This window comes from Bacillus canaveralius (assembly GCF_002860125.1).
Classification (GTDB): Bacteria; Bacillota; Bacilli; order Bacillales; family Cytobacillaceae; genus Bacillus_BJ; species Bacillus_BJ canaveralius.
In genome coordinates this window covers 1-101181 of the sequence record NZ_PGVA01000005.1, presented here as the reverse complement: position 1 = coordinate 101181, position 101181 = coordinate 1, and the positions used below count along the sequence as shown (strand labels likewise).

Annotated in this window: 84 protein-coding genes, 2 pseudogenes and 2 riboswitches; of the genes and pseudogenes, 62 read left to right on the top strand and 24 right to left on the bottom strand. The window is 41.6% G+C overall.

Annotated elements, in window-relative coordinates; genetic code table 11:
- The first annotated feature begins 398 nt into the window (after window positions 1-398).
- The 5 genes from aceA (at window position 399) to gatB (ending at window position 5847) form a co-directional block, all read left to right on the top strand.
- Window positions 399-1679: an isocitrate lyase gene (gene aceA / locus CU635_RS04085; RefSeq protein ID WP_101575905.1), complete on the top strand. Its 1281-nt coding sequence runs from the start codon at window positions 399-401 to the stop codon at window positions 1677-1679.
- Between the two features lie 208 nt (window positions 1680-1887).
- A complete protein-coding gene (locus tag CU635_RS04080) occupies window positions 1888-2331 on the top strand; it encodes a YueI family protein (protein WP_101575904.1) in 444 nt (147 codons plus the stop codon).
- A gap of 324 nt (window positions 2332-2655) precedes the next feature.
- A complete protein-coding gene (gene gatC, locus CU635_RS04075; protein ID WP_101575903.1) occupies window positions 2656-2946 on the top strand; it encodes an Asp-tRNA(Asn)/Glu-tRNA(Gln) amidotransferase subunit GatC in 291 nt (96 codons plus the stop codon).
- Window positions 2947-2958: 12 nt separating this feature from the next.
- The gene (gatA, locus tag CU635_RS04070; RefSeq protein WP_101575902.1) at window positions 2959-4407 is read left to right on the top strand and encodes an Asp-tRNA(Asn)/Glu-tRNA(Gln) amidotransferase subunit GatA; all 1449 of its coding nucleotides are present in this window, start codon (window positions 2959-2961) and stop codon (window positions 4405-4407) included.
- Window positions 4408-4419: 12 nt separating this feature from the next.
- Window positions 4420-5847 carry an Asp-tRNA(Asn)/Glu-tRNA(Gln) amidotransferase subunit GatB gene (gatB, locus tag CU635_RS04065; protein WP_101575901.1) on the top strand — a complete coding sequence of 476 codons (1428 nt, stop codon included), beginning with the start codon at window positions 4420-4422 and terminating at the stop codon, window positions 5845-5847.
- A gap of 56 nt (window positions 5848-5903) precedes the next feature.
- Here the strand turns inward: gatB and CU635_RS04060 are convergent, their stop codons facing one another.
- The 3 genes from CU635_RS04060 to CU635_RS04050 form a co-directional block, all read right to left on the bottom strand.
- On the bottom strand, window positions 5904-7538 hold the full coding sequence (locus CU635_RS04060; RefSeq protein ID WP_425427501.1) for a methyl-accepting chemotaxis protein: 1635 nt from the start codon (window positions 7536-7538) through the stop codon (window positions 5904-5906).
- A gap of 557 nt (window positions 7539-8095) precedes the next feature.
- Entirely contained in the window at window positions 8096-9574 is a 1479-nt protein-coding gene (putP, locus tag CU635_RS04055; RefSeq protein ID WP_101575899.1) for a sodium/proline symporter PutP, read from the bottom strand.
- A gap of 113 nt (window positions 9575-9687) precedes the next feature.
- The gene (locus CU635_RS04050; RefSeq protein ID WP_101575898.1) at window positions 9688-10704 is read right to left on the bottom strand and encodes a hypothetical protein; all 1017 of its coding nucleotides are present in this window, start codon (window positions 10702-10704) and stop codon (window positions 9688-9690) included.
- A 186-nt stretch (window positions 10705-10890) separates the two neighbouring features.
- Here CU635_RS04050 and CU635_RS04045 point away from each other — a divergent pair, with 186 nt between their 5' ends.
- Window positions 10891-11448, top strand: a complete 558-nt coding sequence (locus CU635_RS04045; protein ID WP_101575897.1) for a thioredoxin family protein — start codon at window positions 10891-10893, stop codon at window positions 11446-11448.
- A gap of 18 nt (window positions 11449-11466) precedes the next feature.
- On the top strand, window positions 11467-12546 hold the full coding sequence (locus CU635_RS04040; RefSeq protein ID WP_101575896.1) for an NAD(P)H-dependent flavin oxidoreductase: 1080 nt from the start codon (window positions 11467-11469) through the stop codon (window positions 12544-12546).
- A 24-nt stretch (window positions 12547-12570) separates the two neighbouring features.
- On the opposite strand, the gene plsY is transcribed toward CU635_RS04040, so the two are convergent.
- Window positions 12571-13191, bottom strand: coding sequence for a glycerol-3-phosphate 1-O-acyltransferase PlsY (gene plsY, locus CU635_RS04035; protein ID WP_101575895.1), 621 nt, complete (start codon window positions 13189-13191; stop codon window positions 12571-12573).
- A gap of 196 nt (window positions 13192-13387) precedes the next feature.
- Between plsY and CU635_RS04030 the strand changes: the two genes are divergently transcribed.
- Window positions 13388-14182 carry a class I SAM-dependent methyltransferase gene (locus CU635_RS04030; RefSeq protein WP_101575894.1) on the top strand — a complete coding sequence of 265 codons (795 nt, stop codon included), beginning with the start codon at window positions 13388-13390 and terminating at the stop codon, window positions 14180-14182.
- A 309-nt stretch (window positions 14183-14491) separates the two neighbouring features.
- Here the strand turns inward: CU635_RS04030 and CU635_RS04025 are convergent.
- Window positions 14492-14595: pseudogene (locus tag CU635_RS04025) on the bottom strand (VOC family protein); the annotation flags it as partial.
- Window positions 14596-14718: 123 nt separating this feature from the next.
- On the opposite strand from CU635_RS04025, the gene CU635_RS04020 reads away from it, so the two are divergent.
- The 8 genes from CU635_RS04020 to CU635_RS03985 all read left to right on the top strand — a co-directional run bounded on the left by CU635_RS04020 (window position 14719) and on the right by CU635_RS03985 (window position 22613).
- Window positions 14719-15900, top strand: a complete 1182-nt coding sequence (locus CU635_RS04020) for an alanyl-tRNA editing protein (protein WP_101575893.1) — start codon at window positions 14719-14721, stop codon at window positions 15898-15900.
- 104 nt (window positions 15901-16004) lie between these two features.
- Window positions 16005-16568, top strand: a complete 564-nt coding sequence (locus CU635_RS04015) for an RNA polymerase sigma factor (protein ID WP_257988079.1) — start codon at window positions 16005-16007, stop codon at window positions 16566-16568.
- Window positions 16565-17038, top strand: a complete 474-nt coding sequence (locus CU635_RS04010) for a hypothetical protein (protein WP_101575891.1) — start codon at window positions 16565-16567, stop codon at window positions 17036-17038. The genes CU635_RS04015 and CU635_RS04010 overlap by 4 nt, the downstream gene beginning before the upstream one ends.
- Window positions 17038-18114: a hypothetical protein gene (locus CU635_RS04005; protein WP_101575890.1), complete on the top strand. Its 1077-nt coding sequence runs from the start codon at window positions 17038-17040 to the stop codon at window positions 18112-18114. The genes CU635_RS04010 and CU635_RS04005 overlap by 1 nt, the downstream gene beginning before the upstream one ends.
- Window positions 18115-18220: 106 nt before the next feature.
- Complete coding sequence (locus CU635_RS04000) at window positions 18221-19162, top strand: hypothetical protein (protein ID WP_101575889.1); 942 nt, start codon at window positions 18221-18223, stop codon at window positions 19160-19162.
- 242 nt (window positions 19163-19404) lie between these two features.
- Window positions 19405-20316, top strand: a complete 912-nt coding sequence (locus CU635_RS03995; protein ID WP_101575888.1) for a diacylglycerol kinase — start codon at window positions 19405-19407, stop codon at window positions 20314-20316.
- A gap of 265 nt (window positions 20317-20581) precedes the next feature.
- On the top strand, window positions 20582-21127 hold the full coding sequence (locus CU635_RS03990; protein WP_101575887.1) for a cysteine hydrolase family protein: 546 nt from the start codon (window positions 20582-20584) through the stop codon (window positions 21125-21127).
- 16 nt (window positions 21128-21143) lie between these two features.
- Window positions 21144-22613 carry a nicotinate phosphoribosyltransferase gene (locus tag CU635_RS03985; RefSeq protein ID WP_101575886.1) on the top strand — a complete coding sequence of 490 codons (1470 nt, stop codon included), beginning with the start codon at window positions 21144-21146 and terminating at the stop codon, window positions 22611-22613.
- Between the two features lie 96 nt (window positions 22614-22709).
- Here CU635_RS03985 and CU635_RS03980 read toward each other — a convergent pair whose 3' ends face one another.
- The gene (locus tag CU635_RS03980; RefSeq protein ID WP_101575885.1) at window positions 22710-22838 is read right to left on the bottom strand and encodes a hypothetical protein; all 129 of its coding nucleotides are present in this window, start codon (window positions 22836-22838) and stop codon (window positions 22710-22712) included.
- A gap of 149 nt (window positions 22839-22987) precedes the next feature.
- A riboswitch (cyclic di-AMP (ydaO/yuaA leader) is annotated at window positions 22988-23131 on the top strand.
- A 153-nt stretch (window positions 23132-23284) separates the two neighbouring features.
- Here CU635_RS03980 and CU635_RS03975 point away from each other — a divergent pair.
- From CU635_RS03975 to CU635_RS03955, 5 genes are all read left to right on the top strand, one after another.
- Entirely contained in the window at window positions 23285-25111 is a 1827-nt protein-coding gene (locus CU635_RS03975; protein ID WP_101575884.1) for an APC family permease, read from the top strand.
- Window positions 25112-25307: 196 nt separating this feature from the next.
- Complete coding sequence (locus tag CU635_RS03970) at window positions 25308-25736, top strand: EamA family transporter (RefSeq protein ID WP_101575883.1); 429 nt, start codon at window positions 25308-25310, stop codon at window positions 25734-25736.
- 93 nt (window positions 25737-25829) lie between these two features.
- Window positions 25830-26252 (top strand): hypothetical protein, encoded by a 423-nt coding sequence (locus tag CU635_RS03965; RefSeq protein ID WP_125928863.1) that lies wholly within the window; start codon window positions 25830-25832, stop codon window positions 26250-26252.
- Between the two features lie 12 nt (window positions 26253-26264).
- Entirely contained in the window at window positions 26265-26924 is a 660-nt protein-coding gene (locus CU635_RS03960) for an MFS transporter (RefSeq protein WP_101575881.1), read from the top strand.
- Window positions 26925-26966: 42 nt separating this feature from the next.
- Window positions 26967-28634 (top strand): M20/M25/M40 family metallo-hydrolase, encoded by a 1668-nt coding sequence (locus tag CU635_RS03955; RefSeq protein ID WP_101575880.1) that lies wholly within the window; start codon window positions 26967-26969, stop codon window positions 28632-28634.
- A gap of 43 nt (window positions 28635-28677) precedes the next feature.
- Here the strand turns inward: CU635_RS03955 and CU635_RS24300 are convergent, their stop codons facing one another.
- The 4 genes from CU635_RS24300 to CU635_RS23210 all read right to left on the bottom strand — a co-directional run bounded on the left by CU635_RS24300 (window position 28678) and on the right by CU635_RS23210 (window position 31014).
- A complete protein-coding gene (locus CU635_RS24300; protein ID WP_376739724.1) occupies window positions 28678-28935 on the bottom strand; it encodes a CPBP family glutamic-type intramembrane protease in 258 nt (85 codons plus the stop codon).
- Between the two features lie 83 nt (window positions 28936-29018).
- Window positions 29019-30239: an Nramp family divalent metal transporter gene (locus CU635_RS03945; RefSeq protein ID WP_101575908.1), complete on the bottom strand. Its 1221-nt coding sequence runs from the start codon at window positions 30237-30239 to the stop codon at window positions 29019-29021.
- A gap of 247 nt (window positions 30240-30486) precedes the next feature.
- Window positions 30487-30642, bottom strand: coding sequence for a hypothetical protein (locus CU635_RS23215; RefSeq protein WP_180955579.1), 156 nt, complete (start codon window positions 30640-30642; stop codon window positions 30487-30489).
- A 198-nt stretch (window positions 30643-30840) separates the two neighbouring features.
- On the bottom strand, window positions 30841-31014 hold the full coding sequence (locus tag CU635_RS23210) for a hypothetical protein (RefSeq protein ID WP_180955578.1): 174 nt from the start codon (window positions 31012-31014) through the stop codon (window positions 30841-30843).
- A 301-nt stretch (window positions 31015-31315) separates the two neighbouring features.
- Between CU635_RS23210 and CU635_RS23205 the strand changes: the two genes are divergently transcribed.
- Window positions 31316-31480: a hypothetical protein gene (locus tag CU635_RS23205; RefSeq protein WP_180955577.1), complete on the top strand. Its 165-nt coding sequence runs from the start codon at window positions 31316-31318 to the stop codon at window positions 31478-31480.
- Window positions 31481-31652: 172 nt separating this feature from the next.
- Here the strand turns inward: CU635_RS23205 and CU635_RS03940 are convergent, their stop codons facing one another.
- A complete protein-coding gene (locus CU635_RS03940; protein WP_245917312.1) occupies window positions 31653-31853 on the bottom strand; it encodes a heavy-metal-associated domain-containing protein in 201 nt (66 codons plus the stop codon).
- A 189-nt stretch (window positions 31854-32042) separates the two neighbouring features.
- Here CU635_RS03940 and CU635_RS23200 point away from each other — a divergent pair, with 189 nt between their 5' ends.
- Complete coding sequence (locus CU635_RS23200) at window positions 32043-32210, top strand: hypothetical protein (protein ID WP_180955576.1); 168 nt, start codon at window positions 32043-32045, stop codon at window positions 32208-32210.
- 556 nt (window positions 32211-32766) lie between these two features.
- Here the strand turns inward: CU635_RS23200 and CU635_RS03935 are convergent.
- A complete protein-coding gene (locus CU635_RS03935) occupies window positions 32767-35277 on the bottom strand; it encodes a PIG-L family deacetylase (protein WP_101575877.1) in 2511 nt (836 codons plus the stop codon).
- A gap of 310 nt (window positions 35278-35587) precedes the next feature.
- On the opposite strand from CU635_RS03935, the gene CU635_RS03930 reads away from it, so the two are divergent.
- The 6 genes from CU635_RS03930 (at window position 35588) to CU635_RS23195 (ending at window position 42594) form a co-directional block, all read left to right on the top strand.
- Window positions 35588-36799: an ROK family transcriptional regulator gene (locus CU635_RS03930; RefSeq protein WP_101575876.1), complete on the top strand. Its 1212-nt coding sequence runs from the start codon at window positions 35588-35590 to the stop codon at window positions 36797-36799.
- A 15-nt stretch (window positions 36800-36814) separates the two neighbouring features.
- Window positions 36815-37915 (top strand): extracellular solute-binding protein, encoded by a 1101-nt coding sequence (locus tag CU635_RS03925; RefSeq protein ID WP_101575875.1) that lies wholly within the window; start codon window positions 36815-36817, stop codon window positions 37913-37915.
- 15 nt (window positions 37916-37930) lie between these two features.
- Window positions 37931-39037, top strand: coding sequence for an ABC transporter ATP-binding protein (locus tag CU635_RS03920; RefSeq protein WP_101575874.1), 1107 nt, complete (start codon window positions 37931-37933; stop codon window positions 39035-39037).
- Window positions 39034-40725, top strand: a complete 1692-nt coding sequence (locus tag CU635_RS03915) for an ABC transporter permease (RefSeq protein WP_101575873.1) — start codon at window positions 39034-39036, stop codon at window positions 40723-40725. The genes CU635_RS03920 and CU635_RS03915 overlap by 4 nt, the downstream gene beginning before the upstream one ends.
- A 16-nt stretch (window positions 40726-40741) precedes the next feature.
- Complete coding sequence (gene argH, locus CU635_RS03910) at window positions 40742-42232, top strand: argininosuccinate lyase (protein WP_101575872.1); 1491 nt, start codon at window positions 40742-40744, stop codon at window positions 42230-42232.
- A gap of 188 nt (window positions 42233-42420) precedes the next feature.
- Window positions 42421-42594, top strand: a complete 174-nt coding sequence (locus CU635_RS23195; RefSeq protein WP_180955575.1) for a hypothetical protein — start codon at window positions 42421-42423, stop codon at window positions 42592-42594.
- A gap of 294 nt (window positions 42595-42888) precedes the next feature.
- Here the strand turns inward: CU635_RS23195 and CU635_RS03905 are convergent, their stop codons facing one another.
- Window positions 42889-43323 (bottom strand): DMT family transporter, encoded by a 435-nt coding sequence (locus CU635_RS03905; RefSeq protein WP_101575871.1) that lies wholly within the window; start codon window positions 43321-43323, stop codon window positions 42889-42891.
- A gap of 347 nt (window positions 43324-43670) precedes the next feature.
- On the opposite strand from CU635_RS03905, the gene CU635_RS03900 reads away from it, so the two are divergent.
- From CU635_RS03900 to CU635_RS03890, 4 genes are all read left to right on the top strand, one after another.
- Window positions 43671-44054 (top strand): hypothetical protein, encoded by a 384-nt coding sequence (locus CU635_RS03900; protein ID WP_101575870.1) that lies wholly within the window; start codon window positions 43671-43673, stop codon window positions 44052-44054.
- A 588-nt stretch (window positions 44055-44642) separates the two neighbouring features.
- Window positions 44643-44789, top strand: coding sequence for a hypothetical protein (locus tag CU635_RS23190; protein ID WP_180955574.1), 147 nt, complete (start codon window positions 44643-44645; stop codon window positions 44787-44789).
- Window positions 44790-44809: 20 nt separating this feature from the next.
- The gene (locus CU635_RS03895; RefSeq protein ID WP_180956580.1) at window positions 44810-45190 is read left to right on the top strand and encodes a type II toxin-antitoxin system death-on-curing family toxin; all 381 of its coding nucleotides are present in this window, start codon (window positions 44810-44812) and stop codon (window positions 45188-45190) included.
- Window positions 45191-45759: 569 nt separating this feature from the next.
- Entirely contained in the window at window positions 45760-46548 is a 789-nt protein-coding gene (locus CU635_RS03890; RefSeq protein ID WP_101575868.1) for a TIGR00266 family protein, read from the top strand.
- Between the two features lie 263 nt (window positions 46549-46811).
- Here the strand turns inward: CU635_RS03890 and CU635_RS23730 are convergent, their stop codons facing one another.
- The 3 genes from CU635_RS23730 to CU635_RS03880 form a co-directional block, all read right to left on the bottom strand.
- The gene (locus tag CU635_RS23730; protein WP_245917309.1) at window positions 46812-47480 is read right to left on the bottom strand and encodes a DEAD/DEAH box helicase; all 669 of its coding nucleotides are present in this window, start codon (window positions 47478-47480) and stop codon (window positions 46812-46814) included.
- A 26-nt stretch (window positions 47481-47506) separates the two neighbouring features.
- Entirely contained in the window at window positions 47507-49141 is a 1635-nt protein-coding gene (locus tag CU635_RS03885) for a TOTE conflict system archaeo-eukaryotic primase domain-containing protein (protein ID WP_245917308.1), read from the bottom strand.
- 262 nt (window positions 49142-49403) lie between these two features.
- Window positions 49404-50642, bottom strand: coding sequence for an ABC transporter substrate-binding protein (locus CU635_RS03880; RefSeq protein ID WP_101575867.1), 1239 nt, complete (start codon window positions 50640-50642; stop codon window positions 49404-49406).
- Between the two features lie 275 nt (window positions 50643-50917).
- Between CU635_RS03880 and CU635_RS03875 the strand changes: the two genes are divergently transcribed.
- From CU635_RS03875 to recQ, 4 genes are all read left to right on the top strand, one after another.
- Window positions 50918-51799, top strand: coding sequence for a carbohydrate ABC transporter permease (locus CU635_RS03875; RefSeq protein ID WP_101575866.1), 882 nt, complete (start codon window positions 50918-50920; stop codon window positions 51797-51799).
- 32 nt (window positions 51800-51831) lie between these two features.
- A complete protein-coding gene (locus tag CU635_RS03870) occupies window positions 51832-52641 on the top strand; it encodes a carbohydrate ABC transporter permease (RefSeq protein WP_101575865.1) in 810 nt (269 codons plus the stop codon).
- 162 nt (window positions 52642-52803) lie between these two features.
- On the top strand, window positions 52804-53643 hold the full coding sequence (speD, locus tag CU635_RS03865) for an adenosylmethionine decarboxylase (protein ID WP_101575864.1): 840 nt from the start codon (window positions 52804-52806) through the stop codon (window positions 53641-53643).
- Window positions 53644-53819: 176 nt separating this feature from the next.
- Window positions 53820-55958 (top strand): DNA helicase RecQ, encoded by a 2139-nt coding sequence (recQ, locus tag CU635_RS03860; protein WP_101575863.1) that lies wholly within the window; start codon window positions 53820-53822, stop codon window positions 55956-55958.
- Window positions 55959-56012: 54 nt separating this feature from the next.
- Here the strand turns inward: recQ and CU635_RS03855 are convergent, their stop codons facing one another.
- Window positions 56013-56411, bottom strand: a complete 399-nt coding sequence (locus tag CU635_RS03855) for a VOC family protein (RefSeq protein ID WP_101575862.1) — start codon at window positions 56409-56411, stop codon at window positions 56013-56015.
- Window positions 56412-56737: 326 nt separating this feature from the next.
- On the opposite strand from CU635_RS03855, the gene rlmD reads away from it, so the two are divergent.
- From rlmD to CU635_RS03790, 12 genes are all read left to right on the top strand, one after another.
- Complete coding sequence (gene rlmD / locus CU635_RS03850) at window positions 56738-58108, top strand: 23S rRNA (uracil(1939)-C(5))-methyltransferase RlmD (RefSeq protein ID WP_101575861.1); 1371 nt, start codon at window positions 56738-56740, stop codon at window positions 58106-58108.
- A 377-nt stretch (window positions 58109-58485) separates the two neighbouring features.
- On the top strand, window positions 58486-59067 hold the full coding sequence (locus CU635_RS03845) for a TetR/AcrR family transcriptional regulator (RefSeq protein WP_219619917.1): 582 nt from the start codon (window positions 58486-58488) through the stop codon (window positions 59065-59067).
- 210 nt (window positions 59068-59277) lie between these two features.
- Complete coding sequence (locus tag CU635_RS03840; protein ID WP_219620144.1) at window positions 59278-60243, top strand: FAD:protein FMN transferase; 966 nt, start codon at window positions 59278-59280, stop codon at window positions 60241-60243.
- A gap of 43 nt (window positions 60244-60286) precedes the next feature.
- Window positions 60287-60679 carry an FMN-binding protein gene (locus tag CU635_RS03835; RefSeq protein WP_245917307.1) on the top strand — a complete coding sequence of 131 codons (393 nt, stop codon included), beginning with the start codon at window positions 60287-60289 and terminating at the stop codon, window positions 60677-60679.
- Window positions 60680-60736: 57 nt separating this feature from the next.
- A complete protein-coding gene (locus CU635_RS03830) occupies window positions 60737-62230 on the top strand; it encodes a carboxylesterase/lipase family protein (RefSeq protein ID WP_101575858.1) in 1494 nt (497 codons plus the stop codon).
- 1510 nt (window positions 62231-63740) lie between these two features.
- Window positions 63741-64388 (top strand): nucleotide exchange factor GrpE, encoded by a 648-nt coding sequence (grpE, locus tag CU635_RS03820; protein ID WP_180955572.1) that lies wholly within the window; start codon window positions 63741-63743, stop codon window positions 64386-64388.
- Window positions 64375-66234: an Hsp70 family protein gene (locus CU635_RS03815; protein ID WP_101575856.1), complete on the top strand. Its 1860-nt coding sequence runs from the start codon at window positions 64375-64377 to the stop codon at window positions 66232-66234. Before grpE ends, CU635_RS03815 begins: the two co-directional genes overlap by 14 nt.
- Before the next feature lie 15 nt (window positions 66235-66249).
- The gene (locus CU635_RS03810; RefSeq protein WP_142382831.1) at window positions 66250-67497 is read left to right on the top strand and encodes a J domain-containing protein; all 1248 of its coding nucleotides are present in this window, start codon (window positions 66250-66252) and stop codon (window positions 67495-67497) included.
- A 96-nt stretch (window positions 67498-67593) separates the two neighbouring features.
- Window positions 67594-70320 (top strand): MBL fold metallo-hydrolase, encoded by a 2727-nt coding sequence (locus CU635_RS03805; RefSeq protein WP_101575854.1) that lies wholly within the window; start codon window positions 67594-67596, stop codon window positions 70318-70320.
- A gap of 18 nt (window positions 70321-70338) precedes the next feature.
- Window positions 70339-70587: a DNA-binding protein gene (locus tag CU635_RS23620; RefSeq protein ID WP_101575853.1), complete on the top strand. Its 249-nt coding sequence runs from the start codon at window positions 70339-70341 to the stop codon at window positions 70585-70587.
- Window positions 70588-71340: 753 nt separating this feature from the next.
- On the top strand, window positions 71341-72810 hold the full coding sequence (locus CU635_RS03795; RefSeq protein WP_101575852.1) for a protein adenylyltransferase SelO: 1470 nt from the start codon (window positions 71341-71343) through the stop codon (window positions 72808-72810).
- Between the two features lie 451 nt (window positions 72811-73261).
- Window positions 73262-74356, top strand: coding sequence for an NAD(P)-dependent alcohol dehydrogenase (locus tag CU635_RS03790; protein WP_101575851.1), 1095 nt, complete (start codon window positions 73262-73264; stop codon window positions 74354-74356).
- 348 nt (window positions 74357-74704) lie between these two features.
- On the opposite strand, the gene CU635_RS03785 is transcribed toward CU635_RS03790, so the two are convergent.
- Window positions 74705-75859 (bottom strand): MGDG synthase family glycosyltransferase, encoded by a 1155-nt coding sequence (locus tag CU635_RS03785; protein ID WP_101575850.1) that lies wholly within the window; start codon window positions 75857-75859, stop codon window positions 74705-74707.
- Between the two features lie 156 nt (window positions 75860-76015).
- Between CU635_RS03785 and CU635_RS03780 the strand changes: the two genes are divergently transcribed.
- Both CU635_RS03780 and CU635_RS03775 read left to right on the top strand, forming a co-directional pair.
- On the top strand, window positions 76016-77434 hold the full coding sequence (locus CU635_RS03780) for an MFS transporter (RefSeq protein WP_180955571.1): 1419 nt from the start codon (window positions 76016-76018) through the stop codon (window positions 77432-77434).
- Window positions 77435-77752: 318 nt separating this feature from the next.
- Window positions 77753-78817: a bifunctional transcriptional activator/DNA repair enzyme AdaA gene (locus tag CU635_RS03775; RefSeq protein WP_101575849.1), complete on the top strand. Its 1065-nt coding sequence runs from the start codon at window positions 77753-77755 to the stop codon at window positions 78815-78817.
- A 121-nt stretch (window positions 78818-78938) separates the two neighbouring features.
- On the opposite strand, the pseudogene CU635_RS03770 reads toward CU635_RS03775, so the two are convergent.
- Window positions 78939-79091: pseudogene (locus CU635_RS03770) on the bottom strand (M24 family metallopeptidase); the annotation flags it as partial.
- Between the two features lie 166 nt (window positions 79092-79257).
- Entirely contained in the window at window positions 79258-80559 is a 1302-nt protein-coding gene (locus tag CU635_RS03765) for an RNA-guided endonuclease InsQ/TnpB family protein (protein ID WP_101575847.1), read from the bottom strand.
- Between the two features lie 583 nt (window positions 80560-81142).
- Window positions 81143-81234, top strand: a riboswitch (cyclic di-GMP riboswitch).
- 131 nt (window positions 81235-81365) lie between these two features.
- Between CU635_RS03765 and CU635_RS03760 the strand changes: the two genes are divergently transcribed.
- From CU635_RS03760 to CU635_RS03725, 8 genes are all read left to right on the top strand, one after another.
- Window positions 81366-83066, top strand: coding sequence for a methyl-accepting chemotaxis protein (locus CU635_RS03760; protein WP_101575846.1), 1701 nt, complete (start codon window positions 81366-81368; stop codon window positions 83064-83066).
- 850 nt (window positions 83067-83916) lie between these two features.
- Window positions 83917-84102, top strand: coding sequence for a KTSC domain-containing protein (locus tag CU635_RS24295; protein ID WP_101575845.1), 186 nt, complete (start codon window positions 83917-83919; stop codon window positions 84100-84102).
- 173 nt (window positions 84103-84275) lie between these two features.
- Entirely contained in the window at window positions 84276-85499 is a 1224-nt protein-coding gene (locus tag CU635_RS03750) for a benzoate/H(+) symporter BenE family transporter (RefSeq protein ID WP_101575844.1), read from the top strand.
- Window positions 85500-85570: 71 nt separating this feature from the next.
- The gene (locus CU635_RS03745) at window positions 85571-86482 is read left to right on the top strand and encodes a Gfo/Idh/MocA family protein (protein WP_180956582.1); all 912 of its coding nucleotides are present in this window, start codon (window positions 85571-85573) and stop codon (window positions 86480-86482) included.
- Window positions 86483-86853: 371 nt separating this feature from the next.
- Window positions 86854-87477 (top strand): TetR/AcrR family transcriptional regulator, encoded by a 624-nt coding sequence (locus CU635_RS03740; RefSeq protein WP_101575842.1) that lies wholly within the window; start codon window positions 86854-86856, stop codon window positions 87475-87477.
- 19 nt (window positions 87478-87496) lie between these two features.
- The gene (locus CU635_RS03735; protein WP_101575841.1) at window positions 87497-88381 is read left to right on the top strand and encodes an ABC transporter ATP-binding protein; all 885 of its coding nucleotides are present in this window, start codon (window positions 87497-87499) and stop codon (window positions 88379-88381) included.
- A gap of 9 nt (window positions 88382-88390) precedes the next feature.
- Window positions 88391-89182, top strand: coding sequence for an ABC transporter permease subunit (locus CU635_RS03730; RefSeq protein WP_308303529.1), 792 nt, complete (start codon window positions 88391-88393; stop codon window positions 89180-89182).
- Window positions 89183-89197: 15 nt separating this feature from the next.
- Window positions 89198-89992 (top strand): ABC transporter permease subunit, encoded by a 795-nt coding sequence (locus tag CU635_RS03725; RefSeq protein ID WP_101575839.1) that lies wholly within the window; start codon window positions 89198-89200, stop codon window positions 89990-89992.
- A 78-nt stretch (window positions 89993-90070) separates the two neighbouring features.
- Here the strand turns inward: CU635_RS03725 and CU635_RS03720 are convergent, their stop codons facing one another.
- The 4 genes from CU635_RS03720 to CU635_RS03705 all read right to left on the bottom strand — a co-directional run bounded on the left by CU635_RS03720 (window position 90071) and on the right by CU635_RS03705 (window position 94496).
- A complete protein-coding gene (locus CU635_RS03720; RefSeq protein ID WP_101575838.1) occupies window positions 90071-91213 on the bottom strand; it encodes a glycosyltransferase family 4 protein in 1143 nt (380 codons plus the stop codon).
- Window positions 91210-91755, bottom strand: a complete 546-nt coding sequence (locus tag CU635_RS03715) for a phosphatase PAP2 family protein (protein WP_373270891.1) — start codon at window positions 91753-91755, stop codon at window positions 91210-91212. The genes CU635_RS03720 and CU635_RS03715 overlap by 4 nt, the downstream gene beginning before the upstream one ends.
- 28 nt (window positions 91756-91783) lie before the next feature.
- Complete coding sequence (locus CU635_RS03710) at window positions 91784-93115, bottom strand: UDP-glucose dehydrogenase family protein (RefSeq protein WP_101575836.1); 1332 nt, start codon at window positions 93113-93115, stop codon at window positions 91784-91786.
- 283 nt (window positions 93116-93398) lie between these two features.
- Window positions 93399-94496 (bottom strand): CdaR family transcriptional regulator, encoded by a 1098-nt coding sequence (locus tag CU635_RS03705; RefSeq protein WP_101575835.1) that lies wholly within the window; start codon window positions 94494-94496, stop codon window positions 93399-93401.
- Between the two features lie 153 nt (window positions 94497-94649).
- Between CU635_RS03705 and CU635_RS03700 the strand changes: the two genes are divergently transcribed.
- From CU635_RS03700 to CU635_RS03690, 3 genes are all read left to right on the top strand, one after another.
- Complete coding sequence (locus CU635_RS03700; protein WP_101575834.1) at window positions 94650-95780, top strand: glycerate kinase; 1131 nt, start codon at window positions 94650-94652, stop codon at window positions 95778-95780.
- 258 nt (window positions 95781-96038) lie between these two features.
- Window positions 96039-98645 (top strand): cation-translocating P-type ATPase, encoded by a 2607-nt coding sequence (locus CU635_RS03695; protein ID WP_101575833.1) that lies wholly within the window; start codon window positions 96039-96041, stop codon window positions 98643-98645.
- A gap of 222 nt (window positions 98646-98867) precedes the next feature.
- A complete protein-coding gene (locus tag CU635_RS03690; protein ID WP_101575832.1) occupies window positions 98868-101105 on the top strand; it encodes a putative bifunctional diguanylate cyclase/phosphodiesterase in 2238 nt (745 codons plus the stop codon).
- The last annotated feature ends 76 nt before the right edge of the window (window positions 101106-101181 follow it).

Here is a 101181-nt window from a genome sequence, read left to right as displayed (position 1 = left end):
TAAGTAAGTACAGTACGAATAACGGGATAGGTTTGTCTAATTATGGATAATCAACACTCATGTATTTTTCTATTAAAAAATAAATCATATTACGCAAACCGGCTTTTTTTCAGTCGGTTTTTTATTTTTGGTTGAATTAAGTTGCAAATCTTGGTTTAGCGTAAAAATATACAGAAGAAATTTGTCGAAATAAAATTCTGAAAAATCACATAAAAACAGTTTGCAATTTCAAAACTCTGTTATATAATACAAACATGATTAAATTTATTGTATTATAACAAAGATAATTGGAGGGTAAGATGGTTCAAAAAGTTCCGCTAAAGGTTGTTGAATTCATAACTTTACAAAGGTTATGTGATTTTATAGTTTAATAGACCATTTTTAGGAGGAAAACAGTTATGACAGATCAAAGAGTGCAAGAGTTGCAGGAAAGCTGGGAACTGGATCCACGCTGGCGGGGGGTTACCCGTCCGTACTCGGCAGAGGATGTGATCAAGCTGCGCGGTTCAATTGATATTGAACATACTTTAGCGCGCCGGGGAGCAGAAAAGCTCTGGAACCTTGTCAAAGAAGAGGATTTTGTGAATGCCCTCGGCGCTTTAACCGGAAATCAGGCAGTCCAGCAAGTAAAAGCCGGACTAAAAGCGATTTATTTAAGCGGCTGGCAAGTGGCTGCCGATGCCAATCTTTCCGGGCATATGTATCCCGATCAAAGCCTGTATCCTGCGAATAGCGTGCCGAGCGTGGTAAAGCGGATTAACCAGGCATTGCAAAGAGCCGACCAAATCTATCATTCTGAAGGTGACAACTCGATTGACTGGTTTGCACCAATTGTTGCGGATGCAGAAGCAGGCTTTGGTGGCCAGTTAAATGTATTCGAATTAATGAAAGGGATGATTGAAGCAGGTGCTGCAGGTGTTCACTTCGAGGACCAGCTGTCTTCCGAAAAGAAATGCGGTCATCTCGGTGGTAAGGTATTATTGCCAACACAAACAGCCGTCCGCAATTTAATTGCGGCTCGCTTAGCAGCGGATGTCATGGGGGTCCCAACGATAGTGGTCGCGCGGACAGATGCGAATGCAGCTGATTTGATTACGAGCGATGTGGATCCATATGATGCACCATTTATTACGGGTGACCGTACTCCGGAAGGATTTTTCAGAGTGAAAGCGGGATTGGAACAGGCAATCGCCCGCGGTCTCGCCTATGCTCCATATGCAGATCTGATCTGGTGCGAAACATCAGAGCCTAATATCGAGGAAGCAAGACAATTTGCCGAAGCGATTCATGCGAAATACCCTGGTAAATTGCTAGCCTATAATTGCTCGCCGTCTTTCAACTGGAAGAAAAAACTTGATGATGAAACGATTGCCCAATTCCAAATCGAGCTTGGAAAAATGGGCTACAAGTTCCAATTTGTCACATTGGCTGGCTTCCATGCCTTAAACCATAGCATGTTTGAGCTATCACGCGGCTATAAAGAGCGCGGAATGGCAGCGTATTCAGAGCTCCAGGAAGCCGAATTTGCAAGTGAAGATCATGGATATACTGCAACAAGACATCAGCGTGAAGTTGGAACGGGTTATTTTGATCAAGTTTCGATGGTCATCACCGGCGGAACGTCGTCGACAACTGCTTTAAAAGGATCGACTGAAGAAGCTCAGTTTACTGTTTCTTAAACCCGTAAACGGTAATCTAATCTGATCACTACCTAATTTCTCCCTATCTATCCCTTCTTGCTTTATAAAGAACGCGGAACTATCTCCGTACTTCTTTATAGGTGAGAAGGGTTTTTTTTACCCGAATAGGGAAATCCTTTTCAGTGAGCACTTTTTTAGACGCAACGGCATAAATAATAGTAGCCTTAAGATATGGGAGGTGACCAGCTTGCCAAAATCGAGTGTGGATGATTATATCCAGCAGGGAATTCATGGCCAGAAGGAAACGAAGCCGGATGAACGGCGAAAGTTTTTGGGAACGCTTCGTGAACGGATCGTAGGAGTGTTAACGAAACAGCAAATTAGGGAAGCGGGAATATACGAAGAAGCCGAAACACTCATGAAACAAAATCCAAATGCCCACCTTTATTTAAATGGAGATATGGATTATGCCGATTTGTCCAAATACATTAAAATTGCAAAAAAGTGCAGGCTTGAATACACGATCGTAACAAATAAAGAGCAGGATACAGAGATCGGTCTTGTTCTCGCCTATAGTTATGCAATTGATAAAGAAGATATCGAGATTAAGCAAAAAGCTAAACCGGAACATACAACAACAAACAAGAAACAAGGAATTTTTTCGTTCTTAAATAAAGTTTTTAAAAAATAAAGCTGAAGCATGAGCCCGGTTTATTTCAACCGGAACATTTTAATCAGGCTGATTCTTCTTCAATCCATCTCCCCCTCATATGAAACTTCCAAAAGCTCTCTTGAAAATTTTTCAGGATTCAGCTGCTCCCTTCACATCTTGTAACCCATCATAAGATACGGCTGGCTTCAATGGATAAATTTGTTTTTTCGCCCAGTGATCTATCAAAATATAAACCGGCTGAGTTTTTCTAGGGAAAACCCGGCCGATTGTTGCTTAATTCAAGCAAATTTTGATATGATCATAATTATTGTGACTGTTCGAACATTATTGGGGGTGACTCGTATGTCAAGGATTTCTAAGGATCAGGTACAGCACGTTGCCAACCTGGCACGACTGGCAATCACGGAAGAAGAAGTTGAAAAATTCACAAAACAGCTGGATGCAATTATTTCCTTTGCTGAGCAACTAAATGAAGTAAATACGGACGGTGTTGAGCCAACGGCCCACGTTTTAAATATGAAGAACGTCTTGAGAGAGGACAAGCCAGAAAAAGGGCTGCCGCGTGAAGATGTTCTGAAAAACGCACCTGATCACGAAAAAGGGCAGTTCAAAGTTCCGTCGATTTTAGAGTAAGGAGGGAGAAACATGAGTTTATTTGACCAGAAGGTTTGTGAGCTTCATGAACAATTAAATAAAAAAGAAATCAGCGTATCTGACCTTGTTGATGAATCCTACAAGCGAATCGCAGCTGTTGAAGATAAGGTTCATGCTTTTTTAACGCTGGATGAAGAGAATGCGCGTGCTGCAGCTAAACGGTTAGATGATCAAGGAGAGTTGAAAGGTCCTTTGTCCGGTATGCCAATTGGGCTTAAGGACAATATTGTCACGAAAGGCTTGCGCACTACGGCCGGTAGCAAAATCCTTGAAAACTTTGACCCTATTTACGATGCAACTGTTACACAAAAACTACAGGATGCCGGAACAATCACGATCGGCAAACTAAATATGGACGAGTTTGCGATGGGTTCATCCAACGAAAATTCAGGTTTTCAAAAAACGGAAAACCCATGGAATCCTGAGACGGTACCAGGTGGTTCTTCCGGCGGCTCTGCTGCTGCGGTTGCGGCGGGACAAGTTCTCTTTTCACTAGGGTCTGATACAGGTGGTTCGATTCGCCAGCCTGCTTCATTCTGCGGCGTTGTAGGTTTAAAGCCAACGTTTGGACGTGTTTCTCGTTTCGGGCTGATCGCATTTGCCTCTTCCCTCGACCAGATTGGGCCAATTACACGTACAGTCGAAGACAATGCATATTTACTTCAGGCGATTTCCGGCCATGATCCGCACGATTCCACGACAGCTAATATTGATGTACCGAATTTTGTTGAAGCCTTAACGGGTGATGTGCGAGGCCTGAAAATTGCAGTGCCGAAAGAATACCTCGGCGAAGGTGTCGGTGAAGAAACACGCCAATCGGTTCTGGAATCTTTAAAAGTGCTAGAGAAGCTTGGTGCTGTCTGGGAAGAAGTTTCCCTTCCACACTCCAAATATGCGCTCGCCACTTATTATTTACTGTCTTCCTCTGAAGCATCAGCTAACCTCGCCCGTTTTGACGGTGTCCGTTACGGTTATCGTACTCCTGATGCCGAAAACTTAATTGATCTCTACAAGAAAACGCGTGCTGAAGGATTTGGTGACGAGGTAAAACGGCGGATTATGCTCGGGACGTTTGCGCTAAGTTCCGGATATTATGATGCTTATTATAAAAAAGCGCAGAAGGTTCGGACGCTGATCAAAAAAGATTTTGATGATGTGTTTGAAAAATATGATGTCATTATTGGTCCGACGACACCGACACCGGCTTTTAAACTTGGCGAGAAGATCGATGATCCACTAACGATGTATGCCAATGATATTTTAACGATTCCGGTTAACCTTGCTGGGGTGCCAGGAATCTCTGTTCCGAATGGTTTTGCAAATGGTCTGCCGCTCGGGCTCCAAATCATCGGCAAGCATTTTGACGAAAGCACGGTCTACCGGATTGCCTATGCGTTCGAACAGGCAACTGAATTTCATAAACAAAAACCGCATTTGTAAGGGGTGAGAAGATTGAACTTTGAAACGGTGATTGGCCTGGAAGTACATGTGGAATTGAAAACTGACTCGAAAATTTTTTCAGCGAGTCCGAATCATTTTGGAGCTGAACCGAATACGAACACAAGCGTAGTCGAGCTGGGGTATCCTGGTGTTCTGCCGGTGTTAAATAAGAAGGCAGTCGATTTTGCGATGAAAGCCGCGATGGCGTTGAACTGTGAAGTTGCTTCGGTTACGAAGTTTGACCGCAAAAACTATTTTTATCCCGATAATCCGAAAGCCTATCAAATTTCACAGTTTGATAAACCGATTGGCGAACACGGCTGGATTGAGATTGAGGTGAACGGGGAAAAGAAAAAAATCGGCATTACCCGACTCCATTTGGAGGAAGACGCCGGGAAATTGACTCACGAACAAGGCTATTCGTTGGTCGATCTCAACCGCCAGGGTACACCATTAATTGAAATCGTTTCTGAGCCTGACATCCGCACTCCGGAAGAAGCGTATGCATACTTGGAGAAGTTAAAGTCGATTATCCAATATACCGGTGTTTCCGATTGCAAAATGGAAGAAGGCTCACTGCGTTGTGACGCGAACATTTCCCTCCGTCCTGTCGGCCAGGAACAATTCGGCACAAAAACAGAGCTGAAAAATTTAAACTCATTCAACTTTGTCCGCAAAGGACTGGAGCATGAGGAAAAGCGCCAGGAAGAAGTGCTTCGTTCCGGTGGCGAGATTCAGCAGGAAACCCGCCGTTATGATGAAGCAACAAATACAACGATACTAATGCGTGTCAAAGAAGGTTCGGATGACTATCGCTATTTCCCTGAACCGGATTTACTTGATGTTTATATCGATGACGAGTGGAAAGCGCGGATTCGCGCTGAAATCCCTGAATTGCCGGACCAGCGCAAAAAGCGCTACATCGAGGAATGGGGATTGCCTGCTTATGATGCTTCTGTCTTAACCGTTACAAAGGAAATGGCTGATTTCTTTGAAGCAACTGTGAATGCCGGTGCAGATGCAAAGCAAGCATCGAACTGGATTATGGGTGATGTCTCAGCCTACTTGAATGCCGAGCAAAAAGAGTTGGCAGAGACAGCACTGGCTCCTGAGGGATTGGCAGGCATGATTAAGCTGATTGAAAATGGGACGATTTCTTCCAAAATAGCCAAGCAAGTATTTAAAGACCTAATTGAAACAGGCGGAAACGCAGAGAATATCGTGAAAGAGAAAGGGCTTGTCCAAATCTCTGATGAAGGGGCACTTCTCAAAATCATTCATGAAGTGCTTGAAGCAAATCCACAGTCGATCGAAGACTACAAAAATGGAAAAGCGAAGGCGATTGGCTTCCTGGTCGGGCAAATTATGAAAGCGACGAAAGGCCAAGCCAACCCGCCGCTCGTCAACAAGCTGTTAGTTGAAGAAATCCAAAAATATTGATCAAGCTATAACAGAAAAACGCTTAGGAATTCTAAGCGTTTTTTTCATCCATTACTTTAGAAAGTATAATTCTTAACAATCGAATTTAGCTCGTCACCTATCGCAGTTAAGCTGTCAGCTGATCTTGACATATTTGAAATAGCTTTGATTTGCTCGTCAACAGATGCGGTAATTTCTTCTGTAGAAGCAGCTGTCTCCTGGGAAATGGCAGATACGTTTTGAATGGATGCTGCAATACCCCCACTTTGAACGGTAATCGTATTAATTTCACTGTTTAACTGTTCAATAGCAGTAATTGTCTGTTGAACGGCTGTTTCGATTTCGGCAAATTCAGATTCTGTATTGGAAACAGCTTCGGTTAACTCAGTCGATAGTTGGATCGTTTCCGCCATTGTTAACACAGTCGCTTCCGTTTCTTGTTCGATTCCTAGAATCATATTATGAATCTGTTTCGCTGCCTGGTTTGACTCCTCAGCAAGCTTCCTTACTTCTTCTGCAACGACCGCGAACCCTTTCCCGTGTTCTCCAGCTCTTGCGGCTTCAATACTTGCGTTTAACGCAAGCAAATTCGTCTGCTTGGAGATGCCTTCAATTGATTGGGTGATTTGCGAAATATCCTGGATTTTATTATAAAGGCTTGTTATACCCATGCTTATCTTATCTGAGGCTTCCATCGACTGCTCGTTTGATTGCTTAAGCGAATTTATGATCAATTTACCATTTTTCGTGGCTTTGTCCGAGTGTAACGTAATTTCCTTTATAGCATGCTGCTGTTCATTCATTTTTTCAATCGATCCTGTTAGACTCTCAATGTTTCGGCTTGTTTCTTCAATGTCACTGGATTGCGATACCGTACCTCTTGAAATCTCTGACATCGCAACACCAATTTGCTCACTGCTTGCGCTTGTCTCTTCAGATACTGCTGAGAGCTCGGTTGCCGCGAATACAAGACTTGAACTGGTTTCTCGTAACTTTTCCATTTGGCTCTTAAGTCCCGCGGACATTTTGTTGAAGGAAATGCCGATCTGCCCGATCTCATCTTCAGATTCAGCCAACTTGGGAATATTCAGTTGCCCATTGGCAATTAGCAGGGAAGCGTCGGAAGCAGCACGTAACAATCGTATTTTTGGTCTGGCCATAAAGTGAAAAACAACAAGGCTTGCCACTGTGATGACGACCGTAATCATCAAGATTAATAATTTTAAATTGTCGATTCCGGCATAAAACTCGTCCGTATATGCGCCGACTCCGATATGCCAATCCCATGGCTCGTAATAAACCAAATAAGCCATTTTTTCACGCTCATTCGTTTCTCCAGGATTTGTCCATCCATATGTATAATAATGATCTTCAAGACTTTCAGCCCGTGCCGCTTTTAAAATATTCCGAATCACATATTCACCCGTGTTGTTCTTTGTATCATATTTATCTTCGCCGATTGGCAGAGAAGGGTGCATTTCAACACGAGCCTTGGAGTTATAGGCAAAAAGATAGCCTTCTTTCTTGTATAAAAATGGTGTCTTTGAAAAATCATACACTTTTTTGCCATCTTTCTCGATTTTAGGCCCATTGAAAATTTCTCTCGCCTTTTCTTTTGCCTGTTTAACTGTTATCTTGCCTGATTCCACATCTTCATTGAGCAATTCCAACGTTGGAATCGCCCCATCCGCCAAATGCTTTAAATCCAGCATGCCACTGTTCATGAGTTCTTTTTTAGCGAAAGTGTAGCTGATAACCCCGATGGAAGTGCTAATGACGATAATAATAATAGAAATTAATAATAATAACTTAACTGAGATTTTTTTAGAGAAATTTAATTTTCGAGTCACAAAAATACCTTCCTTTATCCCATTTATGTTGTAGATTTCTAATATATCTGAAGAAAATTTAATAAGTGACCAACAGGGAATGGGCTACTTTAATTAATTTTTCGTATTTTCATGAAAACGGATACGATATGATTATACCGCTTGGTTCGATATATAGGACTATTGTCACTAAAAGTTCGGTTTTTAATGAATAAATAGTTGTATTAAAAAGTAGTGAATAGAACTAATAAGATAATAGTTATCATTTATTGAAAGAATATTAAGATTTATTCGACAAATTAACTTAATATTTCCCAGGAAAAGAAGCGGGATCCAAAAAAACAAGAAGGCCTTGACCCAATGATTGATATACTTGAAAACTTCACCAACTAGAGTCCAAATAAAAAAGGTTCACCCGTTTAGGATGAACCTCTTCATGTTTATTCACTTTTCAACAGCCTGATACTTTCCTCAAACTCTTTGTTAATTTCTTCATTGTTCTTATAGGTCAGCATGCTGACGACGACAGAAACGATCAGGTTAACAAGAAATCCAGGGACGATTTCATACAGTGTCTCGCCATAACCTGCCAGGGACCAGGCAATAACTGTTGCCGCTCCCGCAATCATTCCAAACAGAGCTCCCCAATTTGTCATCCTTCTCCAAAAGAGGCTTAAAAGGATTACAGGCCCAAAGGATGCTCCGAAACCAGCCCACGCATATGCAACGAGATCTAAAATGGTGTTGTCCTGTTCAAGGGCAAGAAGCGCGGCGACGATGGAGACGATCAGAACTGCCATGCGCCCGAAAAAGACGAGTTCCCTGTCTGTAGCACTTTTCCGTAATAACGCTTTATATATGTCTTCAGTTAAAGCACTTGATGTGACAATTAATTGCGAAGAAACTGTGCTCATAATCGCGGCCAGGACTGCGGCAAGCATAAATCCGGCAACGAGTGGGTGGAACAATATTTGCCCTAGCTGAATAAATACTGCCTCTGGATTTTCGAGTGTATACCCAGCATTTTGATTGAAAAAGGCGATTCCGACCAAAGCTGTAAATGCAGCTCCGAGCAATGAAAAAATCATCCAGTTCATTCCAATCAGGCGGGCACTCTTTGTTTCCTTCACAGATGTAATCGCCATAAAGCGGACAATAATATGGGGCTGGCCGAAGTATCCAAGTCCCCATGCCATTGCAGAGATAATTCCAATAAAAGTTGTACCTGTAAAGAAATTAAGCAATGTCGGATTGATGGTTCGAATCGTCGCAAACGTTTCTGCTGGCCCGCCCGTTTCAAAAAACGCAAAAATCGGAACAAGCAATAAGGCAATCACCATCATTAACCCCTGGATAAAGTCGGTATAGCTGACGGCAAGAAATCCGCCAAACAGCGTGTAGGCAACGGTAACTCCGGCAACAATAACCAAACCTGTATAATAGCTTAAGTCAAATGAGCTTTGAAAGAATACTGCGCCAGAAACGATGCCAGAAGAGACATAGAAAGTAAAAAAGATAAGAATAACGAGTCCTGAGACTATTCTAAGCAGGCGTGTATGATCTTTGAAGCGGTTTTCCAAAAAGCCGGGAATTGTAATTGAGTTGTTGGAAACTTGCGTATAAGTGCGAAGGCGCGGTGCAACAAACAGCCAGTTTGCGTAGGCACCCAGCGTCAAGCCAATGGCAATCCAAACGCTTGCCAATCCATCTAAATAAATGGCACCCGGCAGTCCCATCAGCAGCCATCCGCTCATATCAGCCGCTCCGGCACTCAATGCCGTAACAGCAGGACCAAGTGATCTTCCACCAAGCACGTAATCAGTTAAATTGCTTGTCCTGTGATAAGCATACCCGCCAATAAATAACATGCCGGCCATGTAAATGCTGATAGAAATCAGCTGTAATACATCATCAGACATTCGATGTCCCCCTTTGAATTATTGTATAAATAATTTTTATATACAAAATATTCTACCATTTATTTCTCATTACACGATAGCACTTATTAATATAGTATTTTTTAATCTTATCCTTACTGAAAAGATCTTGCGTGCTCTTCGAAAAGCATCATCATATCTTCATATGTGTATGCATTGAAGAGCATTCCTTTATTATCAAAAATATAATAAAGAGGTTTATCAAAATCTTTATCGACAGCAAACGGTGACTCGGCCAAAACATGAATTTCGCTGATAACAGCCATTTTTTCATGTTCTCGTAATCTTTGCGGAGAGTCATCATTCTCATCCAAAATCATTAAGACAGAAAACTTGCCTTCTTCTTTAGCATACCAATTGGGACTGACAATCTCTATATCAAGGGTTTCGCTTAGCCACGTAATCAAAGCATTCGTATCAGCCGTGTTAAAAATGAGCTTTTCCTGATCGAAAATAAAATATGCCGGCAGACTCGGGGGAGGCGGAAGCTCGGGAAATTGGGAAATAAATTCATCCATATTCATTGCGGTTCCGTTCATTATCGTCTCGCTTGCAAGTTCGAACGGGAGGTTTACCCACATACTTTCTCCCGGAGGTTCTACCTGTAAAATAGACAGTGTCTCTTTCTGATCGGATAAAAACTCTTGATAGGAGACTTTTTTTTCAACTTCCGCATCAATAATGTATGTAGCCTCGCCTTTTGCCCATTCTACCTTGATTGCTTGCGTATATCTATCAGGACGATTCGGGAACGTAAATGTTCCGTTGTTCCACATGTAGCCATCCCAATATATTTCAAGTCCATACGGATCCCACCAGCCATAAGTAATGTTTTCCGGCTGTTCATCATATTTAATCTTTAATTCAGATAAAGGATCAACGAGGACTGGCTTCTTCCCTTGAATAAGATCTCCCGGAGTGATGTCCTTGTTTTTTTCTTTCTGGTTGTTCCATCGATAAGGACCCAGCAGTGGCTTGAGTTCTTTGCCGTTAGCAGTAACAATTGGCAGCGGCGGTTTTTCTTCCTGGTAAAGCTTGTAACGGTCAAAGGCAAACATAATCCCTAAAGCAAGCAAAATGATTCCACCCCGCCATACCCATTTCTTTTTCACTTTTCAACCACCCCTTTGTCGAATATTAAAGTTTAGTCGGTAATTTATGGTTCAATATATGTCATGAACTTTTATACCTAAATTGTACCTTAAAAGCGGGAAATTTGACGGTAAAATTGTCAAATGGATATAGTGGTTATAAGTGATGATTTGAAATATTCTCAACAAAGCAAAGGAGTGAGCAAAATGGCATTAACAGAGTGGTTTGACAAAGGATTAACCTATGAGCAGTACAGGCAGGGTATGGCGGTTAATGGAGAAGGGATGGACTCGATCATGGCCCGCTTTTCTCTTCCGGATCGGGAAAAAGAGAAGCTTACTAATGTAAAAACGGAGAAATTGCGAGCAATTGTCCTCACAGAAGACTGGTGCGGTGATGCGATGCTCAATAATCCAATCCTGGTAAAAATTGCTGAAGACGCCGGCATCGAAGTTCGATTCCTGCTGCGTGACAGCAATCTTAAGCTGATGGATCAGTACTTAACGAACGGCACAGCAAGGTCGATTCCCATCTTTATTTTCATCGATCAAAATGGGGCAGAAAAAGCAGTATGGGGTCCGCGTGCTCCTGAAATTCAAAAAATAGTGGATGAAGAAAGAGCCCAGTTGCCTGACAAGGAAGATCCCGATTTTAAAGAAAAGCAAAAAGGAATGATCGGCAGGTTGACAAAAGCTTATGTTGAAGATCAACAGATTTGGGAAACGGTGGCACGCAGCATTGTCCATACATTGACCGGAGATTAAGTAAAGGAGATGGAGAACATGCCATGGCATCACAATGCTGTGACCGAGTTGTTGGGCATTACCTATCCAATCTTTCAGGCGCCGATGGCTGGCGGAATTACCACAGTTCAACTTGTCAGTGAGACATCCAACCAGGGCGGACTTGGGAATCTTGGTGCCGGCTATTTAACGGCGCTACAGATGCGTGATGATATTGAACAAATAAAACAATCGACAGCAAAGCCATTTGGCGTCAATCTATTCGTGCCGGCTGCTCATCTTGATGTAGACGCGCACCAAGCAGGTGCTATGAAAAAGCTGTTAACCAAATATAAACAGCTTCTTCAAATAGATGGACAGTTTCCTGAATTAACGAAGGATTACCATGGCCTTTTTACCGAGCAAGTAGAAGAAGTGTTGCGCGCAAAGGTTCCGGTTTGCAGCTTTACTTTTGGCATCCCTGATCAAGCCATTTTAAAAGAGTATAAAAAGACTGGCGGCATATTGATTGGAACTGCCACGAATGTGAAAGAAGCAGTTGAGTGGGAAGAGGCTGGAGCAGATCTCATTGTCGCCCAGGGCAGCGAAGCCGGCGGGCATAGAGGAACATTTGATGAGGAAAACAAGGGTATTGTCGGGCTCATCGCTCTTGTTCCGCAGATTGTAGATGCGGTTCAAATTCCCGTGATCGCAGCAGGCGGCATCATGGATGGCCGCGGGATTGCCGCCGCACTGCTTCTCGGAGCAACGGGCGTTCAGCTTGGGACAGCCTTTATCGCGTGCGCAGAAAGTGGTGCCGCTCCGGTTTATAAAGAGGCGGTTTTAGAAGGAAGCGAAGATCAGACTGTCCTGACGAAAACTTTTTCCGGAAGGCTTGCACGAGGACTCAGCAACACTTTTATCGAAGAAATGGAAGCTGCAGGTGAAGGACCGCTGCCGTTTCCTCTTCAGAATGAGCTGACCGGGTTAATCCGCAAGCAGGCGGGTGCCTTAAAGAATAAAGAATACATGTCTCTCTGGGCTGGCCAGGGAGTGAGAATGGCAAAACGGGAAACGGTCGCTTCCTTGCTTGCTAGGCTTATAAAAGAAACGAATGCAGCCATAGAACTGTTTAAATAAGGAAAGGACGCAGCTGTCCTTTCTTTATTGTTTCTTAGCTAATGAGTCGATTCGGTCATTTTTTAAATTTTTATCATTGATTTTTGGTTCTTTTTTATCAATAAAATTGCGAATGTTCGTGCGGTGCAGGAATAAAAGAAATAAACTAAAAAGTGCAAATATAATTGAATGTTCGACATTTCGTTCCATGATTGAATAAATAAACAAGGAAATTCCGACGGACAGGGATCCGAAAAATACATACTTTGTTAAAGCAATCGTCAGAAAAAATGCTATATATGCAGTGAGAAACATCCAGGCATTCGCTACGAGAAGTGCACCTGCCGTGGTTGCAATCGCTTTGCCGCCCCGAAACCCGGCAAAAAGGGGAAAGCAATGGCCGATGACCGCGATAAGGCCCATGTAAAGGGGATCAGCCTCAACTGCAAACAAAGTTGGAAGAAGTGCCGCTGCCGCACCTTTGCCTACATCGATAAGCAAAACAATCACAGCCGCTTTTTTACCAAGCACCCTAAAAGTATTGGTGGCGCCCGGGTTGTTGCTGCCGTAATCACGAATGTCAATTTTAAAAAACCATTTTCCGATGAGCAATGCTGTTGGAATAGAGCCTAATAAATAGGCAATGATGCCGAATAACACAATCATCTGTTTGCCATCCTTTTTGTGTAGTTATATGAACGTTTTTTCTTCACTTATCATATTTCTATAGATGACGATGCCTCCTTCCGTACTCGAAAGAAAATCTAACATACTCCGTTATTGTTTTCATTAGCATTCTACCATATAATGTCTCTATTAACAGCGTTATTCATAATATTTAGAAAAATAAGGTGGTTAAGTGATGGAAAAAGTTAATTTTGGAACAGTAGCAAAAAGCTATGCTCGTTCCCGCAATGATATTCCGAACACCTTTTTTGAGAGCCTGCAGCTGCGCAATGTGAGTTTTGAAGGCAAGAAAGTGGCCGATATCGGCTGTGGCTCGGGAACATTGACGAGAAAATTAATGCTTAGAAAGGCGGATGTTATCGGTATTGACCCGTCAGAGGAGCTGCTTAAAGAGGCAGCTGCCATTAATAAAGACAATTATTTAAATGTATCCTATAAAAAAGGGACGGCAGAAGCAACCGGTTTGGGCGAGGGTGAATACGATATTGTTACTGTGATGCGCGCCTGGCATTGGTTTGATCGGGAGGCTGCTTTAAAAGAGATTAATAGAATTCTTAAAAAAAGAGGGACACTCATTGTTGCTGACTCCGGTTTTACATCCGGCCATCCTGTTGTTGAAAGTACATTTGCGGTGATTAAAAAATATTTGAAAGATGGTTTAAAACCGCCCGGTTCGAAAGGACAATCAAATCAGCGAATAAATGGCTTCCCGGTCGAGTGGTTTGAAGAATGGCGCTTAAATAGCTTTGAACTGAGAGACTTTTATAAATTCGATTATACAGTCACATTTTCAAATGAGCAATGGATCGATAGAGTCGAATCTGTATCATGGCTGGCGGGAATGAACGATTCTGAAAGACAGGCAGCATTATTGGAGCTTTCCGGTACAATTGAAAAACAGTATGGAGAAGAAGCAACCCATGCAATTGGCCACTCCTGTTATATTTGCATATTGAGGAAACAGGGTTAAGGTAATGAAGCTTCAGGATAGGATAATAATTAGAAAAATGCAGATTGAAGATTTTCCTGCTATGGCAAGATGGCTCAGCACACCGGTAGTGCTCGAGTTTTATGGAGGAGTGGAAAATCCGTTTACTCTCGAAATGATTCATGAAAAATATGGGCCGCGCGTCCGCGGCGAGATTCCGGTCGTTCCCCACATCGTTCAGGCTGGAAAAGAACCAATCGGATTTATGCAATGCTATCAAACCACAACTGATGATAAACGGGAATATGGTTACCAGCCGGACGAGAATATAGATTTACTAAAATATTATTTTTATTTCTCCCAAAGTTCAATCCACCTTCCGTCGGGATCAGCAATCCAAATAAAGGTTCCGTATTCGCTGACTTCTGGCTCCTTTAAAGCGGTACACCAATCTTTAAAGATTAAGTCATGATATAAAAAGTTTTTTCGGTTATTCATTGAATTTCAGCTGTAAAACGACCAGAATAATAAATAGATTGATTTCTTGTTTTATTGTGAGCAAAAGGGGCGACCAATCAATGACCACTAAACTTTATTATCAAGATCCATATTTTAGAACCTTTGCAACGAGAGTAACGAAGCAGGCAAACGATGACGCAGGCAATTGGTTTGTTGTCGTTGAAGAAACAGCTTTTTATCCAACAGGCGGGGGCCAGCCGCACGATGTGGGTACCCTTGATGGAGTAACTGTCTTGAATGTCGAAGAGATTGATGGTGAAATCCGCCACTATGTTGATGGGTCTCTGCCTTTGCACGAGGAAATCAAAGGTGTGATTGATTGGCAAAGGCGCTTCGATCATATGCAGCAGCATGCCGGCCAGCATATTTTATCAGCCGCCTTTGAAGAACTGTTTGATTTTGAGACGGTCAGCTTTCATCTTGGCAAGGAATTGTTGACGATTGATCTCAATATTGGAGAACTGACAGAAGAAGCGGCAAACGAAGCAGAAAAGCGTGCCAATCAAATCATTCTCGAAAACCGCCCAATTGAAACGAAGTGGGTGACTGAAGAGGAGCTTTCACAATTTCCGCTTCGAAAGCAGCCGACAGTAACTGAAAATATTCGCCTTGTCATTATTCAAGATTTTGACTATAACGGCTGTGGCGGGACTCATCCAAAAGCAACCGGCGAGGTTACTGCAATTAAGATTTTGGGTTGGGAGCGACAGCGAAAGAGAATCCGCATCCAATTTGTTTGCGGAAATCGAGTTCTAGACCAGCTTCATAAAAAAGAACAGACCATCCGCCAACTCTGCCAGCTGTTAAACGCCCCGGAACAAGAATTGCCTGCGGCTGCCAGACGCCTGCTTGAATCAGGAGCAGAAAAGGACAAGTCCTTGCAGGAAATACGTGAGACGCTGCTCCGGTTTGAAGTGAAGGATCTTCTTGAACAAAGCGAAAAGCTGATTGCAAAAGTTTACCAAAATAGAACCATCCAAGAACTACAAATGCTTGCGCGCTTGCTTACAGCAGAAAAGGATGAACTTACGGTTTTATTGGTAACAGAAAACGATAGCCGGCTTCAGCTCGTTTGTGCAAGGGGCTCGCAGGAGACTGCCAATATGAAGCAGATCATTGCCGATGTGCTGCCAATCATCGCTGGAAAAGGCGGGGGCAATGAAGCGTTGGCTCAGGGTGGCGGCGAAGCGTTGGTATCAGGTCAGGAGCTACTGGACATTTTATTAGACAAAGTAAAATAAGGGGACAGTTCCGCGGTGCGTTAAACTGCTGCGGAACTGTCCCTAAATTTTTTTTATTTTGGCTGTAGGGGTAATCCGCTTTCGTTTCGTCTATTATTGTGTGAATCAGAAAGGGGGGGAGAGAGATTACAGATCAGGTTCTTATTGATAAGGTCAAGGGAGGCAGTGATCATGCATTCCGGCTGATTGTTGAAAAATATCGCAATGATGTGTTCCGGACCGCCTTTGCAGTATTGCGGGACCAGAAGGAAGCTGAAGATGCCGCCCAGGAAGTTTTTTTGAAAATCTACCTGTCTCTCCCCCACTATGAGAATCAGGGCTTTAAAACATGGCTGACGAGAATTGCCGTTAACCATGCCATCGATGTAAAAAGAAAGCAAGTGCGCCGGCGTGAAGATGTAATGGATCTGGTTGATGACTTGAATCCGGGCCACCCTTCCAGTGTAGAGATTGAGGTTATTACAAGGGAGAGACGCGATCTTGTCAGGAAAAGGCTTCACGAACTCCCGGAAAATTATCGGGACGTAATTTATGGCTTTTACATAGAAGAAAAAAGCTATCAAAAAATGGCAGAAGAACAACATGTCCAGGTGAAAACGATTGAAACAAAGTTATACAGAGCACGCCAGTGGATTAAAGCACATTGGAAGGAGGACGATTTTTCATGAACCATTTTTCGATAGAAGACTGGAAAAAATATCTGAAAAACGAAATAAGCGATGATGTCCGCGGGACATATGAAAATCATCTCTACTCCTGCGACCAATGTCTAGATCTATACATGCGCGCTTTATCTGAAGATGAAGCGGCATTACCGGCGATCGAAGCTGAAACGGACTTTACCAATGTCGTGATGAAGTCAATAGCCATCGTCAAACAGGCATCGCAACAGGAAAAACAACCTGTTAAGAGAGAAAAAAGGTATTATCAGACTTCAGCATTCCATTATGTTCTCGCAGCAGCGATGACGTTGTTGTTGATGGCAACGGGTGTATTCCAATCTGTTACGCGCTATACGGATACAGTCCAAAACACTAATTTTCAAGAAAAGCAGCCTTCAATTACGGAGGGAATTATGGATAGAACATTTACTTGGCTAGATTCTTTTGAAATGAAAAACAAGGAGGCGAATAAATAATGAAAAAAAATCCTCTGATTGCGTTTTTGCTGGCATTTTTCCCTGGAGGAGGGCTTTTATATTTAGGTAAAATACTAAGGGGTATTTTTTACACTGTAGCGGTTCTTGGCTTACCGATGTTTGCCTTCGTGATGATGAGTGTCAGCTATAATGAATCATTTATTGTGTTTGCGCTGGCTGGGCTATTGGTTTACATTGTGAATTTTATTGACACAGCGATTACAGCGTCAAAGCTTTATAAACAGCCTGCTCAATTTGAAGAAAATAAAAAGCTCAGTTCTAATGAAGAATCGGAACGCTTTTTTACGATTATCCTATCTTTTGTCCCCGGTGTCGGACATTTTCAACTCGGATTGATGAACCGGGGGCTGACATTGCTGGCAGCTTTTCTCGGGCTCGGAGTGATGGTGCTGTTTGTATCCATCCTTACCGGGCGCAGCGAATTTCTTGTTTTTCTACTAATTGCTCCTGTTATCTGGTTTTATGGTTTTTTTGATGCGATTCAGCAGCTGAATAAAAAACAGCATGGTGAAGAGCTGATTGACAGGACGATTCTTGAAGATTTTGAATTGAGAAGAGAAGAGGGAAAAAAGAGCAAAGCAATTGCGACGTTTCTATCAATTTTTCCAGGGGCCGGCCATCTTTATCTTGGTTACCAGCGCCGGGGCGTCCAATTGATGGCAGCCTTCCTGTTTTCGATGTATATTCTCGATGTTTTAAGGCTGGGGATCTTCCTGTTCCTCATTCCGATTATCTGGTTTTACAGTTTTTTTGACGGTATGCAAAAAGCAACCCGTTACGGGGATGGCCCGATCGAGGATATTCCGATCATTTCTTATTTCATTAACCATCAAAAATGGGTCGGAATCGGCCTCGTTGTGCTTGGCTTATATTACATGACCACGCATATGATACTTCCGGCTCTTTCACCGATGCTTTATGACATGATCGATATTGATTTACAGTATTGGTTTGACCGTTATTTCCAGACAGCCATCGTTTGCATTCTGCTGATTGGCGGGGGAATCAGGCTGCTGCTCGGGAGCAAACCGGCTAAAGAGGAGGTATCGAAATGAGAAAAATCGACAAAGGGAAAGCAGGAAAAATGTTGGCAGGGGTGCTTTTGCTCGGTGGAGGACTCGGGCTGCTGCTGAATGCTAATCGGAGAAAGCAGGTGGAGAAATGAGAACTTGGCGTGTCGGAACTTTTTCTATGGGAGCATCGCTTCTGTTCCTCGGGATTTTTTTGTTAGTCTCGAGAATATTCGGGTATAGCTTAATGAATATCATGATGGCCTGGTGGCCGACCCTGCTCGTTGTCCTCGGCCTTGAAATTCTCTTGTTCTTGATTTTGACCAAGCAGGAAAAGCCTTATTTAAAATACGATTTCTTGAGTATTTTGTTTGTAGGCTTATTGGGAACAGCAGGTATTGGTTTTGCGGTTTTAAGCTCAACCGGATTGATCGAAAAGGTAGAAGAAACCCTCAGTCGCCAAGAAAAAACATTGGATCTTCCCGGCTTTTCGCAAAACGTTGAGGGAGAAATAAGTCGGGTTGTTGTCGAAACCGAAAATTTCCCAATTACGATCGAAGGAACGACGGAAAGAGAAATTTCGATTTTTGGGAAATACCGCGCCCATCTCGGGAAAAATGAAGTGTTGGTTGAGGATGTCGAGGATTACCTATCGGTCCAGAAAAAAGGGGATTCTTTGTATGTGAGTATTAAAGGCCTTCCAAGTGAAACAGGGCCATTCGAACAGTACACATCACTGGACGTAACCTTGCTGGTTCCAAACGACTTAAAGCTGGAGGTTGCCGCTAATGAAAACGAGGTTACGATGAAGCCGCGCACTTTGCAAAACGATTGGAGCATCGATCGTGCGTCTTCGGTAGCCGTTCATTTGCAGGAGAACAGCGACATTAATTTATCTGCTGTAGGAGTCCAGGAGCTCAACAGCACAGGCCATGAGTGGCAGGTTTCCAGTCCCGAGAATCAGGAATCTGCGGGTGACCCAGCTAAGGAATATACAGAACCTAACAAAAACGGTTCTCTTAAAATGGGCGAAGGAACGCATCGCCTCAATATTATGAATACGTACAGTGTTAGTCTGAATAGCTTGCCATAGCTCTTACAGTGTAAGGGCTCTTCTTTTTTGAAAAGCTAAACATATAGAACGATATTCCAGAAACCGGGTCGAAACATTTGGTAAAAAGAGCTCACAAGGGGTAAAATGATCTTTAAGTTACTCCAAAAAATGATTAGCAAATCATTGCTTTCCAGGGTGCAGTTAAGCTATCATGTTAAAAGATGGAAGCGCTATAATTGACTATGTTATGTTTTGATATTCTAAAAGTAGGATGATTCAGTATGAAACGTGCAAGAATTATTTATAATCCAACTTCAGGCCGGGAGTTATTTAAAAAGCATTTAGCCGAAGTGCTGCAGAAGCTGGAAACAGCAGGCTATGAGTCTTCATGCCACGCGACAACTAGTGAGGGAGATGCAACGGCAGCGGCGCGAATAGCGGTCGAGCGCCGGTATGATTTAGTCGTCGCTGCGGGCGGAGATGGAACCATTAATGAAGTCGTCAACGGAATGGCTGAGCAGGAATACCGGCCGAAGCTTGGAATTATCCCGATGGGAACGACGAATGACTTTGCCCGGGCTCTTCATATTCCGCGTGACGTCGAAGCGGCTGCTGATATTATAGTCAAAGGGGATACGATCCCGGTTGATATCGGCAGAATGAATGAAAAATACTTTATTAACATTGCCGGCGGGGGACGCCTGACCGAGTTAACTTATGAAGTCCCGAGCAAATTAAAAACAATGCTCGGCCAGCTTGCCTATTACTTAAAGGGGATGGAAATGCTGCCATCGATTCGTGCTACCGACATCAGTATCGAATACGACGGAAGGCTGTTTGAAGGAGAAGCGATGCTGTTTCTTGTTGGCCTGACAAATTCAGTTGGAGGCTTTGAAAAGCTGGCACCAGATGCTTCGATTAATGACGGACTGTTTACACTCCTGATCTTGAAAAAGACGAACCTGGCCGATTTTATCCGCGTTGCAACACTGGCGATTCGCGGTGAACATGTCAATGATGCCAATGTCATTTATACGAAAGCAAGCCATATTAAAGTTCATTCAGCGGAGAAGCTGCTCCTTAACCTCGACGGAGAGCTGGGCGGAGAAGCGCCGGCCGAGTTTGAAAACCTTTATCGCCATTTTGAAGTGTTTGCGCCGCTTGATCAGATACGCCCAAATGATCGACCATAACAAACTAAAGCAAAAAGATTTTAAAACAAGGCATACGATGACCTTGTTTTTTTGTTTATTCCAATCTCTAAAACCTCATCTCCCTAAAATGCCGGAGAAAGTTGGAATGTTGCCTGTCCCCTTCGTTCAGGAAAATCGGGCAATTTTGAAGGGATAGGCACAGGGATAAGCGAATATATTAGCAGCGGTGCAAAATCGGATTTGAAATTTTATGTTTAGCAATTAAAGAAAATTATAAAACTGATAAAGGGAGAGGTGCGGTTGGATGAAAGCTTTTATCAATATTGATTATACATACGATTTTGTTGCAGAAGATGGAGCACTTACTTGCGGCAAGCCTGGGCAGGAAATTGAAAACAAAATTGTTTCCTTAACAAAAGAGTTCATTGAAAACGGCGATTTGGTCGTGCTTGCGATTGATGTTCATGATCTCGGCGATACATATCACCCGGAAACAAAATTTTATCCCCCCCACAACATTCGAAATACTAAGGGACGAGACTTATACGGGGAACTGGATAATGTGTTCAAAGAACACAAACACAAAGATCATGTGCTTTACTTTGATAAAACGAGATACTCTGCTTTTGCCGGAACGGACCTGGAAATAAAGCTGCGCGAACGCGGCATAACAGAAGTGCACCTTGCCGGGGTGTGTACGGATATTTGTGTGCTGCATACGGCGGTTGATGCTTATAACAAAGGCTTTAACATTACTGTTTATAAAGATGCGGTTGCATCTTTCAATGAAGCCGGGCATGAATGGGCACTGGGCCATTTTGAACATTCGCTTGGCGCAAAGGTGTTATAAAAATGGAGGGAACGGAATGAAACATATATATAACGATGACAGTCTGGCGCTTCATACCGATTTGTACCAAATCAACATGGCGGAAGCGTATTGGCGTGACAAAATGCATAACCGGAAAGCGGTATTTGAGCTGTTTTTTCGTAAGCTGCCATTTGGCAACGGCTATGCTGTTTTTGCCGGGCTCGAGCGAGTTATTCAATATATGCAAAACTTCCGGTTTGCTGAAAGCGATCTTGAATATTTAAAAGAAGAAGCCAAATACGATGATGATTTTCTCGACTATTTGCGAAATTTGCGCTTCACTGGAACGATCCGCTCGATGAAGGAGGGTGAACTGGTTTTCGGCAATGAACCGATTCTCCGGGTAGACGCGCCACTCGCGGAAGCCCAGCTGATTGAAACAGCGCTCCTTAACATTATCAACTATCAAACTTTGATTGCGACAAAAGCTTCACGTGTGAAGCATGTAGTCGGCGATCAAACAGCAATGGAATTTGGCACAAGGCGGGCGCAGGAAATGGACGCGGCAGTCTGGGGAACGAGGGCTGCTTATTTGGCTGGCTTCCAGGCAACAAGCAACGTGCGCGCCGGGAAAATGTTTGGTATCCCGGTCGCAGGGACTCATGCCCACTCGCTCGTCCAGGCATATCGGGACGAATATGAAGCATTCCATACATACGCAAGCGCCCATAAAGACTGTGTATTTTTAGTGGATACATATGATACGCTTCGTTCCGGTGTGCCAAATGCGATTAAAGTAGCAAGGGAGCTTGGTGATAAAATCAATTTTAAGGCGATCCGCCTTGACAGCGGCGACCTTGCTTACCTATCCAAGGAATCGAGGAAAATGCTCGATAAAGCAGGATTTACTGAAACGAAAATTGTCGCTTCAAGCGATCTTGATGAATATACAATTATGCACTTGAAGGCGCAGGGAGCGGAGATTGATAGCTGGGGAATTGGAACGAAGCTGATTACCGCTTATGACCAGGCCGCTTTAGGAGCTGTCTATAAAATTGTCGCGATAGAAGATGAGAACGGGAATATGACCGATTCGATTAAAATTTCCGGCAATCCGGAAAAAGTGACAACTCCCGGCCTGAAAAAAGTCTATCGGATTATTAATAACGATAACAATAAATCAGAAGGCGATTATATCGCGATGGAAGATGAAAATCCTCAAGAAGAAGAGCGGTTGAAAATGTTTCACCCGGTCCATACGTACATCAGCAAGTTTGTCACCAATTTTACAGCAAAAGACCTTCATGAAGACATATATGTAGATGGCCAGCTTGTCTATGAGCTTCCATGCCTGGAAGAATTACGCGAGTACGCAGCCGAAAATCTCTCCCTGCTCTGGGCCGAATACAGAAGAACTTTGAATCCTGAAGAATACCCTGTCGATTTAAGCCAAAAATGCTGGGAAAATAAAATGCGGAACATTGATGAAGTGAGAGAGAAAGTGAACAAGATAACAGAAGAGTAATTTGTGCAACGAAAAAATGAGCCGATCAGGCTCATTTTTTTGATTTACGGTAATCCAGATTCGGGAGCAACATGCAGTTCCTTTTCTTTGAACTGATTATCCACTATCATCATTTCTCGGCAGCTGATTTTGTTCCGTTGTTGGACTCCCATATAGATCATTAATCTCTTTGACTACTTCGTCCAAAAATTCATCAGATAACAAGGGATAGTTTTCTTTATGCATCAAAATACTCCTATCGTATATTGATATAATAAACTATTTTTTGCCTGAAGAATTTATATTATACACAACAACATAATCTTTCTATTCTGGGGTTTAATTTTTTCATTTACTTTTCTGCAACACAGGAGTATCATAATCAGCAGTTTCATATTTCTAAATCGCTGAAACCAGATGGTGCGGGGGAACCGATTTTTTGGGTTGTTTCATAATCCAAGGGGTGAATCCTATAACAGGAAGGGCTACTCAAGGTCCGAATCCGACAGCTAACCTCGTAAGCGTTAATGAGAAGGAAGGTGGAGCTTGTACGACAACAAAACTGATGTCTGCAGGTCTATTATCTTATGGCTTGTGGGCGTTTTTTTATTTTTAGAGTCTAGTTTTGCCTGAGATTTTTTATTGCATAACAGGGAAAAATAAATTATACAACTAGTCGGCGGTGAAAATCAGTGATTTCTTCTATAAAAAGACTTTTAATTGGACGACCGTTAAAATCAACTGAATTAGGGGAACAGAAGCTTAACAAAACTAAAGCGTTGGCGATCCTTTCTTCTGACGCGTTATCATCAGTTGCATACGGTCCGGAGCAAATATTGATTGTTCTCGTTACAGTTGGTGCTGCAGCTTTCTGGTATTCGATTCCTATCGCAGTTGGCGTATTAATTCTGTTAACGGCACTAATTTTGTCATATAGGCAAATTATCTTTGCTTATCCCCACGGCGGGGGCGCATATGTGGTCTCCAAGAAAAATCTAGGTGTAAATCCCGGGTTAATCGCTGGGGGTTCCTTGTTGGTGGACTATATTTTGACTGTAGCGGTAAGCGTTTCTGCGGGGACGGATGCGATAACATCAGCGTTCCCGAGCCTGTATAGCTATAATGTTTCCATAGCCATTGTATTTGTTATATTTATTACAATCTTGAACTTGAGAGGTGTAACGGAATCAGCTTCGGTTTTAGCCTATCCAGTTTATTTATTTGTTCTAGCGTTATTCATATTAATTGGTGTGGGTATATATAAGATTGTAACGGGACAGGTTTCACCCGATTTGCATACACCGATTGGAGCGCCAGTAGCAGGGATCAGTTTATTTATCCTCCTCAGAGCATTTGCGTCAGGTAGTTCTGCTTTAACCGGGGTTGAAGCCATTTCCAATGCAATCCCGAACTTTAAAGATCCAGCCCCTAATAATGCTGCTAAAACATTAATTGCGATGGGTGTCTTACTTGCTTTGTTGTTTTCGGGAATTGTATATCTGGCTTATTATTATGGAGTTGCCCCAAGTGGAGAGGTAACAGTTGTCTCACAGATTGCAGAAGAGACTTTTGGCCGAAATTTCATGTATTTCTTCATTCAAGGAACGACAGCATTGATCTTGATCCTTGCCGCCAATACTGGCTATTCCGCTTTCCCTTTACTGGCAGTGAACCTTGCCAAGGATAAATTTATCCCAAGAATGTTTACAATTAGAGGAGACCGATTAGGCTACTCCAATGGAATTATCATTCTTGGACTTTTGTCCATCGTTTTAATTATTGCCTTTGAGGGACAAACTGAACACCTGATCCCGCTTTATGCCGTTGGTGTGTTTATTCCATTCACGTTGTCCCAGACAGGAATGATGGTGAAGTGGCTTCGTGAAAAGCCTCAAGGCTGGATCGCGAAATTCGTTATTAATTCAACGGGTGCCGTGATCAGCTTTACAGTTACAATCATGTTCTTTTTAACCAAATTTTCACAGGTATGGCCGGTGCTAATCTTCATACCTGTTATCGTGTATGTCTTTCATAGAATCAGAAATCATTATGAAGCAGTGGGAGACCAACTTCGGCTTACGACTTGTGAGCCTTCTGTACCAATTGAAGGGAATGTTATTATTGTTCCTGTCGCAGGGATTACTCATGTGGTGGAGAACTCATTAAACTATGCAAAATCTCTTTCAGCCGACCAAATTATTGCCGTTTACGTTGCTTTTGAAAGGGAAGACGAGAAAAGGTTTGAAGAAAAATGGAAGAAATGGCAACCTGATATTAGGCTGGTAACCCTGCACTCGCATTACAGAAGCATCATTCATCCATTGACGAAATTTGTTGATACTGTTGAACATAAAGCGCGGGAAGCGAATTATCAGGTCACAGTCATCATTCCACAATTCATTCCTAAGAAGGGCTGGCACAATATCCTTCACAACCAATCAAGTTTACTGATTCGCGCCTTCTTGCTGTACCGGAGAAACGTTGTTGTCACGACTGTACCTTATCATTTGAAAAAATAATGCGGATGGTGGCTTTACTTCATGTAGAGCTGCCTTTTATTATGTAACGGAACAGGACAATTTAATAAGAAGAGTTCTTTTATAAAATTTATGACTATTTAATCAGGATGGAACATCTGTAATCACAGTACATAATAAGGAACGAACGATGGAGCATACTTATAAAGATGAGAAAATTTTAAGGGAGGCAGGAATTATGTCGCTTTGGCTTATATATGCGCTTCTTGCAGCGATATCGGCTGCTTTGGTCAGTATATTTGGAAAAATTGGATTGCAAAACATTGACCCGAATACGGCTACCGCAGTAAGAGCGATCATCATGGCCGTGTTTTTGATTGGCGTTGTTGCCTTTGAAGGGAATTTACAGAAGATACCGGAGATCATCAATCAAAAGCGGACATTTATGTTTATCATTCTCAGCGGCATCGCCGGGGCTACATCCTGGTTGTTCTATTTCATGGCGCTCAGGGTCGGAAAGGTGTCCCAGGTGGCGCCCATTGATAAACTGAGTGTCGTTCTCGCCACCGTTTTGGCGATCTTGTTCCTTGGTGAAAAAATAAGTCTGTTAAATGGATTGGGCGTTGCGCTTATTGCGATCGGAGTCGTTTTAACAGCATTGAGTTAATCTGATAAAATGTAGGGATTGTTGGAGCTGTCAATTTGGGCAGCTTTTTACTCATTCAAAATAATTTGAATGATAAACTTAAGTTGAATACAAATGGGGCATGACTATGTGCGCGAACTTGTTAAATCAGGATTATTAGTTTTAACCGATACGAGAGACAATGGCGGGATCCTTGAAAAATATTATTTGCCGGTTGCCAAAGATTTTCGCATTCGTTTGCACGATATTGAGGAAGCGGACGAAGGGGACAATCACAAATTAAATATTGTCAGAAAAACAATCAATGACTTTCGCGACCAATATTTAAGATCACTTGGCAAATTAGCAGATGAGGACGTTGATCAACAGCTCTTTTTTGCCGGGCAGTTAACCTTAAACGATCAAGAAGCTGCAATGCTGAAAAGAGAATTAATGGCAGTCATAAAACCCTGGCAGGAAAAGAAAAATGAAGACACCACGAACGCAAACATCAAAAGATATGGAGCTGTACTTTCTTTATACAAAAAAGAGGACTAGGAGGATCAACGAGTGGGGACAAATGGATTTAGAACATTTTTATTCATTTGGTTAGGACAATTGGTGTCGATCGTTGGATCAGGGTTAACGGCATTTGCACTAGGAGTGTGGGTTCTAGAGGAAACTGGGTCTGTGACGATGTTTTCACTCATTCTTTTGTTTTCCACATTTCCCGCGATTGTTTTTTCACCATTTGCCGGAGTAATCGTCGATCGTTTCGATAGACGGAAGGTGATGATCATTAGCGATTCAATAGCTGGTCTCGGAACTTTATTGATATTTGCGTTATACAGCACAAATTCGCTAGCCATCTGGCATTTATACATCATCCTGTCGATCTCTTCAGTGGCTAGTTCGTTGCAGTTCCCCGCTTATCAAGCGGCCGTCTCGACATTGGTTTCCAAGGCGCACTTAGGGAGAGCAAGTGGAATGGTCCAAATAGCAGAATCGGTCTCACTCGTTATTTCTCCGATTTTGGCGGGCGTTCTTTTTAAATCGTTTAAGAAAATATTTTGCATTTCCATAACGGCTAAAACGACAAAGACGACGATGGATAAGGCTAAAACAGCGTTTGAAAGCCAGCCGTTTTTCCTCCAAAGCAATATTTCCTTAACATTTTCTTCACCTAATCATAACTTGCTTCCATCTATCATTTGTAGTTATGGTAAATGAGGAAGATGTCGGTAACCCAATAAACTAAGGGGATATGAGGTTATGAAACTGCAAAATACAAATCATCGTTATCGGACGGTGGCTGTCATTGTCTATATACTGGTAATTTTTTCACTCATAATGGCAAATATGTGGGCCATACCATCCATTGAAGTTGTGTCAAAAGAGGACACCTCAGGGAAGGTTTCTGCAGAACGAGTGCATGATCATCTAAAGAAGATTGCACAGCAACCGCGACCTGTAGGATCTGCTTACCATGATCAGTCAAAAGAATACATCGCCGATACCATTAGGGACATGAACATCCCAGTCGTTATTGAGCAATCCACGGTCATGCATGACAAGAAGAAACTGCCGATTCAGAACATTGTTGCCACGATGGAAGGTACACAACCGGGCAAACAGGTGATGGTAATGGCGCATTATGATTCTGTGCCTGAGGGACCGGGGGCGAATGACGACGGAGTGAATGTGGCCGTGATGTTGGAAGCGATGCGAGTATTGAAAAAAGAGGAGCCGATGAGAAATACGATGGTGTTCCTGTTCACGGACGGGGAGGAATTGGGGCTTTACGGCGCAAAGGAGTACCTAAAGAAGCATTCCTCCGAACACATCGGTTTTGTCATAAATCTGGAAGCCCGCGGTTACAAAGGGCCCGTCATCCTCTTCCAGACAAGCGGACCGAACGGCAGCGCCATTCAACTATTTAACGAGTATGTGAACAATCCGTACGCTTTTTCTTTTATGGAAGATATATACCGCCATTTGCCTAACGATACCGATTTTACTCCTTTTAAGGAAGAAGACATATCCGGGTTGAATTTCGCATATGCGGAAGGGGCCCATGTTTACCATACCAAGGAAGATGATTTGAAGCATGTCTATCTGCCAACGGTTCAGCACAGCGGACAATATGTGTTATCTATGACGAAGGCACTCAGTTCTATGGATTTGTCTACTTTGGGGAACAAAGAGAATCAAGTGTTCTTTAACGTATTTGGTGACCATCTTGTAGTTTTTCCCGTATCTTGGAACGTCTTTCTCGCAGCAATCGCTTTACTTCTCAGTGCTACGACTATTTTGTATGGTTGGAGAAAAGGAGATATCGTTCTTCAGAGGAGCAGCCGATGGGTGATTTTTGCTGTAGCCATAGCTATTCTGTTGTACTTATATGGAAGCTTATTTTCCATCGCTTACTCCATCTATGAATTAAATGGCTTTTCTTCCATGCTTCTAATTGCATTGACTGCAATTTCCATTCTTGGCCTCCTGTTCTATTGGATTCTGCGAAAGCTGAAGGTCGTCTCTCGATTGAAGAAACTTGTCCAGGGGCTGCCGGTCATAGATATTGTTGTTGGGACCATGCTGATCATGGCCGCACTGACCGTCTGGACCAAGTTCAGTATGCCGGGAAGTCATTATTTATTTGCAATTCCGTTGATGGTCAGTTCGTTTAGCTTGTTGGGATTCATGTTGATGCGCCAGTCTATGACAGCGTGCATGTTTTTGTCTTTGATCGCAGCCATACCGCTCACGCTGATTCTGTATCCTGTTTTGCGATTGTTGTTTGTTGGCTTCGGAATTGCAGGCATTCATTATTTGCTCATTATCCTTTTGTTATACGTTCCTTTGATTCTACCAGCTACGCTCTACACAGAAACTAAGGTACTAGGTTATAAATCTTCTGAAATCCGAATTTTGGGCGATTAACGATAACGCCGTTTTCAATCTGGACAGGTAACCCTGGCAGCGCTTATGATTCCGATTGCAAAGATGTCTTAGTAACGACGTTGGAACTTATGCGTATGAGAAGCATCGATACAATCACCGCTATCTTGAAAGCCACCCAGAAAAAATTCGTCGATATGGATATTAACCCGCTGTCGTTGGCCAACGCGGCGCTTTGAATTGTCAACACGTTCAAGCAAGAGTTCCAAACAGTATGCCACACGATGCAAATCCATAGATTAGAGGTTTTGTAGAATAAGTAGCCCATTAGAAATCCCATTATTCCCGAGAAGACTTTAATAAATAAAATCTAAAAAAGACATTTCCAATTACAATGGAAATGTCTTTTTAAACGGGAAGTTTCTTTTAGAAAATATTTCGCAGTTCCGTAACGGCTAACACGACAAAGATGATAATCGATAAGGCTAAAACAGCGTTTGAAAGCCAGCCATTTCTTGCTTCATTTTGCATATGTTTTTTTGAGTTAAGCAGCCAAAGAAGAGTAAACGCCAGAAATGGCATAAAGAGTGCCCCTAAGGCCCCGTAAACAATGATCAGGCCGACTGGTTTTCCGATAAAATGCAGCAGCATTGGAGGGAAAGTTAACCAAAGCACATAAAAGCGGTACGATTTTGTTTTGCTTAAATCTTCGTCTTTAACATTGGTGTGGCGTACCGTCCGCACAAAATCAGCAAATAAATAGGAAACGCCATTCCATACCCCAAGTACGGAGGTGAATGAGGCGGACCAAAAACCAGTAAGAAACAGCCATCTGACCGAAGGATGCAACTCATTTCCAAGAACAGAAGCAAAGGAAACAAGCCCCTGCTCACCACTAATATTGCTGTTTGTACCATATAATAATGCTGCGCCGAGAATAAGCAGTGAGATGGTGAAAATCGCTGTTACGATATACGCTATAGCAGAGTCAATCCGCATCAGTTTTAAAAAGGAGGCCCCCTTCCACTGATGCTCTTGCAGCCAGTAGCCATACGACGCCATCGTAATCGAACCGCCAACGCCGCCAATCAATCCGAGAGCAAACAATAAGGAGCCAGGCGGTAATGATGGAACAGCTGTGTTCCATAAACCACTTAGCTGCGGGATGACAAGCAGTGCAGATCCTACGACGGTTACAAACATGATAGCAATCAATATATTCATAACATGTTCGAACGCCTTGAAACCACCCCACCAAATTAAAACAAAGCCGATGATTCCATGTATGACTGCCCATACCCATAATGGAAGAAAAGGGAACATGGCCGCCATCGCTAGGGCACAAGAAGAAGTCCCGGCTGCACCATAAACAAAGCCCCAAATAATTGAATATGTACCAAAATAACCAGTTGTCCATTTCCCCAGAAATGTCCAGCCAGTCAAAATCGTTTTGCCACTTAGCAAATGCCAGCGGCCAACCCCTTCATTTAATGCGAATTTTAAAATTGAACCAATGATGATCGCCCATAAAAACACAAGGCCGAATTGTGTACCTGCCACGAGAGCTGCTACTAAATCGCCGGCCCCGACACCAGTTGCTGCAACAATTAAGCCTGGGCCTATTATCGATTTTTTCTTGGCCGGCAGACCGGTTGGTGCAGGAATGTTATCTGTATGCGTTTTCAATCATTTCTCCCCTCTCTTTAAAATTTTCAAAATTCATAATTATTTTAACTTATTTCCCTATTTTATACAAAAATAATGATTTATGGTTAGCGGCTCTCAATATTATGAGGGTTACGAGTAAACTTCAGGCGGGACGGTATGGGGTTTGTTATAGTGGAAAGGCGAGGATTGGCCCTCCCGGCGAATGCCAGAAGGGCCGTGTGCGAAACTATTGTGTGATGTCATCATCAGTTGCCATTGGTTGAATCTCGTTCGTGCTTCCCTTTTTATTTTTCTCATGTGTCGGGTTTTGTTGCTCAAATTGTTCAAGCTGTTTGCTTACAGCTTCAGATTGGATCATGTGACCCCCATTGTCTTTATTCATTGGTTAATTGCCCTCCTTCGTCATCATGGTTCATGATTATCATGAGGATAAGCCGGAAAATTATGCAACAGCATTTTGTATTTTTTAAAATCTGGGGGGCAAAGCACTCGCCCTTGCTTCAAACATACAGGTGATAAGGCTAGCTATTAGTTTTTTACAACCAGCCCTGACATGCACCTGGAATAAAGACATCGCTCTCTAATCGTTAGTCATGGTTCGATAAGCGCCAGTTTTAACCACTTTGAGTAAGAAGTCATCTGTTGCTTCTCCGTCCCTATGTACTATATGAAGTGAACCGTCATCAAGTTTGGCACTGTTTGTGACATTCGGATCAACGTCTGCGATCCTGTTCGTATTTTCTCGGTCATCCATACCTTCACCTCCTGTTTACTAGCATATGGAAACGGCCACATTTTAAACTGGTTCTTGTATAGCTACTTGACAAATATAATGTCTGTTTGGAGCTTAGAAAATACACTCTGTTGGCTCGAGTAATTGTTATGCAGTATTGGAACAATCTTTCCGTATAGCTTGTTGCCAAACCGGAACAATATAAAAAAGATCAACGTTGGAGCTACCTGATCGAGTTCCGATTTGCGAATTTATCTAACAAACGGCGTGTTTATAGAATCTTTAAAAGTCCATACAATTAATGACTCATGGAGGTGCCATAATGGAAAAAGACAATTTAAGCCAGAACGAAAATCGAAAACGAAGTAATGAAGAAGTTTTAGAAATCAGTTCGACAGGATATGGATTAGAATCTGTTTCAAAAGACACGGAAGAACACGAAGTACAAACATTAAACAATCGAAATTCTTCTTGCGGAGGATTATGAGCGGCTCCTGAAACAATGAACAGTTTATCAATTATTAGTTAGCCAAAATTGATATAAAAAGACCCCAACTGTTTTAAGACATTGGGGATGTGTTTCAACTAATTTTTCTGATAGTTCCAATCGCTTGTAAACGGTAAGAAATATCTCCCTATTCCGTTACACACAAGATGACTTATTCAAGAACGTGCAAGCCATGTTGTTCGATCCTTGTTTTGATTTTTTCCTGGGCAAGCTGCGTTTCATCGTATGTGATCTTTACTTCGCCATCTTCAATGTCTACCAACGCTCTTTCAATGCCATCCATTTGCGAAAGAATCGTTTCTAATGTTTGAATAGGTTGTTCATTTACAGCTTCTTTTACATAAATAGTCATCTGTGCCAATTTCAATTCTTCCTTTCCGTTTTATTGAAATTTAAGGCTTTTACATACCTTGCATTGCTTTTATATATACCCATTCATCGTAGAAATATGTGACGAGTTATTCTTGTTAACCATAGTGAGCGACAGAATCCATTGAAGATTTGTTAAAAACGGGGAATAACTATAGAGGAGGTGTGATGGATGGAGAATATAGAACAATTGCTTCGTGATTATGGCTATCCCGAGGAGGCGATCCCTGATTTATTAAGAGAAATGAGCAACCTCGGTTATGAAAAGGCGGAACAGATGATCATGCCATATCACGACATAATTGCCGATAGATCGTCTGACGCAAAGAGCCGCCCGTGATTTTAACGGATGCGGCTTTTTATTTTTTCTTACAGCTATCAGTGATCCCTATTTCTTAGATTGCTACATCGCGATGCGAGTTTTGGTGTAATGAAGAAAACTGGCTGCACTCCTTAATTATCGGGGGAACTCCGTTAACATTGGTCATTCTTGAGACGGCATTATACGGTCGTCAAGCTCGAACATAACATATTCGCGGATATATTAACATTTTCGCGGATATATCGACATTTTCGCGGATATATCAAAATTTCCGCGGATATATTCAACATATTCGCGGATATATCAAAATTTCCGCGGATATATTCAACAATTTCGTGGACATGCCAAAATTTTCGCGGATATACCAACCTTACCCGGATATTGAAGCCGCGCATCAACATTTGCTGCAGCATGAAGTAAAAGTCGAGTCCATTCAAATAGATGGCGATGTTAAGTGGTTTAAGTTTGAGGATTTAGAAGGCAATCGGTTAGAAGTCTGCTAGATTAAATAATCTATGGCTACTTCAATATTAAAAGAACAGTCCCCCAGCTAAAGCTGAAAGGACTGTTCCACTTAATTATTAGCCCCGTAACTAATGAGGTTTGTAAAGATTCTATATCCACCAGGTACTTGGCCTTGAATTTGACGATAGAATACCAGGTTTGTATAAAGGTATGTTCCTTCGCCATACTCTGCCATTAGAATACCTCCATTAAATGGCGCCTCATTAGGATCCCCCATACTCACAAAGGTTTCATATCGGCTATCCCACTGCATAGGATAATACAATCCTCGTTCCTGTACCCAATTGTCCCAGTCACTATCTGTAATTTTATTCGGATAGTTAAATAGGGGAGAATCCGGCTGTAACAATGTCACTTTTGCGTTCTCATCTGTTACTCTCCAACGAATTGATGGGTTTCCAATTGTTAATGGATATGGAGCCGTAGTGGCTGCGTTCCATCCATCATTTGGTTTGTGGTATTGTACAACTAGGTGTCCTCCGTTTTCAACATATTGATGTAGGCGGGCATTGTTCGCCACTAGATCGCTGCGAGACAAATAGGCACGTATACCAACAACGATCGTATCAAATTGACTTAAATCAGCTGTAGCTAAATCTGACTCAACTAGTTTCGTAATGTCCATCCCTGTATTGGATAGATAATCTGCTACTTTATCAAATCCACTGTCAATGTATCCCACTTTAAGATTATCGTGCTTTAACAATTCGAACGCTACACCATTTATCTGAGAAGGATGCTGGTAATAGAATTTCCCTATGTGATCATATTGGATCTCTTGAATGGTTGAGTCAAAGTCTCTCTCATTAACCTTGGCGGTAGCTGCAATGTTAAAGTCACCGCCTTGAATGTTGTCAGGTGGTGTTAGCACAAAGCTCACATCTTTCTCCTGTAAATGGTTTTCAAAATTCACTGAAGCCGTTCTTGGTGCAACATTCCATCCCTCTGGTATATTTAGTGACACAGCAGATTTGGTTTTACCTTGTCGATAGTTTTTAAGCTTGACGGTAACCGGAATCTCCTTTTGGACGTTGGCGGTATTCACAACAATATCTTCAGGCGCTAATGTTATACCGACATCAGGCAGGACCGCCACTGTGCCGTCCAAGTCTATTATTTGGCTAGTCTTTGTACCTGAACGTTCGAATTCTACAGTTGCTTGAATGACCGGTTCATTGTAAGCATGATAATATTCAGCTTTCGTTGAGACTTCCACTTCGTAAGTTATGGTTGCTGATTGACCTGGAGCAAGTTTTTTCACCCGATCATTAGTGGAAGCCTTCCAGCCTTTTGGAATGGCTAATTGAATAGCAGCCTTATCAAGTTTTTGTGCGCCTTTATTAACGAGGGTAACTGTGACAGTGGTTTTCTGTCCTTTTGTAAGTACATTGCTTGCGGCGGCAGCTTTAACTTCTAAGTTTGATGAAATAAAGCTTAAGTCATTTAATTGTTCCTCTTTTAAGGAAATCTTATGAAGTAGATCCGATCTTAGTTGTGGATTCAGCTTTGCTTTTTCGGTTGCCTTCTTCAATTTGCCCACATTTGTTATAGCGTCTTGGGTTCTTTTGAAAATGGTTTCATTATTAGGATAGGAAGCAACAATTGAATCTAACTCATTTTGGATTTTTGCAAACTGAACCTTTAAGGAATGCTCCTTTTTGGGGAGCACTTGGGCCCATTCGTTAAAGTCGTATGGTATTCCAGCGAAAAGGTCATAACTATTTTTCGTATTGACAGCACTATCGAGTAACTCCAGGTGAATTTGTCGTGGAGCAGCAGGGATATCATTACCCATTCCCTGGCTTTTATGCATATATCGGGATTCCTCGCCGAGCTGTGGATAAGTCATCTTATATATTGGGTCGTACATCCCTATCTCGATGGAGGTAGTGGCTGTTTCTTTTGATTCTGCAGGAAGAAAGATTTTTTTGACTTGCCAGACGGAAAGTCCTTCTTTTAATTGTTGTGGATAAACATTTGGATCCCCCGCATCCTTAAAGGCTCTTTCACTTAATATTTCCATTGCACGATGGTGCCCGTGCTGAGTGTGATCGTTTCTAAATGACGGCATAAGAATATCAGGCTGGTAGCTACGAATAAAACGAATCAAACGTTCATAAGTAAGGTCTTCTCCCCATTTTTCCAATGTTTCTTCAGGCGTCTTTGAGAAACCGAAGTCGTAAATTGGATCTGAGGTGGTTTCACTTAAATGATAAGCTTTTACACCAGTGATTTTAGCTGCTTCAATCATTTCCCTTGACCGAATAATACCGAGTCCGTTGTCCAATTCATTACCAATCTCATTTTGCCCACCTTCACCGCGGTTGGCGATAAGACTGGCAGTTTTTACACCAAGTCCTCGCGATAAATATGCCAGAAAGTCACTTCGCTCATCATCAGGATGGGCTCCAGTATTTAAGAACGTAACAGTAGTTTCTAGAGGTTTTAAAGCATTCCATAAATCAACATCCGGTTCCTTAGGCTCAGCAGCACTTCCGCCAATGGGTATTAGCGAAATGATTAATAGGAAAGACAGTAATCCAATAAAATACTTTTTCATTTTGTAACCCCTTTCATTTTTTTGAACTCTTCTATAACCCAACTCTCCTTTCGTTAAAGATGAGCAGTATGTTAGTTAATTTACCTAACTAACAGCTTAAACAACTCTCTATTTATCAATATCATATAAAAATATAAAAGTAAATATCTCTCTATTCAGAAAATTCAATATAGTTATTTAAGCCTGGTTGACATATATAATCAAATTTTTCATAAAATTTAAAATATATAGTTGTAAACGCTTTCTTGTTAAGTTATTATTTAGTTAATTAGTAAAACTTACTAACCAAAAAATTTAAGGCCGTGATGGAATGACTTTAAATGGAACACCAGCACAAATGAAATCAGTTAATAAAAAAAGGGTGCTTCAATGCATCCAAGAGAATTTTCCAATATCGAGAGCTGAAATTGCCGTGAAGGTAGGAATCAGTAAACCGACTGTTTCTTTATTAGTTGATGAATTACTACAGGAAAAATGGATACTCGAAAAAGGTACTGGTGAAGCCTCGTCGCAAGGAGGAAGGCGGCCGATTCAGCTTCATTTCAATGAGCGGGCAGCATATATAGTTGGAACCGATATTGGCGGCACAAAAGTAAAAACCGTCATTTGTGATTTATTCGGAAATATAATATGTACTCGTAGCTTTAAAACCAGCCAATATTTACAATCCGGTTTACTAAATCAAATTTCAAAAGATATTGAATATATGATTCAAAAGAGTAATATTGATAGTCAAAAAATATTGGGTATGGGTGCAGGTGTACCGGGAATAACGGAACAAACAAGTGGAGTTGTGATTGAGGCACCAAGCTTAAACTGGGTTCGCTATCCTTTTATCAAGGAAGCAAAACGCATTTTTCCTTTTCAGGTATACGTTGATAATGATGTTAATGTGGCTGCACTAGGAGAACAGTGGCTTGGAAATGCCAAGAATAAAGAAAATGTACTGTTTATCGCTGTTGGAACGGGAATTGGAAGCGGCATTATTATTCATAATCAACTGTACCGCGGTTTTTCAAGCGCTGCCGGTGAGTTGGGATATATGGTAACAGATAAAAATGATATGAAAAATGCATTTCAGCCTATTTTCCATCGATATGGATACCTGGAAAGTGTTGCTGGGGGAAAAGCAATTGGTGACAGGCTTACAAAATTAATACAACAGCAACCAAAGCACCCACTTTATGAACGAGCAAATGGAGAAGAGCTCCCAGGTGAAATGGCTTTTGCATTAGCAAGGGAAGGAGATAAGACTGCAATTGATGTCATCGAAGAGGCAGTTGAACATTTAGCCTATGGAATTATCAATGCTGCGTGTTTATTGAATCCAGAAGTGATTATTTTGGGAGGTGGTGTTTTAAAATCTTCTGAACTTATTTTACCTAGTTTACTAGAAATAGTGAACCAGTATCTGCCAAGTTCAGTAGAATTAAAAATCTCACAATTACAGGAAAACGCAGGGGTTTTAGGAGCAGTTTCATTATTCTTACGGGAGCATGAGAGTATTATAAAACTTAGGTAACTAGGGGGAAATTTAATGAAAAAGAAAAAGGTGTCCATCCTAACCACATTAACGATTGCTGCTGCTTTGTTGCTTTCAGCATGTGGCGGCACGGAGGAAAGCTCAAATACTACTGATAAATCAAACAAGCCGGAAGAAAAGACAGAAGAAAAGCTTGAAGAAAAAATCGTAGTTTATTCTCCACATGGCAAGGACATATTGTCAGAGTTTGAAACACAATTTGAAGCAGAATACGATGTCGACGTTGAATGGCTGGATATGGGTTCACAAGAAGTACTCGACCGTATCCGTTCGGAAAAGAATAACCCACAGGCAGATGTTTGGTGGGGAGCCCCTTCCACAAACTTTGACCAGGCTAAGGATGAAGGATTATTAAGCCCGTATGAACCATCATATGCAGGCAACCTTGATGACGGTTTTCATGACCCAGATTGGAATTGGTCGGGTACGAGTCAAACACCGGAAGTTATTATGTACAACAGCAAAGAACTGACAAAAGAGGAAGCCCCAAAGGATTGGGATGAATTGTTGGATCCAAAATGGAAGGATGAAATCATCATCCGTTATCCCCTGGCTTCGGGAACAATGAGAACAATCTTTTCTGCAATGATTTATCGTGATTTCAAGGATTCAAATGATCCTTCAAAAGGATATGAGTGGTTAGAGAAACTAGATGCAAATACGAAAGAGTATTCTGCAAATCCTGAAATGATGTACAACAAGGTGGCTAAAGGGGAAGGCAGCATTTCAGTATGGGCTATGCCTGATGTAGTAATGCTGAAGGAAAACAAAAACTATCCATTTGAATTTATTATACCTGAGAGTGGAACCCCAGTTCTGACAGAAGGAATCGCAATCGTAAATGGTGCGCCACATCCAAAAGCAGCCGAAGCCTTCTATGAATTTGTCAATTCACCTGAGGCTGCTAAGCTATTAGCAGAAAAATATTACCGAATCCCAACCAGAAGTGATGTAACAGACCTGCCTGAATGGATCACCGAAACCGAGATTAAGAGCATGGAGATTGACTGGAAAGTCTTCCAGGAACAAAGTGACGGTTGGATGAAGCACTGGGATGAAAATATTAAAAGCGGTGAGAAAGAAATTAAAGAATAGGGAAGTGTAGTTGGTATGGCGTCAATAAAGATTGATAATGTCCAAAAAGCCTTCGGTAACGTAATCGCAGTAGATCATTTAAACTTGGAAATCAAAGACGGAGAATTCTTTACCTTTCTGGGACCGAGTGGATGTGGAAAAACGACAACTCTTCGTATGATTGCTGGGTTTTACTATCCGACTAAGGGCGTTGTAAGATTTGGAGATAAAGATATGACGCGTGTACCTCCAGAAAAAAGAAATACGGGCATGGTTTTTCAAAACTATGCCCTTTTTCCTCACATGACGGTTTTCGAAAATGTCGCCTTCGGGTTAAAGGTTAGAAAAGTTTCAGGAAATGATCTTAGAACCCGGGTAAATGATGTGCTTCATAAGGTAAAGCTTGAAAAATATGCAGAACGTCAAGTGAGTCAGCTAAGTGGAGGTCAACAACAACGTGTCGCACTTGCCAGGGCATTAGTTATAGAGCCCGAAATTTTGCTCCTTGATGAACCGTTGAGCAACTTGGATGCTAAACTGCGTGATGAGATGCGAAGCGAAATTTTGCGTCTTCAGCAGGAATATAAGATTACTACGATATATGTCACTCATGATCAGGCTGAAGCCCTTTCAATGAGTGACAGGATTGCTGTCTTTAATTTTGGCGTATGTCACCAAGTTGGCACTCCATCTGAAATATATAATGAACCTGCTAACGATTTTGTTGCTGGTTTTATAGGAGAGATAAACCTTTTACCTGTTGAAGTTGAGGACTTCAATGAAGAAAAGGTTGAGGTTACAGCCCAGATCGGCCCTCAAAAGAAAAAAATAGTGGTACATAATCATCCATTTAATTTTAATCAAGAGAATCAAGGCAAGAGTGCCCTTTCGATTCGACCCGAAGCCATTAAAATTCATGAAAATCCGGTGGAAGGGTCAAACGTTTTAAAAGGGAGTATAAAAGATGTAGATTTCTTTGGCTCCTTAATAAATGTTCGCATTAGTATTGATGGTATCTTTTTGCAGGCGAATTTATTAAATAACATCAAGTTGGAGAATTTAAGAGAAGGAAAAGAGATATGGGTCGAACTCCCTGAAGATCAAATTCGCATTATACCAGTAGTGAGTGGTGAGGAAACATGATAAAAAATCGCGATACAAGACTTACTCTACTACTTCTGGTTCCTGTTCTCTTGGTATTGGTTGCGTACGTTCTATATCCCTCATTAAGGACTTTGCTAGAAAGCTTTAATAATGAATCAGGTGTGAATCTTCGAAACTATCAAGATTTCTTCACCCAGGAATCGAAAACGAATTTAGAAGCCTTATGGAATTCTGTTTATATTTCACTTCTAAGTGTAATTGTCAGCGCCCTTGTTGGAATTCCTTTAGCTTTCATTTTCAATCGATACGAATTTCCTGGAAGAAGTTTTTTCTCGACTGTCGCTATCATGCCAATCGTCCTTCCTTCACTGGTAGGGGTTATGGCTTTTATGTTTTTGTACGGAGAAACTGGCCTCATTCCAAATGCAATAAAGGACTTGCTTGGATTGGAGGAAGTGCCATTTAAAATTGGCGGTGTATCCGGAATTCTCGTTGTACACGCTTATACAATGTATGTTTATTTTTATATGATGGTGGCCTCAGCAATTAATAAAATCGATCCATCACTAGAGGAAGCCGCTTATAATTTAGGTGCGAGCAGAACCAGGGTTTTCTGGAAAGTAACATTTCCTTTACTGACGCCTGCTATTGTTGGCGCAAGCCTTTTAGTTTTTATGATATCGATGGCTTCTTTTAGTGCACCGTTTCTTCTAGCAGGCGGCTATCGCGTTTTGAGCCTGCAAATTTATTTTTCGAAAATTAATGGAGACATGGAGGTGGCTGCAACTCAGTCTGTCATTTTATCCATTGTTTCTATCGGGTTTTTATTGTTTATGCGCTGGTATCAAAATCGCAAAGACTATCGGATGGCTTCAAAAGGAATTGGAGCCCACCGGAGTGAAGTGAATAATCCAGTCTTGAAATGGATGTTGGTCTTCTCAGGCATTATTGGAGTCGTCATTTTACTGCTCCCTCATTTTACAATTCTCTTGTTGTCTTTAGTACCAGATGGAACATGGACTTGGCAAACCTATCCATCCGTATTTAATTTTGAAAACTACCATTTACTGTTCCAAGACCCGGAAATATTTAAACCTTTAAAGAACAGTTTATTATTGTCATTTATAGCAACCGCGGGAAATTTAATATTCGGTGTCTTAACATCATATGTGCTTGTCAAACGGAAGTTCATTGGGAAGAGCTTTGTCGACATACTGGTAATGATTCCTTGGGCTTTACCTGCAACCGTTATAGGGATGAATCTCATCTTTGCCTTTAACGAACCAAACGTATTCTCATTCGGAAATATTCTTGTCGGGACGTTTTGGATCCTGCCGTTGGCCTATTTTATCCGTCACATTCCGCTAGTAGTCCGATCTACAAATGCTGTACTGGAACAACTGGATGACTCAATTGAAGAAGCATCAAGAAGCCTTGGTGCAAAGTGGTTTTATACGTTTAGAAAGGTTATCCTTCCTATCATCATGCCGGGTGTTTTAGCTGGAACATTGCTGGCATTTGTCGAATCTGTCGGAGAATTCCCGACTTCTGTGCTTTTATACACTATCTCCAATCGGCCAATTTCGATTGAGATAATGAATCAATTGAGAATGTTTAATATGGGCCAGGCTGCTGCCTATGGAATGATCCAAATTGGTCTAATTGCATTAGTTCTTTTTATTTCAAATAAGTTTTTCGGTGTGAAAGCCGAACAATCCTTGTCTTAAATCGGAGCTGAAAACTATGAGCAAGCTACATGAGTTTATTAAGAATGAAGGAGAATCATTTCCTGGAAAAACGTATGCAGAAGAATTGTTAATGCCCGTTTTTAATGATCAGAGGGATTACCTATTCCATGTCATGTTTGATATTCATCGTGCCCACGTTATTATGCTGGCAGAGCAACAGATCATTCGAGAAGATGAAGCGAAAATTATGCTAGCGGGCATCAATAAAGTTGCTAAAACGGATATGAAGCTTTTATTCTATCAGCCCCAATTTGAAGATTTATTTTTCATGATGGAAGCCAAAATAGGTGAAGAAATTGGAGACGAATTAGCAGGTAAGATTCACATTGGACGCAGCCGCAATGATATGGGGATTGCCATGTACCGCTTAGTGCTGAGGGGGCATCTATTACAACTTCTTGGCAATTCTTTTCAATTAAGTGATGCACTCTTGGAAAAGGCAGAATGCCATAAAGAAACATATATAACCGGCTATACGCACACGCAGCCTGCACAGCCAACAACATTGGCACATTATTTCCTTGCGATTTATGATGTTTTGCAAAGAGACGTAAAACGTTTGTGGTCAGCCTATGAAACAGTTAATCAATCTTCACTCGGAGCGGCGGCACTTACCACTACTGGTTTTCCAATTAGCCGCGACCGGACATGTGACCTGTTAGGCTTTGACAAAGTGATCGAAAACTCGTATGACTCCATTGCAGGTGCCGATTATCTTTTGGAAACATCATCGGCTTTGATGACATGCATGATCAATACAGGAAGATGGATACAGGATTTTCTCCAGCATGTGACAAGAGAATTTGCGACTTTTTATGTAGCAGATCCTTATGTCCAATGCAGCAGTATCATGCCGCAGAAAAGAAATCCAGTTTCAATTGAACATTCTCGCTCTATTGCTAGCAGTGCATTTGGGGATGCGCTTGCGGCACTAAACATGGTTCATAACACGCCCTTTGGTGACATTGTTGATACAGAGGATGACTTGCAGCCCCATCTCTACAGGGCATTTAACAATGCAAATCGAGTAATGAAACTAATGAATGCTGTGATCGTCACTTTAAAGGTTAATGATGAACATTCAAAAAATATGGCTAAAAAATCGAGTATTACAATTACCGAGCTAGCGGATACATTATCAAGAGATTATGGGATTTCATTCAGAAAAGCTCATTCTATTGCCAGTTATATATCTAAGAAGACAATAAGTGAGCAAAAAGAATTGTATGATTGGAATATTCAAGACATAAACATCATGATCCAAGAATTTAAAGATGTGACATTAACTGAAGAAGAGTGGAAAAGGATTATTTCTCCAGAGTATTTCGTTGAGATTAGAAGCATAAAAGGTGGACCAAGCCCTAAAGAGGTTACGAGGATGATTAATGAAAGAAAGAATACTCTCAGGTGCCAACTTGATGAGTATCATCAAACTGTAGAGAAACTTAATCAAAAAAGAAACATATTATTAGATTTCTCTTTTTGAATCATGAGCGACTGAAATTTCAGGATTCGGAGGGCAATGGTTTGAAGTTTGTCATTTTAAAGAATAAGAATGGCACGAAACGAGATGTTCATGGCGAATGTTCTTGAGTATCTGCGGTATTAGGATAGTATAGGAAACTTGCTGTCAGCAGATAATATGGGAGATTTCACATTACAAGGAGGAAGCCCATGACACAAGAGAACAGCAGGCCTGAAAGCGCTCTAAACAGAGAAAATGATGATATGGATGGTGGACCAATAGGGGGTCGTTTAAATAGTGATGACTCATATAGCGACACTGGCTTAAACAATGCACGTTTAACTCGTAAAGCAGTAAAGAAAGGAAAAAATTCAGATCGGTAAAAAAGAGTATCATTTTTTCGATACTCTTTCTGACATGAAAATGTTAGTTTTCAAGCCTACTGTTGTCGATTTGCTATGATGTCAATAGTCTTTTGTAGTGCGTATGTACACAATCAATATATCCTCTTTTGAATGAACTCAGTGTTTTAGATGTGTGGAAAGCCAACGTACAAGATAATTAAGCAATCACCGTCGGGAGAACGGGTAGAACCCGCTAAAAAACTGGTGGATACACTGGTGTTCGCAGGAATCCCCCACTTCAAATTTTCGTTAGAAAAATAAGTGGTGGGTAGTTCAATTGTGGTTGAATAAAAACAATGAACAAAATAACAGGAACATCGCGATTATTTTTTTTGTATCGATCGGAATAGGTTTGCCCCCAAACCATCCAAAGTGATCAATAAGCACGCCGAAGATCAGTTGTCCTGCAATCACTGCAACTAACGCTGGTGCAACACCGATATTAGGAACAGCGAAAATCATTACACTGACATAAAACGCCCCCAATAAACCTCCAAACAACTGCCATTTGGGCACAGAAAAAACGGCACCAAGATTTCCTTTTCCAAAAAATAGAAGAAGAAAGAACAGAGCCAGAGTGCCGATTACAAACGAGATAAAAGCTCCCTCTAAAGCACCTGCCTTTTTCCCTAATCCACCATTGATCTGTGCCTGAAAAGCGACCGCCACCCCTCCAATAAATGATAGCACCGGAAAAATCCATTTCATGTTTTTCTCTCCCTTTGACCTTTGATTCTAATCCGCTAAAATAATACCCAAAGATCGAAGGTTTTTGACCTTTATCGTTTGGGTATTTTAATTGTTTAAAAAAGCATATTCTCATCATACACTAATTTCCCCTTTCATATCACTAACATGTATTAAGAGTCAATTGAGCAGGAACCTCATGTGAGATTGTAAGGTGGGGTCTTTCACATCCAGCAGATACAGAGGGTACAATTATTGAATTTTGTGATTATCCAGGACAAAACTAATTGAAGCTCAACTTCATGTAATAGTTTTCCCCATAACGCATATGATTGAATATCTGTTTGTTATGGGGGGATTTTTCAAGAATGATAACAGGAGAAATGCTGGTCAAATATTATGAGCTTAATAAAAAGAAAAAAGAAATTGAATTGGAAATGAATCAATTAAAGGATACATTTCATCACTACTTTGATGACCAGGTTGGATCCAATGATAAAGGTGAAATTACAATAGATGGCTACAAACTCCAAAGGCAAATACGAAAAACAGAGAAATTTAATGAAGAAGAAACAGTAAAAAGGCTAGAGGAATTACAAATGACCGATCTCATTAAAGTAGTAAAAAAACCGGATGATATAAAGATTAAGTCCGCGATTAACCTCGGACTTATAAAAACAGAGGATTTCGAAGGTTGTATCTTATCGACTACTTCACCGGCGATCACTGTAAAACCGGTGACTCCGAGATAGAGAGAAACAGAAATAGAATTTAAACTGGAATATCTACGTCACATGAGAATATAGATTTTTGGCCTGAATACTTAGCAGAAATAATGATGATTGGCACGTGTCAGCTGCTTTAATTTAGATTCGTTATCCTTAGGCCTGAATACTTAGCAGAAATAATGATGATTGGCACCCAGGAGAGAAGAAGATATTAGATTTTCGCGATATGGCCTGAATATTTAGCAGAAATAATGATGAGTTTGCACGGAATATAACCCGAATTATCTTTCTCTCTTATAAACGCCTGAATACTTAGCAGAAATGCTCCCAATTTTCAAAAACAATCATAAACTATGCAATATTTAAATACCATTGGTCCAGATTCAAACACAGCACGAGGAATTGAAGAACACTTTACAGATAAGATAGGCGCTTCACACATCATACGATGGTCTATATATTTTAGTAGAATTACACATAGAATAGTAGATATCTATAGTTTATTAGTGTAAAGTATAGTAAAGTAGGGTAAATAATTACCAGTAGTCAGGTTAAATATTTCTATTCTTGGACAGGCTTACATATATATGAAAGTATATGGGGAGGTGTCCAATGAAGAAGAAGGGTGATGACGAAAAAATGAACACAACAGCTATCAGAAAAATTCAAAAAACTGAACGTAAGAAGAAGGTCCAAGCAAGTTTTGCAAAAGCAGTTGCACGCAATGGCAAAGCTTTGGAGAGACTAAGTAAGAATTAATGCACATTGAGTATCTTAATGTGGAAGATGTAGAAGAGCTACACGATTTAGCACTTGCTGAATATGGTGGTTTGCCAGGAAGGGAAAAGAATAAACTTGAAGGGATTCTAGGAATACCATATGCAGGCTATGGAGATTTTGAAAAATACCCGTCAATCGTGGAAAAAGCAGCAGTATATTTATATTACCTGGCTAGTGGTCATGGTTTTATAGATGGTAATAAGCGAACTGCTTACTTATCAGTATTTACCTTCTTAGATTGGAACGGCTATGATTTAATCGTTCCCGATGATGAAGTTTATAGATTTATTATGCTTATAGCATGTGACAAAACTAGACCGCCCTATAATGACGCGGTGCATTGGATTGAAAAATATATGATTAAACAAGCTGAGGACTAGTCACTTCCGTAAACCTATCGGAGGTGGCTATTTTATTTTCTTCAATGTTACTTTGTAGATCAACAACCGAAAGTTATATCCTATTTCTGAAATAAATAGAACACAAGAAGACGCTGAAACTGATGTCATGATATCGGTGAACGATAGGGAATTTGACAGGGGGATAAGATAGTCGATTCTCATCAATCTGTATGCAACCGCATTTCTTTCGCGCTTCTTTTCAACTACAAAACTTTATATAAGATTGTACACAAAAAAGGTTTTGTGTAGCAAAAGATAGAATAGTTGTACTGAATGCATCGAACGACTATTATTGTTTCGTATGAAACTTATCAATCAGTAGGAACGTATCAGTATTTGAAGAGAAAGGAGTGATTTTTCTGCATGTGTAGTTAATAAAAGATTTAAATTAATTAAGGTAACTGTGAGTTTTACCTGATGTTGATAAAATGAATGTGAGTTAACGCACGCATCTCGGTGATTTAGACCGATTGATGACCATGAACCTTGTTTACGATCGTTGTGTTTTGTCAGCATCTAAGGTTCAAATAAAAACTGGAGGAATACATATGAATAACCATGAAATCGATTTTAAAATCTACGGCGACGACATGCAGTTCGTTGAAGTGGAGCTGGATCCAGGCGAAACAGTAATCGCGGAAGCGGGAAGCTTAATGATGATGGAAGACCAAATTCACATGGAAACGATTTTTGGGGATGCTTCCGGCGGGGGCGGTGGAATCATGGGGAAGTTGTTCGGTGCAGGGAAACGGTTGCTGACCGGTGAAAGCTTATTCATGACCACATTTACTAATCAAGGCCAAGGAAAAAAACATGTGTCCTTTGCGTCCCCTTATCCAGGAAAAATTGTGCCAATGGATTTAAGCCAGATGGATGGCAAGATTATTTGTCAAAAAGATGCCTTCCTGGCTGCAGCTAAGGGTGTTTCTGTCGGCATCGAATTCCAGCGGAAAATTGGAGCAGGATTCTTTGGCGGAGAGGGCTTCATCATGCAAAAGCTTGAGGGAGACGGTATGGCTTTTGTACACGCTGGCGGAACGATACATAAAAAAGAGCTGTCTCCTGGTGAGGTACTTCGTGTAGATACAGGCTGTTTGGTTGCCATGACAAGCAATGTGGATTATAACATTGAAATGGTGAAAGGGGTCAAAACTGCCTTGTTTGGGGGGGAAGGCCTTTTCTTCGCAACATTGAGAGGTCCCGGTACTGTATGGATCCAATCACTTCCATTCAGCCGGCTGGCCAGCCGTGTCTTTGCTGCCGCGCCCGGAGGCGGCGGCTCCAAAGATGAAGGAAGTGTTCTGGGCGGAGTGTTCAGGATGTTGGATGGGGATTGATTCCCAGCGTTCGATCCTGTTTTTCAATAAAGTCAAAAATGTAAAAAATAATCTATGACAACGATAAAACCCTAAATGCCAGCTGTTGAGTCGGATTTAGGGTTTTATCTTCGTTTATCCTACATCATCGTCCTAAACAATAGGAATAGCCCAATGATGGGGTTTGATGGTTTCTGACCATCGCATTAACATCGGAAAAGATGTTGCCGGATCTTCGTTTTAGTACCTCATATTAAATTTGTTGTGATGGAGACATACTCAAATTAAAACAACTTCATCTGTTCTGTGTGATTTGACTTCTCCCCAATTATATACCCCATGCTCTTATATCCGACTAACCGTTTATCAAACATACTTTTTAAAATGGGAATTTTAAGATCGACATAATCATACACTCTAACTTCTTGTTTATCGGCATGTAAACGATGTAAACGACCGACGTATTGCTGTAGTGTTCCTTTCCATGAAATCGGCATTGCCAAGAACAAAGTATCCAGACGGCTATCATCAAATCCCTCGCCAATATATTTCCCAGTTGCGATAACCAGCCGTTCATCACTAGCAGGAATGCTCGCCAATCTTTCCAGTTCTATTTTTTGCTCCTTTTTACTCATGTTGCCTGAAAGGACAATAATATTTTTTGCAAAACCAGTAAACTTTTGTTTAAGATTTTCAAGGTGTTCGATTCTTTCGGTTAATATAATAGGGGAACGGCCATCCTCTAATTCTTTTAAGACATCATCAAACAATAGATCATTTCGATTATTATCATTTAAAATCTTATTATATAGCTCTTGCATCTTCGTTTGCTGACATTCTAAATTTGTATACCTTGGAATTAGCCTGTGAAGAAACGGTCGGACTTTTGCCTGCGATTTTGCATCAGTTTTGTAGCGAATCGGGCCACATTGCATAAATAAGATAGGATGCAAACCGTCCTTTCGATTTGGTGTTGCAGTCAAGCCATGGACATAATTGGCTCTAATTTGTTTGAGACCTTTTCAAAGCTAAATGCAGAAATATGATGGCATTCATCCACGATAATTTGTCCGTACTGAGTTACAAAAGATTTTAACTGACCTTCTGCAACTAAACTTTGAATAGTAGCTACATCAATGTTTCCTGTCGTGTTATTTTTGCCGCCGCCAAACCGGCCAATTTCTTTCGAAGGTATATTAAAAAAAGCAGAGAGCTGCTGAACCCATTGCTCCATCAGGTGGGTTCTATGAACAATAACTAGCGTATTCGTTTTTCGTTCTGCAATAAGGGCAGCTGCAGTTACAGTTTTCCCGAAACCTGTTGTTGCTGCTAAAATACCGTTTTCGTGATTAAGTAAAGCTGTGACAGCCTGCTGTTGCTGTGAGGATAAAGTTCCATGAAAAGAAACGTTAATATCTTCTCCTTTATACTGCATATTTTTTATTTCAACTTCAATTGATGATTCCTTTAATAGCATTAATAATTCTTCCAAACAACCACGCGGCAAGATTAAATGATCTTGATCTTCCGAGGAACAGTTGATAATCCGGGGAATTCCATGAGTAGACATTCTTTTCGCTTGTGCTTTATAAAATTCAGGGTTCTTAAACGAGGCCAATTCAACCATTTTCGTCATAAGTGAAGAGGTTAGTCCGGACTTATTTATCAAAATCCCATTCTTTAACGTAACAGTAACGTTTGAAGGAAGATTGCCGGTAGAGATTTGTTCTTTCAATGAATGGCTGTGACCAATTTCGAGAATGCTCTCAATCTCTTTTCTTGATAATTGTTTCACCGAAGATAAATAAATCCATTGATCTGGATAAGGAGTAAATGCTTCATCGACAAATAAACTATTGCCGTTTTTCGCCGCATGATATTGCATCGGTAGCGCAATTAAGTTGCCGAATCCTCCGTTTGGCAGGGTATCCTGGTTGGGGAACATTCGATCATAAGAATCAATGCCAATTTCATGGCGCATTTCACGTGTTTTTGATAGTAACTTCATTCCGAGTTTTCTCGCTACAGCGGAGGATATGTTTTCCGAAAAGAAAATCCATACATGAGCGCCATTCCCAGAGCGGGAGCGCTCTATATGAGAAGGAACATTTAAAGTTGTACAAACCTTAACAAAAGCTAAAACATCTTCCTGCCAGTTTTGTTTGTCAAAGTCGATGGCTAAAAATGAACATGTTTCATCCTTTTGCATTGGGTATAAACCGACAGTCAATTTTCCTTTTAAATGATTGGCGATCTCCTGATCTGTTAATGGCAGCAGGGTTCGATGCTTGCAATCCTTGCATTTAATGTGTGGCTTTTTGCAAATCGGATCTTTCCATTCATGGGCACATGCAGGAGTATACCCAGATTTTCCGCCGGTTGATTCCCATCTCAGTGCATAAACATCCGTTCTTCCTTGAAATAAACTTCTATACAGTTTAATTTTATCTTCAGCATAGGAGTTTTTTGTAACGATTGTACTATTATTTGCTGTGTGTTCATTTGGTTCTGAAGTTTGCATCATTTTTGAGAGCAATTTCTTTAAATAAGCATTTTCTTTTCGTAGCTTTTCACATTCCTCTAAAACTTGCTGCAGCTGTATATTTCCATTCATTGAGATCCCTCTTATTGGCTGATTGATAATTTCATTTTAATGGATATCGTTAAGATAATACAAATACACATATTGGCTTATGGTAGCTTTGAAACATATTATAAATTGAAGATTTAACGTTAATGTTATAGCGTTGTTGTTTTACCACTTAATTTAATTGTTTCCTTGTTAGTACAATCATCAATAATGGAGTTACTGAGTTAGAGAATCTGTACAAGCAGACAAAAAATAACCCGGGTCAAATAACCCGGTTTATTTGTCTTTATTTCTTTATGTGCTGATTCACTATCGCTTGTGCGGCTTCGGCGGCCTTTCCAGGGCTTTCGCCGCCAAGGACAGCTTGGATGGAGCTGAGGACAGCTTTTTCGACGTTTTCGTCAGGGATTAAATAACGGGGTTGGAACCTTGTTTTTTTGGTAGTCCAATCCACGATATTGTTTAAGTCTTCAGATTCATAGCTTACGTCTTTAACCGTAACGTGTTGGCTTGTTTGATTTGCGTAAGCTGATGCATTTTCAGGCCGGCTTAGAAATTCGATGAACTTTTTCGCTTCTTCTTTTTTCCTGGAGTTCTTGTTCACTCCCAATAAGAAGGTTGTCGTATGGATTCCTTCATATTTTGCTTTATCTTCTGGAACCGTAATCGGGGCTAGCAGCCCGAGCTTGATATCCGGGTTCAGATTCCTGATGCTTGCGATTGCATAGGAGCCCGTTGCCAGCATTGCTGCTTTTTCCTGTGCGACAAGAGCGATCGCAGCGTCATGTTTTGTCCCTAACGAATCCTTTTGAATATATTCTTTATCGGCAAGCTCTTTGAATTGTTCAAGGGTTTTGATCCACCATTCCTCGGTAAGTTTCGCCTTACCGCTCATCAGTTTATCGAAAATTTTTTCATCCGGGGCATTATTCATCATCATGCTGTTCATGAATTGGCCCGATCCGATATCAGCACCCGGAAAAGCAATCGGGATATAGCCATTATCTTTAAGCGTCTGGCAGAGCTTAAGGAAACCTTCCCAGTCTTTTGCTGGCTCCAAACCAAGTTCTTCAAATAAAGTTTGGTTATAAACAGGCTGGTTGAAAACCAGCTGTAAAGGCACAGCAAGCTGTTTTCCTTCAACATTGCCAATCTCAATTAACTTTGGATCAAAGTTATCCAGGAACTTTTCACCGCTTAAATCTTCATAGAAACCTAATTTCTTTAATGATTGCAATTGATAACCCGGATTTGATGCAAAAACATCCCCAGTCGATCCGTCCCGCAGCACGGTTTGGACAGGATATTGCTCCGAAGGGTAGATCGCCATTTCAACCTTAATTCCCGTTTCTTCCGTGAACTTTTTAATTAACTCTTCAAAAGCGTCCTTATCTTCGCCGCGCCAATGCATGAAACTGATTGTTTTTGATTTGCTGTCTGCCCCGGTCTCTTTCGAAGAACAACCGGCGAGAACACCCGAAACCGTCAATAGCACAGCAATCAACAAACTACCTATCTTCTTCAATGAATCTCCCCCTTGAAATATGTATAAAAACTCGTTGTATAACAATTAGCCGAAAAACCGACATATAAAACCTTTTTCTATCTTTTTTTAATGTTTAGCTTCTGTTAAGCGGTATGTTGGCGTCCAGCATGTTTTCCAAGTAGAAAAACAGGGTAGTAAGAGAGTTAGCAAGCAATCAAACTGTGTCAATTGATATCGATTTTAGGAAGAAGGAGTGGGAAAAAGCTTAAACGGAGTTTAAAAAGAGAGAAGTTTGTTTTTAGGGGAGTGTTCTGATGAAATTTAAACAGTACAAAGCGCTTTACTTTTTCATTCTGCCGGGGTTGGCCTTGTATTTAACCTTTTTTGTCTATCCCACTTTCAGCGCCTTATTTTATTCCTTTACAAACTGGGATGGTTTAACGGCTGATTATGACTTCGTTGGATTGGAAAATTATGTAAATATCTTCACAAATGATTCGATATTTGCAAAAGCGTTCGGAAATAACTTGAAGTTTATGCTGTTTGTCGTTATTTTTCAAACCTTATTTTCATTAATCTTTTCCTTATATCTGGTCAGGAATACAAAGACGAATGTTTTCCTGAGAGCCCTTTTCTTTTTCCCGACGATCCTATCGTCGGTTTCCGTTGCTTTTATCTGGGCATTTGTTTACGATCCCAATTTGGGAATTTTAAATACGGTCCTTGAAAGGGCGAATCTGAATTTTCTTTCGCAAAATTGGCTCGGGAATGAAGATTTGGCCATATACTCGATTGCCGTCGTTCAAGTTTGGTTTCATACCGGCCAAATGATTATTCTTTTTGTAGCCGGACTGCAAAACATCCCCGCTGATTTATTTGAAGTAGCCAAAATCGAAGGCGCATCAAGGTGGCAAAGGTTTCGTTTTGTCACATGGCCGATGCTTGCTCCTGCCGCAACGATCGTCATCGCTTATACGACGATCCAGTCCTTTAAAGCCTTTGACCTGATTTATGCGATGACAAGGGGCGGCCCCAATTATGCTACTGAAATCCTTGCGACTCTCATCTATTCAACCGCTTTTAAAGGCTTCCAATTTGGTTATGCATCAGCCGAATCGGTGATTTTCATGATGGTCGTTGCCATCATTACTTATCTGCAGTTCAGGGCTCTCCGTGCCAACAGAATCAATGAATAATTTAAATAAAGAGAACAGAAATGGGGGGTTAGATGAAGATTTTCAAAGGCGGGATGCTCGCCATCTACGCATTGTTAATTATCATTCCGATTGTCTCAATCTTCTTTACTACATTTAAAAGTTCCAAGGAAATGTATGATAATATTTTAGGGCTGCCAAGTTCGTTTACGTTTGACAATTATATTGAGTTGTTTGCCAGCAAAACGATGAGCACTTATTTTATGAACAGCGTCATAGTCACGATTTTCTCAGTGACATTTACCTTGTTTTTCGCAAGCTTGATAGCCTATGCACTGACAAGAATGTCCAACTGGTTCGGAAATTCGATTTTTGCATTGTTTACACTGGGAATGATGGTGCCGGCCCAGGTCAATATGAGTCCTTTATACGATCTCGTTTATAGCCTCGGCCTTACAAATACCCGAATCGGCTTGATTGTTGTCAATACGGCTGTTACCTTGCCGGTCGCTGTATTTATTTTAACAGGCTTCATGAAATCTCTTCCAAGGTCATTATTTGAAGCAAGCATGATGGACGGTGCATCCAATTGGGCTATTTACAGAAGAATCGCGATTCCTCTTTCATTGCCGTCACTGGCTGCTACTTCGATCTTTTTGTTCGTCATGCATTGGAATGACCTTTTTTATCCATTGTTATTCATTACGGAAAACAAGTATAAAACCTTGCCGCTTGCTTTACTGGAATTCCAGGGCGAGTATATAACCAATTATCCAATGCTGTTTACCGGCGTCATCATCGCTTCAGCCCCAATGGTGATCGCATATGTTTTCTTGCAGAGATACTTTATTGCCGGAATGACTGCCGGTTCGGTAAAGGGATAGAACTTCCGGTGGCTGCTTTACTATACACAAGTAGAGCAGCCATTTTTTTTCGGCCAGTTTTTTATGGACAAAAATGGGTATGATAAAAATATTTAAGTTTATCATCCAAGCCGAAATTGGCCATTAATCCAAGCACCGACACAGCAGAGAAGGGGAATCCACATGAAACTAACACAAGAGCAGCGTATCCAATTGCACGGCTTCAATAATTTAACCAAATCATTAAGTTTTAATATGTATGACATTTGCTACACGAAAACAAGGGAAGAACGAGAAGCTTATATTGAGTACATTGATGAACAATACAGCGCTGAGAGATTGACCAAAATTTTAAAAAATGTTGCCGATATTATTGGTGCGCACGTTTTAAATATTGCCAAGCAGGATTATGTTCCGCAGGGGGCAAGTGTCACGATGCTCGTTTCAGAAGGGCCGGTGGTCGAGGTGCCGACTGAATCTTTTGAGGAGTCGCCTGGCCCGCTTCCGGAAACGGTGGTGATGGCATTGGATAAGAGCCATATTACTGTTCACACCTATCCGGAATACCATCCCGATGAAGGAATCAGTACATTCAGGGCCGATATTGATGTCTCGACATGCGGGGAGATTTCTCCTCTAAAAGCCTTGAACTACTTGATTCATTCTTTCGATACAGACATTATGACGATAGATTACCGTGTCCGTGGTTTTACGCGCAATAAACACGGATATAAGCTGTTTATCGACCATGACATCAACTCCATCCAAAACTACATCCCTGAAAATATAAAGAGTTTATATCAAATGTTTGACGTAAATGTATACCAGGAAAATATTTTTCATACAAAATGCAAGCTTAAGGATTTTGACTTGAATAACTATCTGTTCGGCTACACAAAAGAGAAGCTCACCCCTGAAGAGCGTGAGGAAATAACCGATAATCTTCAAAAAGAAATGGACGAAATCTTTTATGGGAAAAACATCTCCTATAGCTGGATGGAGGAAGACGAAGAAAATAAATGAAAAGTGCGGCCAGCTGGCTGCACTTTTTTCTGGGTTTTTTATCATAGATTAGACGAAGAGGAGATTACATTCCCAGGAATTATTGTTACAATAGTAAACAGCACCGCCCAATAACCCACTCTATTAAAACCTCTGTAAATACCCAGCGATACTATTCCAAGAGAGGAGACAATTCTTTGTTTGAACAAGCCCGGCAACTGTTAAAAAAATATTATGGTTATTCTTCTTTTCGCCACGGTCAGGAGCAGGCAATCCAGTCTGTGCTTGACGGCAAAAACACGATCACTGTCATGCCAACGGGAGGAGGAAAATCAATATGCTATCAAATTCCTGCGCTGATTTTGCCTGGAACAACGATTGTGATATCTCCGCTGATTTCATTAATGAAGGATCAGGTTGATGCGCTTGTTCAACACGGCATTCCTGCAGCTTTGATTAATAGCTCGCTCGGTGTCCAGGAAGCAAGACAAGTAATGGCTGAAGCAAAGCAAGGAGAATACAAGCTCCTATATATTGCCCCGGAACGGCTCGAGTCCCGCGATTTTGTCGAGGATTTAAAAAGCATGCCAATTCCGTTAGTCGCTGTCGATGAAGCACATTGTATCTCGCAATGGGGACATGATTTCCGGCCAAGCTACTTAAACATCGAACGAATCGTCAACAGCCTGCCGGATAAGCCGATTGTGCTCGCATTGACAGCAACTGCAACTCCAAAGGTTCGCGAAGATATTTGCGCATCGCTTTACATTGATGAACAAAACTCGGTAATTACCGGATTCGAACGAAAAAACCTGTCTTTTTCAGTCATTAAAGGACAGGACCGCTATGCCTTTTTGAAGGATTATGTGAAAAAGAATGCAGCGGAAGCAGGTATCATTTATGCGGCGACGAGAAAAACGGTCGACCAGCTTTATGAACGTCTCCGCAAGGATAAAATTAATGCAGCCCGCTATCATGCAGGGATGAACGATACTGAACGGATCAGTGAGCAGGACCGTTTTTTAAAGGATGAAGCGACAGTAATGGTTGCGACGTCCGCATTTGGAATGGGTATCGACAAGTCGAATATCCGTTATGTGGTCCACTTTCAGCTTCCGAAGAACATGGAAAGCTATTACCAGGAAGCCGGTCGTGCCGGACGTGATGGCCTCGATAGTGAGTGCATTGTTTTGCACTCTTCCCAGGATGTGCAAATCCAGCGTTTTTTGATTGATCAATCGAGCGAAAGAGCAAGGATCCAGCAGGAGCTCGAAAAGCTGCAGCTGATGGTCGACTATTGCCATACCGAAAATTGCCTGCAGGAATATATCCTTCATTATTTTGGCGATCACGATACGGCTTCGTGCGGACGCTGTGGCAATTGTACCGATTCCCGCGCCAGCGTTGATGTCACAAAAGAAGCACAAATGGTCATGTCATGCGTAATCCGGATGGGGCAGCGCTTTGGAAAAGCGATGATAGCCCAGGTATTAACCGGGTCAAAAAATAAGAAAATCAGTGACTTTGGCTTTCAAAGCTTACCCACTTATGGAATATTGAAAGAGAAAAGCGCAAAAGAAGTGAGCGACTTAATCGAATTCTTGATTGCAGAGGAACTCCTTGCTGTTCAACACGGGCAGTTTCCAACGATTTATACGGCGGCAAAAGGAAAGGATGTCCTGCTTGGCAAGCAAACCGTCCACAGGAAAGAAGCGGTCAAAACAAGGACGGTTACGAATGACGATCCTCTGTTTGCCGAGCTGCGTGAATTGCGGAGAAACATTGCATCTGAAGAAAAAGTCCCGCCATTCGTTATTTTCTCCGATACCAGCTTGAAGGACATGTGCACGAAGCTGCCGCTTTCGGATGGCGAATTCCTTGCAATAAGCGGCGTTGGGGAACATAAACTGAAGAAGTACGGGGACGCGTTTATCCAAGCGATCATGCAATTCTGTGAAAATAATCCGGACCGCCAACCTGAAGCAGGACTGGTACCACCCTCGACCAAAAAAGTGAAAAAAGAAGTCGGTGAATCTCATTTTGTGACGCTTGAAATGCATAAAACCGGTTTAACAATTGAGGAAATCGCAAAGAAAAGGGAAATGGCGATCACCACGATTGAAAACCACTTGTTGCAGTGCGCCAGAGACGACCAAGCGGTTAATTTTGATTTGCTCATTCCTGATCAGTTTAAGCATCTGATAAAACAAGCAGTTGCAGAAGCAGGCAGGGGAAAACTTAAGCCTATTAAAGAACTGCTTCCTGATGAGGTTACTTATTTTATGATTAAGGCCTATTTTTACTGGTCGAAGGAAAAGGTAGGAGTGGAAGAATAAGAGGCGAGGAGAAACCAGATATGGTTTCTCCTCATATTAAGTAAAGTTAAGTAATCAGACTTCTGCTTTTCCTAAAATGGTGTTGATCCTCTCTTGCTTCTCCCCTTCACTCAAATACTCAAACAATCCAAGGCGATTTCCCCATGGATCAGAAAAAGTGCCCCATTTGACCGGAACTTCTTCCCGTGACTCGATAGCAAAATTTTCGATATTCAATGCATTCATTAGCCTTTCCCGTTCTTTTTCAATATCCGTTACACCTAAGCGGATTGGTCCGCTCCCTTCTGATGGGGTTCCTTCAGCGACTTGCAGCCAGCAGCCGGGAATCAGCTCCCATTCTGCAAATCCATTATGCGGGATAAAATCAGGTTTTCTTTTTAATAATGTTTCATACCATTTTTGGCCTTCTACTATATTCGAGACACGTACTTGTACAGTCATTTCATAGATCATTTGAATTCCTCCTTAATCATTCATTCCTATATATTTCATGAGGAAAGATCCGATCTCCTTCATGTGCAGTGAACTTTAGCAAACTAGGAGAAGTAAAATTAACAATATCTAATCAGATACCTGTGAGTTAGCAAAAACGTTATTGTGTCAGTCCGCTGAATAACAAACGAAAATTAGGAATTGACTATAGAAAATCGCCATACTTTAGATAATATGTTTGATTTTCATTATCAGTACTTAACCGCTGTTTCGCAATGAATACTTCATTATGATACAATTTTGCTAGTAAAATTAGCTACGGAAACTATAAGCAAAGGAAGTATCCCATGAGCAAAACGATTCCAGTTCGAAAAAATGACTATATAGATGTTGAATTTGAAGACCTGACGCATGACGGAGCGGGTGTAGCGAAAGTGGATGGCTACCCAATTTTCGTACCCGGTGGATTGCCAGGCGAAAAAGCGACAGTCAAAGTTATTAAGACAAACAAAGGGTATGGTTTCGGGCGGTTAATTGAACTGCTTGAAAGAAGCCACTTCCGGATTGACGTGGAGGAAAGCGATGCCCATAAATATGGCGGCTGCCAGCTTCAGCACATCAGCTATGATGCTCAGCTGAAGTATAAGGAAAACCAGGTCCGGCAGGTGCTGGCCCGAATCGGCAAGCTTGGAGACGTTAAAGTCCATCCGATTCTGGGAATGGAGAACCCATGGCACTATCGAAACAAAGCCCAGGTGCCGGTCGGCGAAAAAGACGGAAAACTGATTGCCGGCTTTTTCAAACCGAGGACTCATGAAATTGTCGACACAAATGAAAGCCTGATTCAGCTTCCGGAAATCAATGAAGCAATCCAGACAGTTAAAGAAATCTGCAGTGAACTCGGGATTCAGGCGTATCAGGAAGAAGAGCATAAAGGCGTGCTCCGCCATATTATGGCCCGGTATGGCCAACAAACAGGCGAGCTGATGGTCGTCATCATCACGAGAACAGCAGATATCCCGCTCAAAAACGAATTGATCGAGAAAATCGTTGCCCGTCTCCCTAAGGTAAAATCAATCGTCCATAACGTTAATTCAAAAAGGACAAACGTCATCCTTGGGGAGAAAACGAAAGTACTCTGGGGAAGTGAAGTCATCTATGATTACATCGGAAACGTTAAATTTGCGATTTCCGCTCTGTCTTTTTATCAGGTAAACCCGGTTCAGACAAAGGTACTGTACGACAAAGCGCTTGAATACGCCGGATTGACAGGCGAAGAATCTGTCATTGATGCCTATTGCGGAATTGGGACCATTTCGCTGTTCCTTGCCCAAAAAGCAAAGAAGGTTTTTGGTGTTGAGGTTGTTCCGGAAGCAATTGAAGATGCGAGGCGGAATGCTGAACTGAATGAGATCTTTAATGTGGAATTTGCTGTCGGTGAAGCGGAAACTGTCATTCCGAAATGGTACAAAGAAGGAAACGAGGCTGACGTATTAGTTGTCGACCCGCCGCGTAAAGGGTGCGATGAAGAACTACTTCAAACGATTATTGAAATGAAGCCGAAGAAGGTAGTTTACGTTTCCTGCAACCCGGCTACACTTGCCCGCGACTTGCGGATCCTCGAGGATGGGGGATATAAGACGATTGAAGTTCAGCCTGTTGATATGTTTCCGCAGACGACACATGTCGAAATTTGCGTACTTTTGTTGAAAAAGTGAATGAATGTATGTATATAGATATAGCTAAATTCTCAGCCGATAATACAAGTGCCAGATGCTTATCACCAAACTCCCTGGATTATATACTGCAAAACATATAGCGGATACCGTGGATTATGCGTGTAGACGGAAGAGTAAAACTGGCAAAGCAACTTTACATGTGAATCCGTTTTCAGGCATGTTGTTCTTCCAAAAATGCTATTCAAGCTAAGGCACATTTTTTCGGATAGGGTAAAAACAAACGGGGGTACTAAATATGTATAAATCAAGAAGTTTTATTAATTTTGGTAATTAGGATTGTCGGAAAAATATAGTAATGTCATAGTATGAATGAATATAAAAAATGTTCATTCGGAATGATGGAGGTTGGTTACTTGATAGATAAAAAAGCAGCTATCTTTAATTCTGGAAGGGAGTTATTTTACTCAAAAGGATTCAAAGACACTAATGTTTCAGACATAGCAAAGATGGCCGGAATTGGGATAGGTACTTTTTATAACTACTACACCTCGAAAGAGAAGCTTTTCTTAGAGATTTATCTAAAAGAAAACGAGAATCTTAAAAAGAGTATTGTGGAATCTATTGACCTGAATGATGATCCCGTAACGCTGGTTACAAAGCTAGTGAAACAGAACATCAGTGCTATGAACTCAAATCTGATACTAAAGGAATGGTACAACAGGGATCTCTTTAGTAAACTGGAGCAGTATTTTTATGAACAGGGCGGAATAGAGAGCATTGATGAACTCATGCATAGCGGTAAAGCAGAGTTAATTAAAAAATGGAAGGCTGAAAGGAAAATAAGGGATGATCTGGACGATGAGCTTATATTCGCCCTTTTTAACTCTATACTTTATATCGATATTCATAAAAGAGAAATCGGGATTCACCACTTTCCACAGATTTTATATTACTTAACGGAGTTTATAATGAAAGGCTTAACTGATTGCCGAAAATAGATAGATACAGGCAGTCATTTTTTTGCCCGTACCTGAATGAATTTATCAAATATTCATTCAGGTACGGGAGAGTATTATTTCAGTATGAATTATCCAGTTACCGAGTACAGCTCAGGTAGTTTTAGATTTAACTATATTGTGAAATAATTCACAATCGGTACTTCCAGGACAAAAATATTACAGGAGAAGTTAGAGAAAGGAGTGGTGCAAGTGGACAAGGCGGTAGTTGCCCAGTCAATGAACGTTGGGATGAGCACAGTGATGACTCACAGAGCTTTCGGCAAGCATGCTGAGGAATCTCTTAGAGCAGTCCGCGATGAAGCTGTACGGCTGGAAGAGCTGCTGAGCCGTTTTATACCCGGAAGCGAGATAAGCAGGATCAACAGGTCTGCAGGTATGAAATATGAAAGGCTGAGCGGTGAAACATATGAGGTGCTGTCCCGTGCTATTGAATTCTCAAGATACTGCCAGGGCCTCTTCGATGTCACTATTGGGCCTTTAGTAACCTTATGGAACAACGGCAAGGATACATTCAAGCCTCCGGAGGAATCAAGGATAAGGAAAATTGTTCCTTTGGTGGACTATTCTGACTTGTTATTGGATCCCTGCGAAAAGGCTGCCGGACTTCAAAGGCTGGGCCAGTCCATTGACCTGGGGGGTATAGGAAAAGGGTTTGCCGGCGATCAGTTTTTGGAGGTATTTAAGAAATACGGCGTCGCATCAGCTTTTACAAATATCGGAGGAAATGTGATGGCTTTAGGGACAAAGCCTGATGGTTCCCCGTGGCGTGTGGGTATCCAGCATCCCAGGCAGGAAAACAGCTTAATGGGTCTTGTTTCTGTGGCTGATAAGACAGTGGTTACATCCGGGGACTATCAGCGATACTTCATTGACAGTAACGGTAAAAGGCATCATCATATCCTGGATCCATCTACTGGATATCCGGCGAAATCAGGTTTGGTAAGCGTGACCATAGTTGCCTATAGCTCCATGGCTGCTGATGCGTTGTCCACCATATTGTTCGTAGCCGGGATGGAAAAGGGGCTTGAACTTCTAAGACGATTCTCCGGAGCTGAAGCCATTCTCGTGGACATAGACTTACAGGTTCACGTTACGGCTGGCTTGAAGAGATGCTTTCAGGCCGGTGAAGGTATAAGCGTGAATATCTTAAATTAAATGGAAGGGAAAGATTTGAATGAAAAGGAAGGGGAAGATTAGAATGCTAATAATTATACTGGTAATTTTTGTTGTGACGGGTTTGGGAGGAGCGCTTATTTTTACTTCGGGGGAACGCCGAGAAGGTAGAAGCCTCCCTATCGCTGATGTGGATTTTAAACAGCTTAATGACGGCACTTATATTGGGGAATATGAAGGTGGAATGTACAAATGGAGGGCCAATGAAGTTCAGGTTACAGTGTCTTCAGGCAAGGTCACTGATATTAAACCACTAAAGCATAAAGAGAACCAATCGCCGGAATTCACGGAGAAGTTATACAATAGAGTAATCAAATCACAGTCGCTGCAGGTAGACACCATAAGCGGTGCAACCATTACTTCCAAGGCCTATCTAAAGTCGGTGGAAAACGCCCTGGACAAAGCACAAAAAAAGTAAGAGGAGGAACCTGGATGGTCTCTTTTCGATCCAAAATATTTGAAGGAGGTAATACACATGAATACAGTTGTCAAAACACGGCATGGTGAGGTGCGTGGCATTGTTGCCGATGGAGTGTTCACTTTTAAAGGTATTCCCTATGCAGCGCCATCGTTTGGTCCCAATCGGTTCCTGCCACCACAGTCAGTCGAGCCCTGGAACGGTGTACGAGACGCCATCACCTATGGTCCGGAGGCACCCCAGCTGCGCCCTGACCCGCAGGCTGCGGAGCTTGCCCCAGATCCTGCCGTCCCTGGTGAGGACTGCCTGAACCTCAACATCTGGTCCCCCGAGCTAGGGACGGCCGGGCTACCGGTCATGATGTGGATTCCCGGCGGTATGTTCGAGGTCGGATCGGGGGCGTCGTATAACGGCAGTCACTTCGCCCGCGACGGCATCGTATGCGTGACCATCAATTACCGTGTCGGTGTCGATGGCTTTCTCTATCTTGGCGACGGAAACGCCAACCTCGGTTTGCTTGACCAGGTCGCCGCTCTGGAGTGGGTAAGGGATAATATTGCCGCCTTCGGAGGGGATCCCGGCAACGTCACGATCTTCGGTGAGTCGGCTGGTGCGATGAGCGTCGGCACGCTGCTTTCCATGCCCCGTGCCGATGGCCTGTTCAGGCGAGCTATTGCCCAGAGTGGGGCGGCTCATCAGGTGATCTCGGCTGCCACTGCACAGCGGGTTGGACGGTATCTTGCCGAAAAGCTTGGCGTCGAAGCAACCCGAGAGGCAATCACAGAGGTCCCCATCAATCGTCTGCTTGCGGCGCAGGCGGAGTTGAAGGCGGATCTTCTTGCACATCCCGACCCTGAGCGCTGGGGTTTTGAGGTGGTGGCCAGTACGCTACCGTGGCAGCCTGTAGTCGACGGGGAGATCATCCCTGCACGTCCTATTGATCGCATTGTTGCCGGAGCCGGTGCGGGTGTCGATATCCTGGTCGGCACGAACACCGACGAGTGGAGGTTGTTCCTGGTAGCCAGTGGCGCAATCAACGATGTTACCCATGAAGCTTTGGCCGCGGCTGTTGCGGCATACGGACTCCCGGTAGAAGCGACATTGGCCGTCTATAGCGCGGCACATCCGGGCGCCAGTCCCGGCGATCTGCTCGCGGCTATCCAGACTGACTGGTGGTGCCGTATTCCCGCTATCCGTCTGGCCGATGCACATGCGAAGCGCACCTCGGCCACCTATATGTACGAGTTTGCCTGGCGTTCGCCACAGCTCAACGGACTTCTCGGTGCTTGCCATGCGCTCGAGATTGCCTTTGTTTTTGACACGCTCGACAAGGGATTTAAGCCGATGGTAGGGCCGCTTCTGGGAGACAACCCTCCGCAGCAGCTTGCTGACAACATGCATGCTGCCTGGGTTGAGTTTGCCACCAATGGAGACTGCGGTTGGCCGAAGTATGATCTCAACCGCAGAGCAACCATGCGCTTCGATACGACCTCGGTGGTTGTGGACAATCCTCGAGCCGTAGAGCGGGAGCTGTGGGAAGGCGTGCGTTAGGTTTTACTGCTGCCGCATTCCTATACGTAAATTTACCCAATTATAGATGTGTATTATACGAATTAAATATAATCCATAAGGCAATCTTAATTTCCATAGCCTTTGTCGTTAAGCTCGAAACCTATAGAATATAGAAGATAGCTTTTACATCGTATCCTGCTGTAAATTTTGATGTTGTATTTTACGAAGTATTATCATACAAAAATAACAAACAAGCGGTGGAGGTGTGAAAGTGCCAAATATTAAACCGGTTTCTGATTTAAGAAACTATAACGATGTTCTCCGTTCCTGTCAGGTTGGTGAGGCATTGGAGGTCCGAGTGTGAAATTCAAAATCCGAATCAACCCTGTCGCAATAGATGATGTTCAAGAGATAAAGGGAAGGAATTTATAAGAAATAATCGAAAAATAGTAAAGGTTAAGAAATTCGTTAATCTAACAGACTGCAGTTGAGTTGAATAAAATAGTAAAAGCGATTCACTAAGTTTTGTTAAATTAATTAAGTGAAGAACGAATTATTACGTCCGCAACGATTACTACCGGCGAAAAAAAATGACGAAAAAAAAGCAATTACAAACGTTGATGTAAATGCGAGATATACAGCCAGAGATAATTGGAAAAAAAGACGACTCTAAATTCAAAGATCGAATTAGAGTCGTCTTTTTTGATGAGTCAATTGAGAGAATAACGTCAGTTTTTCAGCGGCCTCTTTTTTTGCGGGCGGGCTTCTTAACTTAGACTCCTTGCATGTGGTTTCGATTTATAAAATTCACAAGAACACCCGTGATTTCAATCGTGGGATGAATGGGAATGTATGTTCCTTTTTTAATGGACCTCCCTCACTATTTAGCAGTATAATTTAGGTGGAGGGAGGTAAGATCATGTACAGCACTTATCAAATTAGAATTTAAAAAGGGCATCGATTTTATCGTTACTTTGACGAAGTATGCTTTCATGCAAAAAATTTCTATAATACAGCGAATTTCTATTTCAGACAGATATTCACTTCTTTATTCTAATAGCGAATCATTACATACACACCAAATAGAGATCATGGGACTCGTTGATGAATATTTGCCTATAATGAATCAAATCAAGTTGGAATACGTTGAAAACCGGAGGCAAAAGGAACTCAAAAGGATCTGGAAGAGCGAAAGGCAATAAATGAATCAACCTTTTTTGAAAAACCAACCACAATCAACAATCTTGTAGGTTTTGGCTTTTTGGATGCTCTTTTCAAAGCATCGAGGCAGCCCGATTATCTGTCATTGCCTTGACAGGTGATGAAAGTGGTGTACAAAAATTGGAAATCCTTTTTAATAGACTCAAAGACTATAAACTGAACCCCCATAAATACACAGGCAGGCCTAAATTGCCAAAATACGCGCCCCCAAAGAATGGCCGGAAAGAACGCCTTTTTTCAATAGAATCCCGTTACTTGAGTAATGGAAGGCTCATAACTTAGCATGATACAATTACTATAGAATGATCAGTAATGAGGAGGTCTGCACGTGGGATGGTTTTGGAATAAAATAAGAAAGTCTTCTCCAGAATTGGAAGCGATTGAGCAATTGAGCGAACAGAACAGCCTGCTCAAAGAGCAATGCAGGTTACTTGGCGAACAGATTGCAAAATTAAGCCGGCTTCAGTACAAAACGAGTAAGGATACACAAGAGAAACTGGATCTCTTAAATGAATCCCTCGATTCGGTCATCAAAAAGCAGGAAGCTTTTGACGAACAAAAGCAAGCGCAAAAAGATCGGGACGAAACAAAACTCCAAGAAGCGGCTCAATCATTGATCCACTGGCTGGATGATCTTGATTTGGTTAACTCCCGTTTAACCGGGGAAAACCAGGATTCCTGGAAAAAACTAATGGAACAATGGATTGAACAGCTTTTGGCTCTGCTAACCAAGTTGGAAATTCAGGAGCTGAAAGTGCTGGGGAGCAGTTTTGATTCAAGAGTGGCAGAATCTATTGGAACCGTCTCAAGGACGGAAGCAAAAACGAATAATGATAGAATCGTCACTTCAAAGGCCAATATACCCTATCAAATCGTGGAAGTTGCCAAAAGAGGATTTATCTCGAAAAGCGGTACATTGCTGCGAAAGGCGCAGGTTATTACATTAGAAGAGGAGAATCCAAATGCCGAATCATGAAAATGTTCATTTTCGTCCGATAGTGGGAATCGACTTGGGCACCACAAATTCAGCTGTTGCGCATATCCATAATGGAAAACCGGAGATGATTCTTTCACCAAAAGGGGAAAGGATTATTCCCTCTGTCGTACTGATTGACCTGAAGAATAATGTCATTGTCGGGGAAGACGCCAGATCCGCACTTGTTGCGATGCCAGACCGGTCCGTGAGTGCCATCAAACGAAAAATGGGCCTAAATGAACCTGTGTCGATCGCTGGACAAGCCCTTCTTCCACAGGAAGTATCGGCTCTTATTTTACAAGAACTCAAATCCTATGTAGATGCCATATATGGTGAAGGAGAGAAAGAAGCAGTCATCACGGTTCCTGCCTATTTTACAGATGAACAGCGCAGGGCAACGAAGCAAGCTGGTGAGCTTGCCGGCTTTGTCGTGGAACGGATTATTAATGAGCCAACCGCTGCTGCCCTTGCTTTTGGGCTGGAACATACGGATGAGGACCGCCTGTTCCTTGTTTATGACCTTGGAGGAGGTACATTCGATGTCTCTGTCGTTGAGATGATGAGCGGCCTGCTTGAGGTAAGGGCATCAACCGGGAACCACCGGCTTGGCGGAGAAGATTTTGACTGGAAGTTAGTAGACTTTTTATCTGAGAAAATAGTAGAGGAGAGCGACATTGATCCCCGAAATGATATCAGGGCGACGGCGCTGCTGAAAGAAGAAGCAGAAAAAATCAAGATGCGATTGAGTAAGGATTTTGTTGTGCCAGTTGAGCTGCCATTGGTCACGGTAAAGGATAATGAACCAGTTGGCATTTCAACGGAGATTACACGTGAACAATTTGTTGGTTTAATCGATGGGCTCCTGCTTGAAACGATGGAGAGTGTAAGCAGTGTCCTCAAGGATGCCCAGATCAGCCCGGCAGATATTGAAGAAGTGCTGCTTGTCGGCGGCTCGACCAGAATACCGAGGGTTCGGGAACTGATTCAAGACATGTTCGCCAAAAGCCCGAGAACAGATGTAAATCCTGATGAAGCAGTCGCGCTGGGCGCCGCTGTCCAGGCTGGATTAAAATCAGGAGCTTTATCTGACAGCGGCCTTGTCGCTACCGATGTGGCCCCGTTCTCCATGGGAATTTCGGTCCTGAAAGAATGGATGGGCCTCACCAAACGTCCCGGCGGCTTTGCACCCATAATTCCACGAAATACGACGATACCTGTGACAAGGACGGAAAAATTAGGCACATCTGCACCGGGGCAGACGGAGGTCGCCATCGAGATTTTCCAGGGCGAACATGAATGGGTGAAGTATAATCACAGGTTGGGAGAATTTTTGCTTTCCGGGATACCGGCGAACTTCGACAAGCAGGAAGAAATTGACGTAACCTTCCGATATAACCTGAATGGAATCCTTGAGGTATCCGCAAAGTGTGTTTCCACAGGAAAAGAGATGAGCGTTATCGTCCAGGACGGATTGCAGCGCGATTCACAGAAAGCCTTTCAGGAAAGTGTCCAACGCCTTGAAGACTTATGGAAGAACGCGGATCAGGATTTGGACGATGAAGAATTAATAGATGCAGATTGGGAAGAGATGGAGGATTTATTGGATGACACAGAGCTGGACGAGTTCGATATTGACAATGAGCAGGCCCCGTCCGTCCTGCATGAAGAGGCAGTCCAGCTTCGCGAACGGGCTGTGAAAATGATGGCTGAGCTTGATGCTGATGGCCAATCCAAGGCTCGACAAGTTATTAATTCCCTGGATCAGGCGATTGCGGGGGATGATCTTGAGCATTTGCGAAATGTTATTGATGAAGCAACTGACGCCTTGATCGATTTGGAATTGTAAGGGAGGGGCATTATTGTGGAAACAACTAAAAAAAAGCGCAAAAGACAGGGCAAGCCGAAGGTAGAGAATCTGTATAAAATTCTCGGGGTTCGTTCCAATTCCAAGCCGGAAAAAATAAAACAGGCTTATATCCAGCAGGTAAAACAATACCCGCCGGAACAATTTCCCGAAGAATTTCAGCGGATCAGAAGGGCATATGAAACTTTGCGCGATCCCTTAAAGCGGGAAGAGTATGATTTGATGCGGAAATACGGCGGTTCCCTGGAAAAAATGATGGAGGAAGCCGTAGAATGTATGGAACAGGAGAATTGGGACCAGGCTGAAAAAATGTTTTCCAATATTTTAAAAATTGCTCCGAAAGCGGTCGGTGCCCGAATTGGCTTGGCGCAAATTCAGCTTAATAACAATGATCTGGATGCATTTGATAAGCAAATGGAAATCCTCTTCGAAGAGGCTGATTCTGTCGAGAATAAGGTGAAGTCGCTTGCAATCAAGGCAAAAGTGCTTAACGATATGGACTTTCCCGAAAAAGCGCTTGACGTGTTGATCCTGCTGGGTGAACGTTATCCTGATCATTTAGATGAGTACAGATTTATGTTCATACAGGTCTATCAAGCTTTAGGGCGGGGGGAAGACGCTTTAAAGATGATCGAATTGGAGCTGCCGGCACTGGAGACGCAGGAACCTGATCACATATTCATTTTTATTGAATGGGTTAACGCCATGATTGAACTGGGGAAGTGGCAGCTCGCTGACAAAATCCAAAAGCGGGTCAGAAAGTTTTTAAAATCCTTAAAAGATGAAGATGATAAATTGATGGCAGCGAGCGCCTTAATCAGTGAGTATGAAGGCTACTATGGGGTGGGTGCTTTCAGGGAAGCCAAGTTCTATATGGATTTGCTCTATGCCCTTGATCCGAAGCATCCTTTAGTTCGGCACAACAGATCAGAAGTGCAGGAGCTCGCACGGGTCCAGAAGGAAATGGGCCGCATGGCAAAAGATGATGAGCTGTTCCCGCTTGTTTCAATACAGGCGATGGAATGGTTTGTGGAAGAATTCAGTGATAATGCAATATTTCCAGATATGATATCTCCGGAAATATTACAAGAATTTAATTTTATGGATGAGGAATATGCTGCAGGAATCAAACGGCTGAAAAAGAAATATCCCCTTACCTACCGGCGTTATCAGGAAGAATGGGAAGAGTTGTATGAAGAAAAAACTTCCGGATTAAACCGGGAAGCCCGCCGACGGTTAAAGTAAATTCTTGATTAACTAAAGGGTGCCTGACCCCCTGTTACGTGACACGAACCGGGGGTCAGCACGATTTGACAAGGCACAGCAGAAAAGGAGATAACAATGAAAGTGAGTATATTAGGTGGTGGCAGCGAGGTTGGAGCTTCCTGTCTGCATATCAATATGGCGGATACAAATCTATTAATTGATGCGGGGATGAGGATGCATGGGGATGAGTTGCTTCCTGCCCTGGGAATGCTGGACAGCCTTGGAAAACCGGATGCCATTTTGGTAACGCACGCCCATGCAGACCATATTGGCGCACTCCCTGTTGTCCATTCACTTTTTCGGAAGATCCCGATTTATGCAACACCTCCAACCGCAGATCTTATGAAAATAATGATGAAAGATTCATATAAACTATTAGAACAGCGATCCCGTGAGGCCAATACTTTGCCTCCATATACGGAAGAACAGGTAAACTCCCTGCTGGATTCGTTGCTTCTTTTTCCTGCGAGCGGGACGTTGCGGATTGGTAATGTAAAAATAACCAGCTTTCGTGCCGGCCATATTCTGGGGGCGGTCATGTTTCTCATTGAAGGAGAAGGAGAAAAGCTGCTTATAACAGGTGACTTGAGCTTCAAAGCGGGCCGGACCATTCCGGGTGTCCAGGTTCCCTATGATATTCAGCCGGATGTGGTCATTATGGAGTCCACTTATGGGAACCGGGCCCATACCGACCGGAACACAGAGGAAAGACGTCTTGCCGAGCATGTTGCGGAAGTGGTTGCCGGAGGGGGCTTTGCGCTTATTCCCGCTTTTGCTCTTGGACGGGCACAGGAGATTTTATTGATTCTGCAAGATTACATGGAAAAAGGGCTAATCCCGGAATTTCCTATCTATGTAGATGGCCTTGTGACACCAATCAGCAGGATTTATAAAAATTATCCCCATTTTTTAAAAGGGCCGGTAGCCCATCGCATTTTGAAAAACGGCGATGTATTTTTAACGGAAGGCCGATGCAAGGCTGTTCAGCCAAAAGAACGCGATCAGGTGCTTAAGGGCAAGCCTGGATGCATTGTTGCATCATCCGGCATGCTGACGGGCGGGGCCAGCTCCTGGTATGCAGAAAGGCTGGTATCCGATGAAAAAAACGCGATTTTTATCACCGGCTACCAGGATGAAGAAAGTCCAGGTAGAAAACTGTTAAACCTTGCCGATGGCATTGAAAACCAGCTGAAATTAAACGGGACAGTCTATCAAGTAAGGTGCCGCGTTGGAAAGTATGGTTTATCCGCGCATGCCGATGCACATGAAATGAACCGTTTTATCCAGGCATTAAAGCCTACTTATACATTGCTTGTCCACGGCGATGATGATGCAAGGGTCCAGCTGGCAGATTTAATTGACCCTAGGTTCCATCCGATTTTAGCAGAGAATGGCGAGTCTTACCCGTTCGCAAAACGGGCGTCAGGAAAAGGTTCAACTGGCAAAAGATATAGGGCAAACGATGAAAGCATGAAGCTCAGGGAAAAGATTGGCAGCCTTATACTCTATCAGCCTGAAAATGAAAACATTTTTAAGCTGGCAATTTGCACAGGCATTCACCCCAAAACAAACTCATTTATTTGCCAGACACTTAAAGGAAAGCAGCTCAGGCTCCATGCGGACCAGGTTACAGAAACGATTGACAGCTGGAACCGGTCGATGGAGGAACTAAGAGAGGCGGCTGGAAACGTTTTATCCTTTGTTCGGCCTTTTCTTGAAAAAATAAATTGGAGTTCTCTGCCCAATCAAACTCTCACCCTTAAAGATATTTATACTGCGATTCAAATTAGCAGCCTACGGGAGAAACTGGCTGTAGCATTGGCTCTGCAAGGCATTCCATCTGAAAACCGTATTAATAATCAAGACGGCACAAACAATTATAAATTCGACGCAAAAGTTAAGCAGCAGCTGGGCTCAATGGAGTTGCCGATTCAGGGAATTAAACATAATCCCACTGCAGCAATGGAAACCGTCCGAAGGCTCTTGGCCGATAATCCACGGTTTATACGCTGCGGTGTGGATGAATTAGGAACTGATGAAGAAAGGCTTACGGTCTACTTTGATTTTCCAGATGCTGTGCCAGAACGTGAGAAAAGTGAACTTTATGATTTGATCAGGAAGGAAACAGGTTGGGCAGCCAGCTTTTCAGATTCTGTCCGCCAGGATCTTTTGCAAACCCGGCTCATAAAGCTTCTGGGCCGTTCAATTGGTTCCCCCTCCATACACTTAAATGACCGGATAGTGGCTGTGGCGGTTGACAAGCCAAACGATGGCGATAAGATCATTGATAAATTTAAAGAAGAAACTGGGTTCACCCTGCAATTTAATATGGGATCTTCGACGTCTTCTGCCAACAATTTCGATGAAATCATTCAATCCAATATTCGTTCAAAACGCCTTGAAAATAACCAGGCGATTGAAGAAGCGAAAAAATGGGCGGCGGACCGGGGGATAACCATCTATAAAACGGGAATAAAACAACAAGATGGACAATGGGTGATGGAAGTCCACTTTATCTCACCAGAAATAGCCATGGAGCATGAAACCGACTTGGAGGAACTATCCTACCGAATCGGCATGCCGGTTACGTTTGCAAAAAATCCGAAGCAAAACGAAATCATCCGCCTGACACTTGAAGTTATTCCAGAAACTTGGGAATTAAAGAAAAATCCTTCGGTTCATATCGATAAAAAGACAGTTGCTATAAAACTGGCGTCGTCGCCGGACGATAGAGATATACAGCAAATTAATGATCAGCTGAAAAAAGAAACTGGGTACGCTTTGGAAGTTAATTTTTTATAGAGGAAGGAGGTTAGAACAATGAAGCTTGGTTCAGAACAACGCCCGATTATTGTAAAGGTTCAAACAGATGAGAAAATAGGCACCATTACTAAAATATGTAAACATTTCGGCTGGCGTTTTATTATTGGCATAGAGCCTATGGAAGATTTGACAGATCTGAGGGCTGCATTGAAGGATGCATTGACGCCTGGAGATGTGTACAGTCTATGTCCTTGTGGAAGCGAAAAAAATATAAGTTTTGCTGCGGAAAAAAATGAAAAACTTTGATGTGAATGAATACATCAGGAATTTTCAGTTTAAGGAATCGTAACAGGCGCGCACAGAAAATGAAAAGACTGTGTATTAGTGCGCCGTCTAATTTGTGACAAAATCTATGCTAGTCCTAATGGCTTTTCGTTAATTTGGAGCAGAATATTGCAATGCAGGTAGAGGTATAATACCGCCCCATTGCTTAAAGTAGTTATAGTCGCCTTTAGTGTAGTGTCTGAGAAAAGTAATCCACACATGTGGGTGCGTTGCGTGGACACAGGGCCAATAGCCCTTGCTTTAAGCGATATACAGGGTTTTGCCTAATAACAAAGTATGTTTTTGTGTTCCCTCAGACTGAAGGTTTGAGGGAATTTTTTATTAGGGTTTTATGAGCGTTATATAATATATACATTTACACATAATTAATACTTTTGTGTGCCTGTTTTAAAGAATGCGTTTTTAAGATCATTTCCACATTATATGAAGTATTGAAGCGCACAGTTAAGAATATAGGGAGTAACGGAGGTGGAGGTCGCTTCCATGTTTTTAGCCCTAAATCTCGGATTTCAGTACATACCTTCAAAATATTAAAGGGCTTCATCCTTGTGTGGAAAGGGTATAATAAATTGGAAGAAGTAGACATTATAAAGGGCTGCCTTGTGCTGATATGGAAAGCAGACAACTAAAAAATTATAAAGAATGCCTATGATTTTTGTTTTATGTAAAAGTAAAATTAGGATACAGAAAGAAAAAAGAGGAAAAGGAGATACGATGACAAAAGAAATAAAAGAAACAGGATGGAACTTTGACAATAGTTATGCCCGTCTGCCGAAATCATTTTTTACAAGTCTTAACCCTACCCCAGTACGCTCACCGAAGCTGATCATTCTCAATGATTCACTGGCAGCATCGCTGGGTTTGAACGCCGAGGCGCTGCAAAGCGAAGATGGCGCAGCTGTGCTTGCTGGAAACCGGATTCCTGAAGGTGCTTTGCCTCTTGCTCAAGCTTATGCGGGGCATCAATTCGGGCATTTTACGATGTTAGGGGACGGCCGGGCCCTGCTGCTAGGCGAGCAGATGACTCCCCTGGATAAGCGGTTTGATATTCAACTTAAGGGATCAGGTAGAACGCCATATTCCAGGGGGGGCGATGGTCGAGCTGCACTTGGTCCGATGTTGCGCGAATACATCATCAGCGAAGCAATGCATGCGCTAGGTATTCCTAGCACCCGCAGTCTGGCGGTGGTGACTACCGGTGAGTCAGTAATCCGCGAAACTGCCCTGCCTGGTGCAATTCTGACACGGGTGGCTGCCAGTCATCTGCGCGTCGGCACCTTTCAATACGCTGCAAAATGGGGCACAGTTGAGGAACTCCGAATCTTAGCTGATTATACACTAAAGCGCCATTTTCCAGACGTTGAAGCTGATGAGAGCCGGTATCTTTCGCTGCTTCAGGAAGTAATCAAGCGTCAGGCCGTCCTGATTGCCAAATGGCAACTGGTTGGCTTTATCCACGGGGTGATGAACACCGACAACATGACCATTAGCGGAGAAACCATCGATTATGGTCCTTGCGCCTTTATGGATGAATATGACCCGGCTACGGTATTCAGTTCCATTGACATTCATGGCCGCTATGCCTATGGCAATCAGCCGAATATTGGGGGGTGGAATCTCGCGAAATTTGCTGAATCCCTATTGCCGCTGCTGCATGCAGACCAGGAGGAGGCTGTCCAACTGGCCCAGGATGCGATTTCAGAATTTCCGGAGTTGTATCACCATAATTGGCTCGCAGGAATGAGAGCAAAATTGGGGATATTTAACGAAGAGAAACAGGATGAATCCCTTATTGAAGACCTCCTCAGTATGATGCAGAAGCATCGTGCGGACTATACCAATACCTTCCGCGCATTAACTTTTGATAGACATGAGGATACGGTCCTGTTTGGGACCCCGGAATTTGCTCAGTGGCATGAGCTGTGGCAGGAAAGGCTGGGCAGGCAGGAGCAGTCGAAAGCCTCCTCGAGTCAGTTGATGCGGAACAGCAATCCTGCGGTAATCCCTCGGAACCACCGGGTAGAAGCAGCACTGGAAGCCGCAGTGAAACAAGGAGACTACAGCGTGATGGAAAGGCTTCTTGATGTTCTTTCAACTCCTTACGGGCACTCCCCAGAACAGGCTGAATACGCCACACTGCCTGCGCCATCAACCCGTCCTTACCGAACCTATTGCGGGACATGATACTACAAGCTAGGGATGGTTCTATCTGCTTTTCTCAACCAATTTGACGCCTTGTCATGGTTTACTATTAGTGCAAGATAATGCTACCCCTTTACTTGAGGTAGCATTATTTTAGTTTATTATTTCTTCTGTTCACCTATTTGGTAACTTTACCCTCATTTTTTATGGTGAAAAGGGATAGGTTTCTTGGTCAATATAGTGACTAACGAAGCAGGTTTGTTTAGGGAAAAGGATGCCACAGTTGAAAGAAAATAGCTATGTTCAATCTCCAATCTTTTATATTCAAATATCCCTTTTCTTAAATGATTACTGACGCACTTTCTTGAACATACTAACGATGAAGATTCAAAAATTGTTAACATCTCTACAGAATCAGAAGTGATAAAAAGAGGTAATCTTTATATAAGCTATTATTATAGTGATAAAACATTTACCACCTAGGAGGGAAATTATGCAAACTAAAGCTGCAGTCACATTCGGTAGCGGGGAACCATTTGAAATCACAGATATTACTATTGATGAGCCACAAGCAGGTGAGGTATTAATCCGTATTGTTGGAACGGGGATTTGCCACACGGATATCCTTGCACAGACCCAAGCATATCCCGTCCCTCTTCCTGCTGTTCTAGGTCATGAAGGGGCTGGTGTTGTTGAAAAGGTAGGATTGGGTATTACGCACATCGCACCAGGCGACCATGTTGTACTGTCGTATAGTTCTTGTGGTACATGTGAGAATTGTTTAAGCGGTAAAGCTTATGCTTGCGAATCATTTTATGATTTAAACTTCGGCGGCAGAATGATTGATGGCACAAGCCGATTACATAAGGATGACCAGGACATTTCTAACTTTTTTGGCCAGTCGAGCTTCGCCTATTATGCAGTAGCATCTGCACGCAACGTCGTGAAAGTTCCAAAAGACGTACCGCTTGAAATGCTCGGACCACTTGGATGTGGAGTTCAGACAGGTAGCGGGGCTGTATTAAATAAATTAAAGCCTGAGCATGGTTCAAGCATTGTTGTTTTTGGATGCGGCACTGTTGGGTTAAGTGCGATAATGGGTGCCAATGTAACTAATTGCGGTATTATCATCGCAGTTGATGTCCAAGAAAACCGTCTGGAATTAGCAAAGGAATTAGGCGCAACCCACACAATCAACGCCAAAGATGGTGATGTTTTGGAAGCTATTATGAAAATCTCGCCCAAAGGTGTAAATTACGCCATCGAATCCAGCGGAAGGCCTGATAATACAAGATTGGCTGTTGATTCCCTTGCTGTGTTAGGAACAGCTGTACAAGTAGCAGGGGGGCCAGTTGGGTCAGAAGTAAGCTTAGATATTAATACGATCCTATTTGAAAGAAACCTGAATGGCTTCCTGATGGGAGAAGGCGTTCCGCAAATATATATTCCTAAGTTGATTGAACTGTACAAAAAAGGTAAATTTCCTTTTGATAAATTAATTAAATACTACACATTAGAAGAAATCAACGAAGCAATCCAAGATACGAAAAAAGGCACAACCATTAAACCAATTATTAAGTTTGGGTGACAATTTTATATCACCAGCTATGGATGGTTTGTGACAATTTTTTTCTCGTTAAAAGATTTGTTTAAAGGTGTTGGAATATTAGTATTGAGTATATCTTTCATTTCCTGGGTGTTGCCTGTTTTTAAACAACTAAACGGAACATCAGAAAAAGAATTTGTAGAAGAAACTTTTTAAAAAAGTGACGGTGGATTTAAGGAGATTAATGGACTTAAACTCGATCGTTCTGTTGTAATATAGCCGATGCACCGACTGCCAAAATTCATAACTGAACTATGGCTTAGCTCCACTCGGCAATCAAAGAGTTCTAGGTAGTGGAGCAGGCCAATGCAGTTGTACTTTTGGGTAAGACTACAAGTATTCTTGATAAAAGGAAAGTTCAGTCTCTGCTTCAAAATAATGCCCGTCAACATTTAAAATAAACTCCAAAATATCCTCTGCTGCATGTGCATTTATAAATTTTCTTTGGCTCTTTATAATGTTATTTAGCTTTTCACCATCATTTTCAAGTAATGCGGTTATTGTTTGTTTGATGTCGCTTGGATTCTTGCATATTACGCCCAAATTTGACCTCTCCGCAAATGCAGGATTGTCTTCTTCCTGGCCAGGCAATGCTCCTGTTATAATTAACGGTGTGTTGGAAGCGATCGCCTCAAACATGACATTGGGACTGCCGCGTGTAAAGGCAATGTCAGAAGCAAACATTAAATCTTGAATGTTTTTTGTAAAACCGTATATCTCAACTTTATCTCCATATTGGCCCTTAAGCGAGTGCTCCAGCTTTGCCTTTAGCTTTTCATTTCTTCCTGCAACGATTTTTACTGTGCAATCAAAATGATCGAGCAGATTTTCCGCAATTTTCTTCATGTTTCCTACACCTTCACCACCACTCATGATTAAGCATTTTAAAGGTGCGCCGTCTTTATCACGTACTTTTTTATGTATGCCTTTTCGGAAAAACCTCGAACGTACCGGAAATCCGAGCACTTTTATGTTTTCATCTGGAATGCCATATTCTATACACTTATCCCGCGCTTCAACAGTCGGGCTGATAATGTAATCAGCGCGTTTATCCGCCCAAAGTGGGTAAATGTTTACAAGATCGGCGATAAGGATAATAAAAGGTATTTTAAGATGTTGTTTGTCTAATATATTTAGAACAGAACCGTTAAAATTAGGGTGGACTGATAAAATCAAATCCGGACGTACTTCATCCAGCAATGTTAAAAAGTTATCTCTGATCTGTGATTCTATAAGGCCATTAATTAACGATGGCGTCATAGAAGACAAGCTCCATACCATCTTCCATAACTGCTCCGTATTTCTCGTTATGGGCCCGTAAGACTTACCGATGTTTTGAAGGAGTTGTCCGCCAAGCGAAAAGCCATCTACTACATGGATTTTAACGTCATCGCCAAGTCCGATCTTTTCGCACAAAGATTCTGTTATACTTTTATGTCCATGACCTGTATTGTCGGATGAAATGATGAGTATTTTTTTGCTCATTTTACCAAGCCCTTCATAAAAGACGTATAATCAGATTATAACAAAATCAAAAGTTTGATGCTCGGTTACATAAATTCTTAATACAATATTAATATTTTGGTATGCATTCATGTTATAGGTCTTTCAACACATTGATAAAGGGGCTATAAAATTATTTTGAAAAATACTAATGTGAAAATAATCTATTCTATATTTGTATTTATCGCGTTGGCAGCGTTTGATCATATCATCATTGGGTTATTTCCGCCGCTGTTTCAATATATAGCTGATGATTTAAATGTGCCCATAGCCAGTCTCGGTATTGTTTCAGCTATTAATATATTAGTAACAGCGATTTCTTCAGTTTACTGGGGATATCTTTCAGGTAGATTTAATCGCAAAAGACTTATTATTATCGGAACATTAATTTGGGTCTTATCAGTATTTCTAACATCGATAAGCACCAGTTATATACAGCTACTAATATTTCAGATCTTAACGGGAATAGGTTTAGGATGCATTGCCTCTATTGGATTCAGCGTATTGACAGATTATATCCCGTATCGAAAACGTGGTATGGTTCTGAGCCTTTGGGGCATGGCGCAAGGCTTGGGGGGAATTGCTGGGGCATTGTTGGCTTCTTTAACTGCATCAAACACTAATTGGAGATGGCCTTTTGAATTAGTAGGGTTTATAGGCTTTTTTCTGATTGTCCTCTACCTGTTTGTCAAAGAACCATCAAGGGGGGAATCAGACCCCGAGCTGAAAGGCTTCATTAAAAATGGACAATCCTACAACTATTTTATTGAAGCAAAGCATATATTAGGAATTCTATTAAAGGGCAGTAATGTGTTTCTGTTTTTGCAGGCATTCTTTATGAATATTGCAACAGGAAGTCTCATCTGGATTCCAACCTTATTTATCTTCAAAATCATCCAGCAAGGCTACAGCATGGAAACAGCAGTGATTGCCTCCGGTTATCTTTATGCTATATTTCAGCTTGGCGGGATGATGTCAATTTACTTGGGCCATCTTGGTGATAAACTTCAAAAGAAAACCTTTAAGGGCCGAGCTTATTTAACCGCGCTCTTCGTATTTGTGACGATGCCGCTTTATGTACTTATGTTTTCAGTTCCAATGGATAACCTGTCTTTGCCTAATGACAACAATCCTATATTCATTTTGGTCAGTATCATCAAGCAAATATTTGTGAATCCATGGATGGCCTTATTGTTTGTGTTATCGTTTTTTGCGTCTGCTGCCCAATCTGCCAACACACCAAACTGGCTGGCGCTAATCACAGATGTAAATCTTCCCGAGCATAGAGGTACAGCCTTCAGCGTCGCCAACCTTTTCAACAGTTTAGGAAGAACGATTGGAAACGTAGGAGTTGGTGTTTTGCTAGGTCTCATTTCCGTTCGCTTCCAAGAACCGTACAGCTATATTATTACTTTGTCGATACTGCAAATTTTCCTTATTCCCTCGGCAATATGTTATATAAAAATGGCGAAAAAAAATGTTGCCGACATCAACAAAGTTAAAGAAACACTTAAGGCAAGATCGGAACAAAATAGGAGCCGTGCGTTATCACAATGAATTTCGTTGACAATAGAGACGGAAGCAGATTATGACATAACAAAAACAGGTCGCCCAAATGAGAATTTTTATAAGTAATGCCTATATTCATTATTATTCTTGATCTTTTTGATGAAAATATAATTTTCGTAGAGATCACATCAATAGTTATAGACTTCATTTATAACCAGTTACCATTGATGTAAATCGGTATTTGTCCGACAAGATTCGATGTCTTCAAATGAAGTATTTATAAAAATCAATGCCTGAATTTCGGCGACGGTACTCCTTTTAAGACATTATAATGGTATTAGTTAACCTATCTGAAGGAGGGCGAGCATGATAACTGCAGATAAGAGAGAGTACTATCAAGCCTTGATCGACAAAAATACAGAATACGAAGGTGTCTTTTATGTCGGGGTCAAAACTACCGGTGTGTTCTGCCGCCCGACCTGCCCTGCAAGAAAGCCGAAATTCGAGAACTGCGAATTTTTTGAAAATGCCCAGCAAGCACTGCTGGCTTCATATCGCCCCTGTAAACGCTGCCGACCGTTGTCCCATCCCAATCAGGTCTCAGAACTTGTCCAAAAGCTTGTGGAAGCTGTTGAAGATAATCCCGAGAAACGCTGGAAGGATAAAGATTTTCGGGAATTATCGGTGGATGCATCAACGGCTCGTCGCCAGTTCAAAAAGCGATTTGGAATGACATTCGTTGAGTATGCACGGGCGCGCCGGATGGGTCTGGCGATGAAACAAATCAGGGAGGGTGAGGCTGTGATTGACGCACAACTTTCAACAGGATATGAATCGAGCAGTGGATTTAGGGATGCCTTTTCACGTATTATGGGTGCGGCGCCTACCATGCTCGGATATAATAACATCCTAAAGGCAGCATGGCTGGATACTAAGCTAGGTCCGATGATTGCAATTGCGGACGAGGAATCTCTTTATCTTTTAGAATTTGTGGATCGCCGCGGTTTGGAACGGGAAGTTGAACGTCTTAGACAGAAAACAAAATCAGCGATTATTCCCGGGCAAACAGAACCGATTCAATCGATCAAAAGTGAACTGGATCAATATTTTGACGGCAAACTAACAGAATTCAAAACACCATTATTTTTTCTTGGATCTCCTTTTCAACGTGGGGTGTGGGAACAATTGCGAAAAATTCCTTACGGCCAAACAATATCCTACTCCGGCTTGGCTGCTGCAGTTGGCAAACCATCTGCCTTTCGGGCTGCTGCAAATGCAAATGGTGCAAACCAACTCGCCATCATAATTCCATGTCACCGCGTCATTAATACAAATGGAGAGCTGGGTGGCTATGCGGGTGGCCTGACCCGCAAAAAATGGCTGATTAACCATGAAGCCAAAGCAATAATAGAACATAATAGTGCAGAATAACTTGAAAACGGATAACATAATGTGTAGTGCGTTGCAAAGATGGATAAAAAAGCAGGAACCGCAAAATAAGTTCCTGCTTTTTTATGCTTGTAAGAAACAACTGTCTGTCCAGTAGAGTTTGTTAAAAAATTAATTCTGCCAACTCCCTTGGATACTCCGTAATCAATTTTGTCCCGTCTTTAGTAAGTATCACTGTATCAGAATGTCTGAATCCTCCGACTTCAGGAATATAGATTCCTGGCTCGATTGTGAAAACCATTCCATCTTGTGACACCACTCACGGCTGAAGCCGTGGGCTTCTTTTCTTGCTATTACCTTGCTTATTTCAGGTATAGCCCCTTCTGGAGAAGGACCTAAAGCAGAGGCAAGGATACGGCAAGCAACATTTATTGGAGAAGCAGTCCAATAAAAGGGCGGTGTCGTGCCTACTACGCCTTCCTTTAGGCGATACTTTTATCACTTGTTTCGTTACGTTTTTTTACTGTTAGGTACCTTCGGTACCAAACGGGTTGTCGATACAACACATTGACCGATTTTGTCTCCATCGCGAATCTTTTCCGGCATATATTTTGTGCCCCGTTCACATCTCGATGGATTTCTGTATTGTGTACAGAACATTTAAAGTTGCGGCCATTGGCTTTATGCCTTCCACCGCAAACAGGGCAGTCTTGAGACGTATAGCTTTCATTCACGAAGTGAATGTTGATGCCCTTTCGTTCGCATTTATACTTTAATTGTTGTTTGAATTTTCCATAAGACCAACCTGAGAGTTGCTGTCTTCTGGTTTTATTATTTTTCTTCTTTTTATTTTGGTCTTTTTTGCTGTTCTTCTCAATCCCTTCGGGATTTCCAACCACCAGATCAGATACTTTTTCCTCTACTAAAAAGTTAATCGCTTCTTTAGTAGACTTGTGGATCAAATATTCAATTTTAGCAACTGATTTTGACTTTAAACGATTTTTAGCTTTGATATACTTCTTCTGTTGCCGAGAGCCTTTCTTACATCGGCTGATTTTCTTTGATAGTTCAGCCAACAACTTAGCTCTGCGTTGTTTGATGGAACGAATCGCCCGGCCGGAAATCACTAAAGCTTTATCTTCAGTAGCCAACGTGATGGAATGAATTTCGCCTAAATCAGAACCGGCAGGTTTGAATCTTTTAACTTTTGTTTCTTCTTCAACTTCAATAACATAATGAAACCAATACGAACCGTTTTTATAAACAATTTCCGCATAAGAAATGTTGGATAAGTTTTCAATCGCTAAATTTGGAATTTCGATATAATCTTTTTGTTTTTTGACCGTTTCGTTCCAGCCTTTTTTCTTCTTCTTTTCGACCATATTTTTTAAAGATAACGTGTTTGAATAGTTGCTGTTCTTTAAGATGATGATATTTTCTTCCACGCTAATAGCCGACTTTTTATACGGAATGGAGAAGAAGCGTTTAGATCGCCAAGGATATTTAGCGTTTTTATCTCCATTTCGACGTTTAGTTAAAGTAGATGTTCGATTTTCATCATACTTGGCCACGATTTCTTGTACGGTTTGAGAATGAAGGTCATACGTATTTTTGGTCATTTTCTCAAGTTCGGAAGTAGAAATCCATTTTGTAAAAGTGAAATAATGGTCATTTGCATAGCGAACGACATCGGACCAGCATTTCCCGGATTCAAGTTGTTTATTTTTTAATTGATGATATAAATCTTTTTTATATGGAATTTTAAACTTATGAGTTAATTTCACCTGTAGTCCTCCTTTCTGTACGAACGCAAGTTCGCTAACTATATTTTTATTTTAAACTCTATAAATAGAAAAAGACAAGGAATCACTCTCCTTGTCACTCTATTTTTTTACCGTTTTATGTCGAATTCATCCCACAGCTGAAGCAGTGTCCTATTTGCCTGGTGACTCTTTTCCATTGAATAGTCCTAGAAGGGCAGGGGGAATGACGGCGCAGTAGACCGTATAAGAATACAGTTGAACAGCCAGGACACTAGGGAAATAGCTAAATAGCTAAATAGCTAAATAGCTAAATAGCAAAAACGAAATGATTACCATCGGAATATATCCATTTCAATCCCTCCTATTTGTTGAATACATTAATTGAATATTATGAAACAAATATTTAGACTCACAAAGTGAAATTACGGGCTACCTCCTAATTCTGTGTTTTGGAATAATAGTGCGAAGTAGGAGTTTTTATAATACAAATGCAATTAAATAAATTCATAAAATATTGTAAATCTTTGTAGAATTCTGTTGATATTTTATTCCAATTCCATTACCATAGGACTATATAGTAAATATAGGTAAAATTTCCTGTTTAAAACGATAAAGGCAAAGTCATCGAAAGGTGAGGGCGCAAAGCCATGGGTCTGTCGTTCAGAAATATTGAACTATGATCGCCAGGTTGCCGAATAGCGCTGTAAAAGGCATGGGCTATTCCAGCTTACCTGGGGATACCCATGCCTTTTTTGCGGATTTTGTTTGTACATTGCTGAAAGGCAATTAATTTTAAAACAACATTTGAAGAATTGAAATCTTAATGAATGAGGGGTTTTGAAATGAAATTTACCATTGGTAAAAAGTTGCTTGGTGGATTCATGAGCGTGGCAGTACTTCTTGGCATTATTAGTTTTATAGCTTATTACAATATTCAAAAGGTGAACGATTCTTACTCGGATTTGGTTAACCGCCGTGCGGTTATTTTAACCAATGTAAAGGATATGCAAAACAGTGCTTCGCGGCAAATCGGTGGTTTGCGAGGCGTCTTGCTGGAGGAAGATGGATCAGAAAAGAATTTAGCGGAATCTATTGGTGACCTAAATACAAAAATCGAAGCCACAAGTAAATTAGTGCAGCGTAAAGAAGATAAAGAGGCATTAGAAAAGCTTGCTTCTTTAAATAAAGAGTTCAAAGCAAAGTCGAACGAGGTCATTACTTTAATGATAACGAATAAAGATGATGCTCAAGAACTTGCTACCGAAGAATTAATTCCTCTTGGACGGGAAATAAGAGACTTGGGAGATAACATTGTAAAAGATCAAGAAAAATTCATGGAAAACGGAAGTAAGTCAAACTCTGACATGGTTAATCAGGTTATTACCACCGTTCTGGTCTTGAGTATAGTTGCTTTTATTCTGGCAATTTTAATAGGTATCACTATTACCCGAATGATTAAAAAGCCAATTTTATCTTTGGAGGCAGTGGCAGAAAAAATTGCTTCGGGAGATTTAACAAATGAGGACATTAAGGTAAAATATCGGGACGAGATCGGCAATTTAACCGACTCCTTTAACCAAATGAAAAGGAACTTGAGCCAATTGATCAGGCAAGTAAGTGTCAATACTGAACAGGTTGCAGCAACTGCAGAAGAGTTGTCTGCCAGTGCAGAACAAACGAGCAAGGCAACAGAACAAATTTCGTCAGCGATCCAAGAGGTGGCATTGGGTTCAGAAAGACAAGTCACAAGTGCTTCGGGAGCCACTCAAGCGGCCAATGACATCTCAATGGGAATGAAGCAGACTGCTTCATCTATACAAACTGTGACAGAATTAACGGCGGCTGCTAATGATAAAGTAAATGAAGGAAACAAAGTTGTTAGTCAAACTGTTGAACAAATCAATCTTGTCCAGCATTCTGTCAGTGAATCGGCTGAAGTTGTAAATGCTCTTGGTGAAAAGTCCGGTGAAATTGGTCAGATCGTCCAATTAATTACCGAGATTGCCAATCAAACCAACCTCCTTGCTTTAAACGCTGCGATTGAGGCCGCACGTGCAGGTGAACATGGACGAGGCTTCGCTGTCGTTGCTGATGAAGTCCGGAAGTTAGCTGAACAGTCAGGTCAAGCAGCTGGCCAAATTCGTGAACTCATTGAAGAAATCCAAACAGAAGCAGAAAAAGCCGTTCAATCTATGAATGATGGAACAGCCGTAGTCCATGAAGGCATTAGTATGGTTCATCAGACAGGTGAAGTGTTTAAGGACATATTAAAAGCAATAGCACAGGTGGCAAGTGAATCTAAACAGGTTGCAGCTATAGTGGAAGAAGTAAATTTGAGTTCACAAGATATGGTTTCCATGATGGAAGGTGTAGCATATGTTGCGGAACAATCCTCTGACAGTGCCCAGAACGTGGCTGCTTCAGCTGAAGAACAAAACGCTTCAATGGAGGAAGTATCATCTTCCGCCGAAGCTTTGAGTAAAATGGCGCAAGAATTGCAGGGCGTTATTGGGAAATTTAAGGCTTAATACAAAGAATCCTTGCCGGTTTCAAATCGGCGGGGATTTTTTGCTGAGATAAGAGAGGATGGTTAGGGGTTTCTCTGATTAGCGCCAGCGGAGTGGAAGCTCCTTCATGTTTATGGTTTCGCTTAAATAATTTCGGTTTTCGCTTAATTCTTGATTTTTTCGCTTAAATCGAAGGGATTTTCGCTTAATTCCTCCGAATTTGCGCTTAATTATTCTGCCCAGCTACCGTGATTAGTAAAATTGTGGTAATCAATAGAAAATCTTAGGTTTTTTTTCTAACCTAAAACTAAATTGTGTAGCCGAATGTTTATTTTAAAATCAAATTATTCGTCTATATTTGATTATTTTTTTAAAAAGTAGGCAATACGAGGGGGTTTTCAGGTGTCTAAATTAAAAAAACTGCCGCAAGTAAATGCAGCAGTAAAAAAAGGGTATTGGGGAATACTATCCTGCGTTATAGAAGCAGAGAAGTAATAGCATGGAAGTGGGAGAAGTGAACGGCTACTTCTTTGCTTCTATATGTGCTTTATATCCTCTAATTGAGAAACAAAACACATTTTTTGGTTAATGAAAAAATTGGAAAAGAATTATATTAAGGACTAGGGATATTTTTTGCTGAACTTGTCTGTGTGCAATGATGAAAGGATAATGTTAAATAAAGCATCTAAACAACATAAATCATTGAAAACTCGAGCCATATTCTTGCTTGAGCTTTTTTGTTTAAAGATCTCTTTTAGAGAGGCTCGATAATCGGTTGAAGGTTTAATCAATTGTTGGGAATATTACTATGTATACTAATGAAAATTCAAGGAGAGGTTAACGTGAAACGTGACCTGTTCAATCAACGGCGATGAAAAGTGTTGGGTATGAAGTTGAAACACAGATTGTAGAAGTAGAATTCCCTGATGGGAATATTTATCAGTATTATCCTGTTCCTGAGAATATTTATAAAGAATTTATAACTGCAGATTCACTCGGAACGTTTCTCAATAAACATATTAAAACTCACTACGAATGTAGAAGGATTAATAAGTAAATTAGGTGCAGGTTTCTTTCCGATTTTTATAAAGTGCACTGGAAATGATGTATCTTTTTTAAAGAGGTTAAAAACTACTGTTTATTGTTTCTGCAAAAACTAAAAATCAAAACCGATTGACAAAACTTCACTCTTGTCTTAATTATTGAATTAATCAGACAGGAGTGAATCAGATGGGAATCCCAAACAAAAGTGAAGAAGGACAAGAAGACCTAATAAAAGAAGTTAATAAAAATCATTTTTTGCAAGATATAACAGGTCAAAATATATCTTCAGGGCTCATTTCCAGCACGCTCGTCATGACAGGACCCGCAATCATTATTTTGCAAGCAGCCGCTTCGGGTGGTTTTACAGGTCAGCAAACGGTAAATTGGATGTTTGCTGTATATTTTTTTGGCGGCCTTTTTGGCATTGTTATGTCGTTATTGTTCAGGATTCCGATCACCGGCGGCCACTCGATTACCGGGGTGGCTTTTTTGGCGACGGTGACTTCCCATTTTACCTATTCACAGCTGATCGGCGGATATGTAATGTCCGGACTATTGATTTTTCTGATCGGCATGTCGGGACTATTTACAAAAATTATAAAATGGGTGCCAAAGGAAGTGATTGCAGCAATGCTTGCAGGGCTGGTCACCGGCTATGTTGTTCAATTGGTTCCTGCTACCAAGGATATGCCGCTGGTTGGTGGAGCAGCTTTGCTCAGTTTTTTTATTTGTACGAAATATAGTAAACGTCTTCCGCCCGTAATGGTGGCAGTTGCCGCAGCTTTCATTGCTCTGTTCCTCACAGAAGATCTGACCAAGCCCGTTAAGGAAATGGCTTTTTTCTTACCTTCCATACAGACACCTGAATTCACATGGATGGGAATGCTGACGTTGGCTGTTCCTCTGGCGATGCTGATCCTGAGCAATGATGCAGCACCGGGTATCGGGGCGCTGGAAAGTTCACACTATGATCCACCAATCCGTAAAATTGTCTCCTTTAGTGGTATCTTTTCTATCCTGGCCGCTTTTACTGGAGGCCAAAGTGCCAACATCGCCGGGATGATGACGGCTATTTCCGCTGGTCCTGATTCCGGGCCGAGACCAAAACGGTATATGGCTGCCTTTATTTCAGGAATCGTTACTTTATTGTTTGGTGTTTTTGCCTGGAAGATTGTTCCGTTCATTCAGTCGCTGCCACAAGCATTTGTATCGATGCTGGCTGGATTTGCTCTCATAGGGGTTCTTCATTCCAGTCTGCAGCAGGGCTTTTCCGCAAACCGCTATCGGCTGAGTGCATTAGCTGCCTTTGTTACTACCCTCTCGAATGTATCCTTCTTGCATATAAGTGCTCCGGTATGGGCGCTAATCTTTGGTGCATTTATCGCGCGGACGGTTGAAAAACAGCCGTAACCGGGTTTCTGCGAGTCGGCAATTGGCAGATGGTTTGCAACTACAAAAAATATTTTAAAAGGGTGAGGAAGATGAACATAGGAGTAATTGGAATTGGGGATATTGCGAGAAAAGCCTACATTCCTCTATATGCCGAAAACTGGAACCATACATTTCATTTTCATACTCGAAAAAAGGAAACCTTGGAATTGGTACGGAGCAAATATGGTTTTTCAACTCATACTTCTCTTAGTTCATTGTTCCAGGAAAAATTAGACGGAGTGATGATTCATGCTGCCACCTCCGCGCATGAACAACTTATTTTCTCTTGTCTTGAGCAGGGTATTCCCGTATTTGTTGATAAACCAGTGACCGATTCTTTTTCGTCCTCTCAAAGGCTCGTGAAACAGGCGCAAGAGAAGAAGCTCCCTTTAATGGTTGGATTTAATCGGCGATTCGCGCCTTTCTACCAACAGGCAAAGTCAACACCAGCAGCCAATATGATCCTTTTACAGAAAAATCGGTATCAATTACCGGGTGATGTGAGAAATTTTGTTTACGATGATTTCATCCATGTGATTGATACGCTTGTATATATGTTGAATGGTGCTCCTGAAAAATGGGAGGTTAAGGGTCAATGGGCTGGAAGTCAACTCTCTTCCATCATGCTGTCAGTTTCGAAAGGTAACCAACTGGCGGTCGGCATCATGAATCGGGATGCGGGTGTGAACGAAGAGGTGCTTGAGGTGATGAGTCCAGATAAAAAAATGATAGTAAGGAACTTGTCAGAGTACGTAGTGCATGAGCAAAGAAACGAAACAAGAACGAGAACAAATGACTGGCAGACTATGCTGCATACTCGCGGATTTGAAGCAATGTTGAAGGCCTTCTTTGATCATCTGGAACACGGTACACCCCTTCCATTAAGCTTAAACGATGTGCTAGTTACGCATGAATGGTGTGAAATGATCGTTAACCGGCTTATGGAGGATCATAAAATATAACAGAACCTTGATTGACCTGAATGAAAGACAATTCCCTAGCTCATTCAGGCAAATTTGTCCTTCATTACCTGAATGAAAGACATTTCCCCAGTTCACTTACGCAATTTGTCCTTCACTACCTGGATGAAGTACTTTGTCCCTAGCTACACTTACCTTCATTCAATCATGTTAATTGATGAACAGAGCATGCTGGTTGTCTCCCTGCATGCTCTGCTCCGTTTTTTTTTGTTTCATCAAAATTTCGATGATCATGCGAAAAGTGTCGTGAATAATTTTCCATTTTATGTTGACCACACTGGTCAATGGTATTAAAATAAAATTGACCCAGGTGGTCAACGTTGAATTTTTACGGTAAGAAAAGGAGGACCTTAATGGCTGATAAGTTTTTAAAATTGGATCATGAAAAACGAGAACGGATTATTAATGCTGCTATAAATGAATTTGCCCAAAAGGGCTATGAAAACTCATCTACAAATGAGATTGTCAAGAAAGCCGGGATTTCAAAAGGTTTGCTGTTTCATTACTTCACCAATAAAAAAGGCTTGTATTTATTTTTATACGGACATCTCGTTGACATCTTAATGAACGAATTCGTTAATGTGCTGGACTTTCATGACCGGGACATTTTTACGAGGGTCAGAAATGTGATATTTCATAAAGCAAAATTAATGAATAAGTATCCCGACATTTTCAACTTTTTGTTGTCTGCCCAACTGGAAACATCTCACGAATTCAAAAGCGCATTGGACGATAGCGAGCATGCATTGATTCAAAGTACCTATGCTAAATTATTTGACAACATTGATACCACCCGGTTTAAAGAAGGAATTGATATCGATAAGGCTATCAATATGATTATGTGGACGTTGGAGGGCTTCAGCAATCAGGAGCTTGCAAAAATACAGCTTGCTAATAAAGATATCAATGATTTTACAGAAGCATTTGCGGAAGTTGATATTTATATAGAAATGCTAAAGAAATTGCTATATCAGTAGCCAAAGGGAGGAGCCTTCCATGTACGCAATAGAACTTAAAAATTTGACGAAAAGATATGGTAAGTCACGAGGAATAGAAGATGTCAGCTTTCATGTCGAACAAGGTGAAATTTTTGGCTTCATTGGTCCAAATGGAGCGGGCAAGTCGACGACGATTCGAACTTTATTGTCTCTCATCTATCCAACTAGCGGGAGCGCAACGATTTTCGGAAAAGACTGTATTAAATACGCTCCGGAAATAAAAAAAGACATCGGCTATTTACCTTCAGAAGTGTTTTATTACGACAACATGAAGGTGATTGACTTACTCAATTATTCAGCCAGCTTTTATAAGAAGGATTGCCGCAATAGAATAAAAGAATTGGCTGAAATGATGGAGCTTAATCTCAATAAGAAAATTGATGACTTATCACTGGGCAATAAAAAGAAGGTTGGCATTGTTCAGGGGCTGCTCCACGAGCCTAAATTGATTATCCTTGATGAACCAACGAGCGGACTCGACCCGCTAATGCAGCAAAAATTTTTCGACTTGCTTGAAACAGAAAATAAAAAAGGGGCAACGATTTTATTTTCCTCCCATATTTTGAGTGAAGTACAGAGATTATGCAAGCGTGTCGCGATCATAAAAGAAGGCCGGATCATCCAGGTCGAAAAGATTAGCACCTTAAAGGAAAATAATTATAAAAAATTCAAGATAGTAACACAATCAAAACCGGAAGAGAATTACTTTAATATTCCTGGAGCAACGCAAATCGACGTAAAGGGCAATATAGTTAGCTTTATGTTCAAGGGCAATATTAATTTGATGATGAAAAAGATCTCAGAAACCGAGATTACCAACCTTTGGGTGGAGGAGCCAAACCTTGAAGAAATCTTTATGCATTTCTATAAAAAGGAGGATTAGCAGGTGAATATGTATCTCCATGAATTAAAGGCTTATCGGAAGTCAACGATTATATGGACTTCTGCCCTGATCGTATTGGTTGTTCTCTTCTTATCGTTATTTCCGACTTTTTCAAAGGATGCTGAAGAGTATAAACAGCTGCTTGAAGGATTTCCCGCCGAGTTGAAAAAAGCGATTGGCCTTTCTGTCGATAGCCTCGCTACAATAATCGGCTACTATTCTTATGCGTTTTTATATATAAAGTTGTGTGGGGCAATCCAAGCGATGCATCTAGGAACTTCGATCGTTTCCAAGGAAAGTCGTGAAAAAACTGCCGACTTCCTGTTGACGAAGCCGGTAACACGGGAAAAGATTATTACTTCGAAATTGTTGGCAGTGATTACGTCATTAGCAGTGACGAATGTGGTTTTTATCGCTGCAACGTTGCTGATGGCATCGCTTGTAAAGACTGAACAATTCAGTGCGGAAATATTGTTGATGATTTCAATCACTTTATTCTTCATCCAACTGATTTTTCTTGCCCTTGGATTCATTGTTTCTGTGATTTTTCCCAAGATAAAATCCGTCATTTCGGTTTCTCTTGGTACCGTGTTTGGCTTTTTTATGATAGCAATGATCAGCTCAACTACCGAAGATGCTGCACTTCGTTATTTGACGCCATTTAATTATTTTGACTCTGCTTATATTGTGGAAAATGCAAGCTATGAAAGGGCATTTCTTTTCACAGGTGCCGCATTTTTCATAGCTGCGATTGCAGCCAGCTATATTATTTACGGGAAAAAAGATGTTCATTCCGTCTGAGTGGAGGTCAAAACTATGAATATATTTTTAAGAGAAATGAAGGCCATTAGAAAATCGCTGCTCATTTGGTGTAGTGGAGTCGTTTTTATGATTGGTGCGGGTATGGGTAAATATGCTGGCTTAGCATCCACGGGCGATTCAATGAATGAGTTAATGGCCAGTATGCCAAAATCTTTGCAGGCGATCATGGGAACAGGTTCTTTAGATTTGTCGAAGGTGATCGGTTACTATGGAATGCTTTATTTGTACTTGGCGGTCATGGCGACTATTCATGCATGCATGCTCGGGGCGAACATGATTTCGAAAGAAGAACGAGATAAAACGGCAGAGTTTTTGTTAGTAAAACCTATTTCTAGAGGCAGAATTATTACTTATAAATTGCTGGCTGCTTTCGTAAATATCATCATTTTTAATTTGATCACATTGATTTCTTCACTTGTGATGGTCCATAAATATGCGGACGGTGAGGAAGTAATTGGCGATATCATGATCATGATGTTAGGCATGTTCTTCCTGCAGCTCATTTTCCTGGCGATTGGAACAGCGATAGCAGCGATCAATAATAATCCAAAATCACCAACATCGATTTCTACCGGAATCCTTTTGGTCACTTTTATTTTATCAATCGCAATTGATTTGAACGGCAAGCTTGAAAAATTGAGTTATTTCACTCCATTTAAATATTTTGATGCGAAAAATTTAATTTCTGAAGGCATTGAGAATTCCTTTGTGCTTTTGTCAGTAGTCCTGATTACTGGACTGATTATAGCAACGTATGTTTTTTATCAAAAAAGGGATATCAATGCTTAAATAGAGTGCAGCAATTTTAACCAGTATATATTTAAAAAAGGAACGGGGGGTTATTCCTGTTCCTTTGACGAAAATGAATCATGCATATTTTTGTTCGTTGATTTCGCGAATAACTGTAGAATAAGACCAAAGTAAATGTTCAAATATTGTATCCCAGCTTTGTGTGAGAGCGTATTTTCTTCCTTCAAACCCCATTTGAGTTCTCAAACTATCATTTTTGATAAGCTGAGTAATCGCGTTTGCAAATTCCTGCGCGTTACCCGGTGTACATAAATTCCCTGTAACCCCTTCTTGAATGATGTTCTTTACCCCGCCTGAATCGGCACCAACCACAGGTGTTCCACTCGCTAAAGCTTCAAGGACGACGTTGCCAAATGTTTCAGTAGGAGACGGGAAAACAAATAGGTCTGAGGCAGAATAAACTTCAGCTAAATCCTGTCCTTTTAAATATCCAGTAAAGAGCATGTTATCTGGCGCTTCACTTTCAAGGTCTTCACGTAAAGGACCATCTCCGATAATCAGCCATTGAATTTGCCCACTTATTTGGGCTGGCAATATGTGTGCCGTTGCCAGCAGTGTTTGCAAATCTTTCTCGGGTGCCAACCTGCCAACATAGGTAAGAAGGTACTTTCTTTTGATTCCATAATTCTTGCGGACTTTCAATTTATCATAATGGGGATGAAAAAGCTGGCAATCGACACCTCTTCCCCAAATTTCGAGATTTGTGAAGCCGTGGCGTTTGAGCTGGTTTAATGTTTCAGGGGACGGAACGAAAAGTTTTTTAAATGGCCGATGAAACCAATTCATATATTTCCAAACAATTGTGGAGAGAAATTCGAGGTTGTAGAACTGTAAGTAGTAATCGAAATTAGTATGATAAGAGCCTACTAGTGGTATATTTAATTTTTTTGCATAATAGATACCACAAAGGCCAATGTTAAAAGGGGTTGCTACATGGATTAGATCCGGAGAGAAATGCTCTAATTCCGACTTTAGATGCAGAAGATTTGGAAAGGCTAGACGGCATTCGGGATAGATGAAAAACGGGAGACTCTTAAAACGATGAATATGGTCGGAGACATATTCACCGGTTTGAGTTTTGGGCGCAAAGATTTTAAAGGTTATATTTTGATCACTTAAATAGTTGGTAAAACGCTTAAGCGTCCGGGCAACCCCATTAATATCGGGATCATAGGTATCTGTGAAAATGGCAATTTTCATATCGTCCAACCTCCATAAATACCTGATAAATCATAGCAAAAGCCTGCAACCGATGAGCCGAGGATCATCCCGGAAATGACATCCGAAGGATAATGAAGTCCTAAATAAATTCTCGAGATGCCAACGCAAAGACCTAACGGAATGAGGGCGAATGCCAGTATAGGTATATGAATCACAAACGGCATAATCACCGAAAATATTGCTGTTGTATGTCCGGACGGAAAAGAATGGTCTTCTAACGGATTAGCAGGGAACTTTGTTTTTTCCAACATTAAATAAGGCCTTTTCCTGGGATAAAGCTTCTTAACAATACTGACAGGTATATGACTGAATAATAAGGCGAGCGCACTGGCAATCGCAGTTATTCTCGTTTGGCTCGTCGAAAAGATTATCATGATCAGCACCGTTCCAATCGTAAAAGCAGCACCGCCAATCTGTGTAATTGTCCGGAAAAATAGATTTAAATACTTGTTGTCAAAATAGCGATTTACTTCTTGAAATATTCGACATTCAAAGTCATAACAGGCACGTAATAGACTCATCATCCAACCCCCTATTGATAGAAAATCATCAAATACTGTTATTTTTCGTGTATTTTGGTGTAACAGCTGGTCTCCCGACCGATATATAAGTAATCGGGTACTTTTCAACCTCTTTCAGGGAATAACAATTTCTGCCATCAATGATTACCGGTTCCTTCATATACGATTCATATATTTCTAAAGGAGCATGCTTGATTTGTTCCCACTCTGTTGTAATAATGGCAGCCTCTGCATCGACCAGGGCCTGGCGAATATCCGTCGTATACTCAATCGAATTTCCCAGTACTTCCTGTGCATTTGGTATTGCAATCGGATCAAAAGCTGTCACAATCGCACCCTCTTCAAGTAATTCCTTCACAATCGTTAAGGAGGCTGCTTCACGGACATCATCAGTATCCGGCTTAAACGCCAGACCGAGCAATGACACCTTTTTCCCTTTTAAGCTTCCCAATATTTCCTTGGCTCGAACTACTGGCAGCGATATTTGGCGATTGTTTACTTCGATCACGGATTTCAGCAACTCAAATGGGTGCTGAACATTACCGGCGATCTGAACAAGGGCTTTCGTATCCTTCGGAAAACAGGAGCCGCCATATCCAATACCTGCTTGCAGAAAATTGTGACCAATCCGCTGGTCTTTACCGATTCCGTATGCGACCTCATCGATATTTGCACCAACTTTTTCACAAATTGCAGCAATTTCATTGATAAAGCTAATTTTCGTTGCCAAAAACGCATTGGAAGCGTACTTTATCATTTCCGCACTCTTCACATCTGTTTTTATAATAGGGGTTTTCAAAGGAAGATAAATTTGTTCCAAAACAGCTGCTGCTTCCGGACGATCAGTGCCAATGACGATGCGGTCTCCATGGAAGAAATCGAGGATCGCTGAGCCTTCTCGAAGAAACTCAGGATTTGAGACGACTTCAACCTGGAGATAAGGCGGCTTTATGCTCTCGATGATCTGTTTGATTTGATCATTCGTTCCAACAGGAACAGTGCTTTTCGTACAGACAATAATATCATTCGTAATATACTGAGCAATTGTTTTAGCTGCCACCTGGATGTACTCCAGATTTGCAGTGCCATCCGGTCGTTCTGGTGTCCCAACTGCAATAAAAACGATGTCAGCTTTTTTATACGCACAATGCGGATCCGTTGTGAACTGTAGTCGTCCGCAGCCCAGATTTTGTTCAAGAAGGGTTTCCAGCCCCGGCTCATAAATCGGAGAACGTCCGGCTTGGAGCATAGCAATCTTCTCTTCCTCAATATCTATACATGTAACTTGATGGCCCAATTCAGCTAAACAGACACCTGTCACCAAACCAACATAACCCACTCCTGCTATCGTAATATTCATCCTGATCCCCCTGGCAAATAAAGTTTGCTTATATTCATTTTATTAAAGAAAGTACATGATTTTCTTGACCCAGTGTTAAGAAATTGTAAAAAATTTGTATGTGAGTCAATTTCACAATGTAACAAGCTAAACCGAAAAACGAACAAAGTTGTCTAGAATACAGGAGTATACCGTAGGAAATGAATAATACTACCTTAACATTGAGTAACAGTTCGTTTTTCACTTAAAGAATTGCTTTATGAAATTCATTCATGTAGCAGACTTTTATAAAAAAATACGCACTTTAATCTTGTTTTTCAGACATTCGATCAATCCAAACAGCAAGCTGCAATGTAATCGCATCGCTTACTAATTGCGGGTTATAACCTGTAAGCTCCTTGATTTTCTTGATCCTGTAAACGAGCGAGTTCCGATGAATGTACATCTTCGTGGCGCATTCTCCAATATTAAGATTGGCTGCGAAAAAGTGCTCGATCGTTTCGATCAGTTTTTCTGATAAATTGCCGAGAACACGGCTTGAAAATTGCCGCTTCGCCCGTTCATCGAGGTGAACGAGGAGAGCCTTCATTTCAATTTCTGCATATGTCGTGATCATTTGTTCGTTGCTTCCCAGTAATAGAGCATTGAGGGATTCTTGATAGGAATGGCGGATGCATGTTTGATCGCTTGCAATTGAACCAATTCCAATACGTACAGAAATATTTTTAGAATTCAGTTGCTTTGAAGCTGCCGCTAATTTTTGCATGAACCTTGTTTCTGGCATGTTTGAAGTTAAAATAAATACACGGTTAGCGTTTGAAAATCCAATGAGTGCTTGTTTTTCAACAAAGGTATCCTCGAATATCTGGATAATTTCTGTATTTTTTAACTGGTTGATTCCCAGTTCCACCAACCCGACTTGATAGGGATCTTCTATGTCTATCCCAAGCAAATTGAGCCTTTGTTTAATGGTGTCGATATTATCTCTATCCTTCAACAAGTCCTCAAATACCTGTTCTTTTAAACGCTGTCTCCACTCCAGTTGCGCGGCAATAAACGACTGGTGAATCATCATTTCAGTGATCATTTTCACCAGCTCGCCAAACTCCCTGACCTCATTACTATCTCCAGTTATCCCAATTACACCAATAATCAGGTTCTGAAATTGGATTGGCAGATTAATTCCGGGATGCGCCCCGTTCCATTCGTGTAAATTGCTGTCATTTATAATTAAAGGTTGACCACTCCGCAGCACTTCTAATGCTCCAAAGTGAATTTGATTAATGCGGTTTGGATTGCCTGAGGCAATAATCGTTCCAGTCTCATCCATAATATTAATATTCCGATTTAAGCGGATCATTGTTTGTTCAACAATTTCTTTCGCCATCTCCTGGGTTAACATATCAGTTCATCCTTATCATAAACGGTTTATTATTTATTATAGACAAAAAATTCGCAAATTCTATAATGTTTTTTGTTGATATGAACCGATGAATTGAAACTTTCTGCAAACTATAATAAAAATATAACTCGTATAGACAAGGTGGGAGATTGCATGAAGGTGGTTATTGCGCCCGACTCTTTCAAAGGATCTTTAACAGCACTTGAAGCAGCACTGGCAATTGAAAAAGGAGTTAAAAAAGCAATGCCGGACGTTGAGACGGTTTTAGTACCGGCAGCCGATGGTGGAGAAGGAACAATGGACAGTTTAGTGGCAGCTACCAACGGACGAAAGGTAGATGTTATTGTAAAGGGCCCGTTGGGTGAAGAGGTGAAAGCTGCGTACGGAATTCTCGGACATCAAGAGACTTGCGTCATTGAAATGGCGAGTGCTTCAGGATTGTGCCTGATCAGTTCCGAACAACGCAATCCCATGGCTGCAACGACGTTTGGAACAGGGGAGTTGATTAAACAAGCACTCGATGATGGATGCCGCAAATTTATTCTGGCTATTGGCGGAAGCGCTACCAACGATGGCGGGGCTGGGATGCTGCAGGCTCTCGGAATGAGATTGCTGGACTCTAGCGGTACTGAAATTGGTTTTGGTGGTGGTGAGCTATCCCGGCTCGTCGAAATTGACGATCAGCACTTTGACCCGCGCATTGCCGATGCGCAATTTTTGATTGCCACAGATGTGCAAAACCCGTTAATCGGCGCTAATGGAGCGACCTATGTGTTTGGACCGCAAAAAGGGGCAACAGCTGAAATGCTGGAAATCCTCGATGCTAATTTGCAGCATTGGGCTGATTTAGTTGAAGATAAGACCGGAATTCGTTTGCATGATAAACCTGGTGCAGGTGCAGCCGGAGGCATCGGTGGGGCCTTTCAAGCGTTTTTCCCGGCGATAACAAAAAGGGGAATAGATATCGTCATTGATTATACAAAGCTTGCGGAAAAATTAACCGGGGCCGTGTGTGTCTTTACGGGAGAAGGACAAATTGACTTTCAGACTGCTTCAGGTAAAACACCAATGGGAGTTGCGGAGGAAGCAAAGAAACATGGAATTCCTGTCTTTGTGCTTTCTGGTTCGATTGGAAAGGGAATTGAGACTTTGTACGAACATGGGATCCATAGTGTGCATAGTATTGTGAACGCTCCAATGACGCTTCAAGAAGCGATCGAACGCGCAGCCGAACTTCTCGAGCAATGCTCAGAGCAAGTCATGCGCACATACTTGGCACCTTAATATTTTGCGGAAAAACATTGAGACAGAGAGATGGAACCAGGCTCTCTGTCTATTTTGCTTGCATTTTTGTATTCATAAGTTCTGAGCGAGGGAAGAATCGGCTTTTGATTTCAGCAAACCGTATATTAGAATCCATGTTTTAGGGAACAATTAGCAAAGCAGCATTTTTAATAGATACCCTGCTTTTTTCAATACATTTACATAATTTTTGAAAAAAACCTAATTCAGAGCTTTCTGCTTGTCTGGAGGAGATACGAAATGAGTGATTTTTACAGGAAATCAACAGAAGAAGTGATGAGAGATTTAGATGTTACTGAGCAAGGTTTAAATACGGAAGATGTTCAAAAAAGGCGTGAGCAGTACGGTTTTAATGAGCTGGCTGAAGCGAGACGAAAAAGCGCTGTCCAAGTATTTTTCGAACAGTTTAAAGATTTTCTTGTCATTATTCTACTTGTTGCGGCCGTTATTTCTGCTTTTTTAGGGAAGTTTGAAAGTACGATTGTCATCCTGATCGTCGTTATCATTAATGCCATACTGGGTACAGTCCAGCATATTAAAGCGGAACAATCACTAAGAAGCTTAAAGGCTCTTGCTTCACCAACAGCCAAAGTTTTAAGGAAAGGGCATAGAACCGAGATTCCCTCAAGGGAAATAGTCGTTGGAGACATTCTTTTTTTGGATGCCGGTGACTATGTTAGTGCAGATGGACGGATCCTTGAATCTCATAGCTTACAGGTAAATGAAAGCTCTCTTACAGGTGAATCGGTCAGTGCGTTAAAGTCTGTCGAAGCGATTGATGAAGATGACGTACCGATTGGTGATAGAAAAAATATGGTGTTTTCAGGCAGCTTCGTCACTTACGGAAGAGCAGTTGTTTTAGTAACTGGAATCGGGATGAATACGGAAATAGGGAAAATCGCTGGTCTCCTCGGTACCGCAAGGGAAAAGAAAACTCCTCTCCAGGAGAACTTGGATGATTTCGGAAAAAAGCTTGCCATAGTCATCATTATCATTGCAATCATTATCTTTGGTCTTGATTTGTTTAGGGGTCGTGAGATTGTTGACTCATTTATGTTTGCCGTCTCCCTTGCTGTAGCCGCGATTCCTGAAGCGTTAAGCTCAATCGTAACAATCGTGCTTGCGTTTGGTACGCAGAGAATGGCCAGGGAAAATGCGATTATTAGACGACTTTACGCTGTTGAAAGTCTCGGAAGCATTTCTGTTATATGCTCAGATAAGACAGGGACTTTGACCCAAAACAAAATGACTGTCCAAAAGGTGTTTGTCAACAATCAGGTGCTGGATCAAAATGAACTGAATCTGGACCGGCCTTTAGAAAAAAAGCTTTTGTTAATGGCTCTTCTCTGCAATGATTCGATTACCGAGGAAAAAAAGGAAATGGGGGACCCGACAGAAATCGCCCTCGTTAATTTTGGAGAAAAATACGGGTTGGATGAACTGGCCATTAGAGATGATTATCCAAGAATCGGTGAAATCCCGTTTGATGCTGATCGAAAGCTGATGAGCACTGTCAATAAATTCAACGGTGAATCCGTGATGATTACAAAAGGTGCACTGGATGTACTGCTTACAAGAACAGTCAAGATCGAAACCGCAGAGGGTGTAACAGAGCTTACTGAAGAGCATAAGCGGGAAATTGAAAGAGTAAACAGGGATTTTTCAAGTAATGGATTAAGGGTTCTTGCGTTTACATATAAAGGCGTCAAAGACCCGGATATCAGCTTCGAAGATGAAACAAACTACATTTTTGTAGGCCTGACAGCGATGATGGATCCGCCAAGGGAAGAGTCGGCAGAGGCAGTGAAGAACTGTATTGAAGCAGGCATCAAGCCCGTCATGATCACAGGGGATCATCGCATCACAGCAAGTGCGATTGCCAGGCAAATCGGAATATTACGGAATGAATCTGAGGCCATAGAGGGCATTGAAATTGAAAAATTAACTGATGAAGAACTGAGGAACAAGGTTGAAAATATATCTGTTTATGCAAGAGTATCTCCGGAGCACAAAATCAGGATTGTCAGGGCATGGCAGGAAAAAGGGAACGTCGTAGCGATGACGGGTGATGGAGTAAATGACGCGCCGGCCTTAAAGCAGGCAGATGTCGGAATTGCGATGGGAATCACCGGGACAGAGGTTGCGAAAGATGCTTCATCAATGGTTTTAACAGACGATAACTTCTCGACGATCGTCAAAGCGATTTCCAACGGGCGAAGCATATATGAAAACATTAAGAATGCGATCAGGTTCCTGCTGTCAGGGAATACTGGAGCAATTCTTTCGGTTCTGTACGCATCATTGGGTGCATTGCCCGTACCTTTTGCCCCGGTTCACCTTTTATTCATCAACTTGCTGACGGATAGCCTGCCGGCGATCGCGATCGGGTTGGAGCCGCACAATGAAAAACTGATGAAAGAAAAACCAAGGGACATACGTACACCGTTGCTAAACAAAGCTTTTGCCATAAGGGTCACCATTGAAGGTCTCCTGATCGCGGCAGCAACCCTTATTGCCTTTCATATCGGGTTATCAACCGGGGATACTGCAATAGCCAGTACAATGGCTTTTGCCACTTTATGCCTGTCAAGATTACTTCATAGCTTTAACGCCAGAGCAAAGGAATCGATTTTTAAAATCGGATTATTTTCAAATAAATACATCTGGTACGCTGTCATCCTTGGCATCATATTATTGCATCTCGTGCTATTGCTCGAACCGCTTATGGATGTATTTGAAGTAGCTGTTTTGAACAGGGCGCAGCTTCTCTCCATATATGGTTTATCGTTAATGCCTTTAGTCGTCATTCAGCTGTATAAATTGCTTTTTGTGCGAAGCGGCAGATGAATATGGAAAAGTATAATGGCCTCCCTTTTCCGGAAAAGGGAGGTCGTTTACTAACCGTTGTAATGAGCGCCAAAACCGAATGACGAGCTATAAGAAAATATTTTCCCCCTTCCGAAAATACTGCATTGTCGTGTATCTACTTTTTTGATATGTTTAAAAAACAGTCGGAGAAATACCGATGAATCTTCATAGTCTACTATCACTTCAAAGGGGAAGAAAAGTATGGGGAATTTACATAAACATAGAGTGATGATTGCTGTGGGATTTTTCATTTTAGCTGTAATTCTACATGAAATAGGTGCACTTCTATTTGTATCCAATGGTGTCTCGGAGTACATAATTGATTTGGCCATTATTTCAGTAATCGTAATAATGATTTCTTTCATGTTCAAGGAAACAGATGAGACAGCGGAAGAATTGCAGAAAAATAGACAGAGATTAAATAATATCTTCGATACATTGGATGTTGCCATATGGTCACACGATTTAAAATCCGACATTTTATTGATCACTCCAGGGATTGAAAAATTATACGGATATTCGTTAGACGAGTTTTATCAGGATCATACCCTCTGGAAAAGAGTTATACACCCGGAGGATGTAAACATATTAGCCGAAAGAGAACAGAGCTTTCTGCGTGGGGAACCAATCACGAATGTATACCGGATTATACGCTCTGATGGTGAAGTGCGCTGGATTCAGGATCGGGGTATACCAACGGTTGATGAAAATGGGAATTTATCAGATTTTAATAGCGTCTTGTTTGATATTACCGACCGTAAAGAAAGTGAAGACCGCTATCGAAGTTTAGTAGAAATGTCGCCGGATATCATTGCCGTCTATAGCAGGGGGCAAATAGATTATATCAATGAAGCGGGCAGCAAGCTGTTTGGCGCTGCGAGTCAGCAGGAATTAATTGGCCAGCCGATCTGGAAGCTTGTTGCTCCTGCGATTCTTGAGCAAATTAAACATCGTGAGCTGACCCTTGATGAAAATTTTGATGAAAAAATGACGTTTGAATTTCAAGCACGCCGTCTTGATGACAAGAGAATTGATGTTGAGATAACAGCGATGCCGATTTTTTATGAAGGACGAACGGCAAAACAGATCGTCGGCAGGGATATTTCCCAGCGCAAGCAAGCAGAAAAAACAATCCAATATATGGCTTATTATGACGGCTTAACAGGCTTGCCAAACCGCAATATGTTCAAGAAACATTTAAATGAAGTGTTAAATGAACGAAAAAACCAAATGCTGGCGGTTTTATTTCTGGATTTGGATCGGTTTAAGATCATTAACGATACAAAGGGACATGCGGTTGGAGATCTTTTATTAAAACTCGTAGCGAAACGTCTCGGGTTGGCTGTTCAAAATGATGGAGTGGTTTCACGCCAGGGCGGGGATGAGTTTATTATTTTATTGGAAGATACAGATAAGGAAAAAGCCGTGAATGTTGCTCAGCGGATGCTCGACGAATTTTCTCATTCATTCGAAATTAATTCTCAAGAGATTTTTGTTACAACCAGTATCGGAATCAGCATCTATCCAGTTGATGGAGAAGATGAGGAAACATTGCTCAAAAACGCTGATACGGCCATGTACCTGGCAAAAGAACGCGGGAAAAATAATTTTCAATTTTATACTGACCAACTGCATTTGCTTTCCTCCCGAAAGCTGGAATTGGAGAATGGTTTAAGAAAAGCTCTGGAACAGGAACAATTAGTGCTTTATTATCAGCCACAGGTAGAATTAAAAACGGGGAAAATTGTCGGCGTAGAGTCGCTTATTCGCTGGCAGCATTCAGATCATGGCTTTATTTCCCCAGACGAATTTATCCCGCTCGCTGAAGAGACAGGGCTTATCGTTCCGCTCGGAAAATGGGTTTTAAGAAAGGCCTGTGAACAGAACAAAAAGTGGCAACAGCAAGGCTATAAAGCAATTCCGATCGCCGTGAATATTTCAGTCCGCCAGCTTCAAGACGATGACTTTGTCGAATTAGTCAAGAAAGTCCTAAATGAAACCGGGCTGGATCCCCGCTACCTGGAACTTGAAATTACCGAAAGCATTATGCAGAATATCGACAGGTCTGAAAACATCCTGAACCAATTAAAAGATCTGGGCATAAAAATATCTATTGATGATTTTGGAACAGGTTATTCTTCCTTGAGCTATTTAAAGCATCTCCCTATCGATGGCATTAAAATCGATAAGTCTTTCGTAGATGATATTATCAATCATAGCAATCAGGGAGCAATGGTCAAAACAATGATTGATATGGGACATAATCTGAATTTCACAGTCATTGCCGAAGGTATTGAGAATCAAGAACAAGTCGCCTTTCTGAAGAAAAACGCCTGTAAAATAGGCCAGGGCTATTACTACAGTAAACCTTTAGCACCAGATGAAATGGAGAAATTACTTACAAATGATGATGCCCCGAAAAGTATTCCTATTAAATAGGGATGCTTTTTGGTTTATGCGTGCCCAGCAAGCCGTTAATTGCTAGTTGGTGAAAGTCCAACCCGAGTAAGTGTCA

Bases quoted from the DNA above. Each gene is read 5' to 3' on its own strand.
- aceA (WP_101575905.1), top strand. From the start codon at position 399: ATGACAGATCAAAGAGTGCAAGAGTTGCAGGAAAGCTGGGAACTGGAT.
- gatC (WP_101575903.1), top strand. From the start codon at position 2,656: ATGTCAAGGATTTCTAAGGATCAGGTACAGCACGTTGCCAACCTGGCA.
- gatA (WP_101575902.1), top strand. From the start codon at position 2,959: ATGAGTTTATTTGACCAGAAGGTTTGTGAGCTTCATGAACAATTAAAT.
- CU635_RS04060 (WP_425427501.1), bottom strand. From the start codon at position 7,538: ATGCTGGATTTAAAGCATTTGGCGGATGGGGCGATTCCAACGTTGGAA.
- putP (WP_101575899.1), bottom strand. From the start codon at position 9,574: ATGTCTGATGATGTATTACAGCTGATTTCTATCAGCATTTACATGGCC.
- CU635_RS04045 (WP_101575897.1), top strand. From the start codon at position 10,891: ATGGCATTAACAGAGTGGTTTGACAAAGGATTAACCTATGAGCAGTAC.
- CU635_RS04040 (WP_101575896.1), top strand. From the start codon at position 11,467: ATGCCATGGCATCACAATGCTGTGACCGAGTTGTTGGGCATTACCTAT.
- plsY (WP_101575895.1), bottom strand. From the start codon at position 13,191: ATGATTGTGTTATTCGGCATCATTGCCTATTTATTAGGCTCTATTCCA.
- CU635_RS04030 (WP_101575894.1), top strand. From the start codon at position 13,388: ATGGAAAAAGTTAATTTTGGAACAGTAGCAAAAAGCTATGCTCGTTCC.
- CU635_RS04020 (WP_101575893.1), top strand. From the start codon at position 14,719: ATGACCACTAAACTTTATTATCAAGATCCATATTTTAGAACCTTTGCA.
- CU635_RS04010 (WP_101575891.1), top strand. From the start codon at position 16,565: ATGAACCATTTTTCGATAGAAGACTGGAAAAAATATCTGAAAAACGAA.
- CU635_RS04005 (WP_101575890.1), top strand. From the start codon at position 17,038: ATGAAAAAAAATCCTCTGATTGCGTTTTTGCTGGCATTTTTCCCTGGA.
- CU635_RS04000 (WP_101575889.1), top strand. From the start codon at position 18,221: ATGAGAACTTGGCGTGTCGGAACTTTTTCTATGGGAGCATCGCTTCTG.
- CU635_RS03995 (WP_101575888.1), top strand. From the start codon at position 19,405: ATGAAACGTGCAAGAATTATTTATAATCCAACTTCAGGCCGGGAGTTA.
- CU635_RS03990 (WP_101575887.1), top strand. From the start codon at position 20,582: ATGAAAGCTTTTATCAATATTGATTATACATACGATTTTGTTGCAGAA.
- CU635_RS03985 (WP_101575886.1), top strand. From the start codon at position 21,144: ATGAAACATATATATAACGATGACAGTCTGGCGCTTCATACCGATTTG.
- CU635_RS03980 (WP_101575885.1), bottom strand. From the start codon at position 22,838: ATGCATAAAGAAAACTATCCCTTGTTATCTGATGAATTTTTGGACGAA.
- CU635_RS03970 (WP_101575883.1), top strand. From the start codon at position 25,308: ATGTCGCTTTGGCTTATATATGCGCTTCTTGCAGCGATATCGGCTGCT.
- CU635_RS03965 (WP_125928863.1), top strand. From the start codon at position 25,830: ATGGGGCATGACTATGTGCGCGAACTTGTTAAATCAGGATTATTAGTT.
- CU635_RS03955 (WP_101575880.1), top strand. From the start codon at position 26,967: ATGAAACTGCAAAATACAAATCATCGTTATCGGACGGTGGCTGTCATT.
- CU635_RS23215 (WP_180955579.1), bottom strand. From the start codon at position 30,642: ATGAATAAAGACAATGGGGGTCACATGATCCAATCTGAAGCTGTAAGC.
- CU635_RS23210 (WP_180955578.1), bottom strand. From the start codon at position 31,014: ATGGATGACCGAGAAAATACGAACAGGATCGCAGACGTTGATCCGAAT.
- CU635_RS23205 (WP_180955577.1), top strand. From the start codon at position 31,316: ATGGAAAAAGACAATTTAAGCCAGAACGAAAATCGAAAACGAAGTAAT.
- CU635_RS03940 (WP_245917312.1), bottom strand. From the start codon at position 31,853: ATGACTATTTATGTAAAAGAAGCTGTAAATGAACAACCTATTCAAACA.
- CU635_RS23200 (WP_180955576.1), top strand. From the start codon at position 32,043: ATGGAGAATATAGAACAATTGCTTCGTGATTATGGCTATCCCGAGGAG.
- CU635_RS03935 (WP_101575877.1), bottom strand. From the start codon at position 35,277: ATGAAAAAGTATTTTATTGGATTACTGTCTTTCCTATTAATCATTTCG.
- CU635_RS03930 (WP_101575876.1), top strand. From the start codon at position 35,588: ATGACTTTAAATGGAACACCAGCACAAATGAAATCAGTTAATAAAAAA.
- CU635_RS03925 (WP_101575875.1), top strand. From the start codon at position 36,815: ATGAAAAAGAAAAAGGTGTCCATCCTAACCACATTAACGATTGCTGCT.
- CU635_RS03920 (WP_101575874.1), top strand. From the start codon at position 37,931: ATGGCGTCAATAAAGATTGATAATGTCCAAAAAGCCTTCGGTAACGTA.
- CU635_RS03915 (WP_101575873.1), top strand. From the start codon at position 39,034: ATGATAAAAAATCGCGATACAAGACTTACTCTACTACTTCTGGTTCCT.
- argH (WP_101575872.1), top strand. From the start codon at position 40,742: ATGAGCAAGCTACATGAGTTTATTAAGAATGAAGGAGAATCATTTCCT.
- CU635_RS23195 (WP_180955575.1), top strand. From the start codon at position 42,421: ATGACACAAGAGAACAGCAGGCCTGAAAGCGCTCTAAACAGAGAAAAT.
- CU635_RS03905 (WP_101575871.1), bottom strand. From the start codon at position 43,323: ATGAAATGGATTTTTCCGGTGCTATCATTTATTGGAGGGGTGGCGGTC.
- CU635_RS03900 (WP_101575870.1), top strand. From the start codon at position 43,671: ATGATAACAGGAGAAATGCTGGTCAAATATTATGAGCTTAATAAAAAG.
- CU635_RS23190 (WP_180955574.1), top strand. From the start codon at position 44,643: ATGAAGAAGAAGGGTGATGACGAAAAAATGAACACAACAGCTATCAGA.
- CU635_RS03890 (WP_101575868.1), top strand. From the start codon at position 45,760: ATGAATAACCATGAAATCGATTTTAAAATCTACGGCGACGACATGCAG.
- CU635_RS03885 (WP_245917308.1), bottom strand. From the start codon at position 49,141: ATGAATGGAAATATACAGCTGCAGCAAGTTTTAGAGGAATGTGAAAAG.
- CU635_RS03875 (WP_101575866.1), top strand. From the start codon at position 50,918: ATGAAATTTAAACAGTACAAAGCGCTTTACTTTTTCATTCTGCCGGGG.
- CU635_RS03870 (WP_101575865.1), top strand. From the start codon at position 51,832: ATGAAGATTTTCAAAGGCGGGATGCTCGCCATCTACGCATTGTTAATT.
- speD (WP_101575864.1), top strand. From the start codon at position 52,804: ATGAAACTAACACAAGAGCAGCGTATCCAATTGCACGGCTTCAATAAT.
- CU635_RS03855 (WP_101575862.1), bottom strand. From the start codon at position 56,411: ATGATCTATGAAATGACTGTACAAGTACGTGTCTCGAATATAGTAGAA.
- rlmD (WP_101575861.1), top strand. From the start codon at position 56,738: ATGAGCAAAACGATTCCAGTTCGAAAAAATGACTATATAGATGTTGAA.
- CU635_RS03835 (WP_245917307.1), top strand. From the start codon at position 60,287: ATGCTAATAATTATACTGGTAATTTTTGTTGTGACGGGTTTGGGAGGA.
- CU635_RS03830 (WP_101575858.1), top strand. From the start codon at position 60,737: ATGAATACAGTTGTCAAAACACGGCATGGTGAGGTGCGTGGCATTGTT.
- CU635_RS03815 (WP_101575856.1), top strand. From the start codon at position 64,375: ATGCCGAATCATGAAAATGTTCATTTTCGTCCGATAGTGGGAATCGAC.
- CU635_RS03805 (WP_101575854.1), top strand. From the start codon at position 67,594: ATGAAAGTGAGTATATTAGGTGGTGGCAGCGAGGTTGGAGCTTCCTGT.
- CU635_RS23620 (WP_101575853.1), top strand. From the start codon at position 70,339: ATGAAGCTTGGTTCAGAACAACGCCCGATTATTGTAAAGGTTCAAACA.
- CU635_RS03795 (WP_101575852.1), top strand. From the start codon at position 71,341: ATGACAAAAGAAATAAAAGAAACAGGATGGAACTTTGACAATAGTTAT.
- CU635_RS03790 (WP_101575851.1), top strand. From the start codon at position 73,262: ATGCAAACTAAAGCTGCAGTCACATTCGGTAGCGGGGAACCATTTGAA.
- CU635_RS03785 (WP_101575850.1), bottom strand. From the start codon at position 75,859: ATGAGCAAAAAAATACTCATCATTTCATCCGACAATACAGGTCATGGA.
- CU635_RS03775 (WP_101575849.1), top strand. From the start codon at position 77,753: ATGATAACTGCAGATAAGAGAGAGTACTATCAAGCCTTGATCGACAAA.
- CU635_RS03760 (WP_101575846.1), top strand. From the start codon at position 81,366: ATGAGGGGTTTTGAAATGAAATTTACCATTGGTAAAAAGTTGCTTGGT.
- CU635_RS24295 (WP_101575845.1), top strand. From the start codon at position 83,917: ATGAAAAGTGTTGGGTATGAAGTTGAAACACAGATTGTAGAAGTAGAA.
- CU635_RS03750 (WP_101575844.1), top strand. From the start codon at position 84,276: ATGGGAATCCCAAACAAAAGTGAAGAAGGACAAGAAGACCTAATAAAA.
- CU635_RS03745 (WP_180956582.1), top strand. From the start codon at position 85,571: ATGAACATAGGAGTAATTGGAATTGGGGATATTGCGAGAAAAGCCTAC.
- CU635_RS03740 (WP_101575842.1), top strand. From the start codon at position 86,854: ATGGCTGATAAGTTTTTAAAATTGGATCATGAAAAACGAGAACGGATT.
- CU635_RS03735 (WP_101575841.1), top strand. From the start codon at position 87,497: ATGTACGCAATAGAACTTAAAAATTTGACGAAAAGATATGGTAAGTCA.
- CU635_RS03730 (WP_308303529.1), top strand. From the start codon at position 88,391: ATGTATCTCCATGAATTAAAGGCTTATCGGAAGTCAACGATTATATGG.
- CU635_RS03725 (WP_101575839.1), top strand. From the start codon at position 89,198: ATGAATATATTTTTAAGAGAAATGAAGGCCATTAGAAAATCGCTGCTC.
- CU635_RS03720 (WP_101575838.1), bottom strand. From the start codon at position 91,213: ATGAAAATTGCCATTTTCACAGATACCTATGATCCCGATATTAATGGG.
- CU635_RS03715 (WP_373270891.1), bottom strand. From the start codon at position 91,755: ATGAGTCTATTACGTGCCTGTTATGACTTTGAATGTCGAATATTTCAA.
- CU635_RS03710 (WP_101575836.1), bottom strand. From the start codon at position 93,115: ATGAATATTACGATAGCAGGAGTGGGTTATGTTGGTTTGGTGACAGGT.
- CU635_RS03705 (WP_101575835.1), bottom strand. From the start codon at position 94,496: ATGTTAACCCAGGAGATGGCGAAAGAAATTGTTGAACAAACAATGATC.
- CU635_RS03700 (WP_101575834.1), top strand. From the start codon at position 94,650: ATGAAGGTGGTTATTGCGCCCGACTCTTTCAAAGGATCTTTAACAGCA.
- CU635_RS03695 (WP_101575833.1), top strand. From the start codon at position 96,039: ATGAGTGATTTTTACAGGAAATCAACAGAAGAAGTGATGAGAGATTTA.
- CU635_RS03690 (WP_101575832.1), top strand. From the start codon at position 98,868: ATGGGGAATTTACATAAACATAGAGTGATGATTGCTGTGGGATTTTTC.